The sequence below is a fragment of the Streptomyces sp. NPDC048560 genome, from assembly GCF_040650955.1.
Taxonomy (GTDB): Bacteria; Actinomycetota; Actinomycetes; order Streptomycetales; family Streptomycetaceae; genus Streptomyces.
Window position 1 is genome coordinate 1118005 of record NZ_JBEZIJ010000001.1, and the last position, 111892, is coordinate 1229896.

Sequence of the window (111892 nt, forward strand, 5' to 3'; positions counted from 1 at the left end):
TGGCGCGACGTGCGGCGCGCCCTGACGGCCTGGGTGACGGTCCCGGCGCACCGCGCCGACATCGAGCCCCTGCTGCACCCGGTCGACTCCGTGACGCTCCACCTGCCGTACGAGGTCGCGGACTACGTCGACTTCTACGCCAGCGAGCACCACGCCACCAACGTCGGCAGGATCTTCCGGCCGGACGGCGACGCGCTGACCCCCAACTGGAAGCACCTGCCCATCGGTTACCACGGGCGGGCCGGCACGGTCGTCGTCTCGGGCACGGACGTGGTGCGCCCCTCGGGCCAGCGCAAGGCCCCTTCGGACCCGGCACCCGTCTTCGGCCCGTCCGTGAAGCTGGACATCGAGGCCGAGGTCGGCTTCGTCGTGGGTGTCCCCTCGGAGCAGGGCACCCCGGTGCCGCTCGGCGAGTTCCGCGAGCACGTCTTCGGGCTCTGCCTGCTCAACGACTGGTCGGCGCGGGACATCCAGGCCTGGGAGTACGTGCCGCTCGGCCCGTTCCTCGGCAAGTCCTTCGCCACGTCCGTCTCGGCCTGGGTGACACCGCTGGAGGCACTGGACGCGGCCCGCACCCGGCCGCCCGTCCGCGACTTCCCGCTGCTCCCCTATCTCGACGACGCGGACGAGGAGGAGCACGGCGGCATCGACCTGCGGATCTCCGTCACGATCAACGGGCACCTCGTCTCCGAGCCGCCGTTCTCGTCCATGTACTGGACGGCCGCCCAGCAGCTCGCCCAGATGACGGTGAACGGCGCCTCGCTGCGTACCGGCGACCTGTACGGCTCCGGCACGGTCAGCGGCGCCGAGCCGGCCCAGCGCGGCTCCCTCCTGGAGCTCACCTGGAACGGCCGCGACCCGCTGGACCTTCCCGACGGCAAGCGCGCGTTCCTGGAGGACGGCGACGTCGTCACGCTGACCGCCTGGGCCCCGGGACCGCACGGCACGCGCGTGGGCCTCGGCGAGGTCACGGGACGGATCGTTCCGTCGGCCTGACGCCACGTGCTGACGGCCGCGCCCCTCGACGGAGAGCGGCCGTCAGCCGGGCCGCGGACCCGCAGTAGTCCCGCGGCCACCGCCGCCCGGCTCCACGGCTCACTCGTACTCGGGCGGTTCCTCGTCCCAGCCGAACTCCGGGTCCGGGGCCGCCGCGTGGACGGGGCGTCCGGGGGCTTCCCTGGTGGCCGGTACGGCGGTTCGCCCGGCCGGCTCGGCGAGCGGTGTGTCCACCGTCCCGGTCCCGGCCTCGACCGCGCCGAACGTCGCGAGGACCTCCAGGACCCCTTCGCCGTACGTCGCGAGTTTCTTCTCGCCCAGGCCGCTGATCCCGCCCAGCTCGGCCGCCGAACCGGGACGCAGCGCGGCGATCTCCCGCAGCGTGGCGTCGTGGAAGATCACGTACGCCGGGAGGCCCAGCTCCTTCGCCTGTGCCCCGCGCCAGGCCCGCAGGGCCTCGAAGACCGGCACTGCCGACTCCGGGAGGTCGACGGCGGCGGCCTTCCCCTTGCGCTCCCCCTTCGAGGCGGACGAGGAGCGGGACGTGGGCTTCTTCGGCTCCTTGCGGAGCAGCACCTCGCGCTCGCGTCCCAGGACGGCGGCGCTGTCGTCGGTCAGCACGAGCGTGCCGTACTCGCCCTCGACGGCGAGGAGGCCCTGCGCCAGCAGCTGGCGCACCACGCCCCGCCACTCCGACTCCGCAAGCTCCTCGCCGATGCCGAAGACCGAGAGCTGGTCATGGTCGAACTGGATGATCTTCGCGGTCTTCCGGCCGAGCAGGATGTCGATGATCTGGCCGGCGCCGAACTTCTGGCCGCGCTCCCGCTTCAGCCGCACCACCGTGGACAGCAGCTTCTGTGACACCACCGTGCCGTCCCAGGTCTCCGGCGGGGTGAGGCAGGTGTCGCAGTTTCCGCAGGTCTCCGCCCCGGGCTCCTGGCCGAAGTACGTCAGGAGCTGGGCGCGGCGGCACTGGACCGTCTCGCACAGCGCCAGCATCGAGTCGAGGTGGGAGGCCGCGCGGCGCCTGAACGCCTCGTCGCCCTCGCCGCCCTGGATCAGCTTGCGCTGCTGGACGACGTCCTGGAGGCCGTACGCCATCCAGGCCGTGGAGGGCGCGCCGTCACGCCCGGCCCGGCCGGTCTCCTGGTAGTACCCCTCGACCGACTTGGGCAGGTCGAGGTGGGCGACGAACCGGACGTCGGGCTTGTCGATGCCCATGCCGAAGGCGATGGTCGCGACGACGACCAGGCCCTCCTCGCGAAGGAAGCGCGACTGGTGGAGCGCGCGCGTCCCGGCGTCCAGGCCCGCGTGGTACGGAACGGCCTCGATGCCGTTGCGGCAGAGGTACTCGGCGGTCTTCTCGGTCGAGTTGCGCGAGAGGCAGTAGACGATGCCCGCGTCCCCCCGGTGCTCCTCCTCGAGGAAGGTCAGCAGCTGCTTCTTCGGGTCGGACTTCCCCACGACGCGGTACTGGATGTTCGGCCGGTCGAAGCTCGCGACGAAGTGCCGGGCGTCCGGCATCCCCAGGCGCTGGGTGATCTCCTTGTGCGTGGCGTCCGTCGCGGTCGCGGTCAGCGCGATGCGGGGCACGTCGGGCCAGCGCTCGCCCAGGACGGACAGGGCCAGGTAGTCGGGGCGGAAGTCGTGGCCCCACTGGGCGACGCAGTGCGCCTCGTCGATCGCGAAGACGGAGATCTCGCCCCGGGCCAGCAGTGCGAGGGTGGAGTCGAGGCGGAGCCGCTCGGGCGCGAGGTAGAGCAGGTCGAGCTCACCCGCGAGGAACTGGGACTCCATCGAGCGGCGTTCGTCGAGGTCCTGCGTGGAGTTGACGAAGCCGGCCCGCACACCCAGCGCCCGCAGGGCGTCCACCTGGTCCTGCATGAGGGCGATGAGCGGCGAGATCACGATGCCGGTGCCGGGCCTGACCAGGGACGGGATCTGGTAGCAGAGGGACTTGCCACCCCCGGTCGGCATGAGCACGACCGCGTCGCCGCCGGCCACCACATGGTCGATGACGGCACCCTGCTCGCCGCGGAACGCCTCGTACCCGAACACCCGGTGAAGCGTCTGCTGCGCTTCGCTCTCGGCCACACTCATGGTCACGCCCGTCCCGCTCATCTGCTCTGTCCCCCGTGGTCCGCCCTGTCCGGCATCCCGTCCCCCACCACGATAGGCGGCGCCTACGACAACGCCGGACGGGCTCGTGATCGAGCCCGTCCGGCGCGCGGGACGGTGAGTGCCTCCGCGGCTACCGCACGAACACCCCGGCCTGGCTCGCCAGGTCCAGGAAGTACTGCGGGGCCAGGCCCAGCACCAGCGTGACGGCCACGCCGACCGCGATCGTCGTCATCGTCAGCGGGGACGGGACGGCGACCGTGGGGCCGTCCGCCTTGGGCTCGCTGAAGAACATCAGGACGATGACCCGGATGTAGAAGAACGCGGCGATGGCCGAGGAGATCACACCGACCACGACCAGGCCACTGGCGCCGCCCTCGGCCGCCGCCTTGAACACGGCGAACTTGCCGGAGAAGCCGGAGGTGAGGGGGATACCGGCGAAGGCCAGCAGGAACACCGCGAAGACCGCGGCAACCAGCGGGGAGCGCCGGCCGAGCCCGGCCCACTTCGACAGGTGCGTCGCCTCGCCGCCCGCGTCGCGCACCAGGGTGACGACGGCGAAGGCGCCGACCGTCACGAAGGAGTACGCGACCAGGTAGAAGAGGACCGAGGAGACGCCGTCCGGGGTGGTGGCGATGACACCCGCGAGGATGAAGCCCGCGTGCGCGATGGAGGAGTAGGCGAGCAGCCGCTTGATGTCGGTCTGGGTGATCGCGACGATCGCCCCGCCCAGCATGGTGACGATGGCCACCGCCCACAGGACCGGGCGCCAGTCCCAGGCGAGGCCCGGCAGCACCACGTACAGCAGGCGCAGCAGCGCACCGAACGCGGCGACCTTCGTGGCCGCCGCCATGAACCCGGTGACCGGGGTCGGGGCGCCCTGGTACACGTCCGGGGTCCACATGTGGAACGGGACGGCACCGACCTTGAAGAGCAGACCGGTCACGATCATCGCGCCGCCGATGAGCAGCAGCGCGTCGTTGCCCATGGTGTCGGCGAGCGCCGGGTCGATGGCCTGGACCGAGCCGTCCACCACGTTGGCGATGGTGGCGTACGAGACGGAGCCCGCGTACCCGTAGAGCAGGGCGATCCCGAAGAGCAGGAACGCCGAGGAGAAGGCGCCCAGCAGGAAGTACTTCACCGCGGCCTCCTGCGACATCAGCCGCTTGCGGCGGGCGACGGCGCACAGGAGGTAGAGCGGGAGGGAGAAGACCTCCAGCGCGATGAAGAGCGTCAGCAGATCGTTCGCGGCCGGGAAGACCAGCATCCCCGCGATGGCGAAGAGCGCCAGCGGGAAGACCTCGGTCGTGGAGAATCCGGCCCTGACCGCCGCCTTCTCGCTGTCGCTGCCCGGCACTGAGCCGGCCTGCGCGGCGAAGGAGTCGACCCGGTTGCCGTGCGCCTCCGGGTCCAGGCGCCGTTCCGCGAAGGTGAACACGGAGACCATGGAGACCAGGAGAATGGTGCCCTGCAGGAACAGCGCGGGGCCGTCCACGGCGATGGCGCCCATCGCGGCGATGTGGGCCTTCGTCGTGCCGTACCCGCCGGCCGCCAGGCCGATGACGGCGGCGAAGGCGGCGGCGAGTGCGACGACGGTCAGGAACACCTGCGTGTGGTACCGGCCCCTGCGCGGGACGAAGGCCTCCGCCAGGATGCCGAGGACGGCGGCGCCGACGACGATCAGGACGGGCGCCAGTTGGGCGTACTCGATGGTCGGCGCCGTGAACTTCTCGTCCGGAGCGGCCGATGTCACCCCGCCCACCGTTGTCCACAGGCTGTGGACAGCTGTTGCGCTCACTTGGCGGCCTCCACCTCGGGCTGGGGGTCCTGCTTCTGTACGTCCTGCATGGTGTGCTGGACCGCGGGGTTGACGACCTCGGTCAGCGGCTTCGGGAAGACCCCGAGGAAGATCAGCACCGCGATCAGCGGAAGCGCGACCACCAGCTCCCTGGCCCTGAGGTCGGGCATCCCCCGGACCTCGGCCCTGACCGGGCCCGTCATCGTCCGCTGGTAGAGGACGAGGACGTACAGAGCCGCCAGCACGATGCCGGAGGTGGCGACGATGCCCGCCGCCGGATACACGCTGAACGTGCCGACCAGGACCAGGAACTCACTGACGAACGGCGCGAGCCCGGGCAGCGAGAGCGTGGCCAGACCGCCGATCAGGAAGGTCCCGGCCAGGACCGGCGCCACCTTCTGCACCCCGCCGTAGTCGGCGATGAGCCGGGAGCCGCGCCGCGTGATCAGGAATCCGGCGACCAGCATCAGCGCGGCCGTCGAGATCCCGTGGTTGACCATGTAGAGCGTGGCGCCGGACTGGCCCTGGCTCGTCATCGCGAAGATGCCGAGGATGATGAAGCCGAAGTGCGAGATCGAGGCGTAAGCGATCAGCCTCTTGATGTCCCGCTGGCCGACCGCGAGCAGCGCCCCGTACACGATGGAGATCAGCGCGAGGACGATGATCACCGGGGTCGCCCACTTGCTGGCCTCCGGGAACAGCTGGAGGCAGAAACGGAGCATCGCGAAGGTGCCGACCTTGTCGACGATCGCGGTGATCAGCACCGCCACCGGCGCCGTCGCCTCACCCATCGCGTTGGGCAGCCAGGTGTGCAGCGGCCACAGCGGGGCCTTCACCGCGAAGGCGAAGAAGAACCCGAGGAACAGCCACCGCTCGGTGCTGGTCGCCATCTCCAGCGAACCGTTGGCCCGGGCCTCGGCGATCTCGGAGAGCGAGAAGCTCCCCGCGACCACGTACAGGCCGATGACGGCGGCCAGCATGATGAGGCCGCCGGCCAGGTTGTAGAGGAGGAACTTCACCGCGGCGTAGGAGCGCTGCGCCGCGGCGTTCTCGTCACTGCCGGAGTGCGCCCGGTCCCCGAAGCCGCCGATGAGGAAGTACATCGGGATGAGCATGGCTTCGAACAGGATGTAGAAGAGGAAGACGTCGGTGGCCTCGAAGGAGAGGATCACCATCGCTTCGACCATCAGGATCAGCGCGAAGAAGCCCTGGGTGGGCCGCCAGCGGGAGGACTTCGTCTCCAGCGGGTCGGCGTCGTGCCAGCCGGCCAGGATGACGAACGGGATCAGCAGCGCGGTGAGCGCGAGGAGCGCCACCCCGATGCCGTCCACGCCCAGCTCGTACCGCACACCGAAGTCCGCGATCCAGGCATGCGATTCGGTCAGCTGGTAGCGGTCGCCGCCGGGCTCGAAACGGGCGAACACGATGCCCGCCAGGACGAGGGTGCCCAGCGAGAACAGCAGGGCCAGCCATTTGGCGGCGGTGCGCCGCGCGGCCGGGACGGCGGCGGTGACGATCGCTCCGATCGCCGGAAGCGCCGCCGTCGCTGTCAGGAGGGGAAAGGACATGTGATCAGACCGCCCTCATCAGCAGGGTCGCGGCGATGACGACCGCCGTACCGCCGAACATCGAGACCGCGTAGGTGCGGGCGTAGCCGTTCTGCAGCTTGCGCAGCCGGCCCGAGAGCCCGCCGACCGAAGCGGCCGTGCCGTTGACGACGCCGTCGACCAGACTGTGGTCGACGTAGACCAGCGAGCGGGTGAGGTGCTCCCCGCCCCGGACCAGGACCACGTGGTTGAAGTCGTCCTGGAGGAGATCGCGGCGGGCGGCCCGGGTGAGCAGCGAACCCCGCGGGGCGACGACCGGGACCGGCCTGCGCCCGTACATCGCCCAGGCGATGGCGACACCGATGACGAGCACCACCATGGTGGCGCCGGTGACGGTGGCCGCGCTGACGGGCGGGTGGCCGTGCTCGTACTGCGTGACGGGCTCCAGCCAGAGCAGGAAGCGGTCGCCGATCGAGAAGAACCCGCCCGCGAACACCGACCCGACGGCCAGTACGACCATCGGGACGGTCATCGACTTCGGGGACTCGTGCGGGTGCGGCTCGTGGCCTTCGGCGTCGGGCTGCCAGCGCTTCTCGCCGAAGAAGGTCATCAGCATCACGCGCGTCATGTAGAACGCGGTGATGCCCGCGCCCAGCAGGGCGACCGAGCCGAGGATCCATCCCTCGGTGCCGCCCTTCGCGAAGGCGGCCTCGATGATCTTGTCCTTGGAGAAGAAGCCGGAGAGGCCCGGGAAGCCGATGATCGCGAGGTAGCCGAGACCGAAGGTGACGAAGGTGACCGGCATGTACTTCCGCAGGCCGCCGTACTTCCGCATGTCGACCTCGTCGTTCATGCCGTGCATGACCGAACCGGCGCCGAGGAAGAGCCCTGCCTTGAAGAAGCCGTGCGTCACCAGGTGCATGATCGCGAAGACGTAGCCGATGGGGCCGAGGCCCGCGGCGAGGATCATGTAGCCGATCTGCGACATCGTCGACCCGGCGAGGGCCTTCTTGATGTCGTCCTTGGCGCAACCGACGATCGCACCGAAGAGCAGCGTGACCGCACCGACGACGACCACGGCCAGCTGGGCGTCGGGAGCGGCGTTGAAGATCGCGCCGGACCTGACGATCAGGTAGACGCCCGCGGTGACCATGGTGGCGGCGTGGATGAGGGCCGAGACCGGGGTCGGGCCCTCCATCGCGTCACCGAGCCACGACTGCAGCGGCACCTGGGCCGACTTACCGCAGGCCGCGAGGAGGAGCATCAGGCCGATCGCCGTCAGCGTGCCCTCACCGGTCTCGCCGGTCGCCGAGAGCACCGGACCGAAGGCGAACGTGCCGAAGGTGGTGAACATCAGCATGATCGCGATCGACAGGCCCATGTCGCCGACGCGGTTGACCAGGAACGCCTTCTTGGCGGCGGTCGCCGCACTGGGCTTGTGCTGCCAGAAGCCGATGAGCAGGTACGACGCCAGACCGACGCCCTCCCACCCGACGTACAGCAGCAGGTAGTTGTCGGCGACGACCAGCAGGAGCATCGCCGCGAGGAAGAGGTTCAGATAGCCGAAGAAGCGGCGACGGCGCTCGTCGTGCTCCATGTAGCCGATCGAGTAGATGTGGATCAGGGTGCCCACACCGGTGATCAGCAGGACGAACGTCATCGACAGCTGGTCGAGCTGGAAGGCGATGTCCGCCTGGAAGCCCTCGACCGGAATCCAGCTGTACAGGTACTGCCGCATCGTCCGTGCCTCGGTCTCGTACCCCAGCATGGCGCTGAACAGCACGACTCCGACGGCGAACGAGGACGCGGCGAGCAGGGTGCCGATCCAGTGGCCGGCCCGGTCGAGCCGACGGCCGCCGCAGAGCAGCACCGCCGCTCCGAGCAGGGGCGCCGCGACCAGCAGCGCAATCAGGTTCTCCACGTTTCCGACCCCTTACAGCTTCATCAGGCTGGCGTCGTCGACCGAGGCCGAGTGGCGGGAGCGGAACAGCGACACGATGATCGCGAGCCCGACCACGACCTCCGCGGCGGCCACGACCATCGTGAAGAAGGCGATGATCTGGCCGTCGAGGTTGCCGTGCATCCGGGAGAACGTGACGAGCGCCAGGTTGCAGGCGTTGAGCATCAGCTCCACGCACATGAACACCACGATCGCGTTCCGCCTGATCAGCACCCCGGAGGCGCCGATCGTGAACAAAAGGGCCGCGAGGTAGAGATAGTTGACCGGGTTCACTTGGCGACCTCCTCTTCGTCGTTGTCACGGCCCAGCCGCGCCCCCGAGCGCTGTTCCAGCGCCTTGAGGTCGGCCAGTGCCTCGTTCGACACGTCACGCATCTGGCCGCGCTTGCGCAGCGTCTGCATGACCGTGAGCTCGGACGGGGTGCCGTCCGGGAGCAGACCCGCGATGTCGACCGCGTTGTGCCGGGCGTAGACACCCGGCGCGGGCAGCGGCGGCAGGTGGTTACTGCGCACCCGGTCCTCGGACATCTCCCGCTGGGTCTTGGCCCGTTCGGTGCGCTCGCGGTGCGTGAGCACCATCGCGCCGACGGTTGCCGTGATCAGCAGGGCGCCGGTGATCTCGAAGGCGAAGACGTACTTGGTGAAGATGAGGTTCGCGAGCCCCTCGACGTTCCCGCCGTGCGCGGCGTTGGCGGCGCCGAGCCCGTTGAAGTTGTTCAGCGAGGCGTTGCCGATGCCGGCGCAGAGCAGGATGCCGAAGCCGAGCCCGCAGCCGACGGCCAGCCAGCGCTGGCCCTTGAGCGTCTCCTTCAGCGAGTCCGCCGCCGTGACACCGACGAGCATGACCACGAAGAGGAACAGCATCATGATCGCGCCGGTGTAGACGACGATCTGGACGACGCCGAGGAAGTACGCCCCGTTGGCGAGGTAGAAGACCGCAAGGATGATCATGGTCCCGGCGAGCGACAGCGCGCTGTGCACGGCCTTCTTCATCAGGACGGTGGAGAGTGCGCCGATCACGGCGACCGTGCCGAGGATCCAGAACTGGACGGCCTCGCCGGTCGAGGTGGCGGCCGCAGCGGCGAGGCCGGTCATGCGTCCACCTCCCGGTCATCGGCGGCCTTCTCGTCCTCGCCCTTGGAGACCGCCTGCTGGCGCTCCGTGCCGGGCGCGGCCCCGGTCACCAGGCCCCGGTAGTAGTCCTGTTCGTCCATGCCGGGGAAGATCGCGTGCGGGCTGTCGACCATGCCTTCCTCAAGCCCGGCCAGCAGCTCGTCCTTGGTGTAGATCAGGCTGGCGCGGGTGGTGTTGGCGAGCTCGAACTCGTTCGTCATCGTCAGCGCCCTGGTGGGGCACGCCTCGATGCACAGCCCGCAGAGGATGCAGCGCGCGTAGTTGATCTGGTAGACGCGGCCGTAGCGCTCACCCGGGGAGTAGCGCTCCTCGTCGGTGTTGTCCGCGCCCTCGACGTAGATCGCGTCGGCCGGACAGGCCCAGGCGCACAGCTCGCAGCCGATGCACTTCTCCAGGCCGTCCGGATGACGGTTCAGCTGGTGCCGGCCGTGGAAGCGCGGCGCCGTCACCTTCTGCGTCTCCGGATACTGCTCCGTCAGCCGCTTCTTGAACATGGCCTTGAAGGTCACGCCGAAGCCGGCCACAGGATTCTGGAACTTCTCCCCTGAGGGTTCTGATGACTCAGACACCGTCAGCCTCCTTTCCGTCACTCGGGCTCTCGTCACTGTGAGTATCCGGTCCGCCACTGACAACGAGCTCGCGCTCACGTCGCGGTCTGCGCCGCGGCACCGGCGGCAGCGTCTGTCCGGGCAGGGGCGGTACCGGGAATCCGCCCGCCATCGGGTCGAACTCCGGCTCCGGTCCGGCCGCCGCGTCCGCCTCCTTGCCCTTGCGGTCGCGGAAGATGTCGACGACGAAGGAGATCAGCAGGATCGCGATCACGGCTCCGGCGACGTACAGGACGATCTTCGAGAAGTCGTATCCCTCGTTGCGCAGCGCGCGGACGGTGGCGACCATCATCAGCCAGACCACCGAGACCGGGATCAGGACCTTCCAGCCGAGCTTCATCAGCTGGTCGTAGCGCACACGCGGCAGCGTGCCGCGCAGCCAGATGAAGAAGAACAGCAGCAGCTGGACCTTGATGACGAACCAGAGCATCGGCCACCAGCCGTGGTTCGCGCCCTCCCAGAAGGTGCTGACCGGGTACGGAGCCCGCCAGCCGCCCAGGAACAGGGTCACGGAGACCGCCGAGACGGTGACCATGTTGACGTACTCGGCGAGCATGAACATCGCGAACTTGATAGACGAGTACTCGGTGTTGAAGCCGCCGACGAGGTCGCCCTCGGACTCCGGCATGTCGAACGGGGCCCGGTTCGTCTCACCGACCATCGTGACGATGTAGATGATGAAGGAGACCGGCAGCAGGATGATGAACCAGCGGTCCTCCTGCGCCTCCACGATCTTCGAGGTCGACATCGACCCGGAGTAGAGGAACACTGAGGCGAACGCGGCGCCCATCGCGATCTCGTAGCTGATCATCTGGGCGCAGGAGCGCAGGCCGCCCAGCAGCGGGTACGTCGATCCGGAGGACCAGCCCGCCAGCACGATGCCGTAGATACCGACCGAGGCGACCGCGAGGACGTACAGCATCGCGATCGGCAGGTCGGTCAACTGCATCGCCGTCCGCTGCCCGAAGATCGACACCTCGTTGCCCGCGGGACCGAACGGGATCACCGCGATCGCCATGAACGCCGGGATGGCGGCGATGATCGGCGCCAGGACGTAGACGACCTTGTCCGCCCGCTTGACGATGAGGTCTTCCTTCAGCATCAGCTTGATGCCGTCGGCGAGGGACTGGAGCATCCCCCAGGGGCCGTGCCGGTTGGGTCCGATGCGCAGCTGCATCCAGGCGACGACCTTGCGCTCCCACACGATGGAGAAGAGCACGGTCACCATCAGGAACGCGAAGCAGAAGACCGCCTTGATGACGACGAGCCACCACGGGTCGGTGCCGAACATCGAGAGATCCTCGGCGGCGAGCACCGACGTCCGCGGTGCCGCGGCGAGTTGAGCGAGGCCAGTCACGCTCGCACCTCCGGTGAGTCTGCGGGGGCTCCGGCGGCGGGGCCGATCCGGACGAGCCCGCCGGGCTGGACACCCGTGTCGGCGGGGACGCCCTTCCCGGCGGAGTTCAGCGGCACCCAGACCACCCGGTCCGGCATGACGGTGACGGCGAGCGGGAAGGTCACGGTGCCGGCGGGGCCGGTGACGGCCAGCAGGTCGCCGTCCTTCACCCCGGTCTCCGCGGCGGTGACCGCGGACAGCCGGGCGACGGCCGCGTGCCGCGTACCGGCCAGCGCCTCGTCACCCTCCTGGAGCCGGCCCAGGTCGAGCAGCATCCGGTGGCCCGCGAGGACCGCCTCGCCGTCCCCGGGCCTGGGCAGCGGCCGGCCCACGTCACGCGGATCGTCCGCGTGTCCGCCCTGCCGCCCGCCGAGCCGGTCCAGCTCGCGCCGCGCCGCCCTCAGGTCCGGCAGCGCCAGGTGTACGTCGAGTGCGTCGGCCAGCATGTGCAGCACCCGGGTGTCGCTCGGGGCGAGCGACCGCGTCATCTGGTCGGGCTTCAGCGCCGCCTCGAACATGCGGGCCCTGCCCTCCCAGTTGAGGAAGGTGCCGGGCTTCTCGGCGACCGCCGCGACGGGGAAGACCACATCGGCCCGCCGGGTGACCTCGCTGGGCCGGAGCTCCAGCGAGACCAGGAACCCGACCTGGTCGAGGGCCTCCAGCGCGCGGGCCGGGTCCGGCAGGTCCACGGTCTCCACACCGGCGACGAGCAGCGCCCCCAGTTCGCCGGTGGCCGCGGCCTCGACGATCTGGCCGGTGTCGCGGCCGTAGCGGGAGGGGAGTTCGGTGACGCCCCAGACGGACGCCACCTCCTCCCTGGCCCGCGGGTCCGTCGCCGGGCGTCCGCCGGGCAGCAGCGAAGGCAGTGCGCCCGCCTCCACCGCGCCCCGCTCGCCGGCCCGCCGCGGAATCCACACGAGCGTGGCGCCGGTGGCGGCGGCCGTCCGGACGACGGCGCTCAGCGCTCCGGGCACTCCGGCCAGCCGCTCGCCGACCACGATCACCGAGCCGGAGCCGCGCAGCGCCTGGGCCGCTACGGCTCCGTCGCCGTCGAGGCCGACACCGCCCGCGAGCGCGTCGAGCCACTCGGTCTCGGTTCCGGGGGCGGCGGGAAGCAGCGTGCCGCCCGCCTTCGTGAGACCGCGCGTGGCGTGCGTGGCGAGGGCGAAGGTCCGCTGGCCGTGCTTCCGGGCGGCCTTGCGCAGCCGCAGGAAGACGCCGGGCGCCTCCTCCTCGGACTCGAAGCCGACGAGGAGAACGGCCGGGGCCTTCTCCAGTGAGGTGTACGTGACCCCACTGCCGTCCAGGTCACGGCCGCGCCCGGCCACGCGGGCGGCCAGGAAGTCGGCCTCCTCGCTGCTGTGGACGCGGGCCCGGAAGTCGATGTCGTTGGTGTCCAGGGCGATCCGCGCGAACTTGCTGTACGCGTACACGTCCTCGACGGTCAGCCGGCCGCCGGTCAGGACGCCGGTACGGCCTCGGGCGGCGGCCAGCCCGCGGGCCGCCGTCTCCAGGGCCTCGGGCCAGCTCGCCGGTTCCAGGACGCCGTCCGCGTTGCGCACGAGCGGCGTGGTGAGCCGGTCGCGCTGCTGGGCGTACCTGAACCCGAAGCGGCCCTTGTCGCAGAGCCACTCCTCGTTGACCTCGGGATCGTTGGACGCCTGGCGCCGCATGACCTTGCCGCGCCGGTGGTCGGTGCGGGTGGCGCAGCCTCCCGCGCAGTGCTCGCACACCGAGGGCGACGACACCAGGTCGAAGGGCCTGGCGCGGAATCGGTACGCCGCCGAGGTCAGCGCGCCGACCGGGCAGATCTGGATCGTGTTGCCGGAGAAGTACGACTCGAAGGGGTCGCCCTGTCCCGTACCGACCTGCTGGAGCGCGCCTCGCTCGATCAGCTCGATCATCGGGTCGCCGGCCACCTGGTTGGAGAACCGGGTGCAGCGCGCGCAGAGCACGCACCGCTCGCGGTCCAGCAGCACCTGGGGGGAGATCGGGACGGGCTTCTCGAACGTCCTCTTCCTGCCTTCGAACCGGGAGTCGGTGTCGCCGTGCGACATCGCCTGGTTCTGCAGGGGACACTCGCCGCCCTTGTCGCAGACGGGGCAGTCCAGCGGGTGGTTGATGAGCAGCAGCTCCATCACACCCTTCTGGGCCTTGTCCGCGACGGGCGAGGTGAGCTGCGACTTCACGACCATGCCGTCGGTGCACGTGATGGTGCAGGACGCCATCGGCTTGCGCTGGCCCTCGACCTCGACGATGCACTGGCGGCAGGCGCCGGCGGGGTCCAGGAGCGGGTGGTCGCAGAAGCGCGGGATCTCGATGCCGAGGAGTTCGGCGGCCCGGATGACCAGGGTGCCCTTGGGCACGCTGATGTCGATGCCGTCGATGGTCAGCGTGACAAGGTCCTCGGGCGGAACCGCCGCCTCGCCGCCCCCGGAGGGCGCACTCGTGGTGACTGTCATGCGTTCACCCCCCGGTGAGCGTTCTTGTCGTCGGCCCAGAGGGTCGACTTGGCGGGATCGAAGGGGCAGCCCTTGCCCGTGATGTGCTGCTCGTACTCCTCGCGGAAGTACTTCAGCGAGGAGAAGATCGGCGAGGCGGCGCCGTCGCCGAGGGCGCAGAAGGACTTGCCGTTGATGTTGTCGGCGATGTCGTTGAGCTTGTCGAGGTCCGACATCCGGCCCTTGCCCGCCTCGATGTCACGGAGCAGCTGGACGAGCCAGTAGGTGCCTTCGCGGCAGGGCGTGCACTTGCCGCAGGACTCGTGGGCGTAGAACTCGGTCCAGCGGGTGACGGCCCTGACCACACAGGTGGTCTCGTCGAAGCACTGGAGCGCCTTGGTGCCGAGCATGGAACCGGCGGCGCCGACGCCCTCGTAGTCGAGCGGGACGTCGAGGTGTTCCTCGGTGAACATCGGGGTGGACGAGCCGCCGGGGGTCCAGAACTTCAGACGGTGGCCGGCCCGCATACCGCCGCTCATGTCCAGGAGCTGGCGCAGGGTGATGCCGAGCGGGGCCTCGTACTGGCCGGGGCCCGTGACGTGCCCGCTGAGCGAGTACAGCGTGAAGCCCGGGGACTTCTCGCTGCCCATCGACTTGAACCAGTCCTTGCCCCGGTTCAGGATCGCGGGAACCGAGGCGATCGACTCGACGTTGTTCACCACGGTGGGGCAGGCGTACAGACCGGCGACCGCCGGGAAGGGCGGACGCAGCCGGGGCTGGCCGCGCCGTCCTTCGAGCGAGTCGAGCAGTGCGGTTTCCTCACCGCAGATGTACGCGCCGGCGCCCGCATGCACGGTGAGTTCCAGGTCGAGCCCGGATCCCAGGATGTTCTTGCCGAGGTATCCGGCCTCGTACGCCTCACGGACCGCCTCGTGCAGCCGCCGCAGTACGGGGACGACCTCGCCGCGCAGATAGATGAAGGCATGCGAGGAGCGGATCGCGTAGCAGGCGATCACCATGCCCTCGATGAGGCTGTGCGGGTTGGCGAAGAGGAGCGGGATGTCCTTGCAGGTCCCGGGCTCCGACTCGTCGGCGTTGACGACGAGGTAGTGCGGCTTGCCGTCGCCCTGCGGGATGAACTGCCACTTCATCCCGGTGGGGAAGCCGGCGCCGCCGCGTCCGCGCAGACCGGAGTCCTTGACGTACGCGATGAGGTCGTCGGGCGACATGGCGAGGGCCTTGCGCAGGCCCTCGTACCCGTCGTGACGCCGGTAGGTCTCCAGGGTCCAGGACTCCGGCTCGTCCCAGAACGCGGACAGGACCGGTGCCAGCAGCTTCTCGGGGCTGGTCCCGCTCTTGTCGATTTCGGCGGCCAACGTCATCACTCCCCCTCCTCGGCAACGGGACCGGACGGGTGTTCCGGGTCGGAGGCCGAAGTTTCCTGTGGTGCGTCGTGGGAGCTGAGGTGCTCGGCGCCCTTGTGCGGTTCGTCCCGGGGGATCTCGCCGCGCGGGCCGACGACACGCGCGTGCCCGGCCTCGCCCTTGGCGAGCTTCAGTCCGATCAGGGAGGCGGGGCCCGCACCGCCGGTGGCCTCGACGGCGCCGGGGCGCTCGTCGGGGAAGCCGGCCAGGATGCGGGCCGTCTCCTTGTAGGTGCACAGCGGAGCGCCACGGGTGGGCTCGACGGTCCGGCCCGCGATGATGTCGTCGACGAGCCGCGTGGCACTCTCGGGGGTCTGGTTGTCGAAGAACTCCCAGTTCACCATCACGACGGGAGCGAAGTCGCAGGCCGCGTTGCACTCGATGTGTTCGAGCGTGACCTTGCCGTCCTCGGTCGTCTCGTCGTTGCCGACGCCCAGGTGGTCCTTGAGCCGGTCGAAGATGGCGTCGCCGCCCATGACCGCGCACAGGGTGTTGGTGCAGACGCCGACCTGGTAGTCGCCGCTCGGCCGGCGCCGGTACATGGTGTAGAAGGTCGCGACCGCGTTGACCTCGGCGGTGGTGAGGTCGAGCAGCTCGGCGCAGAAGGCCATGCCCGTACGGGAGACGAACCCCTCCTCGGACTGCACGAGGTGGAGCAGCGGCAGCAGCGCGGAGCGGCTGCCGGGGTAGCGGGCGATCACCTCCTTCGCGTCCGCTTCGAGCCGGGCGCGCACCTCGGCCGGGTAGCCGGGGGCGGGGAGCTGCGGCATCCCCAGACTGACCTCTTGGTTGATTCCGGTCACCGGTCGACGCCTCCCATCACGGGGTCGATGGACGCGACGGCGACGATGACGTCGGCGACCTGGCCGCCCTCGCACATCGCCGCCATGGCCTGGAGGTTGGTGAAGGACGGGTCACGGAAGTGGACCCGGTAGGGCCGGGTGCCGCCGTCCGATACGACGTGCACGCCGAGTTCGCCCTTGGGCGACTCGATCGCGGTGTACGTCTGTCCGGCCGGGACCCGGAAGCCCTCGGTCACCAGCTTGAAGTGGTGGATCAGGGCCTCCATGGAGGTGCCCATGATCTTCTTGATGTGGTCGAGCGAGTTGCCGAGGCCGTCCGGGCCGAGCGCGAGCTGTGCGGGCCAGGCGATCTTCTTGTCGGCGACCATGACCGGTCCCGGGGCCAGCCGGTCCAGGCACTGCTCGATGATCCGCAGCGACTGGCGCATCTCTTCCAGCCGGATGAGGAAGCGGCCGTAGGAGTCGCAGGTGTCCGCGGTGGGCACGTCGAACTCGTAGTTCTCGTAGCCGCAGTACGGGTCGCTCTTGCGCAGGTCGTGCGGGAGCCCGGCGGAGCGCAGGACGGGGCCGGTGGCTCCGAGCGCAACGCAGCCGGTCAGGTCGAGATAGCCGACGTCCTGCATACGGGCCTTGAAGATGGGGTTGCCGGTGGCGAGCTTGTCGTACTCCGGCAGGTTCTTCTTCATGGTCTTGATGAACTCGCGCAGCTGGTCGACCGCGCCCGGGGGCAGGTCCTGGGCGAGTCCGCCGGGCCGGATGAACGCGTGGTTCATCCGGAGGCCGGTGATCAGCTCGAAGAGATCGAGAACGAGTTCACGATCGCGGAAGCCGTAGATCATGATCGTGGTGGCGCCCAGCTCCATACCGCCGGTGGCGATGCACACCAGGTGGGAGGAGATCCGGTTGAGCTCCATCAGCAGGACGCGCAGGACGGTGGCCCGGTCGGGGATCTGGTCCTCGATGCCGAGCAGCTTCTCGACGCCGAGGCAGTACGCGGCCTCGTTGAAGAACGGCGTCAGGTAGTCCATGCGCGTGACGAAGGTGGTGCCCTGCGTCCAGTTCCGGAATTCGAGGTTCTTCTCGATGCCGGTGTGGAGGTAGCCGATGCCGCAGCGGGCCTCGGTGACGGTCTCGCCGTCGATCTCCAGGATCAGCCTCAGCACGCCGTGCGTGGACGGGTGCTGGGGGCCCATGTTGACGATGATGCGCTCGTCGTCGGCCTTGAGCGCCGACTCGACGACCTCGTCCCAGTCGCCGCCGGTGACTGTGTATACGGTCCCCTCGGTCGTGGCGCGGGGGGTTGCGTGAGGAGTGGTCATCAGGAGTACGACCTCCGCTGGTCCGGAGCCGGGATCTGGGCGCCCTTGTACTCGACGGGGATGCCGCCGAGGGGGTAGTCCTTGCGCTGGGGGAAGCCCTGCCAGTCGTCCGGCATCATGATCCGCGTCAGGGCCGGATGCCCGTCGAAGACGAGACCGAAGAAGTCGTACGTCTCGCGCTCGTGCCAGTCGTTGGTCGGGTAGACCTCGACGAGGGACGGGACGTGCGGATCGCTGTCCGGGGCCGACACCTCCAGGCGGATCAGCCGGCCGTGGGTGAGCGAGCGCAGGTGGTAGACGGCGTGCAGTTCGCGGCCCACGTCCCCGAGGAAGTGGACGCCGCTGACTCCCGTACAGAGCTCGAAGCGCAGGGCCGGGTCGTCGCGCAGGGTCCTGGCGACCTGGACGAGGTGTTCCCGCGCGATGTGGAAGGTGAGCTCGCCCCGGTCGACGACGGTCTTCTCGATGGCGACGGCGGGAAGCAGGTCCTGTTCCTCCAGGGCCCCTTCGAGCTCGTCGGCCACCTCGTCGAACCAGCCGCCGTACGGGCGGGCCGTGGGCCCCGGCAGGGTCACGGTGCGGACGAGGCCGCCGTAGCCGGTGGTGTCGCCGCCGTTGTTGGCGCCGAACATCCCCTTGCGTACGCCGATGACCTCGCCGGAGTCGTCGCGCGGGGCGGGCACCTGACCGCTGTTGGTGTTCAGCTCGTCACTCATCGCAGCAGCCCCTTCATCTCGATGAGGGGGAGTGCCTTGAGGGCCGCCTCCTCCGCCTCGCGGGCGGCCTCCTCCGCGTTGACCCCGAGCTTGGTGCCCTGGATCTTCTGGTGGAGCTTGAGGATGGCGTCGATCAGCATCTCGGGACGCGGTGGGCATCCCGGCAAATAGATATCAACCGGCACAATATGATCAACGCCCTGCACAATGGCGTAGTTGTTGAACATTCCGCCCGATGATGCGCAAACCCCCATGGAGATGACCCACTTGGGGTTCGGCATCTGGTCGTAGACCTGCCGCAGGACAGGCGCCATCTTCTGGCTGACCCGTCCCGCGACGATCATCAGATCCGCCTGCCGCGGCGAACCGCGGAAGACCTCCATGCCGAAACGGGCCAGGTCGTATCGCCCGGCCCCGGTCGTCATCATCTCGATGGCGCAGCAGGCAAGGCCGAAAGTGGCGGGGAAGACGGAGGACTTCCGTACCCAGCCGGCGGCCTCTTCCACCGTCGTCAGCACGAAGCCGCTTGGCAGTTTCTCTTCGAGTCCCATGGTGCCCCTCAGCCCCTCAGTCCCATTCCAGGCCGCCGCGGCGCCACACATACGCGTAGGCGACGAAGACGGTGAGCACGAAGAGCAGCATCTCGACGAGCCCGAAGATCCCCAGGGCGTCGAAGGTGACCGCCCAGGGATAGAGGAAGACGATCTCGATGTCGAAGACGATGAACAGCATCGCCGTCAGGTAGTACTTGATAGGGAAGCGGCCGCCTCCGGCCGGAGTGGGGGTGGGTTCGATACCGCACTCGTACGCTTCGAGCTTTGCCCGGTTGTAGCGCTTGGGGCCGATAAGCGTGGCCATGACCACGGAAAAGATCGCAAACCCTGCCCCGAGGGCGCCGAGCACGAGGATGGGCGCGTAGGCATTCACGCTCCTCGCTCCTTCCAGTCGTCCTTGACCGTTGGACCGCATCGGGCGACCGGATCGCCACCTCACCAAGATCGTGCACATGTGAGGCAGTTCACAAGCCCGACTGCACCGCATCCTATGCCTGCCGTCCTGTGATCTGCGACACGGGGTACTACTACGTCTTTGTGATCTCCGCCACCCGGCGAAGGATCATGAAGCGGGATGAGCGGTGATCTTCATACGCGAAGCAGTCGACTGATCACGAGACGTGACATCTGATGCGGTTACCGCTGGTCAAAGGCATCCCGCGCTATCAAGCGAGGGGGTGCTCCAGCAAATTGGAAATGGACGACACGGGGTGATAAAGGATTCGGGCCCGCCCGCCCTCACCCGGAAGAGGGTCCGGCCGGGAGTGATGTGGACATGTGCATCCATTCACGAACTACCGGACGCGTGAGCGACGCACATCCGGATGCCTCGCGCGGCGTCGCGCGACCCGTCCGCCCACCCCCGGCCGCCCCCCGACCCACCCCCGCGACGGCACCCGTCTGACCACTCGTCAGGTCCCGGATCCCGGCCCGGCCCGCCCGCCCCTCGCCGGCCCGCGCGGTTGCCCCTCCCGGCCGACCCATGCTGTGACCTGCGTCACAGCACGTAGGCTCCAATTAAAGCGGGCTTGGCCATTGGTGTGAACGGATGGTAAGCGACGGGCAATTCGGGCGTATTGCAGAAAGCCGGTGATCACAGCCCGGATGAGCCATGCCCGGTTTGCCCGTTACGGCGTCAATAAAGGCCCCCAGGAAGCGGATTCACAGGTTCCGGACGTAACTGTGTCGCAACACACCTTTCTTGAAGGGACACCGGATGCCCTGATAGCGCTAGTTCTCATGTCCCACACCGCTCACATACCCAGCCACCGGAAACCCCGCCAGAGTGCTTCGAAGACGGCACTGCGAGCCGGAGTTGCCGGTGGCGTCCTCAGCACCATCGCGGTCGCCGGTGCCGCCGGTCCGGCTCAGGCCGAGCCTGTGACCCAGACCATCGAGATGCCCACGATCACCGCCGGGCTCTCCCCCGCCGTCGCGGCGTCCGCCGAGGCCACGCAGCAGGTCGCCCTCGACCTGGAGACGCAGGCCAACGAGGACGCGGCAGCGGAGACCGCCGCCAAGAAGGCCAAGAAGGCCAAGGCGGAGGCCGTACGCAAGGCCGAGGCCGAGAAGAAGGCGGAAGCCGCCGCCAAGGCGAGGGCCGAGGCCGCCGAAGAGGCAGCCGAGCGCGCCTCCCGCACGGCCGAGAGGACGACGCTCAGCGCCTCCTCGGGCTCCTCCGCCTCCTCCTCCGCGCCCTCCTCGTACTCCTCGTCGAGCGCCACGGGCTCCGCGGCGTCCATCGTGGCCTTCGCCAAGGCGCAGGTCGGCGACGCGTACGTGCCCGGTGGCACCGGCCCCAACTCGTGGGACTGCTCCGGGCTCGTCCAGGCCGCGTACGCCTCGGTGGGCATCGACCTGCCGCGCGTCTCGCAGAGCCAGTCGACCTTCGGCACCCAGGTCTCGCTCGACAGCCTCCAGCCCGGCGACATCCTGTACTGGGGCAGCGCGGGCAGCGCGTACCACGTCGCGATCTACGTGGGCGGCGGTCAGTTCGTCGGCGCGCAGAACTCCAGCACGGGCACCGTGCAGCGCTCCCTGGACTACGACATGCCGACCGGCGCGGTCCGCGTTCTCTGATTCACAAGCGCTCCCGCACGTCCGGGGCATGACGAAGGGCCGCCACTCCCGCCCGGGAGCGGCGGCCCTTCGTCGTGCCGGACGAACCGGCTGCCGTTTTCGGCCGCGGGAGGATCAGGCCACTGTCGGAAACCGGGCAGCGCGCGGTTGGCATGAGCAGGCAAACTGGGCGCATGGCCGACAGTGCTCTCTGGATCGCCTCGCTCACCGCGGGCACCGCAGTCCTCGCGAGCTGGGTGACCAGCCGCGGCACGGCCCAGGCCGCCAGGACCCAGGCGGACGCCGCCGCGAGCACACAGCGGTCCGTGCGCATACGGGAGACCCGCAGGACCGCGTACGTGAATCTCATCGAGCAGGCCCACCGGATGGCCGACCTGTACTGGCGGGTGTCGGACATCCACGAGTCCGGGACCCCGGGCAGCCGGGCTCAGGAGCTTCGGGAGGTCCGGCTGCGCCTGCGCGAGGAGTACAGCAAGCTGCGCCACGTCGTCTGGGTCGTGGCGCTCGAAGGTCCCGACCACGTCGCGGAGGCGGCGGAGCGGCTGCGGCTCGCGACGCAGCCGCCGTTCAGAGCGCTTGAGGCGTCGATAGCGGGTGACGCGGACGCCGTCCGCGCGTTCGACGCCGGCTACGACCCCTTCTGGAAGTCGGTCCTGACGTTCGTCGCCACCGCGAAGACCGCGGTCCACGACATGTGACAGCCACCGCTCCGCAGGCCCGCTGGTCGTGTCCCCGGGCGGCAGCCCACGGACACGGCCCGCGGGCACGCCGCCGTCAGGAGTTCGGGGCCACCTTCGCCAGGCCGTTGATGATGCGGTCCATCGCGTCGCCGCCCGTGGGGTCGGTCAGGTTGGCGAGCATCTTCAGGGTGAACTTCATCAGGACCGGGTGGGTCAGGCCGCGTTGCGTCGCGATCTTCATGACCCTCGGGTTGCCGATGAGCTTCACGAAGGCGCGGCCCATCGTGTAGTAACCGCCGTAGGTCTCCTTGAGGACCTTCGGGTAGTTGTTCAGGGCCAGTTCGCGCTGCGCCGGGGTCGCGCGGGCGTGGGCCTGGACGATGACGTCCGCCGCGATCTGCCCGGACTCCATGGCGTACGCGATGCCTTCGCCGTTGAACGGGTTGACCATGCCGCCCGCGTCACCGACGAGCAGCAGGCCCTTGGTGTAGTGCGGCTGGCGGTTGAACGCCATCGGGAGCGCGGCGCCCCGGATCGGCATCGTCATGTTCTCCGGGGTGTAGCCCCAGTCCTCCGGCATCGACGCGCACCACGCCTTGAGGACCTCGCGCCAGTCCAGCTCCTTGAAGGCGGAGGAGGAGTTGAGGATGCCGAGGCCGACGTTGGACGTGCCGTCGCCCATGCCGAAGATCCAGCCGTAACCGGGCAGCAGCCGTTCCTCGGCGCCACGGCGGTCCCACAGCTCCAGCCAGGACTCCAGGTAGTCGTCGTCGTGGCGGGGCGAGGTGAAGTACGTACGGACCGCGACGCCCATCGGGCGGTCCTCACGCCGGTGGAGGCCCATCGCGAGGGACAGCCGGGTGGAGTTGCCGTCGGCGGCGACGACGAGCGGGGCGTGGAAGGTGACCTCGGTCTTCTCCTCGCCGAGCTTCGCGTTCACGCCCGTGATGCGGCCGGTGCGCTCGTCGAGGACCGGGGCGCCGACGTTGCAGCGCTCGTACAGCCGCGCGCCCGCCTTCTGCGCCTGCCGGGCCAGCTGCTCGTCGAAGTCGTCACGCTTGCGGACCAGTCCGTAGTCCGGGTACGAGGCGAGCTCCGGCCAGTCCAGCTGGAGACGGACGCCACCGCCGATGATGCGCAGGCCCTTGTTGCGGAGCCAGCCGGCCTCTTCGGAGATGTCGATGCCCATGGAGACGAGCTGCTTGGTGGCGCGGGGGGTGAGGCCGTCACCGCAGACCTTCTCGCGCGGGAAGGCCGTCTTCTCCAGGAGGAGTACGTCCAGCCCGGCCTTGGCCAGGTAGTACGCGGTCGTGGAGCCGGCTGGGCCCGCCCCGACGACGATCACATCCGCGCTGTGTTCGGAGAGGGGCTCGGTCACGGTCGGATCTCCCGAGGACTCGGAATCGCGTGCCGAACGGCACAGGTCCCGTGCAGTCTATGGGGGCATGACCGTCAACTTCCCGAAGGGCTCCCCGATGCCGATCGCGCCTGGTCCGACCCCCGCCGTACGCCTGCGTGTCCCGACCGACGAGGACGCCCTCGCCTGGCACCGGGTGTTCGCCGGCCCCGAGGTGATGGAGTTCCTCGGCGGCCGGCCGGCGGAACTCTCCGTGTACGAGGAGCTGACCGCACGCCAGCGCCGCCACGACGCGGAGCTCGGCCACTGTCTGTGGACCGTGCTGGACGAACGGGACGAGGTGCTCGGCTTCACCGGCGCGCAGCCGTGGCCGCACACCGCCTACGGGCCGGTGGGCGAGACGGAGATCGGCTGGCGGCTGGGGCGGGCGGCCTGGGGGCGCGGTTACGCGACGGCCGCCGCCCGCACGGCGCTGGAGAGGGTGCGGGCGGCCGGGGTGTCGGACGTCGTCGCGATGATCGACTCGCGCAACACGCGCTCGCTCGCGGTCGCCCGGCGACTCGGTATGCGGCAGGCCGAGACCTTCACGACCCCGGTTCCGGGGCAGAAGGCGTACTACTGCTTCCGGCTGGAGCTGTGAGGATCCGGCGCCACACACCTGACGGACCGTGGGTCAGCGGCGTACGCCGCGGTGCAGCGCCACCACTCCACCGGTGAGGTTGCGCCAGGCGACGTCGGACCAGCCGGCCTTCTGGAGGAGGCCGGAGAGGCCCGCCTGGTCGGGCCAGGCGCGGATCGACTCGGCGAGGTAGACGTACGCGTCGGGGTTGGAGGACACCGCGCGGGCGACCGGCGGCAGGGCGCGCATCAGGTACTCGGTGTAGACCGTGCGGAAAGGCGCCCATGTCGGCTGGGAGAACTCGCAGATCACCACGCGTCCGCCGGGCTTCGTCACCCGGTACAGCTCGCGGAGCGCCTGCTCGGTCGCCTGGACGTTGCGCAGCCCGAAGGAGATCGTCACCGCGTCGAAGCTCTCGTCACGGAACGGCAGCTTCGTCGCGTCGCCCGCGGTGAAGGGCAGCCAGGAGTGGCGCTTCTTGCCCTCGCGGAGCATGCCGATCGAGAAGTCGCACGGCACGACGTAGGCGCCGGTCGCGGCGAACGGCAGCGAGGACGTCGCCGTGCCCGCGGCGAGGTCGAGGATCTTCTCGGCAGGCCGGGCGTGCACCGCCTTCGCGACCTCCTTGCGCCACAGCCGGGCCTGGCCGAGCGAGAGCACGTCGTTGGTGAGGTCGTACTTGGCCGCCACGTCGTCGAACATCGAGGCGACTTCGTGCGGCTGCTTGTCCAGGGAGGCTCGGGTCACCCGTCCATTCAAGCAGCCCGGCACCTCCCGTACCGCAGCGGCGTATGAGGGCTTCAACCTTTTGGGTCCGTCCGCACTCGGTACAGGGGTGAGACCACCGGACAGAGGAAAGGGGGAGCGGATGTCCGTCGATGTCGGCTTCGAGGATTTCGCCCGGGCGAACCAGCGCCGTCTGTACCGGACGGCGTATCTGCTCTGCGGTGACGTGGAGGGGGCCCGCGATCTGACCCAGACGACGCTGGCGAAGCTCTTCCAGCACTGGCCGCGGGTGAGCGCCGCCGACCACCCCGAGGCGTACGCGCGGACCGTGCTCACCCGTACGTACCTCGCGGAGCGCAGGCGCCGCCTGCGGGACTTCCTGGCCCACACCCCGGTGAGCACGCCACCCGTCGCCGCCGCTCCCGAACTGACGGTGACGCTGCTGGCCGCGCTCGCCGGGCTCCCGCCCCGGGCGCGGGCGATGGTCGTCCTGCGGTACTGGGAGGACCTGAGCGTCGAGTCGGTGGCCGGGCTGCTGCGGTGCAGCGAGTCCACGGTCAAGAGCCAGTGCTCGCGGTCGCTCGCGCGGCTGCGGGAGCAGTTGGGCACGTCCCACGCCTACACCACCGAGAGCTGAGGAGTACGTGATGAAGGACGACGTCGCGATGGTCAAGGACGCGATGGACCGCACGGCCAGGGAGCTCGGCCCGCTGCCCGACCTGGTGCCTGGCGCCGTCTCGCAGGGACGGCGGCGCCGGGCGCGGCGGCGGCTGGCGGCCGCCGCCGGGGCCTTCGGAGTGGCGACGGTGGCGGCCCTGGGGGCGGTGGCGCTGCCGGGCGGGGACGGCGGGGCGCGGAGCGCGGGTGCCGGATCGGGCGGAACGGTCACGTCGCCGCCGGCGGTCGCGGCCACGCCGGAGCCGTACCGCACGCCCGTGCATGTGGCGCCGACGTCGGGCGAGACGCCGGAGGGAAGCCTCGAAGGGCTGTCGCCCACGGAGCGGACACGGTTCGAGGACTTCCAGCAGCGGGCCGCCGTCGCGCTGGACAGGGCCCTGCCGGAAGCCGTCGGCACGATCCTGCCGCTCGACTCCACGATCCTCGGCTACCGGGGCGAGCAGGGCGGCAAGGTGTTCCACGTCCACTTCTCGGTGCGCCCGGACGACGGGGAGCCCGCCGGGGAGTGCTTCGACGAACCGGGGAAGAAGCTGACGTGCGTGAGGGCGGAGCTGCCCGGTGGCATCGAGGCGAAGGTCCTGGTCAGCGGCTCCGGTTCACCGGAGACGACGGCCACCTCGATCACGTTCACCTACGGGGGCAGCGACGTGCGGCTGGAGGTCGCACCGGACGAAGCGGCCGGGGCGTCCGCCCCGGTGACCGCGGAGCAGTTGGCCGACGGCGTGCGGGAGAGCGGGCTGCTGGACGTGGTGAGGTACGCCGACGAGCACCCGCTGCTGGAGAAGCAGGTCAGCGTCCGGGGTGGCTGAGCGGAGCGGGCCACGGCCGGGGCCACGCGGCCCCGTGACGCCCGGCCGTACGCGGAGAGCAGCCGGCTGCCTGAACGGACCGTCGGTGCCGCAGCGCTGCGCCTCACCGCCGCCGGTGCACCAGCCGCCCTGCCAGCACGGTCGCCACGCACGCGCCGTCGTCGTCGATCACGGCCAGATCGGCCCGGCCGTCCACCGCCAGCACCGGCCGGTGACCGGCGGCCACCCGTACGAGGCCACTGCGGTCGACCGCGGCTCGTACGGCCGGATCCGTCAGGTCGTCCACGACCGCGGTGACGCCCTCCGCCAGCAGTGCGTGAATGCCCCGCCGTACGGACTCCCCCCGGTGGTCGGGCCGTTCGGGCAGATACGCGTCCGGGTGGAAGGTGTCCTCCAGCAGTGCCCGCACCCCGTCCCGCACGCGCCCGGGGACGATTTCGCCGGGCCAGCGCCGCACCCGGGCCCCCGGATGGGCGGCGGACAGGTCCTCGAACGCGCCGACGGCCGCGACCAGCCGCCCCTCGACGAGGACGGCGGGGCCGGTCGCGGCCGTGTGGAGCGTCAGCACCGTGGACCTAGTTGGCGCTGAGGAGCTTGAGCTCCGGGTGGGCCGTGCCGCCCGCGATGGCGGTGGACGAGATGTGGGAGACGACGCGCTCGTCGACCGGGTCGTTCGCCGGGTCGTCGTGCACGACGAGGTGCTCGTACGTCGTGGCGCGCTGCGCGGGGACCCGGTCCGCCTTGCGGATCAGGTCGATGATCTCCATGCGGTTGGAGCGGTGCCTGGCACCGGCGGAGGAGACGACGTTCTCCTCCAGCATGATCGAGCCGAGGTCGTCCGCCCCGTAGTGCAGGGAGAGCTGGCCGACCTCCTTGCCGGTGGTCAGCCAGGAGCCCTGGATGTGGGCGACGTTGTCGAGGAAGAGCCGGGCGATGGCGATCATCCGCAGGTACTCGAAGAGCGTGGCCTGCGTGCGGCCCTTCAGCTTGTTGTTCTCCGGCTGGTACGTGTACGGGATGAAGGCGCGGAAGCCGCCCGTACGGTCCTGCACGTCACGGATCATGCTCAGGTGCTCGATGCGCTCGGCGTTGGTCTCGCCGGTGCCCATCAGCATGGTGGAGGTCGACTCGACCCCGAGGCCGTGTGCGATCTCCATGATCTCCAGCCACCGCTCGCCGGACTCCTTGAGCGGGGCGATGGCGGTGCGCGGCCGTGCGGGCAGCAGTTCGGCGCCCGCGCCCGCGAAGGAGTCGAGGCCGGCGGCGTGGATCCGCTTGATGGCCTCCTCCGCCGAGACGTCGGAGATGCGGGCCATGTGCTCGATCTCGGAGGCACCGAGGGAGTGGATGACCAGCTGCGGGTACGCCTTCTTGATCGCGGAGAAGTGCGTCTCGTAGTACTCCACACCGAAGTCCGGGTGGTGACCGCCCTGGAACATGATCTGGGTGCCGCCCAGCTCGACGGTCTCCGCGCAGCGGCGCAGGATGTCGTCGAGGTCGCGGGTCCAGCCCTTGTCCGTGTCCTTCGGCGCCGCGTAGAACGCGCAGAACTTGCACGCGGTGACACACACGTTGGTGTAGTTGATGTTGCGCTCGATGATGTACGTGGCGATGTGCTCCGTACCCGCGTAACGGCGGCGGCGTACGGCGTCGGCCGCAGCTCCCAGCGCGTGCAGCGGTGCCGACCGGTAGAGGTCGAGCGCCTCCTCCGGGGAGATCCGCCCACCCTCGGCGGCGCGGTCGAGGACGGTCTGAAGGTCGGCCTTCTCGGTCACCGGGCTGTCACCTTTCGGTGGTTTTACAACGAATCCACGGACCGATCCAGCCTACGCCAGCCCTTGTCGGGCTCAGTCGCCGGACCGGGTGAGCGTGCCGTGCGGCTTTCCGGCGCCCTCCTCGTACGACTGGTAGGCGAGGGTGCCCTCCGGCGTCAGGGTGAAGGTGAGGTCGGCGGCGTCGCCCGTGCACAGGCCCGTACTGCTCGCCTTGTCCGGGTCGAGGCGCTCGCGGATCTTCACCACCCGCTCGGTGGCGGAGGAGAGTTCGCCGATGCTGTGGCAGGTGACGGTGGTGCCCAGCACCGTGAGCGACACGTTCATCCGGGCGACGTCCGATCCCTTGCGGCCCGGGGTGAACACGGCGGTCAGTGTGCCGTGCGGGGCGCCGCTCCGTTCGGTCACCGGGCCCTTCCAGGTGCCGGCGAACGCCTTCGGGAGCGAGCCCGCCTGACCGCCCGTCGCCCCCGGCGTCGGCCTCCCCGACGCGGTGGCCGACGGCGGGGTCGCCGCGCCCTCGTTCTTCCGCGCGTCGTCGCTGTCGGGGAAGAGTCCGGACAGCACCCCGCTGCCCACGGTCACGGCGGCGAGCGCGCCCGCCACGGCCAGCGCGACCGTGCAGCTCACACGTCGGCCACGACGGACACCGGGCGGCGAGTCGGCGTTCACGGTGACGGAGAACCGGGAGTCGGGGGTGCGCGGCCCTGGCACAGCGCCGCCCTGATCACCTTGCGCGCCCTGGCCACCGGCGACGGCCGGACCGACGGAACCGCCCGTCGAAGGCGGCCCGGTGGGCCGGGGCGGAGCCGAGGCGATGGGCGGCCCGAACACACCCAGCACCGGATTGCCCAGCGACGCGTTGCTGAACGGCACGGGACCCGACTGCCCCGGCTCGTCCTGCGGCGGCTCCAGATCCAGCAGGGCCACGGCCGCCCGGCTGACCTCGCGCACGAGGGAGTTCGGCAGCCACCCCGAGGCCACCATCGCGGCGGCGCCGCCCGGCGCGAGCCGCCGGGCCAGGTCCGCCGGGTCGGGCCGGGCCGCGGGGTCCTTGGCCAGGCACCCGGCCACCACCTCCCGCAGCTCCCCCTCCAGATCACCCAGTTCCGGTTCCTCGTGCACCACCTTGTAGAGCAGTACGGCGGAGGAGTCACCGGGGAAGGGGGCGCTGCCCGTCGCCGCGTACGCGAGGACCGCGCCGAGCGAGAACACGTCGGCCGCGCCCGAGATGTCCAGCCCGCGGATCTGCTCCGGCGCCATGTAGCCGGGCGAGCCCACCGAGACGCCGGTGGAGGTGAGCGAGACGGTGGCGCCGAGTGCGCGGGCGATACCGAAGTCGATCAGCCGGGGGCCGTCGAGGGCGAGCAGCACGTTGGACGGCTTCACGTCCCGGTGGATGAGGTCCTCGGCATGGACGGCGGCCAGCGCCTCAGCGAGACCGGCGCCCAGGGTCCGTACCGCGTACTCGGGCAGGGGCCCGTACGTGGTCACGGCCTGCGAGAGCGGAGGGCCGGCGACGTATCCCGTGGCCACCCACGGCACGGGGGCGTCCGGGTCGGCGTCCAGGACGGGGGCCGTCCACTGGGCACCGACCCGCCGGGCGGACTCGACCTCACGCCGGAAGCGGGCACGGAACTGCTCGTCGAGTGCGAAGTGCGGATGGACGACCTTGACGGCGACGGTACGTCCGCCCACGCTGCGCCCCAGGTACACCCGGCCCATCCCGCCCGCACCGAGCCTGCCGAGGAGCCGGTAGGCGCCGATGGTGTGCGGTTCGCCGGCTTCCAGCGGCTGCATATGGACTCCCCCTGTGGACCGTCCCGACCTGCGACCCGAAGCCTAGGCGCATGGGTCACCCGGTCACAGGGAAACGTTCTACCGATTTCACCCCTATAGGGAACGAACGGCGGTTTTCGCCACCTCGAAAGGCGTGAATGTGTCGTTGATCCTGTCCTTACCGGGGCGGGAGCGGGACCGCCGCCGGATGCCGTCCCCTATTCGGCCTCCCGGTCCACCTGGCGGACGCGTATCCCTTTCGCTCCATTCACCGGAACGGAATGCTCCGGCCCGCCCCGGGCGGTAAGGCGATAAACATCCGGGGAGGTCCGGGATTCCCGCATTCGGGCCCGGCCCTTTCCCGTACCGCCGCGCCCCGCAGGGGCCGCACCATCAGCCGCCGAGCAGCTCGACCTTCACGTCGGCGGGGAAGCCCGTCGTCGCTCCGGTGCGCCTGGCGAACTCCCGCACACCCTTCAGCTGGTCCGGGCCGAAGCGGAAGTCGAGCGTCGTGAAGTACCGCTCCAGGAGCTCGGCGTCGAAGGACTCCCAGCGGGCCGCCTGCTCCGCGACCTTGGTGACCTCCTCCAGGGAGACGTCCCGCGAGGCGAGGAACGCCTCGTGGACCTTGGTCACGTACTCGGGATGCGCGGCCAGGTAGTCCTTGCGGGCCGCCCAGACGGCGAAGACGAACGGCAGCCCGGTCCACTCCTTCCACATCTCCCCGAGGTCGTGGACCTGGAGGCCGAGGCGGGGGGCGTCGTGCAGGTTGGCGCGGAGCGCCGCGTCACCGATGAGGACGGCGGCGTCCGCCTCCTGCATCATCAGGCCGAGGTCGGGCGGGCAGGTGTAGTAGTCGGGCTCGACCCCGTACCGCTCGGAGAGCAGCAGCTGCGCCAGGCGTACGGAGGTGCGCGAGGTCGAACCGAGCGCCACCCGGGCCCGGTCGAGCTGCTCCAGCGGCACCTGGGAGACGATCACGCACGACATGACGGGGCCGTCACAGCCGACCGCGATGTCGGGGAAGGCGACCAGGTCGTCGGCGTTGCGCAGGAACTCGACCAGCGTGACGGGGCCGATGTCGAGGTCGCCCCTGATCAGCTGCTCGCTGAGTCTCTCCGGGGTGTCCTTCGAGAGCTCCAGGTCGAGCAGGGTCCCTGTCCGTGCGAGTCCCCAGTAGAGCGGGAGGCAGTTGAGGAACTGGATGTGGCCGACGCGCGGCCGGCTGCGACGGTCGTCGCCTTCGACGGGAGAGACGGTTGAATTGTCCACATCGTGAGGCTAGACCTGTGCGCCCGGACCGGCACCGGCGGGGCGTCCGGGGCGCGTCCCGGGCCGGTCACAAGGCCTTCCCGGACTCCCTCTCCGCCGGCCCGTCCGGTCCTCTAATCAAACGTGCGGGTGAAGTGATCATTGCCCCTACCGCTCCCCGCATAGTGCGTGCTAGGCTCGCCGCAAGTTGCAGTTTGGTTTCCCTTGCAGTACAGAGCCTGCGGAGCATGTAACCCGCAGGCTTTTGTAGTTTTCAGACTTGTTTGCAGGTTCTGGAGCAGGGCAACCCTTTGGCCCAAGGAGGGCTTATGGCTACCGGAACCGTCAAGTGGTTCAACGCTGAAAAGGGCTTCGGCTTCATCGCCCAGGACGGCGGCGGCCCGGATGTCTTCGTTCATTACTCCGCGATCAACGCGTCCGGGTTCCGCTCCCTCGAGGAGAACCAGGTCGTGAACTTCGACGTCACTCAGGGACCCAAGGGTCCGCAGGCTGAGAACGTCACCCCGGCCTAGTTGCCCGGGTCGGTCGATCGCGGCCGGCATAGCAGTACCCAAGGAGCCCCGCTCCTCCGCCTCGGCGGGGAACGGGGCTCCTGCCTTTTTCTCGTCACATGACCACCGGGCCTGGCTGTCGCGCTTGACCTTCACACCGTGTGAGGCCGTGCACTGGGAGACATCATGTTCACCATCGGAGACTTCGCCAGGTACGGACGGGTGTCGGCCCGGATGCTGCGCCACTACGACGCCATCGGGCTCCTGCGCCCCGACCGCACCGACCCAGCCACCGGGTACCGCTTCTACGGTGCCGCCCAGCTCGCCCGGCTCAACCGGGTCATCGCCCTGAAGGATCTCGGCTTCACGCTCCAGCAGGTGCGGGCCGTGCTCGACGAGCAGGTCGGCCCGGAGGAACTGCGCGGGATGCTGCGGCTGCGGCACGCGGAGCTGGAGACGGCGGTGGCCGAGGCGACGGCCCGGCTGGCACAGGTCGAGGCGAGGCTCCGGTCGATCGAGAGCGAGGGACACATGTCCGCAGACGATGTCGTAATCAAGCAGGTCCCGGCGGCACGGGTGGCGGAGCTGACCGGAACCGCGGCGAGCTACCGGCCGCAGGCCGTCACCCCGGTGATCGGCCCGCTGTACGACCGGCTGTTCCCGCTGCTGGCGGCGGCCGGGATCAGCCCCACGGGGCCGGGTGTCGCACGGTACGAGGACGACCCGGCGGGTGAGGGCGCGATCACCGTGCACGCGGGGGTGACGGTCTCCGCTCCGGTGGGACCGGTCGGCGACACCGGCGTCACGGTCGTCGAACTGCCCGCCTTCGAGGCGGCGACGATCGTGCACCGCGGCGCGATGGACGGGGTCCTCTCCGCAGAGCAGACACTGGCGCGCTGGCTGGACACCAACGGATACCGCTCGCTGGGCTACACCCGGGAGGTCAACCTGGAGTGCCCGGCGGACCGGGACGCGTGGGTGACGGAGCTCCAGGAACCGGTGACGCGGGCCTGACGGGGTGAGGGCGAGGGCTGACGCGCTGGGCGGGGCCTGACGCGGTGGGCGGGGGGCGGGGTCCCGTACGGACTCACTCCCCCCGCCCGCCTACGCCCCCGCCCACAGCCCTTCGTCGGTCAGCCCCAGCAGATCGATCGCGTTGCGTCGCACGATCCGGTCCACGACGTCCGCGTCCAGGTGCCCCATCTGCGACTCCCCCACTTCGCGCGAGCGGGGCCAGGTCGAGTCGGAGTGCGGGTAGTCCGTCTCGTACAGGACGTTGCCGACTCCGATCGCGTCGAGGTTCTTCAGCCCGAAGGGGTCGTCGAAGAAGCAGCCGAAGACATGGTCGGTGAACAGCTCGGACGGCGGCCTGTGCACCTTGTCGGCTACCCCGCCCCAGGCCCGGTTCTCCTCCCACACCACGTCGGCGCGTTCCAGAATGTACGGGATCCATCCGATCTGGCCCTCCGCGTACATGATCCGGAGGTTGGGGAAGCGCTCGAACTTGCCGCTCATCAGCCAGTCGACCATCGAGAAGCAGCAGTTGGCGAAGGTGATGGTGGACCCCACGGCGGGCGGGGCGTCGGCCGAGGTGGACGGCATCCTCGACGAGGAGCCGATGTGCATGGCGATCACCGTCCCCGTCTCGTCACAGGCCCGCAGGAACGGGTCCCACTCGTCCGTGTGGACGGACGGCAGCCCGAGGTGCGGGGGTATCTCGGAGAACGCCACCGCGCGCACGCCCCGCGCGGCGTTGCGCCGCACCTCCGCCGCCGCGAGCTGGGCGTCCCAGAGCGGCACGAGGGTGAGCGGGATGAGGCGGCCGTGCGCTTCGGGGCCGCACCACTCCTCGACCATCCAGTCGTTGTAGGCGCGCACGCCCAGCAGCCCCAGTTCGCGGTCCTTCGCCTCCGTGAAGGTCTGGCCGCAGAAGCGTGGGAACGTGGGGAAGCAGAGCGCGGACTGCACGTGGTTGACGTCCATGTCGGCCAGCCGCTCCGGCACGGAGAACGAGCCGGGACGCATCTGTTCGTACGTGATGACTTCGAGCTTGATCTCGTCCCGGTCGTAGCCGACGGCGGTGTCCAGCCGGGTGAGCGGGCGGCGCAGGTCCTCGTACACCCACCAGTCGCCGATCGGTCCGTCGTCGCCCTTCTCCCCCATGACGGGCGCGAACTTGCCGCCCAGGAAGGTCATTTCCTTGAGGGGCGCCCGCACGACGCGCGGTCCGGAGTCGGCGTACCTGGACGGGAGCCGGTCCCGCCAGACATGAGCGGGCTCCACCGTGTGGTCGTCCACCGAGATGATCTTCGGGAAGGTCTCCATGTGCTCCACGGTAGCGCTGATCTGACGAACCGTCAGCTATCTGGCGGCCATCCGTACGGCCCTCCGGTTCCGAATCGTTGTCGAGGGGTTGTGCAGAGCGTCACCCACTGCTGACGACTCGGCCCAGAACAAGGCAGACTGTTGACCGCGATACCAGTGGTAAGGAGCAATCCGGATGCACGCCGCACATCAACTCAGGGGCGGGCATACCGAACAGGCGCGATCGGGCAGGACCGGCGGGCAAGCAGGACAGGGGGCATCAATGGACCGTGACCACGGGCCACGCGTGCGCGTTCCGGAGCAGCGCGTGCCGCAGGGCGGGGAATCCGGCTCCTCGCTGCGCTTCGCCGTTCTCGGACCCGTGCGCGCCTGGCGCGGCGGGGAGGCGCTGCCTTCCGGTTCGCCCCAGCAGCGCGCCCTCCTGACGGCCCTGCTCCTGCGCGACGGCCGGACGGCCACCGCGGCGGAACTCATCGACGCGTTCTGGGGCGAGGACCCGCCCTCCCAGGCATTGGCCACCATCCGGACGTACGCCTCCAGGCTCCGCAAGATCCTGGGCCAGGACACCCTGGTCAGCGAGTCCGGCGGGTACGCGATCCGGATCGGCCGGGACGCGCTGGACGTCACGCTCGCCCAGGACCTGGCCGCCGAGGCGGAGAAGGCGCGGGCGGCCGGGGACCGGCAGCAGGCCCGTGCGCTGATCAACAAGCTCCTCGGCCTGTGGGACGGCGAGGCGCTCGCCTCCGTACCCGGCCCGTACGCGGAGAACCAGCGCACCCGGCTGGAGGAGTGGCGCCTCCAGCTCACCGAGACGCGGCTCGACCTGGACCTGGAGGTCGGCTGCCACGCGGAGGCCGTCTCCGAACTGACCGCGCTCACGGCCGCGCATCCGCTGCGCGAGCGCCTGCGTGAACTGCTGATGGTCGCCCTGTACCGCAGCGGCCGGCAGGCCGAGGCGCTCGCGGTGTACGCGGACACGCGCCGCCTCCTCGCGGAGGAGCTGGGCGTCGACCCGCGCCCCGAGCTGGCCCAGCTCCAGCAGCGCATCCTCACGGCGGACGAGGAACTGGCCCGCCCCGCCGACGAATCCGCCCCGGCGCCTGCCGCGGTCCGCCCCGCCCAGCTCCCGGCGACGGTGCCCGACTTCACGGGCCGCGCCTCCTTCGTACGGGAACTGGGCGACCGGCTCGCCACCGCCGAGGCGTCCGTCATGGCCGTGTCCGCGCTGGCCGGGATCGGGGGCGTCGGCAAGACGACCCTCGCCGTGCACGTCGCCCACGAGGCCCGACCGCACTTCCCGGACGGTCAGCTGTACGTGGACCTCCAGGGCGCCGGCGCCCGGGCCGCCGAGCCGGAGACGGTCCTCGGCGCGTTCCTGCGGGCGCTGGGCACCCCGGACTCCTCGATCCCCGACTCCCTCGACGAACGGGCCGCGCTCTACCGGTCCACCCTGGACGGCCGCCGCATCCTGGTCCTCCTGGACAACGCCCACGACGCGGCCCAGATCCGCCCGCTGCTCCCGGGCACGGCGGGCTGCGCCGCCCTGGTCACGAGCCGTGTCCGCATGGTCGACCTGGCGGGCGCGCACCTGGTGGACCTGGACGTCATGTCCCCTGAGGAAGCGCTCCAGCTCTTCACCCGCATAGTCGGCGACGAACGCGTCACCTCGGAGCGCGAGGCGGCCCTCGACGTGGTCGCCGCCTGCGGATTCCTCCCCCTGGCCATCCGCATCGCCGCCTCCCGCCTGGCCGCCCGCCGCACCTGGACGGTCTCGGTCCTCGCCGCCAAGCTCGCCGACGAGCGCCGCCGCCTGGACGAACTCCAGGCGGGCGACCTCGCGGTGAAGGCGACCTTCGAGCTCGGCTACGGACAGCTGGAACCGGCCCAGGCCCGCGCGTTCCGCCTGCTGGGCCTGGCGGACGGCCCGGACATCTCCCTGGCAGCCGCGGCGGCCCTGCTGAACCTGGAGGCCCACGCGGCGGAGGACCTGCTGGAGTCCCTGGTCGACACGAGCCTGCTGGAGTCGGCGGCCCCGGGCCGCTACCGTTACCACGACCTGGTCCGTCTCTACGCGCGTTCATGCGCGGAACGCGACGAACAGCCGCCGGTGGAGCGGGAGCTGGCGCTGTCACGGCTGCTGGACTTCTACCTGGCGACGGCGGCGGGGGTGTACGCGCAGGAGCGGCCGGGGGACCGGCTGGTGGACCACCTGGAGTCGACGGAGCACGAGGGTCTGTCGTTCACGGACCGGCACTCGGCGCTGGACTGGCTGTACACGGAGGCGACGAACCTGCTCGCGTGCGTCTGTCAGGCGTCACGACCCGCCACCCTGCGCCGGGCCGTCGATCTCCTGTACGCCGCCCTCGACCTGGGCGAGTCGGGCGCCAACTCCAAGCAGTACGAAGCGGCGGCGCTCACGGTCCGGGAGGCGTCGAGGAATTGCGGTGATCCTCGCGCGGAGGGCCGAGCCGTCATGTCGCTCGCCAACGTGCACCAGTTGGCCGGCCGGTTCGACCACGCCGATCGCGAGGCCCAGGAGGCCCTGCGGCTGGCCGGCATGGTCGACGACCCCCTGCCCGCCTGCTGGGCCTCCAACGCCCGGGGAATCATCGCCCTCTACCAGAACCGTCACGCGGACGGAGAGGACTTCCTGACTCAGGCCATCGAGGCGTTCCGGAGCGACGGGAACCGGCCGGGCGAGGCGAGCGCGCTGTGCAACCTGTCGCGCATCCACCTCGCTACCGGGCGCACGAAGAGTGCGATCACCCTCGCCCGCTCCGGCATCGAGATCTACGACTCGCTCGGCCACGCGCTGCGCGGCGCGAACGGCCGGTACGCCCTGGGCCTCGCCCTGACGCAGAGCATGAACCTCTCCGCCGCGACGGACCAGCTGAACGAGGCGCTGGATGTCTTCCGCGACAGCCGCCAGCGGCTGTGGGAGGGCATGACCCTGTTCCGCCTGGCCGAGGTCGAGATCGCCTCCGGCCGCTCCGCGCAGGCCGCCCAGTACTCCGAGTCGGCGCTCACGGTCCTCCGTGGCATCGGGGGTGACTGGCGGCGCGGCAACGTTCTGACCGTGCTCGGCCGGGCGTTGGACGGAATAGGGCAGACCGGGCGCGCCCAGGTGTGCTGGCGGGAGGCGCTCAGCATCTACGAGGAACTCGGATCCCCCGAGGCGCACGACGTCAGGGCACTTCTGACCCCGGCATCGGCCGCCTGACGAACGGCGCGTTCATCGTTCGTTTATCCTGGCCCGCCATTCTCATGCCTGTCGATCCGTCGCGTCGGGGGGCAGACGGGGGACATGCGGCCACACCACTGAGGTGAACGGCCCCAGGAGGCCCGTCCGGCAGTCCACGGGGGAACAGCCGGACGGGCTTCTCACCAAGCCATCGCGTACCGCACCAGAGACGGAGTTGACCACCATGGCCGACGCAGCGAAGCAGGACCCGATTCTCAAGCCGGCAGACCAGCACGCCACGGGTGAGCCGGAGACTCCGATCACCACGCAGGACCAGCACGCGACCGGCGACGAACTGACCACGCTGGACCAGCACGCCACGTCGGAGCCGTTCAAGCCGGTCCGGTAGAGACCACACCCGCACGGGGGGGCGGCCGCGGTGGCGCGGAGGGGGAGCCATCGCGGCCGTTGCATGTCCGCGTGCGGATGGGTCAGGAGCTCGCCCGCAGCTCCCCCTTCAGCACCTTGCCGCTCGCGTTCCTCGGGAGCTCGGTCACGAACTCCACCGTTCTCGGAACCTTGTAGTTCGCCATTTCGCGCCTCGACCAGGCGATCAGGTCGTCCGCCGTGAGCGTCGCGTCCGGGCGGCGGACCGCGAAGGCCTTGCCGACCTCACCCAGCCTCGGGTCGGGGACCCCGATCACCGCCACGTCCGCCACGTCCGGGTGCAGGCCCAGGAGTTGCTCGATCTCCGCCGGGTAGGCGTTGAAGCCGCCGACGATGAACATGTCCTTGATGCGGTCCGTGATGCGGAGGTTGCCGGCCTCGTCCAGAACGCCGACGTCGCCCGTGCGGAGCCAGCCGTCCGGGGTGATCGTGGTGGCCGTCGTGTCCGGGTCCTCGAAGTAGCCCGACATGACGTTGAAGCCCCGGACCAGGACCTCGCCTGCGGTGCCCGGGGCGGCCAGGACGCGGACCTCCGTGCCGGGGATCGCGCGGCCGGATGTGGAGGCGATGACGTCCACCGGGTCTCCGGTGCGGCACATCGTGACGATGCCGCCGGCCTCGGAGAGGCCGTACGCGGTGAGGACCGTCGCTATGCCGAGCTCGTCGCGCAGGCGTTCCACCAGTCGGAGGGGGACCACGGCCGCGCCCGTGACGACCAGGCGGAGTGCCGAGAGGTCGTGGGCGGTGCGGGAGGGGTGGTCCAGCAGGGACTGGTGGAGGGTGGGCGGGCCCGGCAGCACCGAGATGCGCTCCGCGGCGATGTTCGCCAGGACCGTGTCCACGCTGAAGACCGGCTGCGGGACCATCGTCGCCCCGCGCATGAGGCAGGCGATGATCCCCGCCTTGTAGCCGAAGGTGTGGAAGAACGGGTTCACGATGAGGTAGCGGTCACCCTCGCGGAGACCCGCCAGCTCGCTCCAGATCGCGTAGCACCGCAAGGTCTGGGCGTGGGTGATGACCGCGCCCTTGGGGCGGCCCGTCGTGCCCGAGGTGTAGATGATGTCGGAGGGGGCGGTGGGCGTGATCGCGGCCGTACGCTCCCGTACCGCGTCCGGCGCCACCCCCTCCCCCGCCGCCAGGAAGTCCTTCCAGGCCAGGTAGTCGTCGGGGGCGCTGTCCGCCAGGACCACCACCCGTTCCAGGTCAGGGAGTCCGATCTCGGCCCGGCGCAGGGACGCCACGTACGACGTACCCAGGAACGTGCCGGTGACGAACAGCAGCTTCGCCCGGCTCCGTCGCAGGATGTGCGCCGCCTCCGTCCCCTTGAAGCGGGTGTTGAGCGGGACGAGGACCGCGCCCGCCGTGACCGCCCCGAGCGCGGAGACGATCCAGTCCAGGGTGTTCGGCGCCCAGGTCGCGACCCGGTCACCCGGCTCGACGCCGGAGGCCATGCACGCGGCGGCGGCCCGTTCGACGCGTTCGCCGAGCTCGGCGTACGAGACGCGGGTGCGGCCCTCGACGACCGCCTCCCGGTCCCCGTACCGCTCGGCTGCCGCCCGCACCAGCCCCGGGACGGTGGACCATTCCTCGTCGCCGCGCATCGTCTGTCCTCCCGGCCGAGCACAATAGCTGACTATCCGTCAGATTAGCTGTAGCCTCTGGCGCTGTCAGCAGTCATGACGGTCCCGGAGGTGGCGGTGGCGACGCTCAAAGACGTGACAGCGATAGTCGGCATAGGGCAGACGGCCTTCGCGAAACAGCTCCCCGAGTCCGAGAAGACGCTGGCCTGCCGGGCCGTCGTCGCCGCTCTCGACGACGCGGGGATCGCGGCCGCGGAGGTCGACGCCTTCGCCTCGTACACGATGGAGGAGACCGACGAGGTCGAGGTCGCCAAGGCCATCGGCGCGGGCGATGTCACCTTCTTCAGCAAGGTGGGCTACGGGGGCGGGGGATCCTGCGCCACGATCGCGCACCTCGCGGCAGCCGTCGCCACCGGTCAGGCGAGCGTGGGGGTGGCCTGGCGGTCACGGAAGCGCGGCTCGGGGCCCCGGCCCTGGAAGAACACCGCCGTCCAGCTGCCGACCCCCGCCCAGTGGACCCGGCCGTACGGGCTGCTGCGGCCGTCCGACGAGATCGGGATGCTGGCCCGGCGCTACATGCACGAGTACGGGGCGACCCGCGACCATCTCTTCAACGTGGCCCTCGCCTGCCGCAACCGCGCCAACCAGAACCCGGACGCGGTCATGTACGAACGCCCGCTGACCCGCGACATGTATATGACCTCCCGCTGGATCAGCGATCCGCTCTGCCTCTTCGACAACTGCCTGGAGACGGACGGGGCACTCGCCTGCGTCATCGTCTCCGCCGAGCGCGCCCGCGACTGCCGGCAGAAGCCCGTCTACATCCACTCCGTCGCCCAGGGGCTCCCCGCCCAGCACCACGGGATGGTCAACTACTGGAACGACGACCCGCTCACGGGCCCCGCCTGGACGGCGGCCCGGCAGCTGTGGAAGCAGGCCGACTTCGGGCCGGGCGATGTCGACGTCGCGCAGATCTACGACGCGTTCACCCCGCTCATCCCGCTCTCCCTGGAGGGCTACGGCTTCTGCGGGCGCGGCGAGGGCGCCGCGTTCACGGAGGGCGGCGCACTGGAGAGCGGCGGGCGGCTGCCCATCAACACGGGCGGCGGCGGTCTCAGCGAGGCGTACGTCCACGGATTCAACCTCATCAACGAGGGCGTGAAGCAGCTGCGCGGCGTCTCCACCGCGCAGGTCCCCGACGCCGCGACCTGCCTGGTCACCGCCGGGGAAGGCGTCCCCACCTCCGCCGTCCTGCTGAGGAGCTGACATGTCGGACCGTCTGCTGTCACCCGTCGTCGACGAGGACGGCGCGCCCTTCTGGGAGTACGCCGCCCGGGGCGAACTCAGGATCCAGGCGTGCGCCGCCCCAGGCTGCGGCGAACTCCGCTTCCCGCCCCGTCCCTGCTGCCCGCGCTGCCAGTCCTTCGACAGCGAGTGGCTCCCGGTGAGCGGGCGCGGCCGGATCTGGTCGTACGTGGTCCCGCATCCGCCCCTGCTGCCCGCGTACGCGGAACAGGCCCCGTACAACGCGGTGGTCGTCGAGCTGGCCGATGCGCCGGGGATCCGGCTGGTCGGGAACGTGGTGAGCGGGCCGCACGCCGCGCTGGACTCGGTCGATCCGGGAAGGCTGCGGATCGGGGCCGGGGTGCGGGCGGTCTTCTGCCCGCCCGGCCCCGATCCCTCCGCCGCGCCGGGCGTGACCATGGTGCGCTGGCAGCTGGAGCGGTGAGCGGTGGCGCTGCGCACGGAGACGGATCACGGAACCGGGGTCGCGCTCGTCACCCTCGACCGGCCGGAGAAGCTCAACGCGATCGACCTGGCGACGGCGGCCGGACTCACCTCGCTCTGGCGGGCGTTCCGGTACGACGAGGACGTGCGGGCCGTCGTGCTCACGGGGGCGGGCGGGCGCGCCTTCTGCACGGGGATCGACCGCGGGGTGGAGGTGCCGCAGCCGCCTTCCCCGTACGCGATCGACGACCCCCTGATCGCGGTCGGGCCCAAGGCGAACGACCTGTGGAAGCCCGTGATCGCGGCGGTGGAGGGGATGGCCTGCGGCGGGGCTTTCTATCTGCTGGGCGAGGCGGAGTTCGTCATCGCCTCCGAGGAGGCGACGTTCTTCGATCCGCACACGACGTACGGCATGGTGAGCGCGTACGAGGCGATCTCGATGGCGCAGCGGATGCCGTTCGGCGAGGTCGCCCGGATGTCACTGATGGGCACCGCCGAACGGGTCACCGCCCGGCGTGCGTACGAGACCGGGCTGGTCAGCGAGGTCACCCCGGCCGGCGGCGCGGTGGAAGCGGCGCTGCGGGCGGCGGCTGTCATCGCCTCGTACCCGACGGCCGCGGTCCAGGGCACGGTGCGGGCGGTGTGGTCCGCGAAGGAGGCGGCGCGGACCCAGGCGCTGGCCCACGCCCCGCAGCTGATCGCGCTCGGCAACCTGGCGCCGGGGCGGCAGACGGAGCTGTTCGAAGGGCGGAACGGGGGCGGGCGCGGGACGTACCGGTTGCGGTGAGGAAGGGGCAGAAGAGGCGAGCGGGCCCGGTCAGTAGCGCGGTTCCGCCGTGACGCGGCACTTCTTCACCTTGGACACCTTGCGGGGGCTGTCCATACGGATGCTGAGGCTCTTGACCTCGCCGTACGCCAGCTCCGCGGTGGTCTCGCCGGTGTCGACGGTGTTGCCGAGCGCGTCCAGGAAGGTCACCTCGACGTCGTACGTCTTCGCCGCGCCGGACGCCGTGGCGCGGAGCTGGATGACGGACGAGGTGACGGCCTTGCGCTTGCCCTTGCGGGCCTGTGCGCAGCGGATGACCCGCACCTCGGGGGCGTCGGTGGCCGTGGAACCGGGGGTCGGCGTGTAGTCGGTTCCGCCGGAGGAGCTGCTCGAGGAGTCGTCGTAGGAGCTTTCGTCGTAGTCGTAGTCGTTGTTGCTCTTCTTGGAGCTGGAGCAGCCACCGCCGCCGGAGCCGCTGCTCTTGCCGCTACGGCTCTTGCCGCCGCTGCCCTTGCCTCCGCTGCTGGAGGTGGAGAACCCGGTGAGCGCGAGCACCACCACGACCAGTACCGCCGCGAACCTCATACGTCGGCGCATCATCGATGCAGCCCCCCTTGTGTTGTCGACACGTCCTGCGGCCGTCGAGCGGACCGCGCGACACCGTAACGCACAGCATCCCGCCGACGACCGCGGCGTTCAGTCATGGCCCTGTCACGGTCTTGTCATCGTCTGCCCGGTCGCGGGCGGGTACGGCCCGGCGTAGCGTCGGCCTTCCGGGGGTGCGTACGCCGGCCGGCGCGCGTATCGCGCAAGTCGTCGGCTCCTCGGGAGGCCGCTGATGATCCGCAACGTCCTCGGTTCCGTCGTCGCCCTCGCAGGCGCGGCGGCTGCCGTCGTGAGCCCGTTCCTCGACTGGTACGAAGGCCGGCTCGGGCGCGACTACCGGATCCAGGACCTCTTCGGGGGCATCACCGACGCGAGCTCCGCGGTGCTGGTCTCGATCCTGTTGCCGTTCCTCTTCGCCGCGGCGGTGGCCCTGGCAGGGGTGCTGCTGCGGTCGCGCGCCGTGGTGGCGTTCGCGGGTGTCGTGGTGCTGGGGTTCACCGTGCTGTGGATGGTCCGCCAGGGACAGGCGGCCGGCAGCCTGTCGGTGGGCGGCGGCTCCGGGCTCCAGGAGGGCGTGGCGCTCGCGGGCATCGGCGGGGTGCTGCTGCTGCTGGGTGCGGTGCTGATGTCCGGGCGGCCCCGGCGGCTGCCGGGTCGCCACGCGGAACCGTTCGTCGCGCCGGGGTCGGACCATCCGGACACCTGGCCGCCCACGCAGGAGCCGGGGCCTTCGGCGCAGACGTCGCCCTGGCCTGAGCGGGAGGTGGACCCGTACGTGGGGCCGGACTCCCGTGAGAACGAGGAGACGCGCACGTACCCCACGCAGGACGGCCGCGATCGCCGCCGTCCCCCGGGCGCGTGACGTGGCCCGGCTTCGTCCTCGAACGCCGGACGGGCCGGTCGCGGGTTGTGGCGTCCGGGCTCCGGGGTTCGGGCGCGGGACCGGGGATGTCCGGTCCCGCCGTCACGTCCGGGGGCGGTTGCCCGTGCCCGTGCCCTTCAGCGCGTCCAGCGCGTACACGCAGCGGTCCTTGCTGCACGCGTACACCACGCCGGCCTGAGCCACCGGCGACCCCGTGATCTCGCCACCCGTCGCGAGCTTCCAGCGCAGCTGGCCGCCCGCCGCGTCCAGGGTGTACAGCACGTGGTCCGCCGAGCCGAAGTGCACGCGGCCGTCCGCGACCACCGGTGCGCCCACCACGTCGCCGCCCGCGGCGAACCGCCACTTCGGCGTACCCGTCACCGCGTCCAGCGTGTACAGCGCGCTGCCGCTGCCGACGTGGACGTTGCCCGCCGCCACCAGCACCGGTTCGATCGACTGGCGGGCCTCCGTGGCGATCCGCCAGCGGTCCTTGCCCGTCGCGGCGTCGAGCGCGTACACCGTGCCGAGGTAGTCCGCGAGGTACACCCCGCCCCCGGTCACCGCGGGCCCGGGGGCGAACGCGGGCGGGGACAGGAAGACGGCGGGCGACTCGAAGTGCCAGCGCACATGGCCGGAGACCGAGTCCACCGCCAGCACCCGGGTGCCCGCGGACACGTACACACAGCCGTCGGTGGCCGGAGCCACCCGTACCGGCACACCGCCGCAGGACGCCGCGTCACCGATCGGGTACGACCACCGCTCACCGCCGGTACGGGCGTCGACGGCCCGCAGCCGGGCGTCCTGCCACAGGTACACCGTGCCGTCATGGACCGCGGGCCCGGCCTCCGGCGTCTCGAAGTCCGTCTGGGCACCCGAGGTCTCCCACAGCTTCTCGCCGCTGGACGCCTCCCAGGCCTGGACGCCGCCACCGCGCGTCGCGGTCACGACCGTGCCGCGGTCGGCCTTGAGGGAGTAGACCCAGGCGTCCGTCTGCAGGCGCCACCGCTCGGCACCCGTCGCCGCGTCGAGCGCGTACAGGGACGGACCGTCGGAGCCGTGTATCCGGCCGCCGTCGACCGCCATCGCCCAGGCCACGTCCCGCGTCTTGAACTGGCGCCTGCCGTTGCCCACGTCCAGCGCGTGCACCTCGAACGACGTCACGTACAGGAGGTCCCCGGCGACGACCGGCGTACCCCACACGTCGTTCGACATGCGAAAGCGCCACGGCCGCCAGCGGTCGGGCGCAGCGGGGGCCGCGTCCGGCGGGAGCGCGGGGGCCGGTACCGGGGCGGTCGGCGCGGTGACGCCGTTCAGCCCGGCGGGCGGGCGCACCCAGCCGGTCGCCGGATCGGCGTGCGCGGCCGCCGCGCCGCGGATCTCGCCGGGCTTCGGCCCGGGGCCGATCGGCACCTTCGCACCGGCCAGCTGCACGGGCCCGCCGTCGGGTGAGGGGGAGCGGAGATCGCCGCCGCTGCGCCAGGCCGAGTCCCAGTCCGCGCCGGGCGGACGCTGCGGCGGATTCGGCGGCTGAGGGGGCTGATGGGGCGCGGCCACCGGCGCCGCGTGCGCCGGAGCACGCGCGGCGACCGGGGCCGGCGCGATCGTGCGGCCACCCCCGCGCCGCTGCTCGATCATGGCGGTGGCGCGGTGCGGCAGCCAGGCCGACGCCGTACCGCTGTCGTCGCTGCCCGAGGCGAAGAGGTGCGGGGCGAGCTGGGCCTGCAGATCGGCCGGACTGGGCCGCCGGGTGGCGTCCATCTGCATACAGGACTCGATCAGCGGCCGCAGATCGTCGGGCAGGCCCTGCGTGTCGGGGCCCTCCCTGAGCAGCATGAACACCGTCTCGACGGGGTTGGCACCGTGGAAGGGCGCATGTCCGGTCGCCGCGAACACCAGTGTCGAGCCGAGCGAGAACACGTCACTGGCCCCGGTCACGCTCCGCGAGTCCCGCGCCTGCTCGGGAGACATGTACGCGGGCGTGCCGACGGCCACGTTCGTCATGGTCAGCCGGGTGTTGGAGACACCGGACGCGATCCCGAAGTCGATCACGCGCGGACCGTCCTCGACGACCAGCACGTTGGAGGGCTTCAGGTCGCGGTGGACGAGGCCCGCCCCGTGGATGGACTGGAGGGCCTCGGCGATCCCGGCCGCCAGCCACCGCACGGCCTGGGTCGGCATCGGCCCGCACTCATTCACTATCTCTTCGAGCGAGGGGGCGGGTACGTAGGCCGTGGCCAGCCACGGCACCGCCGCTCGCGGGTCGGCGTCCACCACGGCCGCCGTGTAGAAGCCGCTGACCGCGCGGGCGGCCTCCACCTCGCGCGTGAACCGGACCCGGAACAGCTGGTCCTCGGCGAGCTCCGTACGCACCGTCTTGATCGCCACCCGCCGGCCCGAAGCCGAGCGCGCGAGATAGACCAGCCCCATGCCGCCGGCACCGAGTCGTCCCAGCACCTCGAACGGGCCGATCCGTCTCGGGTCGTGCTGCGTCAGCTGCTCCATCACTTACCTGCCACCTCCCCGTACGGACCTCAGGAACAGAAGCCCGCGAAATCCCGCCATGTGCAGCGTCTCACCACTGGGCACCACCTGGCGGTGCGCACCCCGATTCTTCCTGTCGGAGGCCCCGGTTGCGAACCCGGGGGCGGATCGGGGTGTCTTATGTCACTTCATCCGGTACCGGACAGGGGGATGTGGGGGGCGCGGGCCTGCCGGAGCCGCTCAGGGAAGGAGTTCGGTGGGCTGCAGCACGGCGAAGGCGGCGCCCTGGTCGTCCTGGACGACGGCCATCCGCCCGTACGGGATGTCGAACGGCGGCGCGGTGACCCGGCCGCCCAGGGTGACGACCGTTTCGGCGGCCCGGTCGCAGTCGGCGACCGCGAAGTAGCTGAGGAAGTAGCTGGGCATCTCGGCGGGGAACGCGTCGGTGATGACACTGCGTCCGCCGATCGCCGTGTCGGGGCCCGGTTCGCTGCCCGCGGGCGACCACATCCGGTAGTCGATGCCCGGCTCGTAGGTGCCGGACGCGTCCTTCGAGGAGTCGTCCAGGTCCGTCCCCGCGAAGCCGAAGACGCGCTCGTAGAAGGCGTCCACGGCTTCCGGCCGCCGGGTGTAGACCTCGGTCCAGCAGAAGGCTCCCGGCTCGTTCTGCTTCTCGAAGCCGGCCCGGTCCCCGGCCTGCCACAGCCCGAAGACCGCGCCGCCCGGGTCGGCCGCCTGGGCCAGCACCCCGGCCCGGCCGGCCCGCACGGGGTCGGTGATCACCTGGCCGCCCGCTTCCCTGACGAGGGCCACCGTGGCGGCGATGTCGTCGGTGGAGAAGTAGACGCCCCAGGTGGTCGGCATCCGGCCGTCCTGCTTGGCCGCGAGCCCGGCGACGAGCCTGCCGTCACTGAAGGCGTCGGCGAAGGGCAGGCCGTCGCCCGCACGGAAGGTCCAGCCGAAGAGCCCGCCGTAGAAGCGCTTGCCCGCTTCCAGGTCGGAGAGCTGCACATCCACCCAGCACGGCACGGAGTGCGCGAATGCGGCCATGGGCCCGGGTCCTTCCGTAGCAGTGACGGCCGAACAGTGAGAGCCGGACAGTGATGCCCGTCACAGTCAACGTAACGGCGGGTGCGTCGCGGCGCGCCCCGGCGCACCCATATAGAACGTTCGCCCGAATCGTGAAGGTCCTGCACCCGGCATGGACGAAGTTGTCCACCGAAGTTGTCCACAGGCTGTTGATAACACTTACGCGGAGCCGCGCGCCGCCATGCGGCGGGGCGCCGATCCCTCGCGCCGCAACTGGCCGAAAACACACCATGCACCCACCACGCACCCGGCCTGTCCTGCGGCGTTCCCCATTTGCAGTCGGCCGAATCGCGCTCCGATCACCCCTCGGTAAGCTGACGGCATGACAGGACAAGTACGCACCGTCGACGGCCGCGTGGCCGGTCGACGCGGTCAGGCGACGCGGCAGAAGCTGCTCGACTGCCTCAGCGAGATGCTCAGCTCCTCGCCGTACCGGGACGTCAAAGTCATCGACGTCGCCCGGAAGGCGGGGACTTCACCCGCGACCTTCTACCAGTACTTCCCCGACGTCGAGGGCGCCGTCCTCGAAATCGCCGAGGAAATGGCCAAGGAGGGTGCCGGGCTGACCCAACTGGTCGCCGGCCGCTCCTGGGTCGGCAAGGCCGGCTGGCAGACATCCGAGGAACTGGTCGAGGGATTCCTCGACTTCTGGCGCCGTAACGACGCCATCCTCCGGGTGGTCGACCTCGGCGCGGCCGAAGGCGACAAGCGGTTCTACAAGATCCGCATGAAGATCCTGAACTCGGTCACCAACTCCCTTACGGAATCGGTGAAGGAGCTCCAGGCCAAGGGCAAGGTCGACAAGGACGTCAGCCCCGCGGCGATGGCCGGCTCCCTCGTCGCGATGCTGGCCGCGGTGGCCTCGCACCAGAAGGGCTTCACCACCTGGGGCGTGAAGCAGGCGGAACTCCGCCCGAACCTGGCCCTGTTGGTGCACCTGGGCATCACCGGCAAGAAGCCGACGAGGTAGGCGGGCGCCGGACCTCCACACACACCGGGAGCTCACCCGCAACCCGGGCACCCACGTCGTCCTGTCTCACCGGCGGCGGACCACAGCAGCAGCAGTGCCTGTGGTCCGCCGCCGGCGCCTGCGGCCACACGGCCGTCCACGCCGAGACCGGGCCCAGGCCACCCGCGGCCGGGTCCCGACAGCAGGACGCTTGCCCCGGCGCCCGGTCCCGGCGCTCCCCGGCGCTCGACGCCTGCCCTCAGTCCCGGCGATCCAGCCGGAACAGCCGGATCTCCCGCTCGATCCTCGCCTGGTACGTCGCGTACGGCGGCCAGAAACGCAGCGCCTCCTCCCACACCTCGGCGCGCTCCCCACCCTGGAGCAGTCGCGCGCGCACCCGCACGTCCTGGCCCTTCCAGCTGACGACGGCATCCGGACAGCCGAGCAGATTGGCGGTCCAGGCAGGGTGCCCCGCCCGGCCGAAGTTGCTGCCTACCAGGATCCAGCTCTCCGGCAGCCCCTTCCGCGGCCCGCCCTGCGGACCGTCCGACCGTCCGTCGTGCGATTCCTCCCGCGGCCCGCCCTGCGGCCGCCACCGCGGCATACAGGCCAGCGGGACCGTCCTGAGCTGCCCGCTCCTCGCCCCCCGCACGGTGAGTACCAGGCCCGGCAGCATCTGCGCGCTGAGCATCACCCTGCCCCGGGTGAGCCGGTGCACGGTGCGGTCCATGACGGGGATGACGTGCGGGGCGATCCTCGCGAAGGCGCGGGTCGAGGAGACCTTCTGGATCAGCCGGACACCGGGCGCCATCAGACGGCCACCGCTGCCCCGGCGCCGCCGGTCAGGAACAGCCCCGCCTGACGCGCCGCGCGGTCGCGGAGCCGGTGGACGGGGCCGAAGAGCAGTTCGTCGGCGGTGGCCCGCTTGAAGTAGAGGTGCGCCTCGTGCTCCCACGTGAACCCGATGCCCCCGTGCAGCTGGATCGCCTCGGCCGAGGTGACGCGCAGGGCCTCCAGCGCCTGCGCGAGCGCCAGGCCGGCGGCCGCCGGGTCCCAGGCCGCGTAGTAGGCGGCCGAGCGGGCCGCCTGCACCCGTACGTACGCGTCAGCCAGGCGGTGCTTCACCGCCTGGAACGAGCCGATCGCCCGTCCGAACTGTTCGCGGGCCTTCACGTACTCGACCGTGCGGTCCAGCGCGCTCGCCGCCGCTCCGGCCGCCTCCGCCGCGAGCACCGCGGCGGCCGTGCGCCCGGCTTGCGCCAGCGCCGCCGCCGTCCCGGCCGCGTCGTCCACGCCCAGGAGTTCGGCCTCGGTGTCGCGCAGTTCGATGCGCCCGAGCGGCCGCGTCTCGTCCATGGACGTCTGCCTGGCGCGGACGAGTCCGGTCGCCGCCTCCGTACGCACGAGGAAGAGGAGCGTACGGCTGCGCGGGAAGCCGCCCGTGTGCGCGGCGACCACGAGCAGGCCCGCGCTGTGGCCGTCGAGGACCTGCGACGCCTCGCCGTACAGCCGCCAGCCCCCCTCACCACCGGCGGGCCGCGCCTGTACGCCACCGGCCCGGCCACCACCCGCCCAGTCGCCGCCCGGACCCGCCCCGCGGCCCTCCCCTTCACTCGCTCCTCCGCCAACTCCTCCGCCATCCCCTCCGCCCGCTTCGCCGCCGGTGAGCCCCAGAGCCGTGGAGAGACCGGCGCCGGGTACGGCGAGCGTGGCGGTGAGTTCGCCCGCCGCGAGGGCCGGCAGCAGGGCGGTGCACTGGGCCTCGGTGCCCAGTGCGGTGATCAGCGGTGCGGCCAGCGCGGCCGTGGCGAGCAGCGGTGAGGGCAGCAGGGCCCTGCCGGTCTCCTCGCAGGCGAGGGCGAGCTCGGTCGTCCCGCAGCCGACCCCGCCGTACGCCTCGGGGATCGCGAGCCCCGGCAGACCCAGGTCACGGGCGAGTCTGCGCCACAGGACCCCGTCGTACCCCTCGGCGGTCCGTACGGCGGCCCTGACCTCGTCGGGGCCGCTGTGCTTGGCCAGCAGTTCGCGCAGTGTGCGGCGGATCTCGTCCTGTTCCGCGGTGAAGGCGGCGTCCATCATCGGGCTCCTTCCCCTGGGCCGGGGACCTGCGCCCCGACCTGACGGGCCGTCATGCTAGGGGTCGGGGTCCGAAAATCCCAGGGCCCGGCCCCGCACGATGCCCGCACAACCCCCTTACCGTCAGGCCAATCTGATGTACCGTCAGATTTATGGCCTCCTCCCTCTCCGCCGCCCCGCGCCGGGTCGCCGCCGTCGGTATCGCGCTCGCGGACTGCGGACGCGTCGACGAGGCCACCCCTTACGCCCTGCACGCCCAGGCCGCTCGCCGGGCACTGGCCGACTCGGGCCTCGACCGGTCCGTCATCGACGGTTTCGCCTCGGCGGGCCTCGGGATGCTCGCGCCGGTCGAGGTGGCCGAGTACCTCGGCCTCACTCCCACGTGGGTGGACTCCACGGCGGTCGGCGGCGCGACCTGGGAGGTCATGGCGGCCCACGCGGCGGACGCCATCGCCGCCGGACACGCCGACGCCGTCCTGCTGGTCTACGGATCGACGGCCCGGGCCGACATCAGGGCGGGGCGCCGGACCTCCAACCTGTCGTTCGGCGCCCGCGGCCCCCTCCAGTTCGAGGTGCCTTACGGGCACTCGCTGATCGCCAAGTACGCGATGGCCGCACGCCGCCACATGCACGAGTACGGGACGACGCCGGAACAGCTGGCCGAGGTGGCGGTCCAGGCACGGGCGAACGCGGCGGCCAACCCGGACGCGATGTTCCGTGACCCGATCACGGTGGACGATGTCCTGTCCGGGCCGATGATCGCGGACCCGTTCACCAGACTGCACTGCTGCATCCGCAGCGACGGCGGATGCGCGGTCCTGCTGGCCGCCGAGGAGTACGTACCGGACACGGCGAAGGAACCGGTGTGGATTCTCGGCACCGGTGAGTACGCCTCCCATTCCACGATGTCCGAGTGGGCGGACTTCACGGTCTCCCCCGCGGCGGTCTCCGGCCGGCTGGCCTTCGAGCGGGCCGGGGTGCGCCCCGCCGACATAGACCTCGCCGAGATCTACGACGCGTTCACCTATATGACGCTGGTGACGCTGGAGGACCTGGGCTTCTGCGCGAAGGGCGAGGGCGGGGCGTTCATGGAGAAGGGCCGGACCGGTTTGACGGGGGAGCTCCCGGTGAACACGGACGGCGGCGGCCTCTCGGCCTGTCATCCGGGGATGCGGGGGCTGTTCCTGCTGGTGGAGGCGGTGCGGCAACTGCGCGGCGAGGCGGGCGAACGCCAGGTGCACCGCCGGGGCGGCGGACTGCCGGAACTGGCGGTGGCCTCGGGAACGGGCGGCTGGTTCTGCTCATCCGGGACGGTGGTCCTGGGGCGGGGGTGAGGGACCCGCGCGCCCTGGGCGGGGGTTGGAGCCCCGCGCGCCCCCGGGGTGGAGGTGCGGCCCCGCGCGCCCCTGGGGTGGAGGTACGGCCCCGTGCGTCCCCCCGGGGTGTGGAATGGCCCCATGCCCGATTCGCACAGCGCCTTCCTCGACCTGCTGCACGCCCAGCGCGTGTGGGACACCGACCTCCCCTCCTTCGACCCGGCCGCCGCACCGGATGATCCCCTCACCCTCTTCCACACGTGGTTCGCCGAGGCCGTCGCGGCCGGGCAGCAGGAACCGCACACCATGTCCCTCGCCACCGTCGACGAGGAGGGCAGGCCCGACGTCCGGACGCTGATGCTGCACGACGCGGACGAGCGCGGCTGGCACTTCGCCTCGCACGCCACCAGCGCGAAGGGCCACCAGCTCGCCGCCCGGCCGTATGCCGCGCTCGGCTTCTACTGGCCCGCGCAGGGCAGGCAGGTACGCGTACGGGGACCGGTCACCGCGGCCGGCCCCGCGGAGAGCCTCGCCGATCTGCACGCCCGCTCGACGGGTGCGCTGGCCTCGGCGCTGGTGGGACGGCAGAGCGAGGTCCTCCGCACGCGGGACGAGCTGGTCCGGGCGTCCGAGTCCGCCTGGGAACGCGCCTCCCTCACACCCGACGCGGAGGTGCGGAGCTGGACGCGGTACGTCGTCGAGCCGCGGGAGGCCGAGTTCTTCCAGGGCGACGCGCGGCGTCAGCACGTACGGCTGCGCTACCGCGCCGACGGGGGCGGGAACGGGCGCGGGGACGGCGGTTCATGGGTACGGGAGCTGCTCTGGCCCTGAGCCCGGGGCTCCCGGTCCGGGTGACGGGCCGGCTGCGGCCGTCCGTCCGGGGCCGGCTGCCGTGAAGACCGGGACCGACTCCCCGCCCTCCTCGTGGCGGAAGGTGACCACGAGCGGCATACCGATCGTCAGGACCGACGCGTCGCAGTCCACGATCTCCGTCATCATCCGCGGGCCCTCGGCGAGGTCGACCACGGCCGCCGTGTACGGGACCCGGGTGCCGAACGGTGGCAGGTCGTTGCGGTGCACGACGGACCAGGTGTAGAGCGTCGCGTGGCCGCTCGCGCGTTCCCAGGTGACGTCCTCGCTCCAACAGCGGGGACAGAACTCGCGCGGGTAGTGGTGCGCCCGGGCGCAGGCCCCGCAGCGGCGCAGCAGCAGGTGGCCCCGCGCCGCCGCGTCCCAGTACGGGCGGGTGAACGCGTCCGGTTCCGGCACGTCGAAGCGCGGTGCGGCCATCAGAGGAACAGTCCGATCGCCTCGTCGAGCGACCAGGTCTGCCAGGACATCGCGAACAGCGCGACGAGCGAGATCAGCGCCATCATCGCGTTCTGCCCCTGCTCGGCCCAGTCGTGGATCATCAGCACCAGATAGAGGAGGTTGAGGAGCAGCCCCGCGACCAGCGCGACCGGGGTGAGGAAGCCGGTGACCAGCCCCAGGCCCAGGGCGAGTTCGGCGTAGACGACGACGTACGCCATGAGCCGGGGGCGGGGTGCGACCACGCGCCGGAAGCCGGTGCGGACCACGGTCCAGCGGTGCTTCCCGGCGACGTCGGCGGCCCAGGCGATGCCCGTACCCCGCTCGAACCAGCCCTTCCTGTCCTTGTGGCGCCAGCTCTCCAGCCACCACAGGCCGAGCCCTATACGCAGGACGGCGAGCCACTCGGCGCCACCGAGCACGATCGTCCGCATCGGCGTTCCTTCCGGTCACGGCGCACGAATCTGACGGTACGTCAGTTCACCTGATCCGGGCCGCCCCGCGCAAGAGGTCGCCCCGTGATCAATTCGCAACCGATTCCGGCCTTGACCGAGACCCACCAAGTGAGCGCGCGGTTACGCTCCATAATCATGTCCGAAAGTGCACTTAACGACCGTCGGCCCGTCTACGTCGTCGGCGGCGGTCCGGGCGGTCTCGCCGTCGCGGCCGCCCTGCGCGAGCAGGGCGTACGGGCCGTCGTACTGGAGAAGTCCGAGAGCGTCGGCGCCTCCTGGCGCCGCCACTACGACCGCCTGCGCCTGCACACCACCCGGCGCTGGTCCGCGCTGCCGGGCCTGGCGATGCCCCGCCGGTTCGGGCGCTGGGTGTCCCGTGCGGACATGGTGCGCTACCTGGAGAAGTACGCCGAGCACCACGGACTCGAAGTGGTCACCGGCGTCGAGGTGTCCCGTATCGACCGGTCCGCCGAAGGCACCGGCTGGCAGCTGACCGCGAGCGGCGGCCGGGTCCTGGACGGGCGCGCCGTCGTCGTCGCCACCGGCTACAACCACACACCGCGCGTCCCGGACTGGTCCGGACGCGACACGTTCACCGGCGAGTTGCTGCACGCGTCGGAGTACCGCAACCCCACGCGCTACGCCGGCCAGGACGTCCTCGTCGTCGGGATCGGCAACACCGGGGCGGAGATCGCCGTGGACCTGGTGGAGGGCGGCGCTTCCCGGGTACGGATCGCGGTACGCACCGTTCCGCACATCGTGAGGCGCTCCACGGCCGGCTGGCCCGCGCAGGCGACCGGCATCCTCGTGCGTCGGCTGCCCGTACGGCTCGTGGACCGGGCGGGCGGGGTCATGGCGAAGCTCGCCGTCCCCGACCTCTCCGCCCAGGGCCTTCCCCGCCCCGCCACGGGCCTGTACTCCCGCGTCAGGGACGGCGCGATCCCGGTCCAGGACGTGGGCCTGATCGACGCGGTGAAGGCCGGCCGGGTGGAGCCGGTGGCGGCCGTGGAGTCCCTCGACGGGGACGCGGTGGTCCTCGCGGACGGCACCCGCCTCACCCCGGACGCCGTGATCGTCGCGACCGGCTACCTGCGGTCCCTGGAGAGCCTGGTCGGCCACCTCGGCGTCCTGGACGAGCGGGGCAGGCCGGTGGCGGCCGGGGGCCGTGCGCCCGAGAAGGCGCCGGGCCTCTACTTCACCGGGTTCACCAACCCGATCAGCGGGATGCTCCGCGAACTGGCTCTCGACGCCCGGAAGATAGCCAGGAGTGTGGCCGGCGGCTGACGGGAGGGGTGTGCGGTGCGGGCTTCGCCTTACGCCCACGTCCCCTCGGCCGCGACCCGTCGCGCCCACACCGCCAGGTCCCCCGGTTCGCGGCCGAGCACCTGCTGGACCCCGTCGCCCAGGGCCGTCGTGTGACCCGCCCGGTGCACGGCGAACATCCCGCCCAGGAGGTCCACCACGGCCTTCGGCCATCCCTGGCCGAGCAGTTCGGCGCGGTACGCCTGCGGGGTCAGCTCCTCGTAGCGGATCGGGCGTCCCGCCGCCCGGGCGATCGTCTCCGTGGACCCCGCGAACGTCAGGGCACGGGGTCCCGTGAGCTCGTACGTCCGGCCCGCGTGCCCGTCGCCGGTGAGCACGGCCGCTGCGACCTCGGCCACGTCCTGGGCGTCGACGAACGGCTCGGGCACCGCACCGATCGGCAGGGCCAGACGGCCCGCCCTCAGCGGCGCCAGCCACAGGTCCTCGTCGAAGTTCTGGAAGAAGTTGCTCGGCCGGATGATCGTCCACTCGGCGCCGGAGCCCCGTACCGCCGTCTCGCCCGCGACCATGCCCTGCCCGAAGGCGTCCCCGGCCACTCCGGTGCCGGCGGCCGCCTCCGTGCCGTGCCCCGACAGCGCCACGAAACGGCGCACCCCCGCGCGCACCGCGTCCGCGACGAACTCCCCGACCGCAACCGGGTCCTCCGGCGCCACCAGGTAGACGGCCGACGCCCCCTTCAGCGCGGGCTCCCAGGTCTCCCGGACCGTCCAGTCGAAGGTCACCTCGCCGGAGCGCGAGGCCGCCCGTACCCGTGCCGTACCGGTGTCGCGCAGCCTCCGGACGACCCGGCGGCCGGTCTTCCCCGTGCCGCCGAGTACGAGTACGTCGGGGGTGGCCGGTCGTGTGCCGCGCGCGGTCCTGCTCGTGGTCGTCGTCATGGACCGAGTCCATCGTGCGGCGGGACCCGGAACCATGGCCGTCCGTCCGCGGTGCATAGGAGATCGTCCGCGGCGTCCGGACGTCTGCCTATCGTTGGGCCATGGATGTGTTCGATGAACTGCTCGGCGGAGTCCGGGGCAGGGGCGCGGTGTTCGGCCGTTCGGTGCTGTGGCCGCCGTGGTCGCTCCGGTTCACGGACGGCGCGTACCTGACCCTGTGCGTGCCGCTGCGGGGCGCCGGGTGGATCGTCCCGGAGGGCGGGACGCCGCTGCGGGTGGGGCTCGGTGAGGCCGCGATCGTACGGGGGCCCGCGCCGTTCGTCTTCACCGACGAACCGGATCGGGGCCCGGGGGGCGGCACGGGGGCGCCGGCGGCGGTACGGGACGTGCGCTGGCTGACCGCTTCGGGCGGTGAGCAGGCTCCCGCCGACGAGATCACCGGACCGACCGTGCTGCTGGCGGCCGCCTACGACGTACAGGCCGAGGCTCCGCAACGGCTGCTGCGCGTCCTGCCGCCTGCGCTCGTCGTACCGGACGGCGACGACTGCGCGCCGATGCGGGACTACCTGGAGGCACAGATCACCGGGGCTCGGCCGGGCCGGCAGATCGTGCTCGACCGGCTGCTCGACTGGCTGCTGGTGTGCACGCTCCGGGACTGGTTCGACCGGCCGGAGGCCGAACCGCCCAAGTGGTACCGGGCGCTCGGCGACGAGGTGGCGGGGCCCGCGCTGCGTGCGATGCACGAGGACCCGGCGCACCCGTGGACGACGGCGGAACTGGCGAGCAGGGCCGGTGTGTCGCGCACGACCCTGGCCAAGCGGTTCACGGAGCTGGTCGGGGAGGGCCCGGTGGCGTATCTGACGGGATGGCGGATGACGCTCGCCGCCGACCTGCTGGCGCGCCCGGAGCTCACGGTGGCTTCCGTGGCGCGGCGCGTGGGGTACGCGGACGCGTTCGGCTTCAGCGCCGCGTTCAAGCGGCTGCGGGGCGAGAGCCCCAGCGTGTACCGGCGGGCCACGCCCGGAGCCCGCCGGGAGCACGAGGCCCCGGCGGGCTGAGCGGCGGGCGAGCCGGTGGCGCGGTGATCGGCGGGGCGCGGTGATCAGAGGGTGCGGTGATCAGCAGGGTGCGGTGATCAGAGAGGCGCGCCCTCAGCCTGCCGGGCCTTCCCGCCTCGCACAGCCTGCCGGGCCTTCCCGCCTCGCACAGCCTGCCGGGCCCCTCCCGCCCCGCACAGCCGTCCCTGCCCGTCCCGTCAGCTCCGCCAGGCGCCCTCCGCCGCCGCGTCCCGTACGAAGTCGGAGAAGTCGCGGGGCTCGCGGCCCAGCGCGCGCCGGACCCCGTCGGCCACCGCGGCCTCCCGGCCCGTGCGGACCGGCTCCAGCGCGGCGGTCCAGAGCGCCGCCTCGTCCTCGGGCATTCCCTGGGCGACCAGGCCCGAGCGGAACGCGTCCTCGCCCGTCGGGACGTAGACGGCCCGGTGCCCGGTCACCTTCGCGATCTCGGCGAGCGCCTCGTCGACGGTGAGCGCCCTGGGACCGGACAGCTCGTACACCTGGCCCGCGTGGCCGTCCCCGGTCAGCGCGGCGACGGCCACGGCCGCGATGTCCCGCGCGTCGACGAACGCGGCGGCGCCGTCCGCCGTGGGCAGCGTGAGCTCACCCGCGTTCACTTCGTCGAGGAAGACGCCCTCGCTGAAGTTCTGGGCGAACCATCCGGGACGCAGGATCGTCCACGCCGCACCCGAGGCCCGGACCGCGGCCTCCGCCTCCGCGTGCGGTCCGCCGCCGTCGTAGGCCGCCCCGAAATAGCCGGGGACGTCCACGCCCCGGGCGGAGAGCAGCACCAGCCGCCGCACCCCGCTCGCCACGGCCTCCGCCACCAGGGCGGGCACCGGGGACGGCGAGGTGTCCAGCGGGACGATGTAGGCGGCGCCCGCCCCGGCGAGGGCCGGCCGCCAGGTGGCCCGGTCCGCCCAGTCGAACGGGGTCTCACCCGAGCGCGAGGCCGCCCTCGTCTCCACTCCCCGTGCGCGGAGCTGTTCCACCACGCGGCGCCCGGTCTTGCCGGTGCCGCCGATCACCACTACGGATTCGTTGGTCATGGTCCGAGCGTGCACCGGGGCACCGGTGCACGCCCATGTCCGACCGTCCGCGATGGATGTCCGGACGTCCGCCGCCTCCGCGCGGGGCCCCGCGGCAGCCTGTACGTGCACACCCATTCCTGACGGGCCGTCAGTTCAGTAACCTGACAAGGCGTCAGCTATGGAAGTCGGGGGCCCGGCAACTCCGCGGCTCCCGGTCGGACCCATCGAGCAGAAGTGGGCGGAACGATGCTTGGATCGACTCACGGCACCCTCACCACACACTTCCGCGCCAGGGTGGACGCCTGCGGCGAGGAACCGCACGCCGCCGTCCACAGCATGGCGACAGCCACGGCGGAGGGCGGTCTCGACGTCAGCGGACGGCCCCTGCACGCGCCCGTACCCGATCTGGACCGGTTCTTCCGGCCCGAGTCCGTCGCCGTCGTCGGCGCGTCCGACACCGAGGGACGCCCGAACACCGGGATCACCCGCCAGCTCCTCGCCTGGGCCGAGCGGGTCGGGGCGCGGCTGCACCCGGTGCATCCCACACGGGAGTCCGTCTTCGGGCGGCCCTGCTCCCCTTCCGTCGCGGCCCTGCCGGAACAGGTCGATCTGGCCGTGCTGCTCGTGGCCGACCCGCTGCCATTGATCGAGGAACTGGCCGCCTCCAAGGTGAAGTTCGCCGTCGCCTTCGCCTCCGGCTTCGCGGAGACCGGCGCGGCGGGCACGGCCGCGCAGGCGCGGCTGTCGGCGGCCGTCGAGCGGTCGGGGCTGCGGCTGCTGGGGCCGAACACCAACCTCAACGCCTTCGAGTCGTTCCGCGAGGACCTGGAAGGCCCCGCCATCGCGCTGATCACCCAGTCCGGGCACCAGGGCCGCCCCGTCCACACCCTCCAGGAGCTGGGCGTCCGGCTCTCCCACTGGGCGCCCACCGGCAACGAGGCCGACCTGGAGACCGCCGACTTCATCTCGTACTTCTCCGGGCTCCCCGAGGTCGGCGCCATCGCCTGTTACGTCGAGGGGCTCAAGGACGGCCGCTCCTTCCTGCTCGCCGCCGACCGGGCGGCGCGGGCCGGCGTACCGGTGGTGGCGGTCAAGGTGGGGCGTACGGAGACGGGCGCCAGGACGGCCGCCTCGCACACCGGCAAGCTCACGGGCACCGACGAGGTGGTGGACGCGGCGATGCGGCAGTTCGGGGTGATCCGGGTGGACGGACTCGACGAACTCCAGGACACCGCCGCCCTGCTGGCCCGGGCGCGACCGCCGCGCGCCGACGGTGTCGTCGTGTACTCGATCTCCGGCGGCACGGGCGCGCACTTCTCGGACCTGGCGACCGGCGCCGGGCTCTCGCTGCCCACCCTGTCCGAGGGGAAGCAGCGCGAACTGCACGAGTGGATACCGGACTACCTGGATGTCGCGAACCCGGTCGACAACGGCGGGCACCCCGTCGGCGACTGGCGCGGCCGGAAGATCATCGACGCGATCCTCGCCGATCCGGCCGTCGGCGTACTGATCTGTCCGATCACCGGACCGTTCCCGCCTATGAGCGACCGGCTCGCCCAGGACCTGGTGGACGCGGCGGAGGCCACGGACAAGCTGATCTGCGTGGTGTGGGGCTCGCCCGTCGGTACGGAGGAGGCCTACCGCACCACCCTCCTCGGCTCGTCCCGCGTCGCCACCTTCCGCACCTTCCGCAACTGCATCGGGGCCGTGAAGGCGTACCTGGACCACCACCGCTTCACCGCGTCCTACCGCTCCCCCTTCGACGACGCGCCGCGCACGCCCTCGCCCTCGTTCCGCAAGGCACGGGCCCTGCTGCGCCCCGGTCACCAGCTGAGCGAGCACGCGGCGAAGCAGCTCCTCCGGGCGTACGGCATCCGCGTACCGCGCGAGCAGCTGGTGACCAGTGCGGCGGCGTCGGTCCGGGCGGCGGCGCTCGTCGGCTACCCGGTCGTCATGAAGGCGTCCGGCACCCGGCTCGCGCACAAGACCGAACTCGGCCTGGTCAAGGTCGGGCTCACCTCCGCGAGCCAGGTCCGCGACGCCTATCGCGAGCTCACCGACATCGCCCGCTTCGAGTCCGTCGACCTCGACGGGATCCTGGTCTGCCAGATGGTCGAGCGGGGCGTCGAGATGATGGTCGGCGTGACCCAGGACGCGCTGTTCGGGCCGACGGTCACCGTGGGGCTCGGCGGGGTGCTCGTGGAGGTCCTGCACGACACGGCCGTCCGGGTGCCGCCCTTCGGCGAGCACCAGGCGCGGACGATGCTCGACGAGCTCCGCGGCCGGGCCCTCCTCGACGGCGTGCGCGGCGGGCCGCCGCTCGATGTCGACGCGCTCGTCGAAGTGGTCCTGCGGGTCCAGCGGATGGCCCTGGAGCTGGGCGACGACCTCGTGGAGCTCGACATCAACCCGCTCGTGGTCCTCGGGCGCGGCCAGGGCGCGGTGGCCCTGGACGCACTCGCCCTCTGCCGCTGAGCCCGTACCCGCCCCGTGAAGGAGCCCGCCCATGCCGTCCTCCCCCGACGGATCCCGTACGTCCCGTCCCCTGGAGGAATCCCTGGACGATCCCCTGGACACGTCGGTACTGCACCGCACCGACGACGGGGTCTCGTGGATCACCCTCAACCGCCCGGACGCGATGAACGCCGTCACCTGGGAGCAGCGCGAACGCGTCATCACCCTGCTCGCCGACGCCTCCGCCGACCCGGCGGTGCGGGCCGTCGTCCTGACCGCGGCCGGCCGCGGCTTCTGCGCGGGCGCCGACCTGCGCTCGGGGCCCGCGACCGGCGGGGAGCGGGTCACAGGCGATGTCGCACGGACGATCCGGCTCGGCGCTCAGCGGCTTATCGCGGCGGTCCTGGACTGCGAGAAACCCGTGATCGCCGCCGTGAACGGCACGGCGGCCGGCCTGGGCGCGCATCTGGCGTTCGCCTGCGATCTGGTGCTCGCCGCCGAGTCGGCGACGTTCATCGAGGTCTTCGTACGCCGGGGCCTCGTCCCGGACGGTGGGGGCGCCTATCTGCTGCCCCGGCTGATCGGCGCCCACCGCGCCAAGGAGCTCCTCTTCTTCGGCGACGCGCTCCCCGCCCGGGACGCGGAGCGGCTCGGCCTGGTCAACCGGGTCCTCCCGGACGCCGAACTGGCCCCGACGGCCCGCGACTGGGCCCAGCGCCTGGCCGAGGGGCCGACCCGTGCGCTGGCTCTCACCAAGCACCTGGTGAACACCTCCCAGGACGCCGGCCGGGCGACGGCGTTCGCCGCGGAGGCGATGGCGCAGGAACTCAACATGACCACGCACGACGCGCAGGAGGGCGTACGGGCCTTCGTGGAACGCCGCCCGCCGAAGTACCTGGGCCGCTGAACCGACCCCGGACCTCGGGACCGCTCGGCCATCCCCGGATCAGGGCCGCTTGACCAGGATCCGGATGTCACCGGCGTCCGGGTCGCCGACGACCTGGTACAGCTCCGGCTGTTCCGTGGTGCCGCCGAGCGTCCAGACGCCCAGCTCGCAGCCGGCCTCGAACGCGACCGTGCCCCGCACGTCCCCGGCGCTCGGCGTGTAGGTCCAGGTGCCCTCCGCGTCACAGCGCTGCTCGGGGGCATCCCATTCCTCGTACGGCACGGCGGTCAGCACCGCGCGCCCGTCCACGCCGAGCCGCATCCCGGCCGAGCGCCCGCGATTGCGCGCGGCGGGCACCTTCACAACTGACGGTCCGTCAGTTTCAATGGGGAGGTGATGGGACACGCAGGCATGGCCGCAACCGCCGTCCGCTACCTCCGCTCCGTCGGCGCCGCCACGGTCGCGGGAGCGGCGCCCGACGGACCGGTGCCCGTCGAAACGCTGCCCCGGCCCGACCTCAGAGCCGTCCGGGCGGACGAGCGCCCGCCCGTCGAGGCCGCCGAGTTCCGGCGGGTGCTCGGGCACTTCGCGAGCGGGGTCACCGTCGTCACCGCGCACGGCGGCGACGACCCGGACGGCCCCGCGGGCTTCGCCTGCCAGTCGTTCGCGTCGCTCTCCCTCGACCCGCCGCTGGTCACGTTCATGGTGGCCCGTACGTCGACGACCTGGCCGCGTATCGCCCGCGCCGGGGCCTTCTGCGTCAACATCCTCGGCGCGGACCAGGGCGCCCTGTGCCGGGGGTTCGCCGTGAGCGGCGCCGACAAGTTCGCCGGGGTCGCGTACCGCCCGGCGCCCGCCACCGGATCACCGCTCCTGGACTCCGTTCCCGCCTGGGTCGACTGCCGCATCCAGGCCGTCCACACCGGCGGTGACCACCTCATCGTCGTGGGACGGGTAGAAGCGCTCGGCACGGCCGAGGGGACCGCCGGTCCGCTGCTGTTCCACCAGGGCAGGTTCGGCGGCTTCACGAGCTGACCGCCACCTCGGGCTTCCCCCGCCGCCGGATCACCAGCGACATCAGGGCCGCCATCGCGCACAGCGCCCCCGCCGCGTACCAGACCACGTCGTACGAGCCGAAGGCGTCACGGGCCGCACCGCCGAGGAAGGCCACCGCCGCCGCTCCGACCTGGTGCGATGCCAGGACCCAGCCGAAGACGATCGGGCTGTCCTCCCCGTAGTGCTCGCGGCACAGAGCCAGCGTCGGCGGGACGGTGGCGACCCAGTCCAGCCCGTAGAAGACGATGAAGAAGACCATCGACGGTTTCACCGACGGCCCCATCAGCAGCGGCAGGAACATCAGCGAGATGCCGCGCAGCGCGTAGTAGACCGCGAGCAGACGGCGGGCGTCGAAGCGGTCGGTGAGCCAGCCGGAGAACACCGTGCCGACGATGTCGAAGACCCCGATGACGGCCAGCAGCGAGGCCGCGGCGGTGATCTCCATGCCGTGATCGTGCGCCGACGGCACGAAGTGCGTACGGATCAGTCCGTTCGTCGACGCCCCACAGATCGCGAACGTGCCGGCGAGCAGCCAGAACGGCCCGGTGCGCGCGGCGTCGAACAGCACCCGCACCGTCCGGGCCGCCGCCCCACGGGCGGGCGCGGGCTTCTCGACGAACGTTCCGCCGTACGGGGCCACGCCCACGTCGGCCGGGTGGTCGCGCATCAGGAGCGCGACGAACGGGACGACGACCAGCGCCGCGAGGGCGACGGTGACCGAGGCGGGCCGCCAGCCGTGTTCGTCGACGATCCAGGCGCACAGCGGCAGGAAGACGAGCTGCCCGGAGGCGCCGGCCGCGGTCAGGATCCCGGTGATCAGGCCGCGTCTGGCCACGAACCAGCGGTTGGTGACCGTCGCGCCGAACGACATCGCCAGGGCGCCCGTGCCGAGGCCGACCAGCAGCCCCCAATAGATCATCAGCTGCCAGGACTCCGTCATCCAGACGGACGCCAGCGCCCCGGCGGCCACGGCGCTCAGCGCCACCACGACCACCCGGCGGATGCCGAACCGGTCCATCAGCGCGGCGGCGAACGGTGCGGTGAGCCCGTACAGCGCCATGTCGACGGAGACCGCCAGACCGATCTCGCCGCGCGACCACCCGAACTCCGTGTGGAGCGGGTCGATCAGGAGGCCGGGGAGGGAGTTGAAGGCCGCACCGCCGATGATCGTCACGAACGCGACGGCGGCGACGATCCAGGCGCGGTGGATACGCGGACGGGATGCGCGGCCGGGCTTCACCGGGCCGGCCACCGGGGCCGAGGGGTCGATTGTCTGCGTCACGTCACTCAGCATCGGGCCGGGCTCGTGGACGCACGAGTGGCCCGGCAGACACGGTTCGCAGGGATCGGGCCACCACCGGAACGGATGCCGGGCTGCTGGTCAGCGGCAGCGCCCGGCGCTCCGCTCCCACCACCTCGCGCTCACGAACTCACCCGCCCACCCACCGCGTCCCGCGAACGGCTTTGCCCACCGCGCCCCCGGCGGCCGGCCGCCCAGGCGTGTACGCACCCGGCGGCAGCGGCGCCCACCCCGTACCAGAACAGGTCGGGGGCGTTGAACGTCGAGCCGAGCACCAAGCGCGCGAGCGCACTCCTCCCCGACAACTCCGCCGGAAAGCTCGTCAGTTGCGCGAACTCCACGCCCCAGCTGAAGGCCAGCGCCGTAGCGGCCGCCACCAGCGGCGCCACCCTGGGTGCGATCAGCACCACGAGCGCGTGGATCAGGACCGTGTACAGCGCGTCCCCCGCGTACTTCGCCACGTCCCCGCCGGCCGCCGCCCGCACCCCGAGCCCGGCGGCGACGGTCAGCGCACCCGCACCGGCCGCCACCATCCTCGAACGCTCCACCCCGCCCGCCGTTCCCCTGCCCGTCACCCGATCCGCTCCAGCCGCCTGATCGGCCGCGCGCCCAGCAGCACCGCGGCCACCAGCAGGTTGATCACCGCGCCCGCCAGCAGCACCTCCGACACCCCCACCCTCTCGGCGACGGGCCCGGCCAGCGCGCGGCCCGCCGCGACCATCAGGAGCGATCCCGCCACGTCGTAGGCGTGCAACCGGTTCAATGCCTCGGGCGGCACATGGGTCTGCACCGTCGTCGACCACATCACCAGCCAGAACGCGGACACCGCGCCCCCCACGAGCTGCCCGGCCCCGAGCAGGAGCACCGGCATGTCGAAGCCGAGTGTCAGCAGGGTCAGCGCGACCCCGGGCAGGGCGAGCGCACCCGCCGCGAGCGGGCGGCGCGGGCGCAGGCGCAGGGCGAGCAGCCCGCCGATCACACTGCCCGCGCCGTTGACCGCCATCATCACGCCGTACGTCGCCGAGCCGTGCCCCTCGGTGACGAGGACGGCGGTCAGCGGGAGCATCGGGCCGAGGACCGCGAATCCGTACACCGTCCAGACCGCGATCACCCCCCACAGCCAGGAGCGCGCCATGAACTCACGCCAGCCGTCCACGAGTTCGGCGACGAACGTGCCACGGGCCGCCCCGTCGGACGGGGCAGGGGCGAGGCGCAGCAGGAAGAGGCACGCGCCCGATACGGCGAAGGTCGCCGCGTTCGCCGCGTAGACCGCGCCGGCGCTGGCCAGCCCGACGAGCACACCGGCGAACGCTGGCCCCGCCATGGTCATCAGGGCTTCCGCGACCCTCAGCACGGCGTTGGCGCGCTGTACGTCGGTGGCGACGCGGGGCACGGTCGAGGCGACGCCCGGCTGGAAGAGCGCGGCACCGACCCCGGCCACGGAACTCAGCGCGTACACCGCCCAGAGCGGCGGGTTGCCCGTCGCGAAGGTCACGGCGAGCACGACCGCCCCGACCAGCCGCAGGGCGTCCGCGATGATCATCATCCGGCGCGGGGTGAAGCGGTCGGCGAGCACGCCGCCGAAGAGGACGAAGAACGCCAGCGGGCCCATCCAGGCGGCCAGCGCGAACCCGACCGAGGACGCGGGGCGGCCCGCACCCAGCAGACCGGCGGTGAGGGCGACGGGGATCATGCCGTCACCGAAGAGAGCGACGACGCGCGCCACGAAGAAGAGGCGGAAGTTACGGTTCCAGAGCTCCCCGGCCCCGCCGGCACCCTTCGTCCCGGTGGGTGGCGTATGCGGCGGTCCGGCCTCACGCATCGCGTCGGGAATGCGGGCGCTGTCTACTTGCTTCTCCATCACACCGGTGACATGTATCAGCTTTTGGTCTATACCAACTAGAGAATAAAGGAGTCACCCGTGCCGCATCGGATCGTCGTCCTTGCCCTCGACGGGCTGCTCCCGTTCGAACTGGGCATCCCTCAGAGGATATTCGGCCGCAGCATGTCCGGGGGACCGGACGGCGGAACCCGGAAACTCTACGAGGTCGTGACCTGTTCCGTACGCCCACCGGGCGTCGTCCGCACGGACGCGGACTTCACGATCACCGTCGAGCACGGACCGGAGGCCCTCGCCACCGCCGACACCGTGATCGTCCCGACGTCGTACGAGCTGGGCCCCGTCTTCACCGAGGGCAGACTCACCGAGGAGCTGGCCGCCGCCCTCGCGTACATCAGGCCCGGCACCCGCATGGTCTCCATCTGCACCGGCGGATACGTCCTCGCCGCCGCGGGATACCTCGACGGGCGGCCCGCCACCACGCACTGGTCGTCCGCCGACCACTTCCAGAAGCTGTTCCCCCGGGTCAAGGTCGATCCGGACGTCCTGTTCATCGATGACGGGGACGTCCTCACCTCCGCCGGGGTCGCCGCCGGGATCGACCTCTGCCTGCACATCGTGCGCCGCGACCACGGCACCGCTGTCGCCACCGAGATCGCACGCCGCACGGTCGTACCTCCGCACCGGGACGGCGGCCAGGCGCAGTACATCCACCGGCCGGTCCCCGAGCCGCAGTTCGCGACCACGACCGCGGCCCGCGCCTGGGCACTCGAACGGCTGGAGCGGCCGATCCTGCTGCGGGACATGGCGCGGCAGGAGTCCATGAGCGTGCGGACGTTCACCCGCCGCTTCCGCGAGGAGGTCGGCGTCAGCCCCGGCCAGTGGCTGGCCCTGCAACGGGTGGAAAGGGCCCGGCACCTCCTGGAGTCGACGGACCTGTCCATCGACCAGGTGGCCCAGGACGCCGGATTCGGCACCGCCACCTCGCTGCGCCAGCACCTGCAGGCGACGCTGGGGGTGCCGCCGACGGCGTACCGGAGGACGTTCCGCTCGACGGCCGGGACCGTGCGGCAGTCCTAGAAGACCCGTGCGGCAGCCCTAGTGACCCGTGCGGCAGTCCTGGAGACCCGTGCTGCCGTCCTGGAAGACCAGGACCCCGCGCGCCACCCGCCCGTGGTGGGCGTCGTCCGCGGCCTTGGCGAAGTCCTCCACCGGGTACGTCTTCGTCACCAGCTCGTCGAGCAGCAGACGGCCGTCGCGGTACAGGTCCGCATAGAGGGCGATGTCCCGCTGCGGGCGCGAGGAACCGTACCGGCAGCCCAGGATCGACTTGTCGAGGTACATGGACGAGACGAGGAAGGAGGCCTCCGCGGTCGCCGCCGGGACCCCGAGGAGGACCGCCTGCCCGTGCCGGTCCAGCAGGTCGATCGCCTGACGGATCAGTTCCGTACGGCCCACGCACTCGAAGGCGTGGTCGGCGCCGGTCGGCAGGATGTCGCGCACGCCGTCCGTAGAGGTCAGGAAGTGCGTCGCGCCGAACTGCCGGGCCACCGCCTCCTTCGCCGGATTGGCGTCGACGGCGACGACGGTCAGCGCGCCCGCGATCCGGGCCCCCTGGATGACGTTGAGGCCGATGCCGCCGGTGCCGATCACGAGGACCGTCTCGCCGCAGTCGACCTTCGCCCGGTTGAGGACGGCTCCGACTCCCGTCAGCACCCCGCAGCCGATCAGCGCGGCGGAGGTCAGCGGCAGGCTGTCCGGGATCTTCACGGCCTGCACGGCGCGGACCAGCGTGCGTTCGGCGAACGCGGAGTTGGAGGCGAACTGGAACAGCTTCCTGCCCCCGCGCGAGAACGGCCGGCCCGGCATCCCGATCGCCTTCCGGCACATCGTGGGCCTTCCCCGGTCGCACTGCGCGCACGCCCCGCAGCTGGCCAGGGTCGACAGCGCCACATGGTCACCGGGCACCACATGGGTGACACCCGCACCGACCGCCTCGACGACGCCCGCACCCTCGTGCCCCAGGACCACCGGCACGGGGAACGGGATCGTGCCGTCGATCACCGACAGGTCGCTGTGGCACAGTCCGGCGGCGGCGACGGCCACCAGCACCTCGCCGGGCGCCGGGTCGCGTATCTCCAGATCGTCGACGACCTCGGTCCGTGTGCCGTCGAAAACGACGCCCTTCATCCGGTCTCCCTCGGTAGGCCGAGCACCCGCTCGGCGATGATGTTCCGCTGGATCTCGTCCGAGCCGCCGTAGATGGTGTCGGACCTGCTGAACAGGAAGAGGCGCTGTGCGTCGTCGAGTTCGTACGGGGACTCCGGCGTCCAGGCTCGCGGCCCGACGGCGCCGGCCGCCCCCCTGACCTCCACGGCGAGTTCACCGAGCCGCTGGTGCCAGCCGCCCCAGAGCAGCTTGGCCACACTGGGTGCGCCGGGGCCGCCCGTACCGCCGAGGGTGCGCAGGGCGTTCCAGCGCATGGTCTTCAGCTCGGCCCACTGCGTGACGAGGCGGGCGCGCAGGACGGGATCGGTGACGGTGCCGCCGTCGACGGCGGCCCGCAGGACCCGGTCGAGTTCGGCGGCGAAACCGATCTGCTGGACGAGGGTGGAGACTCCGCGCTCCAGGGCGAGGAGGCCCATGGCGACCGTCCAGCCGCCGCCCTCGCCGCCCACGGCCTCCACGGCCACCGCCCCGTCGAAGAAGACCTCGTTGAACTCACTGGTCCCCGACATCTGGCGGATCGGCCGCACCTCGACACGGCCGGGCTGGTCCATGTCCACCAGGAGGAACGACAGCCCGTGGTGGCGCGCGGACCCGGGCTCCGTGCGCGCGAGCACGAAGCACCAGTCGGCGTCCACGGCGAGCGAGGTCCAGATCTTCTGGCCGGTGACCGCGTACCCGCCGCGCCGGGTGTCCCGCACCGCGGACGTGCGGACGGCCGCCAGGTCGGAACCCGCGCCCGGTTCGCTGTACCCCTGGCACCAGAGCGCCTCGCCGCGTGCGACCGGAGGCAGGTAGCGGTTCCGCTGCTCCTCGGTGCCGTACGCGATCAGTGTGGGGGCGAGCAGGTTCTCTCCGATGTGGCCGACGCGGGCGGGGGCGGCGGCCAGGGCGTACTCCTCGGCCCATACGACCTGCTGGGTCAGGCTCGCGTGCCGGTTGCCGTAGCCGGGCCCTGCGGTGTCCTCCCACCCGAGCCCGATCCAGCCGTCCTCGCCCAGCTCGCGCTCCCAGTCCCGGCCGGTGGCCGCTGTCCTGGCCCCCAGCCAGGCGCGGGCCTGTGCCCGGAAGGCCTCGTCCTCGGGCCCGAAGCGGAAGTCCACGGTGCGGCTCCTGTCCGTCGTCGTCAGCGTCCGAACTCCGGGGGCTCCGCCCCCGCATCCCAGCACCCCCGCCCCTCAGCCGCCGCGGGGGCCCGGGCGGGTCATCCGTTCGGGCGGGTTCCCGCTGCCGCGGCCGCCGCCATCTCCCCGAGGCGCTCCAGCATCGGCATCGGATCGGTCCCCACCGTCCCCGGCAGGAAGTCCGCGATGCGTTCCGGCGTCCACGCACCCTCCGCGTACCCCGCCCGCAGTTCCCGCGGCTGCGCCCACACCGCGATCTTCGGGCCCGCCACCGTGTACACCTGCCCCGTGATCCCCTCCGCGCGCGCCCGCTCGCTCAGCAGGTAGACCACCAGGGCCGCCACGTCCTCCGGCTCGCCGATCTCCTTGAGTTCCATGGGGACGTTCGCGGACATCCGGGTCCGCGCGACCGGCGCGACCGCGTTCGCCGTGACCCCGTACTTGTGCAGGCCGAGCGCCGCGCTCCGCACCAGCGAGATGATCCCGCCCTTGGCCGCGCTGTAGTTGGCCTGCGCCACGCTCCCTTGGTGGTTGCCGCTCGTGAAGCCGATCAGCGTGCCGCCGCCCTCCTGCTTCCGCATCACGGCCGACGCCGCGCGGAACACCGTGAACGTGCCCTTGAGGTGGGTGGCGACCACCGGGTCCCACTCCTCCTCGGACATGTTGAACAGCATCCGTTCGCGCAGGATCCCGGCCACGCACACGACCCCGTCGATGCGTCCGTACCGTGCGAGGGCGGTGTCCACGATCCGCTGCCCGCCCGCCATCGTGGAGATGTCGTCGGCGACCGCCACCGCTTCCCCGCCGGCCGCCTCGATCTCCTCGACCACGGACGCGGCGATCTCGCTCGTCGGTTCGCCGCCCTCGACGGAGACCCCGTAGTCGTTGACGACGACCCTCGCCCCGTCGGCCGCCGCCGCAAGGGCGACCGCCCGGCCTATGCCACGGCCCGCCCCCGTGACGGCGACCACCTTGCCTGCCAAGAAGTTCCCCATGCCCGGCCCCTTCCCGCGGTTTCTGACGGACCGTTAGATTTTACGGGTAGTCGGACGCCCCGGCACAAGACCCAGGAGGCCGCCATGTCCTTGCCCCCCGAGTTCCACGCCCTCGCGAAGCGGGTCAACAACTGGGGCCGCTGGGGCGCCGACGACGAGATCGGCACCCTCAACCTGATCACCGGCGCGGTCGTACGGGAGGCCGCGGCCACCGTCCGCACGGGCCGCCGGATCCCGCTCGCGCTCCCGCTGCAACAGGACGGGGTGCAGAGCGGACTGATCCCGGGGCGGGTCAACCCGCTTCATACGATGGTCCAGATCAACCAGGAGATCTTCGGGCCCGGGACCGTCGCCACCAGCGACGACGCCGTGACCATGGGCCTCCAGGCGGCCACCCACTGGGACGCGCTCACCCACGCCTCGCACGGCGGGAAGATCTACAACGGGCGTCCCGCCGCCACCGTGACCGCGCACGGCGGAGCGCGGTTCAGCTCGATCGCCTCGGCGCCGCCGGTCGTCTCCCGCGGGGTCCTGCTGGACGTGGCCCGCGCCCATGGCCTCGACCGGCTGCCCGGCGACCACGCCGTGACACCCGAGGACCTCGACGCGGCGGAGGAGTTCGCGGGCGTCCGGGTCAGGGCCGGTGACGTCGTGCTCGTACGGACGGGGCAGATCCAGGTGTATCTGGCAGGCGACAAGCACGCGTACGCCTATCCGTCACCCGGCCTCTCGGTGCGCACGCCCGGGTGGTTCCACGCACGGGACGTCGCCGCGGTGGCCAACGACACGCTGACCTTCGAGATCTTCCCGCCGGAGATCGAGGACCTGTGGCTGCCCGTGCACGCCCTGGACCTCGTCGAGATGGGGATGCTCCAGGGTCAGAACTGGAACCTCGAAGCGTTGTCCACAGCGTGTGCGCAGGACGAGCGCTACGCGTTCCTGCTCTGCGCGATGCCCGAGCCGTTCACCGGCGCCACCGGCACTCCCGTCGCCCCGGTCGCCGTCCTCTGAGCGCCGAACGGCGCCGCCTGGATCACGACGGGACCTGCCGTGACCACCGTCGCCGGGGCCGGCAGCGGAACGCCGCTGTCGACCTCGCACCAGATCTGCTTCCCGGCGCCCTCCGGCTGCCAGCCCCAGCGGTCCGCGAGGCCGTCCACCAGTTCAAGGCCGCGCCCGTTGGTGTCGTCGCCCTCCGCGTGCCGGGGCCGGGGCGGACAGCCGCTGGCGTCGGCTACCTCGACACGGACGGTCCCGACCTCTCCGGCCGAGCCGAACAGCATCCGCAGCACGGCAGGACAGCCGGTGTGGACGACCGCGTTGGTGACGAGCTCCGAGATCAGCAGAATGAGCGTCTCCGCGAGCGGCTCGTCATCTCCTATTCCGGACCCGACCAGCCTCGACCGCGCCCATCTGCGGGCCCGCCCCACCTCCGCGGGATCCGGCCCGACCTCCAGCTGAACCTGAAGCACCTGCACCGCTCACACCATCCGAACCGGCGGACACATCGCCTCGCGCCTCCTCAGGGTCACGGAACGTGATTCCCTTGCGAGACAGCATGGTTGACGTACAGTCACCGCAACAAGCGCTTCGGGCATATTCCAGCGCGAAGGAGTACGCGTGCTGCATACTGTGCGACGCGCATTGCGGGGAGTCGAACAGGAGCACACCGGCACCGCGGGAATCGCTTCCCGGCCAGGCCCGGCGCAGCTCCTCGTACCGCGAGCAGGGCACCGCACCCGATCCGGAGTCGCCGCACAGGCAACACCCGGATCGTCCGGTTCCAGAAGCACTCGCATCCAACGGAGCGTACCCGAGCGCGGCCCCGACTCCGGCCGGTGACGAATCACGCATAGGACACAACCCGGTATCGACGCAGACCGGCTGCACTGTGTGACAGCACACCCCAGAGCCCTGCCGCGATCCGACCGGAGGGCGTCAGTCGGGCCCCGCCCTCTCCCCGGCCCCCAGGTCGCGCGCCAGCAGCTCCTCCGCTTCCGCCGCGGTGAGCCACCTTCCGGAACGCAGCCACGCCCGCTTCAGATGCAGATGGACGTCTGCCTCCCAGGTGAAGCCCATACCGCCGTGCACCTGGAGACAGTCCCGGGCGTTACGCACGGCGGCCTCGTCGGCCAGCAGTTTGGCGCCCGCCGTCTCGACCGGGTCACCCGTCACGGCCGCCGCGTACACGGCGGCGCGGGCCAGTTCCGTACGTACCAGCATCTGGGCGCAAAGATGTTTGACCGCCTGGAAGGAACCGATCGCCACTCCGAACTGTTGACGTCCACGGGCGTGTTGCACCGCCGTTTCCGTGCTCATGGCGGCACTGCCGAGCTGCTCGGCGGCGGTGAGCAGGGCGCCCTCGTACCGCAGGGTGCGCGGGGACAGCTGAGGCAGTGCCTCCGTGCAGGTGACGGGCCGGGCCGGCCGGTGCAGCGCCGTGAGCGGGTCGACGGACCGCACGGCGACGGCCGCCGCCCTCGTGGAATCCCCCGCCGCCAGGGACACCGCGTCCCCCAGCACCAGCACCGCGTCGGCGCCGGCGAGGTCCGCGACCGGACCGCTCCGGTCCACGACGGTGACCACGGCCCGCCCCTCCGCGGCCCCCTTCACCACTCCCGCGGCCAGATGCGTGGCGACGAGGGGCCCCGGCAGCAGCACCCGGCCCGCCTCTTCGAACAGCAGGACGGATTCCGGCAGCCCGAGCCCCACCCCGCCCTCGGTCTCGGGCAGGCGCAGCGCGAAGAAGCCGGCCGCACCGAGCTCCGCCCACAACCCCCGGTCGACACCTCCGCCGCCCTCCGCCGCCGCCCGCATCCGCTCCCTGCCGAACCGCCCGGCCAGCAGCTCCCGCATCCCCGACCGCAGGGCCCGCTGGTCCTCCGAAAGCGAGAAGTCCACAGTCGCTCAGCGCCCCTTCGGCAGGCCGAGTATCCGCTCGGCGACGATGTTCCGCTGGATCTGCGAGGTGCCCGCGGCGATCGTGTACGAGAGCGAGGACAGCCGGTCCAGCACCCACTCCCGGTCGAGGTCCCACGCCTGCGCACCCAGCACCTCGGCCGCCGCCTCGTACAGCTCCTGACGCGCCTGCGAGTAGCGCAGCTTGAACACGGAGCCCCCGGCGCCCGGCACACCGCCGCTGCGCTCCGCCTCACTGACGTTCCACTGGGTGAGCCGCCACAGGGCCCGGAACTCGGCGTTCAGCCTGCCGAGCCTCCGGCGCAGCACGGCGTCGTCCCACCGCCCCGTCGCACGCGCCTCGTCCGCCAGTTCCGCCAGCGTGCGCCGGCAGGCGACGACCTCGCCGACGAAGGCGGTCCCGCGCTCGAAGGACAGCGTCACCATCGTCACGCGCCAGCCGTCGTTCTCCGCACCCACCCGGTTGCCGACCGGGATCCGCACCTCGTCGAGGAACACCTCGGCGAACTCCGTCGATCCGGCGAGCGTCCGCAGCGGCCGTACCGTCACGCCCGGGGCGTCCATGGGCATCGCGAGCCAGCTGATCCCCCGGTGCTTCGGCGCCCCGGGGTCCGTACGCACGAGCAGCTCGCACCAGTCGGCGACCTCCGCGTGCGAGGTCCAGATCTTCTGGCCGCTGACCACGTAGTGATCGCCGTCGCGCACCGCCCTGGTCCGCAGCGCCGCCAGGTCCGAACCGGCATCCGGCTCGGAGAAGCCCTGGCACCAGATCTCCTCGCCCCGCAGCACCGGCGGCAGCCAGCGGGCCCGCTGCTCCGCCGTCCCCTCCGCCGCCACGGTCGGCCCGGCGTGCAGCAGCCCGACGAAGTTCGCCCCGACGTACGGGGCCCCTGCCCTCTCCGTCTCCTCCAGGAAGATCAGCTGCCGGGTCGGGGTCGCGCCCTGCCCGCCCGCGTCGACGGGCCAGTGCAGCCCCGCGTACCCGGCGTCGTACAGCATCCGCTGCCAGGCCGCGTCGTACGCCCGCCGCCCGGGCCAGTCGTCGGGCGAGGGCTTGGCGGGCAGCCCGGGGAGCACCCCGTCGAGCCACTCGCGGAGCCGCGCCCGGAACGCGTCCTCCTCCTCGCTGTACGACAGATCGGTCACCGGTCGAGGTCCAGACCCAGCATCCGGATGGCGTTTCCGCGCATCAGTTTGTAGACGGTCTCGTCGTCCAGTCCCTTGACGTGGTCGAGCGCGACCTCCTTGGTGTGCGGGAACGTCGAGTCGACGTGGGGGTAGTCCGTCTCGAAGGTGGCGTTGTCCCGCCCCACGACGTCCAGGGAGGCCACCCCGTGCTTGTCGCGGAAGAAGCAGCAGAACATCTGCCGGTAGTAGTACGTGGAGGGCGGCTCGGGGATCAGGTCGCGCACCCCGCCCCACGCCCGGTGCTCCTCCCACACGTCGTCGGCGCGTTCGAGCGCGTACGGGATCCATCCCATCTGGCCCTCGCTGTACGCAAGCTTCAGCGTCGGGAACTTCACCAGCACCCCGCTGAACAGGAAGTCCATCATCGAGGCCATGGCGTTGTTGAAGGAGAGAGCGGCCTGCACGGCGGGAGGGGCGTCCGGGGAGGCGGCGGGCATCTGCGAGCTGGACCCGATGTGCATGTTCACGACCGTCCCGGTCTCCTGGCAGACCGCGAAGAACGGGTCCCAGTAGCCGGTGTGGATCGACGGCAGTCCCAGATGGGTGGGGATCTCCGAGAAGGTCACCGCCCGCACCCCGCGCGCCGCGTTCCGTCTGATCTCCGCCACCGCGAGACCGATGTCCCAGAGCGGGATGATGCAGAGCGGGATCAGCCGCCCGCCGCTGTCACCGCACCACTCCTCCACCATCCAGTCGTTGTAGGCGCGGACGCAGGCGAGCGCGACCTCCTTGTCGTGCGCCTCGGCGAAGGTCTGGCCGCAAAAGCGCGGGAACGTCGGGAAGCAGAGACTCGCCTCGACGTGGTTGAGGTCCATGTCCCTGAGCCGCTCGACCGGGTCCCAGCACCCCCGCCGCATCTCGGCCCTGGTGATGCCCTCCAGCGTCATGTCGTCGCGGTCGAAGCCGACCGCCGCGATGTTGCGCTTGTACGGGAACTTCAGGTCCTCGTAGATCCACCAGTCGGTGGGGGGCCCGTCCGGGTCCATCGTGATGACGTACCTGCCCGCCGTGTACGCCAGCTCGCCGATACCCGCGGTGAGCGGCTGCGGCCCGCGTTCGCGGTATCTCGCGGGCAGCCAGGTCGAGAAGAGGTGCGGCGGCTCGATCACGTGGTCGTCGACGCTGACGATCCGAGGCAGTTCCGTCATGGTGTCCCCTCCGGCGCACTCTGCACGTATCTGATGGTCCGTCAGATTCGGTTACGGCTCTCAGGCTAGCTCCGCACCCCTGGACCGACAAGGCGCGGAGTCCTACGCTCTCCGCACTATCTGACTACTCGTCAGCTACGAGGGGACCGACGTGACCGACACCGCACACGCCCTGGGCGCCTCCCGCACCTTCTGGGAACTGATCGAACGCCGGGCAGCCCTGACCCCGGAGCGCCCCGTGCTCCTCCAGGACGACCGCACCCTGACCTTCGGCGAGCTCAGGGAGCGCTGCGAGCGCGTCGCGGCCGGCCTGTACGGACTCGGCGTACGCCCCGGCAGCGTGGTCGCCTGGCAGCTGCCCACCCGCGTGGAGACCGTGCTGCTCTCCTTCGCGCTCACCCGCATCGGAGCCGTTCAGACGCCGGTGATCCCCTTCTACCGGGACCGCGAGGTGAGCTTCGCGCTCCGCGAGTCGAAGGCCGGGTTCTTCGCCGTACCCGGCACCTGGCGCGGGTTCGACCACACGGCGATGGCGCACCGGCTGTCGGCCGGGCTCCCCCGCCCGCCCCGCGTCCTCGAGGCGTACGACACACTCCCCGACGGCGATCCGGCCGTGCTGCCCCCACCACCGGCCGACGGCACGGCACCCCGCTGGATCTACTGGACCTCGGGCACGACCTCCGACCCCAAGGGCGTCCTGCACACCGACCGCAGCCTCATCGCGGGCGGCTCCTGCCTGGCCCACGCACTGCACCTCACGCCGCGGGACGTCGGCTCGATCGCGTTCCCGTTCGCCCACATCGGCGGCCCCGACTACGCCGTGATGCTGCTGCTCTACGGCTTCCCCGCCGTGCTCTTCGAGCAGTTCGCCCTGCCGGGTGCGCTCACGGAGTACCGGCGTCACGGGGTGACGGTGGCAGGCGGCTCGACCGCGTTCTACTCGATGTTCCTGACCGAGCAGCGCAAGGACCCCACGCGCCCTCTGATCCCCAGCCTGCGCCTGCTCGCGGGCGGCGGGGCGCCCAAACCGCCCGAGCTCCATCACGCGGTCGTACGGGAGATGGGCGTCCGGCTGACCCACGGCTACGGCATGACCGAGGTCCCCATGATCACCATGGGCTCACCGGACGACACGGCGGAGAACCTCGCCACCACGGAGGGCCGGCCGCCGGCCGGGATGGAGATACGGATCACGGACGGGGAGGGGAAAGCACTCCCCCACGGCACGGACGGCGAGGTGCGCCTGCGCGGCGAGGCCGTCTGCCAGGGCTATCTGGACCGGGGGACGCCGGCCTTCGACTCCGAGGGCTTCCTGGTCACGGGCGACATCGGACACCTGCGGGAGACCGGACACCTCGCGCTCACCGGCCGGATCAAGGACATCATCATCCGCAAGGGCGAGAACGTCTCCGCCAAGGAGATAGAAGACCTCCTGCACAGACACCCGGCCGTCGCCGACGCGGCGGTGATCGGCCTTCCGGACCCGGAGCGCGGCGAACGGGTCTGCGCGGTGATCGAGCAGCCCGCCGGAACCGCGCCGCCGACCCTGGCGGAGATCACCGGCTTCCTGCGCGCCGAGGGCCTCTCCCCGCACAAGCTGCCGGAACAGCTGGAGGTGCTGGAGGCACTGCCCCGTAACGAGGCCCTGCGCAAAGTGCTCAAGTACAAACTGCGCGAGAGGTTCGCCTGAGCCGGGGGTCCCCGCGGGGCCCCCGGCCGGGGCGGCCGGAGCCGCCTACGCGTCCGGCAGGATCACCGTGAAGTACGCCGCGAACGCGCCGACCGCCTCGGTCTCGGCCACCCGCCCGTCCCGGTCGGTGTCCAGCTGCCGCGCGGCGGCGGCCGCTGCCCCGGCGTCGGCACCCAGCACCCTCAGGGCCCGCTCGACGGCCTCCAGCGAGGCGGCCCCGTCGTTCTCGTTGTCGGCGACGGCGATCGCCGCGCGCAGGAAGGGCCTGGCGATCTCCGCGAAGCGCTCGGGGTTGTCACGGAGCCGCTTCACCGCCCCGCCGATGAACTCCTCGCGGGTGACCCGCTGGTCCCCGTCCACATCGGCGATGCCCGCCATGCCCTGCCAGAAGGCCTCGGCGCCCGTGTAGAGCGCCTGGCCCTTGTCACATCGGGCGGTCGTACCGAACTCCTTGAGCAGCCGTGCTGCCGCGGCGTTGAAATCGGCGCGATCGATATAGCCGTTGCCGTCCTGGTCGAAGGCGGCGAACCGGTGCGCGATCTTGCGCTCGTACTCTGCGCTGTCCATGCGGGGAGCGTACGACGCCCACGTCCGCGACGTGTCACTATCGCGGGCTACCGGTGTTACAACATGGCGTTTCATCGAGGTGTCACGCGGAGAGCGGATGGGCTTCCTCCATCGTCGCCGACTCCGCGTCCGGGTAGGTCTCGAAGAGCCGGCGCACTCCCAGGGCCCCGAGCACCTTGTTGACGTGGGAGCCGTCCTCCGCGCCGCGGGCCGGGAGGACCAGGCGCAGCCGGCCTCCGCAGGACTTCATCAGGCGGCGGGAGGCGATCAGCACGCCGACGCCGCTGGAGTCGCAGAAGAACACCCCTGTGAGATCGAGCACCACTTCATGCCGGCCCTCGGCCACCGCCTCGTGGACGGACTGGCGTACGACGGGTGAGCTCACGAGATCGAGTTCGCCGCGTATGCGCAGTACGGTCCATGGACCCTGTTCGGATTCGTCCACCTTCAGCGTCACGCGACTGGACCTCTCGTTCAGGGGAGTCCGGCGATTCGGAAGTTTGCGTTCCTTATCGCGGCTGCCCATCTCTATCACCGCGAAACGCCGAGCGGGGACAGTTTCCCCAAGGGCATGCCCTTAGCATCCGGCGCCCTCGCGGGTGCGTACTTGGGCTTACTTGGTGCAAAGCCCCTTCGCGGACGGTGCGCGCGACTACATTCGACGTGACGAGGGGTACAGGGCTGGGGGATTCATGGCAAAGGACGCACCACCCCGCTGGGACCGCAGGATGCAGCAGCGGCTGGCACGTGGCGAGGCGGCGGCGCTCGGAGAGCTGTACGACCGTTTCGCGTCACTCGTCCACAGTCAGGCCCACCGGATGCTGGACGACGAGGACGCCGCCGACCTGGTGACCCGCGAGGTCTTCGGCTACGTCTGGGAGAACCCGGACGCGTACGACCCGAAGCAGGGCTCGATGAGGTCCTGGGTGGCGAGGCTCACCCACCGCCAGTCCGTGCAGCGCCTGCGGAACGCGGAGCCCTCCCCGTACGGGGCCGCCGAGGACGACGAGGACGCCCCGGGTCCGCAGGACCTGGAGGAGCGCGTCCGCAGGGCCACGGCGGCGGCCCGCGCCGACTACATCGTGGCCTCGATGCCCGCTCCCCTGCGCGCCGCCCTGGAGCTCGCGTACATCCAGCGCCGGGACTACCGCCAGACCGCCGCCGACCTCGGAGTGACCGAGGACGAGGCCAGGCGGCGGCTGCGGCTCGGTCTCCAGCTGCTCTCCACCGCGAACGCCCGCCCGCTGGAGGGGTCGTCCCCGCCCGGATACGGGCGGTCCCTGTGAGCGGCGGTCACGGCGGCGGCAGCCGCGGGGGCGAGGAGCGCGACGAGGAGGTGCGGGGCGCCCGGCGCGTACCGGGCCCCCGGGCCGCCGTCGACGACTTCGACCTCCCGTCAGCCGTGCCCCCGCTCCCCCGGGCGCCCGCCGAACCCTCCCTCCCCGGCCCCCACGCCGAGGAGCCCGAGGGTCCCACCGAACGCCAGAGCCCCGCCGAGACCGAAGATCCCACCGAGCCCGAAGAGTCCGCACCAGCTCCGACCCCACCTGAACCGGAACCGGAATTCCCCGTGGCACCACCGTCCGCGCCCGCCCTCACCCACCGGGTCCTCAAGGCCCTGCTGGGCGCATGGGCCCTGGCCGCCTGCTCCGCCGAGGAGACCGCGGCCGTGGAGGAGCACCTCACCGGGTGCGCGCCCTGCGCGGACGAGGCCCTGCGCCTGCGCGACGCGGTGGGCCTCCTGCACACCGACCGCAGTCTGGACCTCGACCCGCTGCTCCGCTCCCGGGTCATCGAGGGCTGTCTGGGCCGCCGCCCTGCCAAGATCCCGGTACCGCCGTGGGCCACCCCGTACGACGCGGAGACCGCCCGGCTCGACGCCCTGCTCAGCGACATCGGCGATGCGGAGTGGCACGCCCCGGTCCGGCTGAGATGGTTCGAGGGCGAGCGCGCCGTCAACCGGAAGACGACGGTGGCCGGAGTGATAGGGCATCTGATGACCGTCGACGGCCTGGTCTCCACGGCGCTCGGCCTCGAAGATCCGCTGGGCGACGGCGAGCGGCCCCAGTCACCCGTCGAGCGGACCGAAACATACTGGGCAGCCGCTTATCGACCGCTGACCAGGACCGTCCGTGAGCCCTGGCGCGAGCAGAGCCACTCCCTCATCAGGTCGGCGTCCTTCGCCGGCCGCGGCGTCGCCGAACTCTCCGTCTCGTACGGGGACTTCGCCCTCCCGCTCCAGGACTCCCTGCTCGACCGGGCCTTCGAGTGCTGGGTGCACGGCGGGGACATCGCGGCGGCGGTGGACTATCCGTACGAGGCGCCCTCCCCGACGCATCTGCACCGGATGATCGACCTGGCCGCGCGGATGCTCCCGGCCGCGCTCGCCGGGCGCCGCCGTGCCGGCCTCGCGGGTCCGGCGCGCGAACTCGTCACGGCCGGCACCCCGGGCCGCTCGCTCCACCTGGAGGTCGAGGGCCTCGGCGGCGGCGACTGGTACATCGCACTGGACTCACCGGCCGCGGTCGGTTCCCCCGACCGCACGGTGGCGCAGGTCGCGCTCGACGGCGTGGAGTTCTGCCAGCTCGTCGCCGGCCACATCTCGCCGGTGGAAGCGGCGGCGGGCCAGGAGGGCGACCGCGAGGCCATCCGCGACGTGCTCTTCGCGGCGGCGGCCATGAGCCGTCTGTAGCGCCCGGGTACCGCTCGCGGGACCGGGACCTACGGGAAGACGACGGTGCGGCGGCCGTTCAGCAGGATGCGGCGCTCCGCATGCCACTTCACCGCGCGCGCCAGCGCCTGGCACTCCACGTCACGGCCGACGGCGACCAGCTGGTCCGGCGTGACGCCGTGACCGACGCGCTCGACCTCCTGCTCGATGATCGGCCCCTCGTCGAGGTCCGCCGTCACGTAGTGCGCGGTCGCGCCGATCAGCTTCACGCCCCGGGCATGGGCCTGGTGGTACGGCTTCGCGCCCTTGAAGCTCGGCAGGAACGAGTGGTGGATGTTGATGATCCGGCCGCTCAGCTGCTTGCAGAGGTCGTCCGAGAGGACCTGCATGTAGCGGGCGAGCACCACCAGTTCGACGCCCTCCTCCCGGACCAGCTCCAGCAGCTGCGCCTCCGCGTCCGCCTTGGTCTCCCTGGTCACCGGGATGTGCCGGAAGGGGACGCCGTAGGAGGCGACGAGCTCCGCGAAGTCCGTGTGGTTGGAGACGACGGCCGCGATCTCGACGGGCAGCGCGCCACTGCTCGACCGGAACAGCAGGTCGTTGAGGCAGTGCCCGAACTTGCTGACCATCAGGACGATCCGCATGCGCTCGAAGGAGCGGTGGATCTGCCAGTCCATCCGGAAAGAGTCGCCGATCGCCGCGAAGCTGGCCCGCAGTTTCTCCGCCGTCACTCCGGCGTCCGCCGTGAAGTGGACGCGCATGAAGAACAGACCGGTGTCGTGGTCCCCGAACTGCTGGCTGTCCTCGATGTTGCAGCCGGTCATGAAGAGATAACTCGACACGGCGTGCACGATGCCCTTTTTGTCCGGGCAGGAGAGCGTGAGGATGTACTGCTCGGACTCGGCGTCCGAGGCAGCGGCGGGGACGTTATCGGCAGGCTGCGGCGCGGTCATGCCCGTAGGGTGCCACACCCGCTCCGTCTCAGGCCGATCTGGTCATGATGCGGAGCACGTCCAGCGAGTGGGGCGGAGTGTCCGGGTCCTCGCCGTCGTTCGTGGCGAGCATCACATGGGCGTCGCGGGCGGCCCGTACGGCCTCCGGCCAGCCGTGGTGCTCCAGGTAGGCGGACACCGGGGCGTCGGCGCCGACCTGGTGCATGATCCGCAGCACCCGGAGCGCGGCGACGTCCACGAGGGCGGCCTCGCCGGAGTCACGGAAGATCGTGCCGACGTATTTCTCGGCCGACCAGTTGTCCAGCCAGGTGTCCTCGACCAGGCGGTACACGGCGTCGGTGACGTCGCCGTACCCCTCCCGGCCGGCCAGCCAGCAGTCATGGTGGAAGACGGGGTCGGAAAGCATGTGCAGCGCCGAGCGCACATTGCTGCGCCAGCGCCACCAGGGCATGTCGTTGAGCGGCATGCCGCCCATGGTGGAGGAGCGACGGCCGCGACGGGAAGTGTTCTCCGAACCTTGCTGCACGGTGGTCGATCGTACGTTCCCTTCAGTCGTGTGCGTACGGCCCCCCGTAATTCACCTGGACGTCACCGAGCGTTGCGCGGAGCACACTGCGGCGTTACCCCGGGCCCGGAAATGTTCATGCCCATGACCGGACGGCGACGCCTCACCCCACTCCGCCCCTTCCGACTCCTCACCGCCACGGCCGTCGCCGGGGCGGTGCTCACCTCCGGCTGCGGCGTACTCCCAGGCTCCTCGGGGGGCTCCCGGGAGCCCGTGACGGTGATGACCTGGACCCCCGACCGCGCACCCGACGGCTCGCCGCACGCGATGGCCGGCGTCTCGGCCATGGCGACGGCGTACGCCCGCTGGGTCAACGAGAAGGGCGGCATCGACGGTCACGAACTGCGCGTGATCACCTGCGACGAGGGCGACACCCTGCTCGGCGCGGGCCGGTGTGCCCGCGAGGCCGTGAAGCAGGACGCCGTGGCGGTGGTCGGTTCCTACAGCCGGCACGGACAGGCGTTCATGGCTCCGCTGGAAGCCGCCGGCATCCCGTACGTCGGCGGTTACGGCGCCTCCACCGAGGAGTTCACGAGCTACAACTCCTACCCCGTCAACGGCGGCCAGTCGGCGCTCCTGGCGGGCAACGGCAAGCAGCTGGCGGCCGGTTGCGAGCAGGTCTCCCTGGTACGCCCGGACTCGATCAGCGGCGACGGTATGCCGACGCTCCTCAACACCAGTCTCGTGGAGTCCCGTCGGCCCAAGTCCGTCGACATCCTGGCGCCGGAGGAGGCCACCTCGTACGACGCCCAGGCCGCCCGGGCACTGGAGGCCGGTGACGGCTGTGTGACCGCGGTGCTCGGCGACCGTACGGAGACGTTCTTCGACTCCTTCCGCCGGCTCGAACCGGAGGGCAGCCGCGTACGCGTCTCGTCGGTCCTCGGCAGTGTCGGCCAGCCGCTCATCGACCGGACGGGCGGGCGGAACAGCCCCTTCGAGGGTGCGTACGTCACCGGCTGGTACCCGGACTCGAACGACTCCCGCTGGGCGGAGATGCGCCGGGTGATCCGCCAGTTCGCGTTCGCCGACAACCGGGTGGACCCGGAGGACACCGGGGTGCAGACCACCTGGATCGCGTACACCGTGCTGCGGGCGGTCATCGAGGAGATCGACGCGTCGCGGATCACGCCCGGGAAGGTGTCCGCCAGCCTCAACCGGGGCACCGAGGTGGACACCGGCGGGCTCACGCCGGTGCTGCGCTGGCGCTTCAAGGACATGCTCGGCACCTCGGCGTACCCGCGCATCATCAACGGGCGGGTGACGTTCCAGGTGGTCCGCGAGGGCCGTCTCGTCGCCGAGCGGAAGGGCTTCGTGGACGTCTCGGAGACCCTGTCGGACGCCTGGGGCGTCAGCTGACGCCGGCGTGACGCGGACGGCCCGGCCCGGAGATCCGGGCCGGGCCGTCCGACGTCACGCCATGACGGGTCAGAGGTCCTGCGGGGTGCGCTTGGGCAGCGCGTACTTCGCGGCGATGGAGTTCCACAGGGTGGACGCCTGCCGCTTGGCCGTGGTGGCCTCGCCGCTGCGCACGGTGGCCTGCGCCGTCTCGTTGGTCGACCTGGCGTGGCCGCCCTTGCAGATCTTCTTGTTGTTCTTGGCCTGCACGGCCCACGCGGCGTAATGGTCGTCGGCCGACGCGGACGCCTGCCACGCCTTCGTCAGGGAGGACGACAGCGCGGCGTGCTGCGGCAGCTTGTCGATGGTGAGCTCGCCGAGCCGCGTCACCAGGTCGCGGCGCTGCTGGGCCGCCCCCTTCAGATCGTTCGCGGCCTGGTCCAGGGCCTGGCACGACTTGATCTTCTCGACCGCGCTGATCACGGCCGACCGGCTGTTGTTGCTGTCGGCGAGCAGCTTGTCGAGAGCCTTGGCCTGCGGCTCGGCGGGGTCCGCCGCAGGCTCCGTGCTGGGCTGGGCGGCGGCCGAACTCTGCGAGGCCACCGGCTTCTTGTCGTCCGGCTCCTCGTCGCCGCCGCTCATCAGGGCGCCCGCACCGAGTCCGATGACGGCACACCCGATGACGACGGCGGCGATCAGCGGGACGTGCGCGGACCGCTTGCGCCGCGGTTCCTGGTCGTACTCCGGCTCCGGCATCCCCTGGGCGCCCTGGAGGCCCCCGAGCCCGGACTGGTAGCCCTGAGGGCCGTGCGGCTGCTGGGGCGGCTGCTGGTACTGGCCCGGCTGCTGCGGCCGGCCCTGCTGCTGCGAGGAGTCGAAGTGCGGCATCTGCTGCGTCGCGCCCGAAGGCGCCTCGCTGCGGAAGAGGTTGTCGAACTCGGCCGGCGGCGGGCGCTCACCGGGCGTCCCGGGCCTGATCCCGTACGGGGCTCCGCCGGGCACCGGGGGTATGAGCTGCGTCGCGTCGGCCTCGCCCGGAGCGGCCTGCCCCAGGTACGTCGTCGACTCGGCGGGACGCTCGGGCGGCAGCCCGCCGGGACCGGAACCGCCGGGCACGGGCGCGATGAACTGCGTGGCGTCGGCGTCCCCGCCCGCCCCCGGAGCGAGCCCCGGCACGGCCTCCGGCGGCAGCGGCTGCGCGTACGGCAGGGGCTGCGACGGGTTCTGTCCGTGGGGCTGGGGCTGGTACCCGCCGCCCTGCGGCTGCTGCCCGCCCTGGTACGGCTCCTGGTGCTGGTGCCGGCCCTGGTCCTGCTGCGGCGCGTACGGGCCCTGCTGGTACTGGCCCGGCTGCTGGTACTGGCCCGGCTGCGCCGGATACTCCCCCGGCTGCGGCTGCGCCGGGGCGTTCCCGTACGGACCTGGCAGGCCGCCCGCGTACGGCTGTGCGGGCGGCAGCTGCCCGGGCGCCGGGGCCTCCGGAAGCTGCGGCTGACCGCCCTGGGGCCCCCAGGGCGATCCCCACGGCTGTCCTCCCGCGGGGACGGCCTGATCGGCCGGCCCTGCCGCGGGCGGGGCCGCGTTCCACGGGGCACCGCCCTCCGCGGGCAGCACGACACCTTCGTGCGCGGGCCGTACAGCAGGGTTCTGCTGTTCGTCACCCTGTCCGCTCTGCGTCACCGGGACTCCTACGTGTCAACCTACGGAATCGTCGGCTCACGCTATCGGGTGGCTGCCGCACTCCGCCAAGCGCGTGATGCCGCTCACCACCCCTTCACACGGGAGCGTGCACCCCGCCGCCCCTGATCACCCCGGCGGACGGCCCTTCCGCACCGCCTCTCAGGCCGCCTGGAGCTCCAGCCGGGCGCCGAACTCACGGACCGCGGGCTCGCTCCCGTAGGGCACGAGCCGCTGCTGGAAGTCATCGAGGTACTCCGCGCCCCGGCTGGAACGCACCGTCGCCAGCAGCTCCATCGCACGGGTCCCCGTGTGGCACGCCTGCTCCACCTCCCTCATCTGCACCTGCGCGGTCGCCAGCAGCACCAGTCCGATGCCCCTGCGCCTGGCCTTGGTCTCCGGCAGCGCGGCCAGCGCCTCCGTCGCCCGGCGGGCCGCCGCCTCGCCCTGCACGAGATCGCGGTGGCAGTGCGCCAGTTCGTCCGCGAGGTAGCCCGCGTCGAAGTGGGCGATCCACGGCGGGTCGTCACCGCTGTCGCCGTCCGCGTGCTCCAGCGCCGTCAGCGCGCGGCCCGCCACCACCTGGCACGTACGGGCGTCGCCCAGCAGGGCGTGCCCACGCGCCTCGGCGGCGAAGAACATCGCCTCGGTCCGCGGGGTCACCCGGCCCCGCGCACCCTCCTGAGCGGCCCGCGCCAGCTGGGCGATCTCCCTCGGGTTGCCGAGCTGGGCGGCGAGATGGCTCATCGAGGCGGCCAGCACGTAACCGCCGTAGGCCCGGTCGCCCGCCGCCTGGGCCAGCCGCAGCGCCTGGATGTAGTACCGCTGGGCGAGCCCGGGCTGCCCGGTGTCCACCGCCATGTACCCGGCAAGCTCCGTGAGCCGTGCCACGGCACCGAACAGCTCCCGGCCGACCGCCTCGCGGTACGCCCCCGAAAGCAGCCCGGACACCACGCTGTTGAGGTAGTGCACCAGGACCGGCCGCACGTGTCCGCTGCCGAACCGGTGGTCGAGGTCGACGAGAGCGGCCGTCATCGCCCGCACCGCCGCCACATCGGGCATACCGACGCGGGCGCCCGCGGTCCGGGCGACCTGTGGGTCCGCTCCCGTGATCAGCCAGTCGCGGCTGGGTTCGACGAGTGCCGACGCCGCCACCGCCGTTCCGGAGAGCAGATCGCGCCGCCCCACGTCGCTGCGCCACAGCTCGCTGACCTGCTCGATGGCGCCGAGCACGGTCGGGGCGAACTGGAGGCCGACGCCGGAGGCGAGGTTCTTGCCGTTGGCCATGCCGATCTCGTCGACCGTGACCGTACGGCCCAGCTTGCGGCCGAGCGCCTCGGCGATGATTCCCGGTGCCCTGCCGCGTGGTTGCTGTCCGCGCAGCCACCGGGCGACGGACGTCTTGTCGTAGCGGAGGTCGAGTCCGCGCTCCGCCCCGACCATGTTCACGCGGCGGGCGAGGCCCGCGTTCGAGCAGGCGGCTTCCTGAATGAGTGTCTGGAGCCTTTCGTTCGGCTGGCGGGCGACGAGAGGTCTGGCTGCCATGTTTCCCCCTGGGACCGCAGTGATAGGTGGAGGTGATCACTGCCCGGCACATATACAAGAAATGCGCATATTCATCGGCATTCGGTAGGAGCTGTCGCTGTTTGTCGGCACGGGTCATCGCACAGTCCTGTATGTGGCTACCCGCACATCGATGCGCCGCCGCACGCGCGCCCCCGTCCATGCCTCGATGCGCCCCATATGCAGGATCGATGCACCGTGACCGGGTTCGCCGCGCCCGTAACCCCAGGTGGCGGCGGGAGTTGTGCTGTTCGTGGAAGAGCCCATCGGAGTCACGGAAACCGCACAGGTCCCCAAACAGCGAGGTGAACAGCTGCTCGACGCCGCGGTGCGTTATGCGGAGGAGCGGCACTGGGACGTGTTCCCGGGCACCTGGCTGGAAGCAGTCGAGGGGGTGGAGCGCTGCTCGTGCGGGGACACCGACTGCGTCGCCGCCGGAGCCCATCCCACCCGGCCGGACTGGGCGGGCCAGGCGACAGGCAGCGCGGCGGCGGCCCGCCGGATGTGGTCCAAACAGCCGACGTCCTCGATCCTCATGCCGACCGGGCGCACCTTCGACGCGATCGACGTCCCGGAGTCCGCCGGTTTCCTGGCCCTCGCCAGGATGGAGCGGATGGCGCTGACGCTCGGCCCCGTCACCTGCACCCCCGACCGCCGGATGCTGTTCTTCGTGCTCCCCGGAGCCGCCGCCAAGGCCCCCGAACTCGTACGGAACCTCGGGTGGAACGTCGACACCATCGACCTGGTGGGCCGCGGCGACGGTCATTACGTGGCCGGTCCGCCGACCCGGCTCGGCGGGCGCGGAGCGGTGCAGTGGGCCCGGCGCCCCACCCCCGCCAACCGGTGGCTGCCGGACGCGGAGGAGCTGATCAGCCCGCTCGCCTACGCCTGTGCGCGGGAGGCTGCGGACGCCAAGGCGCGCCTTTCGTAGGGTGGTCCCCACAATCGGGGATATCGAAAGGCCGTGCCATGCCTGACCGGGCAGAAGCAGTTGAGACATCGGGAACGTTCGAGGCGGACGGGACTGTTGCGGCGGGCGGTGCGCGGACGGCGCCGCCCGCCGTCCGTGTCCAGGGCCTGTGGAAGCGGTTCGGGGATCAGATCGCTGTCGCGGGAATCGATCTGGAGCTGCCCGCGGGCAAGTTCATCGGACTCGTGGGACCCAACGGCGCGGGGAAGACCACCACGCTCTCGATGGTGACGGGACTGCTGCGGCCCGACATGGGGAAGATCGAGGTCGGCGGCCACGACGTGTGGCTGGACCCGGTCGAGGTGAAGTCCCGCATCGGGGTGCTCCCGGAGGGGCTGCGCCTCTTCGAGCGGCTCTCCGGACGCGAACTCCTCGCCTACATGGGCCGGTTGCGCGGGCTCCCGGGCGCCGAGGTGGACAAGCGGGCCACCCAGCTGCTCGACGTACTGGATCTGGCGGGCGCGCAGCACAAGCTGGTCGTGGACTACTCGACCGGTATGCGGAAGAAGATCGGGCTCGCCGCCGCGCTGCTGCACAACCCTGAAGTGCTCTTCCTCGACGAGCCGTTCGAGGGTGTCGACCCGGTGTCCGCACAGACGATCCGCGGGGTGCTGGAGCGGTACACCCGGTCCGGCGCGACCGTCGTCTTCTCCAGCCATGTGATGGAACTGGTCGAGTCGCTGTGCGACTGGGTGGCCGTCATGGCCGCCGGCCGAATCCGCGCCCAGGGCACGCTCGCGGAGGTACGGGGCGACGCCCCCTCCCTCCAGAGCGCCTTCCTGGAGCTGGTCGGCGCCGCGGGCGGCCGTGACGCCGGTGACTCCCTGGACTGGCTGGGTGGCACCCGATGACCGTGCTCGACGCCCCCGTGGGGACCGCCGCCCCGGCCGGCCGGGCGGAGGGGCTCGTCCCCGTCTTCGTCCGGCTCAAACTGACGCTGCTGCGCAACGGGCTGCGCCAGTCGTCCGGCCGGAAGGCCGCGTACGTCGCGTCCATGGTCTTCTCGCTGCTGCTGGCCCTCGGCCAGGTGATCGGCCTGATCGCCTTGCGCGGCAACGCCCACGCGACGGCCCTCGTGGTGCTGCTGACCGGGGTGATGGCGCTCGGCTGGGCCGTGATGCCGCTGTTCTTCCCGAGCGGCGACGAGACACTCGACCCGAGCCGTCTGGTCATGCTTCCGCTGCGCCCCCGCCCGCTCATCGGCGCCCTGCTGGTGGCCTCGATGGTCGGCATCGGCCCGCTGTTCACCCTCTGCCTGGCCCTCGGCTCGGTCGCTGCGGTGGCGCACGGGGCGGCGGCCGCGGTGACCGGGGTGGTGGCGGTCCCCCTGACGCTGCTGGTCTGTGTCGCGCTCGCGCGGTCCGTCGCCACGGCCAACGTCCGGCTGCTGACCTCCCGCAAGGGGCGTGACCTGGCGGTCCTCAGCGGGCTGGTGATCGCGGTGGGCTTCCAGTTCGTCAACTTCGGTATGCAGCGGCTCGGTCAGGCCGGCGGGCTCGCCTCCCTGGAACCGGCCGCGGACGTGGTGGGCTGGCTGCCGCCCGCCTCGGCGATCGGCGCGGTGAGCTCCGCGTCGGAAGGGGCGTACGGACGGGCCGCGCTGCAACTGCTGCTCTCCGCGGTGGCGCTGGCCGTCCTCGTGTGGCTGTGGCAGCGGAGCCTGACGAAGCTGATGACGGCACCCGACGGATCCACGCTCGCGGCGGCCGCACCGGCCCGCACCAAGTCCGGCACGGGCCGCTCCGGACTCTTCGGACTGCTCCCCGAAGGCCGCACGGGCACGGTGATGGAGCGCAGTCTGCGCTACATCGTGCGGGACCCGAAGACGAAGGCGACCTGGGTGGCGGCGCTGGCCGTCGGCCTGCTCGTCCCGCTGCTCAACGCACTGCAGGGCACCGGCTCGGTCTACCTGGCGTGCTTCGCGGCCGGAATGCTCGGCATCCAGATGTACAACCAGTTCGGCCAGGACACCTCGGCCTTCTGGATGGTCTCCCTGACGATCTCGTCGACCCGTGACGCCTACGTCGAACTCCGGGCACGCGCGCTGGCGTTGCTGCTGATCACGCTGCCGTACACGGTGCTGGTGACCGTGGTGACGGCTGCGGTGCTCAAGGACTGGCGAAAACTGCCGGAGGTGATGGGCCTGTCCTTCGCCATCCTGGGAGCGATGCTGGCGACCGGCGCGCTGGCGTCCGCGCTGTACCCGTACTCGATCCCGCAGGACGGCGCGTTCAAGAACGTGGCGCCGGGGCAGGCAGGGCTCGCCTGGATCTCGATCCTCGGCGGCATGGTGTCGGCCCTGCTGCTCTGCGCGCCGGTGATCACCCTCACCATCGTGCTGCGTACGAGCGACATGCCGGGCCGGCTGTGGCCGGTGCTGCCGGTGGGGGCCGTGTACGGGGTGCTCATCGCCTGGGCGGGGCTCCGGCTGGCCGCGCCCCGTACGGCACGCCGGCTTCCGGAGATCCTGGCCGCGGTCAGCAAGGGCTGACCACGGCCGGGGGACGGTCGGGGCCTCGTCGGTGGGGAGGACCGGGGGTACGGATGCGGTGGGGTCAGGCTTGATGCATGGGGGTCGGGCGGGAGTCGCGGCAGGGCGTACGCCGGAACCGGCGCGGTCACACCGCCCGGCCCGGCGCGTGTGCCGCCCGGTCCGGTGTCGTCATGGCGAGACCGGTTCGCGGTTGTCCCGGGTGTCCTCGGCGAGCTGCTCCAGGAAGGGCTCCACGGCGGCCCGCCAGCCCTCCGGCCGGTCGTAGTGGACGAGATGGCCGGCGTCCGCGACCTCCGCGTACTGCCCGCGCGGCAGGACGCGGACCATCTCCTGGGCCTCGGCCCTCCCCAGCTCGCCGTCGATGCCGCGCAGGACCAGGGCAGGGCAGCGGACCTGGGCCAGCTCGTCCCAGTGCGCCTCGTAGACCCAGGTCGCGCGGGACTCCAGCATCTGCCGGCGGGAGAAGACGGGGCGCCAGCCGTCGGCCCGCTCCGCCATCACCTCGGCGAAGAACTCGCCACGGGCGGGATTGGGCCGCTCCACCCAGGGGTCGTCCTCGCCGAACCACTTGCGCACGTCGGCGAGGGTCGCGAAGGGGACGGGCCAGGCGTTGAACCAGTCCTCCCATTCCCGCTGGGAGGCGGCGCCGAGGGCGGAGGCCCGCATGTCGCAGATGACCAGGGCCCGGACGAGATCGGGGCGCTTCGCGGCGAGTTGCCAGGCAGTGAGGGCGCCCATCGAATGTCCGATGAGGGTGACGGGGGCGAGACCGAGCTGTTCGATGGCGGCCTCGGCATCCGCGACGTAGGCATCGCGTGAGAACGGGCCTTCGGCCGGCTTGTCGCTGCGGCCGTGTCCGCGCTGATCGAGCCCGAAGGCCCGGTGGCGCTCGGCGAGCCAGCGGGCCGTGGAGGCCCAGTGGGCGGCCCGCCCCATCAGCCCGTGCAGCATTAAGATCCCCGGCGCACGCGCCGCCTCCGCGTGTTCCTTGGGCGGATCGGCGAACTCCCACGCCGCGAGACGCACCCCGTCGTAGCCCGTCACATCGATGCGCCGCACCATAGCCCTGGCACCCCCTTCTCGTTCTCGGTCACCCGTGGTCGCGTCACGCCAGGCTATCGAACTCTTATTCGAAAACCGCGTTCTGGCTCACAACACCCCTCGTTCGAGTGACCACGCCCAAGGATTGGCACCGTCCGCCCTGGGGAGATCTTCTGCGGGGGGCGGGCCGCTCGGGGACAACGGTCCGTCGAGGCCGATCTTGAGAGCTCGGGGCTCCGGATCGGCGAAGGGGAGGACGGGCTCCGGTGCTCATGGGCGCCGGGGCCCGCCCCCGTTGTGGAGCGGGGTGTTCCGACGCCGCGGACGGCGGCCCGGTCGGGCAGGAGGGCGGCCGGGGCCGTCACGACCGGGGGCCGGGCGCTCTCCAGCGGCGTTCGTGCCCGTCCTGCTCGTGTCCCTGCGAGAACGCGGGCGTCCATGAGTGCGGCGGACACCTCGCGGCGCACGTGCCAGTACGACGGGCGCATTCCCTGCTCCCTCCCCGACCGCGCGGCCCGGACCGAATCGATCCCGCCGACACCCTCAGGTCATATGCCTGGCCACAGCCTGGCACGCGATCCGTCCGGGCGCTGCAATTCCGGACGGAAAACAGAAAGCGGGCGTTACGGTCCGGTCACCGAACCTCCGGCAAACCGTCGCCGTACCGCCACGCCACCGCTCCGGGACACGCTCCGCGCCCCTTTCCCACCTGGCCCGCGCCCCGGTGAGACATGTACTCAGCGCTTGGACAACACCTGCTCAGCGCCTGTCCGGCGCCAGGTCAGCGCTTCGCTACGAAGACGTGCGAAGCGACCTCGTCGTCCAGCTCGGCCGCCTCGCCACTGGAGCCGACCAGCACGCCGCCGGGCGACGCCGTCACGCTGACCACCGAGCCGGGCTGCACACCCGCGCGCCTCAGCGTGTACATCAGCTGGGCGTCGGTCTGGATCGGCTCACCGATCCGGCGCACCACGACGGTCTTGCCGTCGGTGCCCGGGTCCAGCTCGGCCAGGCTCACCATGCTGGCGTCCAGGAACGGATCGGCCTCGGCCTTCTCGCCCAGCTCCTCAAGACCCGGGATCGGATTCCCGTACGGAGACTCCGTGGGGTGCCGCAGCAACTCCAGCACCCGGCGCTCCACCGCCTCGCTCATGACGTGCTCCCAGCGGCAGGCCTCCGCGTGGACCTGCTCCCACTCCAGGCCGATGACGTCGACGAGCAGGCACTCGGCGAGCCGGTGCTTGCGCATGACGCGGGTCGCGAGGCGGCGGCCCTCCTCGGTCAGTTCCAGATGGCGGTCACCCGCGACCTGGACCAGCCCGTCGCGTTCCATCCGCGCCACCGTCTGGCTGACCGTCGGACCGCTCTGGTCCAGCCGTTCAGCGATCCGGGCGCGCATAGGGACGACGCCTTCCTCTTCGAGCTCGAGGATGGTGCGGAGATACATCTCCGTGGTATCGATCAGTCCGGACATACGTGCCCCTCGATGCTGTGACATGAAGTCGTCGTGCGATGGCCCTGCACCAATTCTGACGCATACAGCCGACAACCGTGCCGCGCCGGCCGAAGAGCGTGCGCCACAGGGCCCTTCGCGGTATTGACAGGTAACTGGTCCAGACCGCAACGTGATCGGCGGCACGGACATTCCCTCCCGCTGAAAGGCCCTCCTCGATGAGCGACAGCACGTTGGCCGGTCAGTTCTTCGACGCAGCGATCGGCCTGCTGGAGCGCGTACGCGACGAGGAGTCCGGGAGCATCGCCGCCGCCGGCGCCGCGATCGCCGATACGGTCGCCTCGGGCGGCCGGCTCTTCGCGTTCGGCGCCGGGCACTCGTCGCTCGCCGCGCAGGACGTCGTCTACCGGGCGGGTGGCCTGGCCCTGATGAACCTGCTCGCCGTGCCCGGCACGCTGGGCGTCGACGTCATGCCGGCGACGCTGGGTTCGGCCCTGGAGCGGGTGGACGGGCTGGCGGGAGCGGTACTGGACTCAAGCCCCGCACGCTCGGGCGACCTCCTCGTGGTCATCTCGCTCTCCGGGCGCAATTCGCTGCCGGTGGAGATGGCGCAGAACGCGCGCGCTCTCGGCCTGACGGTGATCGGGGTCACGTCCGTGGCCTACGCGGAGGGGACGAAGTCCCGGCACACGTCGGGCGGCTTCCTGCGCGACCACTGCGACATCGTGCTCGACAGCAAGATCCCGATCGGCGACGCGGAACTGACGGCGCCGGGCGTCGAGGCGCCGTTCGCGCCCGCGTCGACCGTGGTCACCAGTGCGGTGATGCAGGCCATGATGGCGGCTGCGGCGGAGGCGCTGGTGGCGCGGGGCATCGAGCCGCCGATGCTGCGGTCGGGAAACGTCGACGGCGGGCACGAGTGGAACGGGCGCGTGATGACGGAGTACGCGGACCGGATCTTCTACCGCCACTGACAGGCCGGCCCGAGGGCGCGCGGGCCCGGAGCGTACGGGCCGGGTCCAGAGGCGCACGGGCTCAGATCAGACGGGCCAGGTCCACGGCCGCGGCCACTCTCGCGGCCACCGTCTCCGCGTACGCCGCGTCCGGGCGTTCGAAGGCGGTGCGGTGGGCCGTACGCAGGAAAGTGACCACCCCGAGCGTCCGGCCCCGGCTGCGCAGCACCACGCACAGGGCGTGCACGGAGTCCCTGGGCCACTGACGTTCCAGCGCCCAGGTCTCGGCGCCGCCACCGGCGCTGGCCCGGACCGAGCCCTCGCGGTCCAGTGACTGGAGGGCCGGGTGCCCCGTCGCGTAGCGCACCGGGACCCCACCGCCGGAGACCGGCAGGCAGGGTCCGGGGCCCTCCGCGGGTGTCGAGAGCGTGCGTACGGGAAGCGGGGCGTCGTCGGACGGCAGCAGGTCCACCACCACGTGGTCGGCGAACCCGGCCAGGGCGTAGTCCAGCGTGGACGTCGCCGCCTCCATCGGGTCCTCGCACTCGGCCGCCGAACCCGCGGCCCTGTGCAGCTGGTTCGTCCTGAACCGCAGCCGGTCCGCCTCCTGTTCGGCCAGTTTCGCCGCCGTCACGTCCTGGAACAGCCAGCCGACCCCGAGCGGGACCGGTTCCTCCGCGAGCGGTGAGGCCAGCCGCAGGAATCCGTTGCGCCAGCAGCGCCGCCGGTCCCCCTCCGGGGTCCGCAGCGTCACCCAGAGCTCGGCGGGCGCGGGCGGCGGACCCTCGGCCAGGACGTGGTGCAGCGACCCCTCCAGGTCCTCCACACCCTGCACGATCAGCTCGCCGAGCGGGCGGCCCAGCAGCGCCGCGCGGTCCCCGCCGAGCGCCCGGGCCGCGAGGGAGTTGACGACGGTGGGGCGCAGATCGACGTCGACGAGGACGACACCCCACGCCGCGTCGTCGAGCAGCGCCTCGCTGAGCGCGATCGCCCGCTCAAGGTCGATCTGCGCGTGCACCTCGCTGAACGCGCAGTACACCCCGGCGGGCCTTTCCTCGGCGCCGCGCACCCCGGCCGACTGGGTCCGTACGAGCACGCGCCCGCCGTCCTTGCGCAGCAGCGCGAACTCGTTGACCTGACGGCCGGGGGCGTCCATGGCGGCCATGAGCCGGGCCTGTACGTCGGCCGCGTCCGCGCTGCGCACCGCCCAGCCGGCGAATCCGTGGCGTCCGACGGCCTCCTGGGCGCTCCAGCCGAGGATGCGTTCGGCCTCGCGGTTCCAGTGGGTGATCGTGCCGTCCGCGTCGAAGGCGCAGAGCGCGGCGTCCATCCCGTCGAGCAGAGCCGCGAGCAGCTCCGAGCCGGGCATCGCCTCGGCTGCCGAAGTCCCCGGGGACTCGTTCACCGGGTCCTCGTCGGGCCCGAGGGCGTCGGTGGTCCCACTGGTCCTGGAAGCACTCACTCCGTACCCCCTGCAGTACGTGTTCGCGTCGGCTGCACGTCACACCATTCAACTCGAACGTGACTCAGGACACATCCCCTTCCCTGATATTCGCCCCGGACACCGGCGTCCCGAAACGGGCCGGGGGAGGACCGCCCGCCGGTCGCTCGGTCGAATAAATGGGTTGAGGCGCTGCCCGGATGTTCCTAGGCTGCAAGCACACAGAAGGGAGGTGCGCCGAAAGTGATTTCTTTTCGGACTCGTGAGGTGACTGCGGGCTGACGCCCGTTCGTCGCGCTCTTTTGCAGTGCAGGCCGGTCACCGGCCCAATCCCAAGCAGTCACCGACCCGCAGGCTCGCCGGTAAGTCCGGCCGGCTCCTCCGCAAGGAGGGACCAGAGCCTGCGGGTTTCTGCGTGTCCGGGGCGGGAAAGCCGGTGCCTACGGGCAGAGACGTTCGACGTTCCAGGCCGCCGGGTCCTCCGTGGAGCGCACGTAGCGCAGGCGGTCGTGGAGACGGTTCGCGTGGCCCTGCCAGAACTCGATCGAGTCCGGCACGACGCGGAAGCCGCCCCAGTGCGGGGGCGCCGGGACCTTCTCGCCCTCCGGGTAGCGGGCGGCCAGTTCCTCGTAGCGCTCGACGAGCTCCGCGCGTGAACCGATCACCGTGGACTGGTCACTCGCCCAGGCGCCGAGCTGGGAGCCGTGCGGGCGGGTGCGGAAGTAGGCGACCGTCTCTTCCCGGCTCACGCGTGCCGCGCTGCCGGTGACGATGACCTGGCGGGCCATCGGGTGCCAGGGGAAGAGCAGCGAGACGTACGGGTTGGCGGCCAGTTCGCCGCCCTTGCGGGAGCCGTAGTTCGTGTAGAAGACGAAACCCCGGTCGTCGTACTGCTTGAGCAGCACCGTGCGCGAGGACGGGCGGCCCTCGGGTGTGGCCGTGGAGACCACCATCGCGTTCGGCTCGTGGAGCACACCGCCCGCTGCGACCTGGCTGAACCAGTGGGCGAACTGGTCCATCGGATCGGCGGCGAGGTCCTTCTCGGTGAAGTCCTCGGAACGGTAGTGCTCGCGCATCACGGCCGGATCGGTGGTGCAATCGAAACGAGGGGTGCGAGCGGAGGAGGGTGAGGAGTCTGGGGTGGGCACGGGGCCATCCTGCCGCAGGGACCGAGTGTGCCCGGCGGGGAGGGGCCGTAACCGTCCGTCGGCGAAATGGGGTCCTGTGCCGGATGTCACGCTTCCCCGCATCGTGGGAACCCGCCAATATCTTGGGGCAAGGCCCTGTGGCCTTCGTACAGCGACGTACCGCCGACGCACAGCCGGCGTTCCGGAACCAGTCGCCGCAGCAGCCGCCGAACCAGCCGCCGAACTGAGGGAGCCGCCCCATGTCCGCCTTCGTACCCGGACTCGAGGGAGTCGTCGCGTTCGAAACGGAGATCGCCGAACCCGACAAGGAGGGCGGCTCGCTCCGCTACCGCGGTGTCGACATCGAGGACCTCGTCGGTCAGGTCTCCTTCGGCAACGTGTGGGGCCTGCTGGTGGACGGGGCGTTCAACCCCGGTCTGCCGCCCGCCGAGCCGTTCCCGATCCCCGTGCACTCCGGCGACATCCGGGTGGACGTGCAGTCCGCCCTGGCGATGCTCGCCCCCGTGTGGGGTCTCAAACCGCTGCTGGACATCGATGAGCGGACCGCGCGCGACGATCTCGCGCGGGCCGCCGTGATGGCCCTGTCGTACGTCGCCCAGTCGGCGCGCGGGCAGGGGCACGCGATGGTGCCGCAGAGCGAGATCGACAAGGCGGAGTCCGTCGTCGAGCGCTTCATGATCCGCTGGCGCGGTGAGCCGGACCCCAAGCACGTCAAGGCCGTCGACGCCTACTGGACCTCCGCCGCCGAGCACGGCATGAACGCCTCCACCTTCACCGCCCGCGTCATCGCCTCCACCGGCGCGGACGTGGCGGCCGCGCTGTCCGGCGCGGTGGGCGCGATGTCGGGCCCGCTGCACGGCGGCGCCCCGTCCCGGGTCCTCGGCATGATCGAGGAGATCGAGCGGACCGGTGACGCGTCGGCGTACGTGAAGCAGGCCCTGGACAAGGGCGAGCGGCTGATGGGCTTCGGGCACCGCGTGTACCGCGCGGAGGACCCGCGTGCCCGCGTCCTGCGGCGTACGGCGAGGGAGCTGGCCGCCCCGCGCTTCGAGGTCGCCGAGGCCCTGGAGAAGGCCGCGCTGGAGGAGCTGCACGCACGGCGCCCCGACCGGGTGCTGGCGACCAACGTGGAGTTCTGGGCGGCGATCGTCCTGGACTTCGCGGAGGTTCCGGCGCACATGTTCACGTCGATGTTCACCTGTGCCCGTACGGCGGGCTGGTCGGCGCACATCCTGGAGCAGAAGCGCACGGGCCGGCTGGTCCGGCCGTCCGCCACGTACATCGGTCCTGGCTCGCGCGATCCGCGTGAGATCGGCGGGTACGACCAGATCGCGAACATGGGGAACTGACACTCCTGGCAGAAGAGGGCCGGAAACGGCGGTGCGGCGGCGGTCCGCCGCCCACCGCGCACCACGGCTGCCTCGTTCGAGGAGGGTGACGCGTACAGCGACAGCCCGGTCCTCTGGACCAGCTGACCACCTTTTCCCGTGTCCGGGCGCCGGGCATCCCGTCCTTGACGGAAATGCCCGGCCAGCGGCCGGCCCGCGCTCTACAGCTTTCCGGCCAGGAGCACGGTGCGGTGGCCGCCCAGCCTGCGGCCGACCTCACGGACGAAGTCGGATGTGAGCTCCGCCCAGCCCCAGAACGTGAACCCGAGCTGCCCGCACGCGTAGTAGTCGTCCTCCCAGCTCCACCGGTCGATCCCGGACGGCCGGGCGCAGGACGGGCAGTGCACGATCCCGTCGCCACCTTCCTCGGCCCACTCCTGGAACCGCCCCTCGAAGGGGTCCCAGGCGGACTCGATGGGCTCCCACACCTCGTCGACCAGCCGGATCTCCGTCCGGCAGAGCGGGCAGGTGGCCGCGCCCGCGTCTCCCTGGCCGCTGTCGAAGACCGTACGGCCGGTCTGGACGTGGAGCCCGTTGGACCACAGGTCGACCGGGTCCGGGTCATCGACGGCCTTGGTGAAGTGCGGGCCGGGCGCGTGGCCGTATCCGTCACCGCCCAGGACGCAGTCGGTGCGCTCGGCGGCCACGATGCCTTCCGCGATCAGCCAGTCCAGGACCCGGGCCCCGAGCTCCTGTGCGTCCTGCTCGGTGGCGTCGAGGTCGACGATCGTCTGGAAGTAGTCCCCCACGTCTCCCCCGGTTCCTCAGCGGCCCACGTGTGCGGTGAAGGCGGCCCAGGCGGCGGGCGGGAGCGCGAGGGCCGGACCCTCGGGGTTCTTGGAGTCGCGGACGTGTACGGCGGCGGGGTGGGCGGCGACCTCGACGCACTGGCCGCCTTCGCTGCCGCTGTAGCTGGACTTCCGCCACTCGTAGGCGACTTCGAGGCACTGCCCGTCCTCGTCGCTGCTGTAGCTGGACTTGAACCACGCGCGTGCAGTGCTCATTGCTCTCCCAGCAGACGGCCCAACAGGCCCAGGGTGTCTTCGGGGCTGAGGGCCTGAGCTCGCAGCATCGCATATTTCTGGGACAGGACGCTGATCTCATCGGGGTCGGCGACGAGCAGACTGCCGCGCTGCGTCTCGGAGTAGGCGACGTGCTGATAGTCGGGCGTTTCCAGCAGCGTGAAGGGGCCGTCCAGCCCCGCGTGCGTGCGGTGGCTGAGCGGCAGAATCTGGAGGCTGACGCCCGGAAGCGACGCACACGCGCACAGGTGGCGCAGCTGCTCCGCGTGCCCCTCGTCGTCGAGGAGTTGGAGCATCACCACCGGCTCCCAGATGACGAAACTGATCGTCGGCGGCGCGGGGCGGTGCAGGATCTCCTGGCGTTCCAGCCGGGACGCGGTCTGCACCGCGATCTTCTCCTCGCTGAACACGGGGACCCGGTTACGGAACACCGCCCGTGCGTAGGCCGCGGTCTGGAGCAGGCCGGGCAGGACCTGATTGTCGTACCAGGACAGGGCCAGGGCCGTCCGCTCCAGATCCATGTACTGCTCGGCCCAGGCCGGGACGAGGTCGACCTCCGGCATGTTCTCCACCGCTGTGGACAACGCGCCCTTCGTGTCGAGGAGTTCGTCCAGCCTGCGCGCCAGATCGGGGAGGAGCGCACGGCGACCCTGCTCGATCGATGCGACCGTCTCCACCTGGATCCCCACCGCATCGGCCAGTTGGGCCTGGGTGAGGCCGGCCGCGACGCGGGACACGCCGACGAGCTTGCCTACGAGCTTCATGGCCGACGCGTTCCTGCGCTGCCGATTCCTGGGGTGCATACGATGCCCGCTCCCCACCCGGACCCGTACTTCATACCTCGGCGACCCGTACAAGAAATTTGTACGGGCGGATGGACGGTGAGCGCGCACGCACGCCACCAGGCCTCACCGCAACGAGCGTGTCAGCCAGACCACTTCGCCCTTGTCCTCCATGGAAACGCGGTCCCGCTCGAACCCGAGCCTCTCAAGGACACGGAACGACGGTGCGTTCCCCGCGTCGACGGTCGCGCCGAGCCGCTCCCGCCCGGTCGCCGCAGCGGCGTCGAGCACCGCACGGGCCGCCTCGGTGGCGTAACCGTGGCCGTGCACCCGCTGGAACAGCTCGTACGCGATCTCGGGCTCCTCCAGGGTGGAGCGGCCGATGATCAGCCCGCAGTACCCGATGAAGTCGCCCTCGTCGCGGCGCTGGATGGGCAGCAGGGCGATCCCTGTCGTCTCCGTCGCGGTGAGCAGCTTCGCGATGAGTGCCCGGGTGTACTCGAGCGTGGACGTCCCCTCGCCGCGTTCGGAGCGAAGACTACGGAGCTCAGCGGCGTCCGAATCGGCCCACGGCCGCAGGATCAGCCGCTCGGTCTCCAGGTGGAACGACATCGTCTCGTACGTGGTCATGTCCCGCCCCCGCTCTCCACCGGACTTCGCGGAACTTCACGGAACCTCACGACCCATGCGCCCCGTACGCGTCAGGGGCGGTCCAGGCCCCACGTCTGCAGGACGATCGGCCGTCCCTTCTCCTCGCCGTCGATCAGTGGCACGTCGAGCAGGCGGAAGCCCGTCTTCTCCGCCACCGCGACGCTGGACGCGTTCTCGGCCTCCAGCTCCAGGATCACCTGCTCCACGCCCAGTTCCTCGAAGGCGTACGCGGCCATCACCCGCACCGCCCGCGCGGCCAGGCCCTGGCCTCGGTGTGCCGGGCCGACCGCGTAACCGATCTCGTTGCCCTCGGGGGCGCGCCGCAGCATCACCTCGCCGAGTGCGGCGCCGCCGTCGGTGGAGATGGCCAGCAGAATCGTCGTGCCCTCCCGCCGCAGCTGCCGGGCCTTGTCCAGCCGAGCGCGGGCAGCCTCTTCGCCGAAGGGCGAGACGATCGGTGTCCAGTACGCGACGTCGAGGTGGTCGAAGAGGTCCGGCATCGCGGCCAGGTCCGCCTCCGTCCAGTCGCGCAGGACGAGACCTTCCCCCGTGAGCTCGATCCGGGCGGGAAACGGCGGCGGCGTGCTGCTCATGGTGCGGGACCTCCCTGGCCTGTTCGGGTCGGGAAAGGGTATCGGTGAGACTCTGGTCGCCGACGCGCACCGTCGACCGCATCCCGGGGGACCAGGTGACCTTTGACGAGAACGAGCCTCAGGCAGTCCGCGACCAGCGCTTCGCGGCGGAGCGGGCCCAGCGCAGGGCTCGTCGCAGCTCGGCGCCCGTGGACTTGGGTCCTGCTCACCTCCGTGCCGGCATCGTCGCCGTCGCCCTGGTCCTCCTCTGCTGGTTCGGCATGTTCACGGCGCTACAGAGCGGCGTTCGGCTGGGCCGACGGGTTCTGACCCCGGCCCGGCCCCCTCACCCCAGCGCCCCGTCCAGCAGCGCCGCCCACTGGGTGACGACCCTGCGGCGGCGTGCCGCGTCGTCGGTCAGCACGTTGGCGAGGCCGAGGCCGCGGGCCATGTCCAGGAGGCCCTGGACCGTCTCGCGTACCCCCGGCCTCTCCTCGTCCGCGCCGAGGAGTTCCACCGCGATGCGGTGGGTCTCGCGGCCGACGCGGGCTTCGAGCTCGGTGACGCGGGGACGGAGCTGTTCCTCGTTGGACGCGGCGACCCAGAGCTGGAGCGCGGCCCGGAAGAGCGGGCCCGTATAGAGGTCGACGAGCGCGGCGACGACCTCCTTGCGGCCCTGGACCGGCAGTGCGCGCAGGGCGGCGGAGCGTTCCTCTGCGACGTACTCGACGGCCGCGGTGAACAGGTCCTCGCGGGTCGGGAAGTGGTGCTGGGCAGCGCCGCGCGAGACGCCGGCACGTTCGGCGACGACGGAGACCGTGGAGCCCGCCCAGCCGTGGTCGGCGAGGCAGGCGACCGCGGCTTCGAGGAGGCGCAGGCGCGTGGCACGGCTGCGGTCCTGCTTCGGTGCCTTCGGGGGTGTCACCTGATGCCTTCGAGGATGCCCCGGCCTGGAGACTGGAGAGGAATCGGGCTCCTGCCGAGCAGGACAGGGAAAGAACAATCGCCCTCAAGGCGATTCGTCGTCTTCCGGGACGTCGCCGCGCCCGACCTCAAAGACGTGCGGGATCTCGGGGTTGAGGAGTCTGCTGGTGTTCCTACCTTGAGCGACCAGCCATGTGCGAAGGTCGGCAGGCAATTTGAGCGTGATGTGCAATTCATGATCCATGCCCCGAATTGCAGTATTAGCATAGCGTCATGACGACACTTCAGGTCTCGGAGGTCGCCGGGCACGCCCGGTTTACCTACCGGCTGCGCGTGTCGTCGACCGCCCGCGCCGCTCTGGACGCTGAGTGGGACCGCTGCCGGTGGATCTGGAACGAGTGCGTGGCGAAGTCGAAGGCCGTGCACGCGCTCAACCGGGCGACGGGCGAGAAAGTGACGTGTGGTCCGGCGCATCTCGACAAGATGCTGACCGAGGCCCGCGCCCGCATCCCGTGGCTGGCCGAGGGCTCCTCGGTACCGCAGCAGCAGCTCGTCCGGGACTTCGCCAAGTCCCGGACGAAAGCGCTGAAGGACATCAATGACCGGCTGCCCATGCATCGCCGGGCCGGAATGCCGAAGTACAAGAAGAAGCGTGTGGCGCTGCCCACACCGAACTACACCCGGCGCGGGTTCCGTCTCAAGGACGGCGGTCTGCACCTCGCGGGCGGCATCTTCTTGACCGTGGTGTGGTCGCGAGAGCTGCCCGCCGCGGCGTCCAGCGTGCGCGTGTACCAGGACACTCTGGGCCACTGGCACGCCTCGTTCGTCGTCCCCGCCGAAGCGGAACCCCTGCCGGAGACCGGTGCGGTGCTCGGGATCGACTGGGGCGTGAAGGAGACCGCCACCACGACCAGCGGCACCCACGACCTTCCCCACGCCCAGCACGGGCGAAACGCTCAGGCGAAGCTGACCCGTTACCAACGGATGATGGCCCGCCGCCGTCCTGCCACAGGACAGGCAGCCTCCAAGGGCTACCGTCAGGCGAGGAAGCAGACGGCGAAGCTCCACAAGAAGGTGGCCCGGCAGCGACAGGACACCGCCCGTAAATGGGCCAAGTCCGTGGTCCGCGACCACGACGCCATCGCCGTCGAGGACTTCCGCCCGAAGTTCCTCGCAAAGTCGACCATGGCGCGCAAGGCGGCCGACGCTGCGATCGGCGCAACGAAGCAGGCCCTGCTGGAGATGGGCCGCAAGCACGGGCGGGACGTCCGCCTCGTGAACCCCGCGCACACCACCATGGACTGCGCATCGTGCGGAGCGAGAACCAAGCACGCACTTCCTCTTTCGGAACGTACGTACACCTGCACCACCTGCGGAGCCGTATCCCCCAGGGACAAGAACTCTGCACGCGTGATGCTCGTCCGGGCTGGTCTCAACCCGGCTGGTGTCGAGGGCGCAAGACCTCCTGGACCGCCGGTCCGAGAGGCAGCCTGAGCCAGAAATCCCCTTCCTTGAGGGAGGGGAGGATGTCAAAACACCCATGCGGGGTCCCGTCGTTCGAGGAAGGCCGTCATCCCCTCCCGTGCCTCGTCCGAGGTGAAGAGGGCTGCCGAGCGGGCGATGAGGTCTTCGGCGTGCTGGTCGAAACTCCTCAGCACAGTAGCCGTGACCAGCTCCTTGGACGCCCGCAGCCCTTGGGGCGAGGCGCGGCGCAGTCCGTCCAGTACCGGTTCGAGTGCCTTGTCCACGTCCTCGGCGGCCAGGGTGACGAGGCCGGTGCGGGCGGCCTCCGTGGCGTCGAAGCGTTCGCCGGTGAGGAAGTAGCGGGCGGCTGACGCCGGGTCCATGCGAGCCAGCAGCGGCACCGAGATCACGGCGGGGGCGAGGCCGAGCCGCGACTCGGTGAGGGCGAACGAGGCGCCCGGCCCGGCCACCGAGATGTCGCAGGCGCTCAGCAGGCCGAGACCGCCCGCCCTGACGTGTCCGGTGACCCGGGCGACGACCGGCTTGGGCAGGGCGGCGATCCGCCGCATCAGCGCGACGAAGGCCGCCGGGTCGGGCGGGCCCGTCAGGTCCGCCCCCGCGCAGAACGTGGTGCCGGTGTGGGTGAGGACGACCGCCCGTACGGTGTCGTCGGCGGCGCACGCGTCCAGGGCTTCGACGAGCTCGCCGACGAGCCGCGCGGAGAGCGCGTTGCGGTTCGCCGGCGAGTCGAGGGTGAGCGTGGTGACGCCCCGGTCGTGCGTCGGATCGGCGAGGGTCATGCGGAGCTCTCCTTCTGGGGTTCCGGGGCCTGGCCGGGTGCGGCGGTCCGCTCGCGGTCGCGCAGTTCGCGCCGCAGGATCTTCCCGGAGGCCGCGCGCGGTACGGCGTCGATGAACTCGGCCTGCCGCACCTTCTTGTACGGGGCGACGCGCTCGGCGACGTACGCCATGATGTCCTGCGCGGTCAGCTCCTCGCCGCCCGGCCTGCGCACCAGGAAGGCCTTCGGGACCTCGTTGCCGTCGGCGTCGTACACCCCGATGACGGCGGCGTCGGCGATCCGTTCGTGGCTCAGGAGGAGCGCCTCCAGTTCGGCGGGGGCGACCTGGTACCCCTTGTACTTGATCAGTTCCTTCACCCGGTCGACGACGAACAGCCAGCCGTCCTCGTCGACCCGTCCCACGTCCCCGGTGTGCACCCAGCCGTCGCTGTCGATCATGTCGGCGGTGGCCTCGGGGCGGCCGAGGTAGCCCTTCATGACCTGCGGGCCCCGGATGAGGACCTCGCCGTCGGTGCCGGTCGCGGCGTCCTTGCCGGGGTCGTCCAGGGCGACGATGCGCATCTCGGTGTTGGGGAGCAGTTTCCCGACCGCTCCGGGCGGCGGGTTCTCGGCGGACAGCGGGACGACGTGGGTGCCGGGCGAGAGCTCGGTCATGCCGTACGCCTGGCGGACGGGCGGCACCCCCAGACGGGCGGAGCAGGCGGTGGCGAGGCCGGCGTCCAGGGGTGCGGCGGCGCTGACGATGTACTCCAGCGAGGAGAGGTCGTACTCCCCGACGGAGGGGTGCTTGGCCAGGGCAAGAACGATCGGCGGGGCGACGTAGAGACCGCTGATGCGGTGCTTCTCGATGGCCCCGAGGAACTGTGCGAGGTCGAAGCGGGGCAGCACCACGACGGTGGCGCCGCAGCGGAGCGGGGCGTTCATGAGGGCGGTGAGCCCGTAGATGTGGAAGAAGGGCAGAACCGCCAGGATGGAGTCGCCCGGGCCCATGGGGATGAACGGGCGCAGCTGTTCCAGGTTGGTGGCGATGGAGCGGTGCGTGAGCATGACGCCCTTGGGGGCGCCGGTCGTGCCGGAGGAGTACGGGAGGGCGGCGACGTCCTCGGCGGGGTCGATGTCCACCTGGGGTTCGGGGGCGGTGGAGCCCAGCATGTCGAGGACGGAGGTGTGTCCCTCGGCCTGGTCGCAGACGAAGATCTCCCGGACGGATCCGGCGAGCGCCGCCGCCTTCCGCGCGGTGTCCAGGAGCGGGGACACCGTGACGATCCACCGCGCCCCGCAGTCGGCGAGCTGCTTGGCGAACTCCTCGGCGGTGGCGAGCGGGTGGACGGTGGTGACGGCGGCCCCGGCCCGGGTCGCCCCGTAGAACACGGCAGGGTAGGCGATGGTGTTGGGGCTGTGCAGGGCGAGGACGTCACCCTTGCGCAGCCCCGCTCCGGCGAGGGCCGCCGCGATGCGCCGGTGGAACGTGTCGAGCTGGGCGTACGTGACCGTGAGGCCGTTCGTCCCGTCGACCAGGGCGACGGTGTCGCCGAATGCGGCGGCCTGTCCGAGTACGGCTTCGTGGATGGGCACTTCGAGCGCCGGAACGTCCTCGTACTCGCTGCTGAACACCATGGCAGTCCCCTTCGACCGATGTTTCGACGGGTGTTTCTACGGGTGCTTCTACGGGTGCTTCGATGAATGCCGGGTGCCAGAATCGCGTCTTCGGTGCCGCTTGGGGAGCCCCCGGACGCCACTGTCGCCGTCAGTACGACTTGGGCAGCCCCAGCGACTGGTGCGAGACGAAGTTGAGGATCATCTCCCGGCTGACGGGTGCGATCCGGGCGACGCGGGCCGCCGTGACGAGCGAGGCGAGGCCGTACTCACGGGTCAGACCGTTGCCGCCGAGGGTGTGCACGGCCTGGTCGACGGCCTTCACACAGGCTTCGGCGGCGGCGTACTTCGCCATGTTCGCGGCCTCGCCCGCACCCATGTCGTCGCCCTCGTCGTAGAGCCGCGCGGCCTTCTGCATCATCAGCCGGGCCAGCTCCAGCTCGATGTGCGACTGGGCCAGCGGATGGGCGATGGCCTGGTGGGCGCCGATGGGGTCCTTCCACACCTGACGGGTGCGGGCGTAGTCCACGGCGCGGGCGATCGCGTACGAGCCCATGCCCAGCGCGAAGGCCGCCGTCATGATGCGTTCGGGGTTGAGTCCGGCGAAGAGCTGGAGCAGCCCCGCGTCCTCGTCTCCGACGAGCGCGTCGGCCGGCAGCCGCACGTCGTCGAGGACCAGCTCGAACTGCTTCTCGGGCGCCTGGAGTTCCATGTCGATCTCCGAGCGCCGGAAGCCGGGGGCGTCTCGCGGCACGATGAAGAGGCAGGGCTTGAGCTTCCCCGAGCGGGCGTCCTCGGTGCGGCCGACGATGAGCGTCGCCTCGGCTATGTCGACGCCGGAGACGAAGACCTTGCGCCCGGTGAGCACCCAGTCGGCGTCGGGTCCCGAGCCGTCCCTGCGTGCGGTCGTGGTGATGCGGTGGGAGTTGGACCCGGCATCGGGTTCGGTGATGCCGAAGGCCATGGTGATGCTGCCGTCGGCGAGGCCGGGCAGCCAGCGCCGCTTCTGGGCGTCCGTGCCGAAGCGGGCGATGACGGTGCCGCAGATCGCCGGGGAGACGATCATCATGAGCAGCGGGGAGCCGGCCGCGCCCAGCTCTTCGAGCACGATGGAGAGTTCGGCCATACCGCCGCCCCCGCCGCCGTACTCCTCGGGGAGGTTGACCCCGAGGTAGCCGAGCTTGGCGGCCTCGCTCCACAGTTCGCGGGGGTGCTCCCCGGCTCGGACGAGGCTGGTCATGTAGTCGCGGCCGTAGCGCTTGCCGAGGGCGGCCACTGCGGCGCGCAGGGCCTGGTGCTCTTCGGTTTCGAGGGCGGTGCTCATGCGTTCTCCTCCGGTGCTGCGGGTTCGGTGACGACGGCGAGCAGGGCGCCGACCTCGACCTGGCGGCCGGGGGCGGCGTGAAGTGCGGTGAGGACGCCGGAGGCGGGAGCGAGGATGCGGTGCTCCATCTTCATGGCCTCCAGCCAGATCAGCGGCTGTCCGGCCTCGACGGCCGAGCCGGGGGCGAGACCGTCCGCGAGGCGGACGACGGTGCCGGGCATGGGGGCGAGCAGTGAGCCGGGTTCCGTGCGTTCGGTGGGATCGGTGAAGCGGGGCAGGGCGGTGAGGGTGTGCGAGCCGGTGTCGGTGTCGACGTACACCCGGTCCTGGTGGGTGGTGACGGTGAAGTGCCGGGTGACGCCGCCGGTTTCGAGGGTGACGCGGCCGGGGCGCGCGGAGACGACCCTGACGCCGGTGGCCTCTCCGGCGGGGACGGGCCCGGTGCGGGTGGTGCGGTAGGCGGCTTCCGTCTCGGTGCCGTCGGGCTCGCTGCGGTAGCGCTTGGTCTGCGGCTGCGAGGGGAGGTTGCGCCAGGCCCCGAAGCGGGCGGGCCCGGGGCTCGCGGGCCGGCCGGGGCCCGCTTCGGTGGAGCTGTTGGCCGAGGCGTCCGCGAGGGCGGCGGCGAGGGCGGCGAGCTCCAGGCTCGCGGAGCGCTGGGTGAGCGCGTCCAGGTGGCGGTCGTAGAAGCCGGTGTCCAGGCGGGCGGCGGCGAAGTCCGGGTGGCGCAGGGAGCGTACGAGGAGGTCGCGGTTGGTGGCGGGCCCGTGGACGCGGGCGCGTTCCAGGGCGCGGGCGAGGTGGCGTACGGCTTCGGTGCGGGTGGGCGCGTGGGCGATGACCTTGGCGAGCATCGGGTCGTAGTGCACGCCGATCGTGTCGCCGCCGGTGTATCCGGTGTCGAGGCGCAGCCCGGCTTCCTCGGGCACGTCGAGCGTGAGCAGTGCTCCGGTCTGCGGCTGCCAGTCACGGGCCGGGTCCTCGGCGTAGAGCCGCGCCTCGACCGCGTGGCCGCGCGGCTGCGGGGGCCCGTCGGCCGGCAGCGGTCCGCCCTCGGCGATCCGCAGCTGCAGGGCGACGAGGTCGAGACCGAACACGGCTTCCGTCACCGGGTGTTCGACCTGGAGCCGGGTGTTCATCTCTAGGAAGTACGGGCGGCCTTCGGCCGACACGAGGAACTCGACGGTGCCCGCCCCGATGTACCCGACGGCCCGCGCGGCGACGACGGCGGCCTCGTGCAACCGTTCCCTGAGCGCGTCGTCGAGGCCGGGCGCGGGTGCCTCCTCGATCACCTTCTGGTGCCGGCGCTGGAGCGAGCAGTCCCTGGTGCCGAGCGCCCACACGGCCCCGTGCCCGTCCGCCATGACCTGGACCTCGACGTGCCGGCCGCGTTCGACGTACGGCTCGGCGAAGACCTCGCCGTCCCCGAACGCGGCGGTCGCCTCGGCCGACGCGGCCGTCAGCCCGGCTGCCAGCGAGTCGAGTTCCCGCACGATCCGCATCCCGCGCCCGCCGCCGCCGGATGCGGCCTTGAGCAGCAGCGGCAGATCGGCGGCGGTGACGCTCGCCGTGTCCACGGGCGCCAGCAGCGGCACGTCGGCCGCCGCCATGAGCTCCTTGGCGCGGGTCTTGGACGCCATCAGCTCGATGGCCTTGACCGGCGGCCCCACCCAGACGAGCCCGGCGTCCTGCACGGCGGCGGCGAAACCGGCGTTCTCGGAGAGGAAGCCGTACCCGGGGTGCACGGCGTCCGCGCCCGCCGCGAGCGCGGCGGCGACGACGAGATCACCGCGCAGGTACGTGTCGGAAGGGGCCGCCCCCGGAAGGCGTACGGCGGTGTCCGCCTCGCGGACGTGGAGGGCGTCGGCATCCGCGTCCGAGTACACGGCGACGGTGGAGATACCCAGCTCACGACAGGTGCGGAAGATCCGGCAGGCGATCTCGCCCCGGTTCGCGACAAGGAGGGTGGTGATCACGTTCGTCCTCACATCCGGAAGATGCCGAAGCCGCCGCGGGCGCCCTCGACCGGTGCGGTGTGGATCGCGGACAGGCACATCCCGAGGACGGTCCTGGTGTCGCGCGGGTCGATGACCCCGTCGTCGTACAGCCGCCCGGACAGGAACACCGGCAGGGACTCGGACTCGATCTGCTGCTCCACCATGGCGCGCAGCCCGGCGTCGGCCTCGTCGTCGTACGGCAGTCCCCTGGCTGCGGAGGAGGCGCGGGCGACGATCGACAGGACGCCGGCGAGCTGCTGGGGTCCCATGACGGCCGACTTGCTGCTCGGCCAGGCGAACAGGAAGCGCGGGTCGTAGGCCCGCCCGCACATGCCGTAGTGTCCGGCGCCGTACGAGGAACCCATGAGCACCGACAGGTGCGGGACCCTGGAGTTCGACACCGCGTTGATCATCATCGCGCCGTGCTTGATGATGCCGCCCTGCTCGTACTCCTTGCCGACCATGTAGCCGGTGGTGTTGTGGAGGAAGAGCAGCGGGATGTCTCGCTGGTTGGCGAGCTGGATGAACTGGGCGGCCTTCTGCGACTCCTCGCTGAACAGCACGCCCTGCGCGTTGGCGAGGATGCCGACGGGGTAGCCGTGCAGGCGCGCCCAGCCGGTGACCAGGCTGCTTCCGTACAGCGGCTTGAACGCGTCGAAGTCGGAGCCGTCGACCAGCCGCGCGATCACCTCGCGCGGGTCGAAGGGGACCTTCAGGTCTCCCGGCACGATGCCGATCAGCTCGTCCTCGTCGTACGCGGGCGGCTCGGCGGGTCCCGGGTCGGCATGCGCCTTGCGCCAGTTGAGCCGGGCGACGATACGCCGGGCCTGGCGGATCGCGTCCTGCTCGTCGACGGCGTAGTGGTCGGCGAGGCCGGACGTGCGGGCGTGCATCTCCGCGCCGCCGAGCGATTCGTCGTCGCTCTCCTCGCCGGTCGCCATCTTCACCAGCGGCGGACCGCCGAGGAAGACCTTCGACCTCTCCTTGATCATCACGGCGTGGTCGGACATGCCGGGGACGTAGGCTCCACCGGCGGTCGAGTTGCCGAAGACGACGGCGACGGTCGGGATGCCCGCGGCGGAGAGCCGGGTGATGTCCCGGAAGAGCGCCCCGCCGGGTATGAAGATCTCCTTCTGCGAGGGGAGGTCCGCGCCGCCGGACTCGACGAGGCTGACGCAGGGCAGCCGGTTGGCGAAGGCGATCTCGTTGGCCCGCAGGGCCTTCTTCAGCGTCCAGGGGTTGGAGGCCCCGCCGCGTACGGTCGGATCGTTGGCGGTGATCAGGCACTCGACGCCCTCCACCACGCCGATCCCCGTGACGAGGGAGGCACCCACTGCGTAGTCGCTGCCCCACGCGGCGAGCGGCGACAGCTCCAGGAACGGGGTGTCCGGGTCGACCAGCAGCTCGATCCGTTCCCGGGCGAGGAGCTTGCCGCGTTTCCTGTGCCGGGCCACGTACTTCTCACCGCCGCCCGCGAGGGCCTTGGCGTGCTCCGTATCGAGCTCGGCGAGCTTTTCGAGCATGGCCTCGCGGTTGGCGGCGTATTCGGGGCCTGTGGTGTCGAGTGCGGTGGGCAGGACGGTCATGCGTTCACCTCCGTGGTGTCCGGCGGGGACTACGCGTCCAGGCGCGTTGCGGGTTCGGAAGGGGTGACGGGTCCGGGCGGATCACGAGGCCGGCCGCGTCACGGGGCCCAGCGGCGTCACGGGTCCAGCAGCGACACGGGCACGGGCAGGCACCGGGAGCGCAGCCACTCCCCCAGCGCCTTGGCCTGCGGGTCGAAGCGGGCCTGTGCGGCGACGCCTTCGCCGAGCAGTCCGTGGACGACGAAGTTCAGTGCGCGCAGCCGTGGCAGCACATGGCGTACGACGGTGAGCGGACCGGTCTCCGGCAGCAGCTCCTTGAAGCGTTCGACGGTCAGCTCATGGGCCAGCCAGCGCCAGGCCTCGTCGTCGCGCACCCACACCCCCACGTTGGCGTCGCCGCCCTTGTCGCCGCTGCGTGCCCCGGCGATCCGCCCGAGCGGGACGCGGCGTGCCGGCTGGTCGGGGAGCGCGGGAGGCAACGGGGGCTCCGCGAGCGCGGCGAGCACGCGCGTCTCCACGGGTCCGGCCACCCGCACCCGCTCCCCGTCGGGCAGGACGGCGACGTGGTCCACCTCCGCGGCGGGTACGGAGGCGGCCTCGAAGACCCCGTAGGGCGCGCCCTTTCCGGGCGGGGCGGTGACGTGGAAACCGGGGTAACTGCCGAGGGCCAGTTCGACGGCGGCGCCCGACACGGCCCGGCCGACGGCCTCGGCGTCCTGGTCGCGGACGACGAGCCGGAGCAGGGCACTGGCCGTCTCCTCGCTTCCGGCGTCGGCGTGGTCGGTGCGGGCCAGTTCCCACCGCACCTCGGCGGGCCGGCGGCCGGACCTGGCGAAGGCGTCGTCGAACTGGTCCCGTACGAGCTTCGCCTTGTCCTCGATGTCGAGTCCGGTGAGGACGAAGACGACCTCGTTGCGCCACCCGCCGAGGCGGACGAGTCCGGCCTTGAGGGTCGGCGGCGGGGCCTCGCCCCGCACCCCGGAGATCCTCACCCGGTCCGGTCCGTCCTGCGTCAGCCGTACGGTGTCGAGCCTGGCGGTGGTGTCCGGCCCCGCGTACCGGGCACCGCCGGTCTCGTACAGCAGCTGCGCGGTCACCGTGCCGACGTCGACGACACCGCCCGTACCGTCGTGCTTGGTGATGACACAGGAGCCGTCGGCGTGGATCTCGGCGAGCGGGAAGCCGGGCCTGCGGACGTCGTGGTCGCCGAAGAAGGCGTAGTTCCCGCCGGTGGCCTGGGTCCCGCACTCCAGTACGTGCCCGGCGACGACGGCCCCGGCGAGCGCGTCGTGGTCCTCCGGGCCCCAGCCGAAGTGGGCGGCGGCGGGCCCGGTGACGAGGGCGGCGTCGGTGACCCGCCCGGTGACGACGATGTCGGCCCCGGCCCGCAGGCAGGCGGCGATCCCGGCGCCGCCGAGGTAGGCGTTGGCGGCGAGGAACCCCTCCGGTACGGGGAGGCTGTCGCCCTCGACGTGGGCGACCCGCACGGGCACGCCCACCTTGTCGGCCAACTCCCGCACCGCGTCGGCCAGTCCCGCCGGGTTGAGCCCCCCGGCATTGGCGACGATCCTGACGCCCCGCTCGTGCGCGAGACCGAGCCCTTCCTCCAGTTGCCGCAGGAAGGTGGTGGCGTACCCGCGTCCCGGGTCCTTGAAGCAGCTGCGGGCCAGGATCAGCATGGTGAGCTCGGCGAGATAGTCGCCGGTCAGGACGTCGAGGTGCCCGCCGGTGAGCATGTCGCGTACGGCGTCGAAGCGGTCACCGTAGAAGCCGGAGGCGTTCCCGATCCTGAGCGGCCGGGTCCGCGGCTCCCCGCCCGCCCCCGCCCGCGGCCCCATCAGCGGTCCTTCCGTGCCGGGCGCCCGGGACCCGCCGGCCCTGCGAAGGCCTGCGCGATGTCCAGCCACCGTTCCGCGTCCGCCCCGACGGCCCGGACGGCGAGGTCGTCGCGGTGCGCTCGCTGGGTGACCAGGAGGCAGAAGTCGTACAGCGGCCCGGTGACGCGCTGCGGCGCACCCTCCGGGCCGTACGCGATCAATTCACCGTCCGGGCCTGTGAGTTCCACCCGGAACTCCTCCTCGGGCGCCTTCATCCCGCGTACGAGGTAGGCGTAGTCGCGGGCCCGCACCCCGATCCGCGCCACATGCCGCAGCCGGCCGCTCGGCGCCCTGGTGACGCCGAGGGCGTCGGCGACGTCCTGGCCGTGCGCCCAGGTCTCCATGAGCCGGGCGCTCGCCATGGAGGCCACCTTCATCGGCGGTCCGTACCAGGGGAACCTGCTCCCGGGCGTCGCCGCCCGCATCGCCTCCTGGAGCCGCCGGCGCCCGTCCCGCCACCGCGCGTGCAGCGCGTCCGGCTCCAGCGCTCCCACCAGCTCCTCGGCGGCCCTGTCGACGAACGAGTGCGGATCGGTCATCGCCGTCTCCACCTCGCCGGCGAAGGCGTCCGGGTCGGTGACGGAGAGCAGCGCGACCTCGTCGGTCCAGGCGAGGTGCGCGATCTGATGAGCAACCGTCCACCGTTCGGCGGGTGTGGGAAGCGCCCACCCCTCGGCGCTCAACCCGGTGACCAGCGCGTCGAGTTCCTCGCCCTCCTCGCCCAGATCGTCGAGTACGGACACGGCTGCGGCATCGGACACGGTGCACTCCCTCGGGCGTGGCGGTGTGCCCAGGAGCATGTCAGCGAGCTCATAAACAAGCAAGCGTGCTTGCATTATTCTTTCGCGGTGCCCCCCGGGAGCACCCGCCGTGCGGAACAATCCTGGAATGACAGACCAACCGCACACCGTGGACGTGCACTTCGACGGCGACAAGCTGATTCTCGAAGAGCACCGGGACGAGGCCGGCCCCTTCTACACGTTTCCCCGCACGGGCGCGACGCCCGCCCCCGGATCGCGCGCCGCCCTCTCCTGGGCCGAGGCCCTGCACGCCCGTATCCACCCGCTCGGCACGGCGGAACGGGTCCTGCGCACCTGGTCCCGGGGCCGGCCGCCCCGGGGTACGGCGCCCCACCACGACCCGACGGCCGTCCCGCCCCGCCGTGTCCGCGCGGGCTGCGTCGTCATCCGGGACGACCACATGCTGCTGATCCGGTTCGAGGAGCGCGGCACGCACTTCGAGATCCCGGGCGGCGGGGTCGAGGAGGGCGAGACCGTGGAGGCGGCGGCGGTGCGCGAGCTCATGGAGGAGACCGCCCTGCGCGGCACCCCGGTGCGCGAAGTGGCGCGGACCTGGCGGGAGCGCGGCAGGGGTCACTACTTCCTGATGGCCACCGAAGGTGAGGTCGGCCCGGCCGAAACCCTGGACAACCACGGCGGCCGCCCCGAATGGGTCCCCGTGAGGGACCTCCCCAGGACTCCGCTGTGGCCCCGGCGGCTCTCCTGGCGGATCACCCACTGGCACAACGAGGGCTGGCCGGAACCGGCCGCGGAACTGGCTGACTCGATCCACGAGCTGGATCGCCCGTGCCGGTGGTGACTCAGCTTCCGGGCCGAGGGGTGCATCGCCCCGGGGTGCCTACGTTCCGGGGTGCCTACGTTCCGGGGGCGCGGTAGCCGACCTGCCCGGCTCTCCGCAGGGCATCCAGCGTTTCGTCGACGCTCA

General features: G+C 71.5%; 103 protein-coding genes (2 of these 103 running past the window's edge). 35 read left to right on the forward strand and 68 right to left on the reverse strand.

All coding sequences use genetic code 11. From position 1 onward, the window contains the following. Nucleotides 1-996 carry the 3' portion of a fumarylacetoacetase gene (fahA, locus tag AB0C82_RS05025; protein WP_362836319.1) on the forward strand. It extends 234 nt beyond the left edge of the window, so only the last 996 of its 1230 coding nucleotides appear in the window; the start codon falls outside the window, past its left edge; its stop codon occupies nt 994-996. A 99-nt stretch (nt 997-1095) separates the two neighbouring features. On the opposite strand, the gene recQ is transcribed toward fahA, so the two are convergent. The 15 genes from recQ to AB0C82_RS05100 form a co-directional block, all read right to left on the reverse strand. After that, complete coding sequence (gene recQ / locus AB0C82_RS05030) at nt 1096-3096, reverse strand: DNA helicase RecQ (RefSeq protein ID WP_362837059.1); 2001 nt, start codon at nt 3094-3096, stop codon at nt 1096-1098. 151 nt (nt 3097-3247) lie between these two features. Beyond that, the gene (gene nuoN, locus AB0C82_RS05035) at nt 3248-4912 is read right to left on the reverse strand and encodes an NADH-quinone oxidoreductase subunit NuoN (RefSeq protein ID WP_362836321.1); all 1665 of its coding nucleotides are present in this window, start codon (nt 4910-4912) and stop codon (nt 3248-3250) included. Beyond that, nucleotides 4909-6480: an NADH-quinone oxidoreductase subunit M gene (locus tag AB0C82_RS05040; RefSeq protein WP_362836323.1), complete on the reverse strand. Its 1572-nt coding sequence runs from the start codon at nt 6478-6480 to the stop codon at nt 4909-4911. The genes nuoN and AB0C82_RS05040 overlap by 4 nt, the downstream gene beginning before the upstream one ends. Nucleotides 6481-6484: 4 nt before the next feature. After that, nucleotides 6485-8380, reverse strand: a complete 1896-nt coding sequence (gene nuoL, locus AB0C82_RS05045) for an NADH-quinone oxidoreductase subunit L (protein ID WP_362836325.1) — start codon at nt 8378-8380, stop codon at nt 6485-6487. Between the two features lie 12 nt (nt 8381-8392). Beyond that, nucleotides 8393-8692, reverse strand: a complete 300-nt coding sequence (nuoK, locus tag AB0C82_RS05050) for an NADH-quinone oxidoreductase subunit NuoK (RefSeq protein ID WP_185299156.1) — start codon at nt 8690-8692, stop codon at nt 8393-8395. Then, the gene (locus AB0C82_RS05055; protein WP_362836327.1) at nt 8689-9513 is read right to left on the reverse strand and encodes an NADH-quinone oxidoreductase subunit J; all 825 of its coding nucleotides are present in this window, start codon (nt 9511-9513) and stop codon (nt 8689-8691) included. Before AB0C82_RS05055 ends, nuoK begins: the two co-directional genes overlap by 4 nt. Beyond that, a complete protein-coding gene (gene nuoI / locus AB0C82_RS05060) occupies nt 9510-10121 on the reverse strand; it encodes an NADH-quinone oxidoreductase subunit NuoI (RefSeq protein WP_362836329.1) in 612 nt (203 codons plus the stop codon). The genes AB0C82_RS05055 and nuoI overlap by 4 nt, the downstream gene beginning before the upstream one ends. Then, nucleotides 10114-11517, reverse strand: coding sequence for an NADH-quinone oxidoreductase subunit NuoH (gene nuoH, locus AB0C82_RS05065; RefSeq protein WP_362836331.1), 1404 nt, complete (start codon nt 11515-11517; stop codon nt 10114-10116). Before nuoH ends, nuoI begins: the two co-directional genes overlap by 8 nt. Continuing rightward, nucleotides 11514-14018, reverse strand: a complete 2505-nt coding sequence (locus tag AB0C82_RS05070; RefSeq protein ID WP_362836333.1) for an NADH-quinone oxidoreductase subunit G — start codon at nt 14016-14018, stop codon at nt 11514-11516. The genes nuoH and AB0C82_RS05070 overlap by 4 nt, the downstream gene beginning before the upstream one ends. Next, entirely contained in the window at nt 14015-15379 is a 1365-nt protein-coding gene (nuoF, locus tag AB0C82_RS05075) for an NADH-quinone oxidoreductase subunit NuoF (protein WP_362836335.1), read from the reverse strand. Before nuoF ends, AB0C82_RS05070 begins: the two co-directional genes overlap by 4 nt. Then, nucleotides 15379-16191, reverse strand: coding sequence for an NADH-quinone oxidoreductase subunit NuoE (nuoE, locus tag AB0C82_RS05080; protein ID WP_362837061.1), 813 nt, complete (start codon nt 16189-16191; stop codon nt 15379-15381). The genes nuoF and nuoE overlap by 1 nt, the downstream gene beginning before the upstream one ends. Before the next feature lie 29 nt (nt 16192-16220). Then, nucleotides 16221-17543: an NADH-quinone oxidoreductase subunit D gene (locus AB0C82_RS05085; protein ID WP_362836337.1), complete on the reverse strand. Its 1323-nt coding sequence runs from the start codon at nt 17541-17543 to the stop codon at nt 16221-16223. Further along, nucleotides 17543-18259, reverse strand: a complete 717-nt coding sequence (locus AB0C82_RS05090) for an NADH-quinone oxidoreductase subunit C (RefSeq protein ID WP_362836339.1) — start codon at nt 18257-18259, stop codon at nt 17543-17545. The genes AB0C82_RS05085 and AB0C82_RS05090 overlap by 1 nt, the downstream gene beginning before the upstream one ends. After that, nucleotides 18256-18810, reverse strand: coding sequence for an NADH-quinone oxidoreductase subunit B (locus AB0C82_RS05095; protein WP_185299164.1), 555 nt, complete (start codon nt 18808-18810; stop codon nt 18256-18258). The genes AB0C82_RS05090 and AB0C82_RS05095 overlap by 4 nt, the downstream gene beginning before the upstream one ends. Before the next feature lie 16 nt (nt 18811-18826). Continuing rightward, the gene (locus AB0C82_RS05100) at nt 18827-19186 is read right to left on the reverse strand and encodes an NADH-quinone oxidoreductase subunit A (RefSeq protein WP_003992243.1); all 360 of its coding nucleotides are present in this window, start codon (nt 19184-19186) and stop codon (nt 18827-18829) included. Nucleotides 19187-20052: 866 nt separating this feature from the next. Between AB0C82_RS05100 and AB0C82_RS05105 the strand changes: the two genes are divergently transcribed. Continuing rightward, nucleotides 20053-20892, forward strand: coding sequence for a C40 family peptidase (locus tag AB0C82_RS05105; protein ID WP_362836341.1), 840 nt, complete (start codon nt 20053-20055; stop codon nt 20890-20892). Nucleotides 20893-21065: 173 nt separating this feature from the next. Then, nucleotides 21066-21590 carry a hypothetical protein gene (locus AB0C82_RS05110; RefSeq protein WP_362836343.1) on the forward strand — a complete coding sequence of 175 codons (525 nt, stop codon included), beginning with the start codon at nt 21066-21068 and terminating at the stop codon, nt 21588-21590. Nucleotides 21591-21666: 76 nt separating this feature from the next. Here the strand turns inward: AB0C82_RS05110 and AB0C82_RS05115 are convergent, their stop codons facing one another. Further along, nucleotides 21667-22950 carry a geranylgeranyl reductase family protein gene (locus tag AB0C82_RS05115; protein WP_362836345.1) on the reverse strand — a complete coding sequence of 428 codons (1284 nt, stop codon included), beginning with the start codon at nt 22948-22950 and terminating at the stop codon, nt 21667-21669. A gap of 97 nt (nt 22951-23047) precedes the next feature. Between AB0C82_RS05115 and AB0C82_RS05120 the strand changes: the two genes are divergently transcribed. Then, nucleotides 23048-23569 (forward strand): GNAT family N-acetyltransferase, encoded by a 522-nt coding sequence (locus AB0C82_RS05120; RefSeq protein ID WP_362837063.1) that lies wholly within the window; start codon nt 23048-23050, stop codon nt 23567-23569. Nucleotides 23570-23602: 33 nt separating this feature from the next. Here AB0C82_RS05120 and AB0C82_RS05125 read toward each other — a convergent pair whose 3' ends face one another. Then, complete coding sequence (locus tag AB0C82_RS05125) at nt 23603-24295, reverse strand: demethylmenaquinone methyltransferase (RefSeq protein WP_362836347.1); 693 nt, start codon at nt 24293-24295, stop codon at nt 23603-23605. 121 nt (nt 24296-24416) lie between these two features. Here AB0C82_RS05125 and AB0C82_RS05130 point away from each other — a divergent pair, with 121 nt between their 5' ends. Next, on the forward strand, nt 24417-24911 hold the full coding sequence (locus AB0C82_RS05130) for a SigE family RNA polymerase sigma factor (RefSeq protein ID WP_362836349.1): 495 nt from the start codon (nt 24417-24419) through the stop codon (nt 24909-24911). A gap of 10 nt (nt 24912-24921) precedes the next feature. Continuing rightward, nucleotides 24922-25761 (forward strand): hypothetical protein, encoded by an 840-nt coding sequence (locus AB0C82_RS05135; protein ID WP_362836351.1) that lies wholly within the window; start codon nt 24922-24924, stop codon nt 25759-25761. A 103-nt stretch (nt 25762-25864) separates the two neighbouring features. Here the strand turns inward: AB0C82_RS05135 and AB0C82_RS05140 are convergent, their stop codons facing one another. From AB0C82_RS05140 to AB0C82_RS05155, 4 genes are all read right to left on the reverse strand, one after another. Continuing rightward, complete coding sequence (locus AB0C82_RS05140; RefSeq protein WP_362836353.1) at nt 25865-26329, reverse strand: hypothetical protein; 465 nt, start codon at nt 26327-26329, stop codon at nt 25865-25867. Between the two features lie 7 nt (nt 26330-26336). Further along, on the reverse strand, nt 26337-27536 hold the full coding sequence (gene mqnC, locus AB0C82_RS05145; RefSeq protein WP_362836355.1) for a cyclic dehypoxanthinyl futalosine synthase: 1200 nt from the start codon (nt 27534-27536) through the stop codon (nt 26337-26339). A gap of 72 nt (nt 27537-27608) precedes the next feature. Beyond that, a complete protein-coding gene (locus tag AB0C82_RS05150; RefSeq protein WP_362836357.1) occupies nt 27609-29333 on the reverse strand; it encodes a serine/threonine-protein kinase in 1725 nt (574 codons plus the stop codon). Between the two features lie 372 nt (nt 29334-29705). Continuing rightward, a complete protein-coding gene (locus tag AB0C82_RS05155; RefSeq protein ID WP_362836358.1) occupies nt 29706-30584 on the reverse strand; it encodes a menaquinone biosynthesis protein in 879 nt (292 codons plus the stop codon). Nucleotides 30585-30892: 308 nt separating this feature from the next. Here AB0C82_RS05155 and AB0C82_RS05160 point away from each other — a divergent pair, with 308 nt between their 5' ends. Both AB0C82_RS05160 and AB0C82_RS05165 read left to right on the forward strand, forming a co-directional pair. Beyond that, nucleotides 30893-31096 (forward strand): cold-shock protein, encoded by a 204-nt coding sequence (locus tag AB0C82_RS05160; protein ID WP_003967102.1) that lies wholly within the window; start codon nt 30893-30895, stop codon nt 31094-31096. Nucleotides 31097-31261: 165 nt separating this feature from the next. Next, nucleotides 31262-32089, forward strand: coding sequence for a MerR family transcriptional regulator (locus tag AB0C82_RS05165; RefSeq protein WP_362836359.1), 828 nt, complete (start codon nt 31262-31264; stop codon nt 32087-32089). A 90-nt stretch (nt 32090-32179) separates the two neighbouring features. On the opposite strand, the gene AB0C82_RS05170 is transcribed toward AB0C82_RS05165, so the two are convergent. After that, on the reverse strand, nt 32180-33400 hold the full coding sequence (locus tag AB0C82_RS05170; RefSeq protein ID WP_362836360.1) for an amidohydrolase family protein: 1221 nt from the start codon (nt 33398-33400) through the stop codon (nt 32180-32182). Between the two features lie 262 nt (nt 33401-33662). Here AB0C82_RS05170 and AB0C82_RS05175 point away from each other — a divergent pair, with 262 nt between their 5' ends. Both AB0C82_RS05175 and AB0C82_RS05180 read left to right on the forward strand, forming a co-directional pair. Next, nucleotides 33663-36620 carry a BTAD domain-containing putative transcriptional regulator gene (locus AB0C82_RS05175; RefSeq protein ID WP_362836361.1) on the forward strand — a complete coding sequence of 986 codons (2958 nt, stop codon included), beginning with the start codon at nt 33663-33665 and terminating at the stop codon, nt 36618-36620. A 205-nt stretch (nt 36621-36825) separates the two neighbouring features. Further along, the gene (locus tag AB0C82_RS05180; protein WP_362836363.1) at nt 36826-36990 is read left to right on the forward strand and encodes a hypothetical protein; all 165 of its coding nucleotides are present in this window, start codon (nt 36826-36828) and stop codon (nt 36988-36990) included. An 82-nt stretch (nt 36991-37072) separates the two neighbouring features. Here the strand turns inward: AB0C82_RS05180 and AB0C82_RS05185 are convergent, their stop codons facing one another. Further along, nucleotides 37073-38629 (reverse strand): FadD3 family acyl-CoA ligase, encoded by a 1557-nt coding sequence (locus AB0C82_RS05185; RefSeq protein ID WP_362836365.1) that lies wholly within the window; start codon nt 38627-38629, stop codon nt 37073-37075. Between the two features lie 96 nt (nt 38630-38725). On the opposite strand from AB0C82_RS05185, the gene AB0C82_RS05190 reads away from it, so the two are divergent. Genes AB0C82_RS05190 through AB0C82_RS05200 form a run of 3 tightly spaced genes read left to right on the forward strand, consistent with a single transcriptional unit; the run spans nt 38726 to nt 41123 of the window. Next, nucleotides 38726-39874 (forward strand): lipid-transfer protein, encoded by a 1149-nt coding sequence (locus AB0C82_RS05190; protein WP_362837065.1) that lies wholly within the window; start codon nt 38726-38728, stop codon nt 39872-39874. A gap of 1 nt (nt 39875) precedes the next feature. After that, complete coding sequence (locus tag AB0C82_RS05195; protein ID WP_362836367.1) at nt 39876-40337, forward strand: OB-fold domain-containing protein; 462 nt, start codon at nt 39876-39878, stop codon at nt 40335-40337. 3 nt (nt 40338-40340) lie between these two features. After that, the gene (locus AB0C82_RS05200) at nt 40341-41123 is read left to right on the forward strand and encodes an enoyl-CoA hydratase/isomerase family protein (protein ID WP_362836369.1); all 783 of its coding nucleotides are present in this window, start codon (nt 40341-40343) and stop codon (nt 41121-41123) included. Nucleotides 41124-41153: 30 nt separating this feature from the next. Here AB0C82_RS05200 and AB0C82_RS05205 read toward each other — a convergent pair whose 3' ends face one another. After that, entirely contained in the window at nt 41154-41702 is a 549-nt protein-coding gene (locus AB0C82_RS05205) for a hypothetical protein (protein WP_362836371.1), read from the reverse strand. A 238-nt stretch (nt 41703-41940) separates the two neighbouring features. Between AB0C82_RS05205 and AB0C82_RS05210 the strand changes: the two genes are divergently transcribed. Then, entirely contained in the window at nt 41941-42570 is a 630-nt protein-coding gene (locus AB0C82_RS05210; RefSeq protein WP_362836373.1) for a hypothetical protein, read from the forward strand. A gap of 102 nt (nt 42571-42672) precedes the next feature. Here AB0C82_RS05210 and AB0C82_RS05215 read toward each other — a convergent pair whose 3' ends face one another. After that, a complete protein-coding gene (locus AB0C82_RS05215) occupies nt 42673-45072 on the reverse strand; it encodes a PQQ-binding-like beta-propeller repeat protein (RefSeq protein WP_362836375.1) in 2400 nt (799 codons plus the stop codon). Nucleotides 45073-45291: 219 nt separating this feature from the next. Next, nucleotides 45292-46101: a VOC family protein gene (locus tag AB0C82_RS05220; protein WP_362836377.1), complete on the reverse strand. Its 810-nt coding sequence runs from the start codon at nt 46099-46101 to the stop codon at nt 45292-45294. Nucleotides 46102-46462: 361 nt separating this feature from the next. Between AB0C82_RS05220 and AB0C82_RS05225 the strand changes: the two genes are divergently transcribed. Continuing rightward, a complete protein-coding gene (locus AB0C82_RS05225; protein WP_362836379.1) occupies nt 46463-47110 on the forward strand; it encodes a TetR family transcriptional regulator in 648 nt (215 codons plus the stop codon). 238 nt (nt 47111-47348) lie between these two features. On the opposite strand, the gene AB0C82_RS05230 is transcribed toward AB0C82_RS05225, so the two are convergent. Next, the gene (locus tag AB0C82_RS05230; RefSeq protein ID WP_362836381.1) at nt 47349-47900 is read right to left on the reverse strand and encodes a nitroreductase family deazaflavin-dependent oxidoreductase; all 552 of its coding nucleotides are present in this window, start codon (nt 47898-47900) and stop codon (nt 47349-47351) included. Next, complete coding sequence (locus AB0C82_RS05235) at nt 47900-49165, reverse strand: acyl-CoA dehydrogenase family protein (RefSeq protein ID WP_362837067.1); 1266 nt, start codon at nt 49163-49165, stop codon at nt 47900-47902. Before AB0C82_RS05235 ends, AB0C82_RS05230 begins: the two co-directional genes overlap by 1 nt. Before the next feature lie 152 nt (nt 49166-49317). On the opposite strand from AB0C82_RS05235, the gene AB0C82_RS05240 reads away from it, so the two are divergent. Beyond that, nucleotides 49318-50499 carry an acetyl-CoA acetyltransferase gene (locus tag AB0C82_RS05240; protein ID WP_362836383.1) on the forward strand — a complete coding sequence of 394 codons (1182 nt, stop codon included), beginning with the start codon at nt 49318-49320 and terminating at the stop codon, nt 50497-50499. Nucleotides 50500-50622: 123 nt separating this feature from the next. After that, nucleotides 50623-51312, forward strand: coding sequence for a pyridoxal 5'-phosphate synthase (locus tag AB0C82_RS05245; RefSeq protein WP_362836385.1), 690 nt, complete (start codon nt 50623-50625; stop codon nt 51310-51312). Here the strand turns inward: AB0C82_RS05245 and AB0C82_RS05250 are convergent. After that, nucleotides 51283-51771, reverse strand: coding sequence for a Zn-ribbon domain-containing OB-fold protein (locus AB0C82_RS05250; RefSeq protein WP_362836387.1), 489 nt, complete (start codon nt 51769-51771; stop codon nt 51283-51285). The genes AB0C82_RS05245 and AB0C82_RS05250 overlap by 30 nt on opposite strands. After that, a complete protein-coding gene (locus AB0C82_RS05255; protein WP_362836389.1) occupies nt 51771-52223 on the reverse strand; it encodes a DoxX family protein in 453 nt (150 codons plus the stop codon). Before AB0C82_RS05255 ends, AB0C82_RS05250 begins: the two co-directional genes overlap by 1 nt. Nucleotides 52224-52379: 156 nt before the next feature. Here AB0C82_RS05255 and AB0C82_RS05260 point away from each other — a divergent pair, with 156 nt between their 5' ends. Beyond that, nucleotides 52380-53528, forward strand: a complete 1149-nt coding sequence (locus AB0C82_RS05260; protein ID WP_362836391.1) for an NAD(P)/FAD-dependent oxidoreductase — start codon at nt 52380-52382, stop codon at nt 53526-53528. A gap of 29 nt (nt 53529-53557) precedes the next feature. Here the strand turns inward: AB0C82_RS05260 and AB0C82_RS05265 are convergent, their stop codons facing one another. After that, the gene (locus AB0C82_RS05265) at nt 53558-54445 is read right to left on the reverse strand and encodes an NAD(P)H-binding protein (RefSeq protein WP_362836392.1); all 888 of its coding nucleotides are present in this window, start codon (nt 54443-54445) and stop codon (nt 53558-53560) included. Nucleotides 54446-54546: 101 nt separating this feature from the next. Here AB0C82_RS05265 and AB0C82_RS05270 point away from each other — a divergent pair, with 101 nt between their 5' ends. Beyond that, nucleotides 54547-55503, forward strand: coding sequence for an AraC family transcriptional regulator (locus tag AB0C82_RS05270; protein ID WP_362836394.1), 957 nt, complete (start codon nt 54547-54549; stop codon nt 55501-55503). A 197-nt stretch (nt 55504-55700) separates the two neighbouring features. Here the strand turns inward: AB0C82_RS05270 and AB0C82_RS05275 are convergent, their stop codons facing one another. Continuing rightward, on the reverse strand, nt 55701-56549 hold the full coding sequence (locus tag AB0C82_RS05275; protein ID WP_362836396.1) for an NAD(P)H-binding protein: 849 nt from the start codon (nt 56547-56549) through the stop codon (nt 55701-55703). A 228-nt stretch (nt 56550-56777) separates the two neighbouring features. On the opposite strand from AB0C82_RS05275, the gene AB0C82_RS05280 reads away from it, so the two are divergent. Together AB0C82_RS05280 and AB0C82_RS05285 are read left to right on the forward strand one after the other, a co-directional pair. Beyond that, complete coding sequence (locus AB0C82_RS05280; protein ID WP_362836398.1) at nt 56778-59006, forward strand: acetate--CoA ligase family protein; 2229 nt, start codon at nt 56778-56780, stop codon at nt 59004-59006. Between the two features lie 31 nt (nt 59007-59037). After that, nucleotides 59038-59892: an enoyl-CoA hydratase-related protein gene (locus AB0C82_RS05285; protein WP_362836400.1), complete on the forward strand. Its 855-nt coding sequence runs from the start codon at nt 59038-59040 to the stop codon at nt 59890-59892. A gap of 39 nt (nt 59893-59931) precedes the next feature. On the opposite strand, the gene AB0C82_RS05290 is transcribed toward AB0C82_RS05285, so the two are convergent. After that, nucleotides 59932-60234: a hypothetical protein gene (locus tag AB0C82_RS05290; protein ID WP_362836402.1), complete on the reverse strand. Its 303-nt coding sequence runs from the start codon at nt 60232-60234 to the stop codon at nt 59932-59934. A gap of 48 nt (nt 60235-60282) precedes the next feature. Here AB0C82_RS05290 and AB0C82_RS05295 point away from each other — a divergent pair, with 48 nt between their 5' ends. After that, nucleotides 60283-60906: a flavin reductase family protein gene (locus AB0C82_RS05295; protein ID WP_362836404.1), complete on the forward strand. Its 624-nt coding sequence runs from the start codon at nt 60283-60285 to the stop codon at nt 60904-60906. On the opposite strand, the gene AB0C82_RS05300 is transcribed toward AB0C82_RS05295, so the two are convergent. The 3 genes from AB0C82_RS05300 to AB0C82_RS05310 all read right to left on the reverse strand — a co-directional run bounded on the left by AB0C82_RS05300 (nt 60896) and on the right by AB0C82_RS05310 (nt 64088). Next, a complete protein-coding gene (locus tag AB0C82_RS05300; RefSeq protein ID WP_362836406.1) occupies nt 60896-62221 on the reverse strand; it encodes an MFS transporter in 1326 nt (441 codons plus the stop codon). The two genes, AB0C82_RS05295 and AB0C82_RS05300, sit on opposite strands and share 11 nt — an antisense overlap. Nucleotides 62222-62349: 128 nt before the next feature. After that, nucleotides 62350-62760 carry a DUF2809 domain-containing protein gene (locus AB0C82_RS05305; protein WP_362837069.1) on the reverse strand — a complete coding sequence of 137 codons (411 nt, stop codon included), beginning with the start codon at nt 62758-62760 and terminating at the stop codon, nt 62350-62352. A 38-nt stretch (nt 62761-62798) separates the two neighbouring features. Beyond that, complete coding sequence (locus tag AB0C82_RS05310; RefSeq protein WP_362836408.1) at nt 62799-64088, reverse strand: MFS transporter; 1290 nt, start codon at nt 64086-64088, stop codon at nt 62799-62801. 60 nt (nt 64089-64148) lie between these two features. On the opposite strand from AB0C82_RS05310, the gene AB0C82_RS05315 reads away from it, so the two are divergent. Then, nucleotides 64149-65147: a helix-turn-helix domain-containing protein gene (locus AB0C82_RS05315; protein WP_362836410.1), complete on the forward strand. Its 999-nt coding sequence runs from the start codon at nt 64149-64151 to the stop codon at nt 65145-65147. Between the two features lie 18 nt (nt 65148-65165). Here AB0C82_RS05315 and AB0C82_RS05320 read toward each other — a convergent pair whose 3' ends face one another. The 3 genes from AB0C82_RS05320 to AB0C82_RS05330 all read right to left on the reverse strand — a co-directional run bounded on the left by AB0C82_RS05320 (nt 65166) and on the right by AB0C82_RS05330 (nt 68412). Then, nucleotides 65166-66257, reverse strand: coding sequence for a Zn-dependent alcohol dehydrogenase (locus tag AB0C82_RS05320; RefSeq protein WP_362836412.1), 1092 nt, complete (start codon nt 66255-66257; stop codon nt 65166-65168). Continuing rightward, nucleotides 66254-67396, reverse strand: a complete 1143-nt coding sequence (locus tag AB0C82_RS05325; RefSeq protein ID WP_362836414.1) for an acyl-CoA dehydrogenase family protein — start codon at nt 67394-67396, stop codon at nt 66254-66256. Before AB0C82_RS05325 ends, AB0C82_RS05320 begins: the two co-directional genes overlap by 4 nt. Before the next feature lie 101 nt (nt 67397-67497). After that, on the reverse strand, nt 67498-68412 hold the full coding sequence (locus AB0C82_RS05330; protein ID WP_362836416.1) for an SDR family oxidoreductase: 915 nt from the start codon (nt 68410-68412) through the stop codon (nt 67498-67500). A gap of 84 nt (nt 68413-68496) precedes the next feature. Between AB0C82_RS05330 and AB0C82_RS05335 the strand changes: the two genes are divergently transcribed. Continuing rightward, complete coding sequence (locus AB0C82_RS05335) at nt 68497-69423, forward strand: cyclase family protein (protein WP_362836418.1); 927 nt, start codon at nt 68497-68499, stop codon at nt 69421-69423. On the opposite strand, the gene AB0C82_RS05340 is transcribed toward AB0C82_RS05335, so the two are convergent. From AB0C82_RS05340 to AB0C82_RS05355, 4 genes are all read right to left on the reverse strand, one after another. Next, on the reverse strand, nt 69342-69890 hold the full coding sequence (locus AB0C82_RS05340; protein WP_362836420.1) for an ATP-binding protein: 549 nt from the start codon (nt 69888-69890) through the stop codon (nt 69342-69344). The genes AB0C82_RS05335 and AB0C82_RS05340 overlap by 82 nt on opposite strands. Before the next feature lie 460 nt (nt 69891-70350). Beyond that, the gene (locus AB0C82_RS05345) at nt 70351-71313 is read right to left on the reverse strand and encodes an acyl-CoA dehydrogenase family protein (protein WP_362836422.1); all 963 of its coding nucleotides are present in this window, start codon (nt 71311-71313) and stop codon (nt 70351-70353) included. 6 nt (nt 71314-71319) lie between these two features. Next, complete coding sequence (locus AB0C82_RS05350; RefSeq protein WP_362836424.1) at nt 71320-72477, reverse strand: acyl-CoA dehydrogenase; 1158 nt, start codon at nt 72475-72477, stop codon at nt 71320-71322. Beyond that, entirely contained in the window at nt 72474-73667 is a 1194-nt protein-coding gene (locus tag AB0C82_RS05355) for an amidohydrolase family protein (protein WP_362836426.1), read from the reverse strand. Before AB0C82_RS05355 ends, AB0C82_RS05350 begins: the two co-directional genes overlap by 4 nt. 151 nt (nt 73668-73818) lie before the next feature. Between AB0C82_RS05355 and AB0C82_RS05360 the strand changes: the two genes are divergently transcribed. Further along, nucleotides 73819-75357: an AMP-binding protein gene (locus AB0C82_RS05360; protein ID WP_362836428.1), complete on the forward strand. Its 1539-nt coding sequence runs from the start codon at nt 73819-73821 to the stop codon at nt 75355-75357. A gap of 45 nt (nt 75358-75402) precedes the next feature. Here AB0C82_RS05360 and AB0C82_RS05365 read toward each other — a convergent pair whose 3' ends face one another. Continuing rightward, a complete protein-coding gene (locus AB0C82_RS05365; RefSeq protein ID WP_362836430.1) occupies nt 75403-75924 on the reverse strand; it encodes an EF-hand domain-containing protein in 522 nt (173 codons plus the stop codon). Between the two features lie 82 nt (nt 75925-76006). Next, nucleotides 76007-76381, reverse strand: a complete 375-nt coding sequence (locus tag AB0C82_RS05370) for an STAS domain-containing protein (protein WP_362836432.1) — start codon at nt 76379-76381, stop codon at nt 76007-76009. 235 nt (nt 76382-76616) lie between these two features. On the opposite strand from AB0C82_RS05370, the gene AB0C82_RS05375 reads away from it, so the two are divergent. Both AB0C82_RS05375 and AB0C82_RS05380 read left to right on the forward strand, forming a co-directional pair. Next, nucleotides 76617-77210: a sigma-70 family RNA polymerase sigma factor gene (locus AB0C82_RS05375; RefSeq protein ID WP_362836434.1), complete on the forward strand. Its 594-nt coding sequence runs from the start codon at nt 76617-76619 to the stop codon at nt 77208-77210. Further along, nucleotides 77207-78616: a zf-HC2 domain-containing protein gene (locus AB0C82_RS05380; RefSeq protein WP_362836436.1), complete on the forward strand. Its 1410-nt coding sequence runs from the start codon at nt 77207-77209 to the stop codon at nt 78614-78616. Before AB0C82_RS05375 ends, AB0C82_RS05380 begins: the two co-directional genes overlap by 4 nt. Nucleotides 78617-78645: 29 nt before the next feature. On the opposite strand, the gene purU is transcribed toward AB0C82_RS05380, so the two are convergent. Continuing rightward, entirely contained in the window at nt 78646-79548 is a 903-nt protein-coding gene (gene purU / locus AB0C82_RS05385) for a formyltetrahydrofolate deformylase (RefSeq protein ID WP_362836438.1), read from the reverse strand. Nucleotides 79549-79576: 28 nt separating this feature from the next. Further along, nucleotides 79577-80023, reverse strand: a complete 447-nt coding sequence (locus tag AB0C82_RS05390) for a hypothetical protein (RefSeq protein ID WP_362837071.1) — start codon at nt 80021-80023, stop codon at nt 79577-79579. Between the two features lie 174 nt (nt 80024-80197). On the opposite strand from AB0C82_RS05390, the gene AB0C82_RS05395 reads away from it, so the two are divergent. Continuing rightward, nucleotides 80198-81469 carry an ABC transporter substrate-binding protein gene (locus tag AB0C82_RS05395; protein ID WP_362836440.1) on the forward strand — a complete coding sequence of 424 codons (1272 nt, stop codon included), beginning with the start codon at nt 80198-80200 and terminating at the stop codon, nt 81467-81469. Between the two features lie 69 nt (nt 81470-81538). Here the strand turns inward: AB0C82_RS05395 and AB0C82_RS05400 are convergent, their stop codons facing one another. Further along, complete coding sequence (locus AB0C82_RS05400) at nt 81539-83128, reverse strand: hypothetical protein (RefSeq protein ID WP_362836442.1); 1590 nt, start codon at nt 83126-83128, stop codon at nt 81539-81541. A gap of 159 nt (nt 83129-83287) precedes the next feature. Next, entirely contained in the window at nt 83288-84670 is a 1383-nt protein-coding gene (locus AB0C82_RS05405) for a transcriptional regulator (protein ID WP_362836444.1), read from the reverse strand. A 262-nt stretch (nt 84671-84932) separates the two neighbouring features. Between AB0C82_RS05405 and AB0C82_RS05410 the strand changes: the two genes are divergently transcribed. From AB0C82_RS05410 to AB0C82_RS05420, 3 genes are read left to right on the forward strand one after another with little or no spacing between them, the layout of a single operon-like run. Next, the gene (locus tag AB0C82_RS05410; RefSeq protein ID WP_362836446.1) at nt 84933-85619 is read left to right on the forward strand and encodes a bifunctional DNA primase/polymerase; all 687 of its coding nucleotides are present in this window, start codon (nt 84933-84935) and stop codon (nt 85617-85619) included. A 38-nt stretch (nt 85620-85657) separates the two neighbouring features. Further along, nucleotides 85658-86509, forward strand: a complete 852-nt coding sequence (locus tag AB0C82_RS05415; RefSeq protein ID WP_362836448.1) for an ABC transporter ATP-binding protein — start codon at nt 85658-85660, stop codon at nt 86507-86509. Next, nucleotides 86506-88149, forward strand: coding sequence for a transporter (locus AB0C82_RS05420; protein ID WP_362836450.1), 1644 nt, complete (start codon nt 86506-86508; stop codon nt 88147-88149). The genes AB0C82_RS05415 and AB0C82_RS05420 overlap by 4 nt, the downstream gene beginning before the upstream one ends. A 171-nt stretch (nt 88150-88320) precedes the next feature. On the opposite strand, the gene AB0C82_RS05425 is transcribed toward AB0C82_RS05420, so the two are convergent. Beyond that, nucleotides 88321-89214, reverse strand: a complete 894-nt coding sequence (locus AB0C82_RS05425) for an alpha/beta hydrolase (protein WP_362836452.1) — start codon at nt 89212-89214, stop codon at nt 88321-88323. 760 nt (nt 89215-89974) lie between these two features. Continuing rightward, on the reverse strand, nt 89975-90667 hold the full coding sequence (locus AB0C82_RS05430) for a metal-dependent transcriptional regulator (protein WP_362836454.1): 693 nt from the start codon (nt 90665-90667) through the stop codon (nt 89975-89977). Between the two features lie 197 nt (nt 90668-90864). Between AB0C82_RS05430 and AB0C82_RS05435 the strand changes: the two genes are divergently transcribed. Next, nucleotides 90865-91620 (forward strand): SIS domain-containing protein, encoded by a 756-nt coding sequence (locus tag AB0C82_RS05435; RefSeq protein WP_362836456.1) that lies wholly within the window; start codon nt 90865-90867, stop codon nt 91618-91620. Between the two features lie 61 nt (nt 91621-91681). On the opposite strand, the gene AB0C82_RS05440 is transcribed toward AB0C82_RS05435, so the two are convergent. Both AB0C82_RS05440 and pdxH read right to left on the reverse strand, forming a co-directional pair. After that, nucleotides 91682-93061 (reverse strand): PAS domain-containing protein, encoded by a 1380-nt coding sequence (locus AB0C82_RS05440; RefSeq protein WP_362836458.1) that lies wholly within the window; start codon nt 93059-93061, stop codon nt 91682-91684. A 419-nt stretch (nt 93062-93480) separates the two neighbouring features. After that, complete coding sequence (gene pdxH, locus AB0C82_RS05445) at nt 93481-94116, reverse strand: pyridoxamine 5'-phosphate oxidase (RefSeq protein WP_362837073.1); 636 nt, start codon at nt 94114-94116, stop codon at nt 93481-93483. Between the two features lie 311 nt (nt 94117-94427). On the opposite strand from pdxH, the gene AB0C82_RS05450 reads away from it, so the two are divergent. Beyond that, the gene (locus tag AB0C82_RS05450; protein ID WP_362836460.1) at nt 94428-95537 is read left to right on the forward strand and encodes a citrate synthase 2; all 1110 of its coding nucleotides are present in this window, start codon (nt 94428-94430) and stop codon (nt 95535-95537) included. Nucleotides 95538-95737: 200 nt separating this feature from the next. Here AB0C82_RS05450 and AB0C82_RS05455 read toward each other — a convergent pair whose 3' ends face one another. From AB0C82_RS05455 to AB0C82_RS05485, 7 genes are all read right to left on the reverse strand, one after another. Continuing rightward, nucleotides 95738-96325 carry a hypothetical protein gene (locus AB0C82_RS05455; RefSeq protein WP_362836462.1) on the reverse strand — a complete coding sequence of 196 codons (588 nt, stop codon included), beginning with the start codon at nt 96323-96325 and terminating at the stop codon, nt 95738-95740. A 15-nt stretch (nt 96326-96340) separates the two neighbouring features. Further along, nucleotides 96341-96580 carry a DUF397 domain-containing protein gene (locus AB0C82_RS05460; RefSeq protein ID WP_362836464.1) on the reverse strand — a complete coding sequence of 80 codons (240 nt, stop codon included), beginning with the start codon at nt 96578-96580 and terminating at the stop codon, nt 96341-96343. Continuing rightward, the gene (locus AB0C82_RS05465; protein ID WP_362836466.1) at nt 96577-97362 is read right to left on the reverse strand and encodes a helix-turn-helix transcriptional regulator; all 786 of its coding nucleotides are present in this window, start codon (nt 97360-97362) and stop codon (nt 96577-96579) included. Before AB0C82_RS05465 ends, AB0C82_RS05460 begins: the two co-directional genes overlap by 4 nt. A gap of 144 nt (nt 97363-97506) precedes the next feature. Beyond that, nucleotides 97507-98010: a GNAT family N-acetyltransferase gene (locus AB0C82_RS05470; RefSeq protein WP_362836468.1), complete on the reverse strand. Its 504-nt coding sequence runs from the start codon at nt 98008-98010 to the stop codon at nt 97507-97509. A 71-nt stretch (nt 98011-98081) separates the two neighbouring features. Beyond that, nucleotides 98082-98624 (reverse strand): GNAT family N-acetyltransferase, encoded by a 543-nt coding sequence (locus AB0C82_RS05475; protein ID WP_362836470.1) that lies wholly within the window; start codon nt 98622-98624, stop codon nt 98082-98084. Nucleotides 98625-98949: 325 nt separating this feature from the next. Further along, nucleotides 98950-99528, reverse strand: coding sequence for a TetR/AcrR family transcriptional regulator (locus AB0C82_RS05480; protein WP_362836472.1), 579 nt, complete (start codon nt 99526-99528; stop codon nt 98950-98952). Between the two features lie 84 nt (nt 99529-99612). Next, nucleotides 99613-99771, reverse strand: a complete 159-nt coding sequence (locus tag AB0C82_RS05485; RefSeq protein WP_362836474.1) for a hypothetical protein — start codon at nt 99769-99771, stop codon at nt 99613-99615. 29 nt (nt 99772-99800) lie between these two features. On the opposite strand from AB0C82_RS05485, the gene AB0C82_RS05490 reads away from it, so the two are divergent. After that, entirely contained in the window at nt 99801-101021 is a 1221-nt protein-coding gene (locus AB0C82_RS05490) for a transposase (protein ID WP_362836476.1), read from the forward strand. 35 nt (nt 101022-101056) lie between these two features. Here the strand turns inward: AB0C82_RS05490 and AB0C82_RS05495 are convergent, their stop codons facing one another. From AB0C82_RS05495 to AB0C82_RS05525, 7 genes are all read right to left on the reverse strand, one after another. Beyond that, on the reverse strand, nt 101057-101791 hold the full coding sequence (locus AB0C82_RS05495) for an enoyl-CoA hydratase family protein (protein ID WP_362836478.1): 735 nt from the start codon (nt 101789-101791) through the stop codon (nt 101057-101059). Then, nucleotides 101788-103407: a 4-coumarate--CoA ligase family protein gene (locus AB0C82_RS05500; protein ID WP_362836480.1), complete on the reverse strand. Its 1620-nt coding sequence runs from the start codon at nt 103405-103407 to the stop codon at nt 101788-101790. Before AB0C82_RS05500 ends, AB0C82_RS05495 begins: the two co-directional genes overlap by 4 nt. A 130-nt stretch (nt 103408-103537) precedes the next feature. Then, nucleotides 103538-104710 (reverse strand): acyl-CoA dehydrogenase family protein, encoded by a 1173-nt coding sequence (locus AB0C82_RS05505; RefSeq protein ID WP_362836482.1) that lies wholly within the window; start codon nt 104708-104710, stop codon nt 103538-103540. Then, entirely contained in the window at nt 104707-106683 is a 1977-nt protein-coding gene (locus AB0C82_RS05510; protein WP_362837075.1) for a biotin carboxylase N-terminal domain-containing protein, read from the reverse strand. Before AB0C82_RS05510 ends, AB0C82_RS05505 begins: the two co-directional genes overlap by 4 nt. 8 nt (nt 106684-106691) lie before the next feature. After that, nucleotides 106692-108290, reverse strand: a complete 1599-nt coding sequence (locus tag AB0C82_RS05515; protein WP_362836484.1) for a carboxyl transferase domain-containing protein — start codon at nt 108288-108290, stop codon at nt 106692-106694. A gap of 116 nt (nt 108291-108406) precedes the next feature. After that, on the reverse strand, nt 108407-110128 hold the full coding sequence (locus AB0C82_RS05520) for an acyclic terpene utilization AtuA family protein (RefSeq protein ID WP_362836486.1): 1722 nt from the start codon (nt 110126-110128) through the stop codon (nt 108407-108409). Then, nucleotides 110128-110928 (reverse strand): TIGR03084 family metal-binding protein, encoded by an 801-nt coding sequence (locus tag AB0C82_RS05525; RefSeq protein ID WP_362836488.1) that lies wholly within the window; start codon nt 110926-110928, stop codon nt 110128-110130. Before AB0C82_RS05525 ends, AB0C82_RS05520 begins: the two co-directional genes overlap by 1 nt. Before the next feature lie 127 nt (nt 110929-111055). Here AB0C82_RS05525 and AB0C82_RS05530 point away from each other — a divergent pair, with 127 nt between their 5' ends. Beyond that, nucleotides 111056-111766, forward strand: coding sequence for an NUDIX domain-containing protein (locus AB0C82_RS05530; RefSeq protein ID WP_362836490.1), 711 nt, complete (start codon nt 111056-111058; stop codon nt 111764-111766). A gap of 55 nt (nt 111767-111821) precedes the next feature. Here the strand turns inward: AB0C82_RS05530 and AB0C82_RS05535 are convergent, their stop codons facing one another. Further along, nucleotides 111822-111892, reverse strand: the 3' end of a protein-coding gene (locus AB0C82_RS05535; protein ID WP_362836492.1) for a GYD domain-containing protein. It continues 256 nt past the right edge of the window; only the last 71 of its 327 coding nucleotides appear in the window; the start codon falls outside the window, past its right edge — the gene reads right to left on this strand; the stop codon is at nt 111822-111824.

What these genes read in the sequence shown, in the direction of transcription:
- recQ (WP_362837059.1), bottom strand. Translation starts at nt 3,096, where the DNA reads ATGAGTGTGGCCGAGAGCGAAGCGCAGCAGACGCTTCACCGGGTGTTC.
- AB0C82_RS05040 (WP_362836323.1), bottom strand. Translation starts at nt 6,480, where the DNA reads ATGTCCTTTCCCCTCCTGACAGCGACGGCGGCGCTTCCGGCGATCGGA.
- AB0C82_RS05055 (WP_362836327.1), bottom strand. Translation starts at nt 9,513, where the DNA reads ATGACCGGCCTCGCCGCTGCGGCCGCCACCTCGACCGGCGAGGCCGTC.
- AB0C82_RS05070 (WP_362836333.1), bottom strand. Translation starts at nt 14,018, where the DNA reads ATGACAGTCACCACGAGTGCGCCCTCCGGGGGCGGCGAGGCGGCGGTT.
- nuoF (WP_362836335.1), bottom strand. Translation starts at nt 15,379, where the DNA reads ATGACGTTGGCCGCCGAAATCGACAAGAGCGGGACCAGCCCCGAGAAG.
- nuoE (WP_362837061.1), bottom strand. Translation starts at nt 16,191, where the DNA reads ATGCCGCAGCTCCCCGCCCCCGGCTACCCGGCCGAGGTGCGCGCCCGG.
- AB0C82_RS05085 (WP_362836337.1), bottom strand. Translation starts at nt 17,543, where the DNA reads ATGACCACTCCTCACGCAACCCCCCGCGCCACGACCGAGGGGACCGTA.
- AB0C82_RS05090 (WP_362836339.1), bottom strand. Translation starts at nt 18,259, where the DNA reads ATGAGTGACGAGCTGAACACCAACAGCGGTCAGGTGCCCGCCCCGCGC.
- AB0C82_RS05095 (WP_185299164.1), bottom strand. Translation starts at nt 18,810, where the DNA reads ATGGGACTCGAAGAGAAACTGCCAAGCGGCTTCGTGCTGACGACGGTG.
- AB0C82_RS05105 (WP_362836341.1), top strand. Translation starts at nt 20,053, where the DNA reads ATGTCCCACACCGCTCACATACCCAGCCACCGGAAACCCCGCCAGAGT.
- AB0C82_RS05110 (WP_362836343.1), top strand. Translation starts at nt 21,066, where the DNA reads ATGGCCGACAGTGCTCTCTGGATCGCCTCGCTCACCGCGGGCACCGCA.
- AB0C82_RS05120 (WP_362837063.1), top strand. Translation starts at nt 23,048, where the DNA reads ATGCCGATCGCGCCTGGTCCGACCCCCGCCGTACGCCTGCGTGTCCCG.
- AB0C82_RS05130 (WP_362836349.1), top strand. Translation starts at nt 24,417, where the DNA reads ATGTCCGTCGATGTCGGCTTCGAGGATTTCGCCCGGGCGAACCAGCGC.
- AB0C82_RS05135 (WP_362836351.1), top strand. Translation starts at nt 24,922, where the DNA reads ATGAAGGACGACGTCGCGATGGTCAAGGACGCGATGGACCGCACGGCC.
- AB0C82_RS05150 (WP_362836357.1), bottom strand. Translation starts at nt 29,333, where the DNA reads ATGCAGCCGCTGGAAGCCGGCGAACCGCACACCATCGGCGCCTACCGG.
- AB0C82_RS05160 (WP_003967102.1), top strand. Translation starts at nt 30,893, where the DNA reads ATGGCTACCGGAACCGTCAAGTGGTTCAACGCTGAAAAGGGCTTCGGC.
- AB0C82_RS05165 (WP_362836359.1), top strand. Translation starts at nt 31,262, where the DNA reads ATGTTCACCATCGGAGACTTCGCCAGGTACGGACGGGTGTCGGCCCGG.
- AB0C82_RS05170 (WP_362836360.1), bottom strand. Translation starts at nt 33,400, where the DNA reads ATGGAGACCTTCCCGAAGATCATCTCGGTGGACGACCACACGGTGGAG.
- AB0C82_RS05175 (WP_362836361.1), top strand. Translation starts at nt 33,663, where the DNA reads ATGGACCGTGACCACGGGCCACGCGTGCGCGTTCCGGAGCAGCGCGTG.
- AB0C82_RS05180 (WP_362836363.1), top strand. Translation starts at nt 36,826, where the DNA reads ATGGCCGACGCAGCGAAGCAGGACCCGATTCTCAAGCCGGCAGACCAG.
- AB0C82_RS05185 (WP_362836365.1), bottom strand. Translation starts at nt 38,629, where the DNA reads ATGCGCGGCGACGAGGAATGGTCCACCGTCCCGGGGCTGGTGCGGGCG.
- AB0C82_RS05195 (WP_362836367.1), top strand. Translation starts at nt 39,876, where the DNA reads ATGTCGGACCGTCTGCTGTCACCCGTCGTCGACGAGGACGGCGCGCCC.
- AB0C82_RS05205 (WP_362836371.1), bottom strand. Translation starts at nt 41,702, where the DNA reads ATGATGCGCCGACGTATGAGGTTCGCGGCGGTACTGGTCGTGGTGGTG.
- AB0C82_RS05210 (WP_362836373.1), top strand. Translation starts at nt 41,941, where the DNA reads ATGATCCGCAACGTCCTCGGTTCCGTCGTCGCCCTCGCAGGCGCGGCG.
- AB0C82_RS05215 (WP_362836375.1), bottom strand. Translation starts at nt 45,072, where the DNA reads ATGGAGCAGCTGACGCAGCACGACCCGAGACGGATCGGCCCGTTCGAG.
- AB0C82_RS05220 (WP_362836377.1), bottom strand. Translation starts at nt 46,101, where the DNA reads ATGGCCGCATTCGCGCACTCCGTGCCGTGCTGGGTGGATGTGCAGCTC.
- AB0C82_RS05225 (WP_362836379.1), top strand. Translation starts at nt 46,463, where the DNA reads ATGACAGGACAAGTACGCACCGTCGACGGCCGCGTGGCCGGTCGACGC.
- AB0C82_RS05230 (WP_362836381.1), bottom strand. Translation starts at nt 47,900, where the DNA reads ATGGCGCCCGGTGTCCGGCTGATCCAGAAGGTCTCCTCGACCCGCGCC.
- AB0C82_RS05235 (WP_362837067.1), bottom strand. Translation starts at nt 49,165, where the DNA reads ATGGACGCCGCCTTCACCGCGGAACAGGACGAGATCCGCCGCACACTG.
- AB0C82_RS05240 (WP_362836383.1), top strand. Translation starts at nt 49,318, where the DNA reads ATGGCCTCCTCCCTCTCCGCCGCCCCGCGCCGGGTCGCCGCCGTCGGT.
- AB0C82_RS05245 (WP_362836385.1), top strand. Translation starts at nt 50,623, where the DNA reads ATGCCCGATTCGCACAGCGCCTTCCTCGACCTGCTGCACGCCCAGCGC.
- AB0C82_RS05250 (WP_362836387.1), bottom strand. Translation starts at nt 51,771, where the DNA reads ATGGCCGCACCGCGCTTCGACGTGCCGGAACCGGACGCGTTCACCCGC.
- AB0C82_RS05255 (WP_362836389.1), bottom strand. Translation starts at nt 52,223, where the DNA reads ATGCGGACGATCGTGCTCGGTGGCGCCGAGTGGCTCGCCGTCCTGCGT.
- AB0C82_RS05260 (WP_362836391.1), top strand. Translation starts at nt 52,380, where the DNA reads ATGTCCGAAAGTGCACTTAACGACCGTCGGCCCGTCTACGTCGTCGGC.
- AB0C82_RS05265 (WP_362836392.1), bottom strand. Translation starts at nt 54,445, where the DNA reads ATGACGACGACCACGAGCAGGACCGCGCGCGGCACACGACCGGCCACC.
- AB0C82_RS05270 (WP_362836394.1), top strand. Translation starts at nt 54,547, where the DNA reads ATGGATGTGTTCGATGAACTGCTCGGCGGAGTCCGGGGCAGGGGCGCG.
- AB0C82_RS05275 (WP_362836396.1), bottom strand. Translation starts at nt 56,549, where the DNA reads ATGACCAACGAATCCGTAGTGGTGATCGGCGGCACCGGCAAGACCGGG.
- AB0C82_RS05280 (WP_362836398.1), top strand. Translation starts at nt 56,778, where the DNA reads ATGCTTGGATCGACTCACGGCACCCTCACCACACACTTCCGCGCCAGG.
- AB0C82_RS05285 (WP_362836400.1), top strand. Translation starts at nt 59,038, where the DNA reads ATGCCGTCCTCCCCCGACGGATCCCGTACGTCCCGTCCCCTGGAGGAA.
- AB0C82_RS05295 (WP_362836404.1), top strand. Translation starts at nt 60,283, where the DNA reads ATGGCCGCAACCGCCGTCCGCTACCTCCGCTCCGTCGGCGCCGCCACG.
- AB0C82_RS05300 (WP_362836406.1), bottom strand. Translation starts at nt 62,221, where the DNA reads ATGCTGAGTGACGTGACGCAGACAATCGACCCCTCGGCCCCGGTGGCC.
- AB0C82_RS05305 (WP_362837069.1), bottom strand. Translation starts at nt 62,760, where the DNA reads ATGGTGGCGGCCGGTGCGGGTGCGCTGACCGTCGCCGCCGGGCTCGGG.
- AB0C82_RS05310 (WP_362836408.1), bottom strand. Translation starts at nt 64,088, where the DNA reads ATGGAGAAGCAAGTAGACAGCGCCCGCATTCCCGACGCGATGCGTGAG.
- AB0C82_RS05320 (WP_362836412.1), bottom strand. Translation starts at nt 66,257, where the DNA reads ATGAAGGGCGTCGTTTTCGACGGCACACGGACCGAGGTCGTCGACGAT.
- AB0C82_RS05330 (WP_362836416.1), bottom strand. Translation starts at nt 68,412, where the DNA reads ATGGGGAACTTCTTGGCAGGCAAGGTGGTCGCCGTCACGGGGGCGGGC.
- AB0C82_RS05335 (WP_362836418.1), top strand. Translation starts at nt 68,497, where the DNA reads ATGTCCTTGCCCCCCGAGTTCCACGCCCTCGCGAAGCGGGTCAACAAC.
- AB0C82_RS05355 (WP_362836426.1), bottom strand. Translation starts at nt 73,667, where the DNA reads ATGACGGAACTGCCTCGGATCGTCAGCGTCGACGACCACGTGATCGAG.
- AB0C82_RS05365 (WP_362836430.1), bottom strand. Translation starts at nt 75,924, where the DNA reads ATGGACAGCGCAGAGTACGAGCGCAAGATCGCGCACCGGTTCGCCGCC.
- AB0C82_RS05375 (WP_362836434.1), top strand. Translation starts at nt 76,617, where the DNA reads ATGGCAAAGGACGCACCACCCCGCTGGGACCGCAGGATGCAGCAGCGG.
- purU (WP_362836438.1), bottom strand. Translation starts at nt 79,548, where the DNA reads ATGACCGCGCCGCAGCCTGCCGATAACGTCCCCGCCGCTGCCTCGGAC.
- AB0C82_RS05390 (WP_362837071.1), bottom strand. Translation starts at nt 80,023, where the DNA reads ATGGGCGGCATGCCGCTCAACGACATGCCCTGGTGGCGCTGGCGCAGC.
- AB0C82_RS05395 (WP_362836440.1), top strand. Translation starts at nt 80,198, where the DNA reads ATGACCGGACGGCGACGCCTCACCCCACTCCGCCCCTTCCGACTCCTC.
- AB0C82_RS05405 (WP_362836444.1), bottom strand. Translation starts at nt 84,670, where the DNA reads ATGGCAGCCAGACCTCTCGTCGCCCGCCAGCCGAACGAAAGGCTCCAG.
- AB0C82_RS05415 (WP_362836448.1), top strand. Translation starts at nt 85,658, where the DNA reads ATGCCTGACCGGGCAGAAGCAGTTGAGACATCGGGAACGTTCGAGGCG.
- AB0C82_RS05420 (WP_362836450.1), top strand. Translation starts at nt 86,506, where the DNA reads ATGACCGTGCTCGACGCCCCCGTGGGGACCGCCGCCCCGGCCGGCCGG.
- AB0C82_RS05425 (WP_362836452.1), bottom strand. Translation starts at nt 89,214, where the DNA reads ATGGTGCGGCGCATCGATGTGACGGGCTACGACGGGGTGCGTCTCGCG.
- AB0C82_RS05430 (WP_362836454.1), bottom strand. Translation starts at nt 90,667, where the DNA reads ATGTCCGGACTGATCGATACCACGGAGATGTATCTCCGCACCATCCTC.
- AB0C82_RS05435 (WP_362836456.1), top strand. Translation starts at nt 90,865, where the DNA reads ATGAGCGACAGCACGTTGGCCGGTCAGTTCTTCGACGCAGCGATCGGC.
- pdxH (WP_362837073.1), bottom strand. Translation starts at nt 94,116, where the DNA reads ATGCGCGAGCACTACCGTTCCGAGGACTTCACCGAGAAGGACCTCGCC.
- AB0C82_RS05450 (WP_362836460.1), top strand. Translation starts at nt 94,428, where the DNA reads ATGTCCGCCTTCGTACCCGGACTCGAGGGAGTCGTCGCGTTCGAAACG.
- AB0C82_RS05460 (WP_362836464.1), bottom strand. Translation starts at nt 96,580, where the DNA reads ATGAGCACTGCACGCGCGTGGTTCAAGTCCAGCTACAGCAGCGACGAG.
- AB0C82_RS05465 (WP_362836466.1), bottom strand. Translation starts at nt 97,362, where the DNA reads ATGAAGCTCGTAGGCAAGCTCGTCGGCGTGTCCCGCGTCGCGGCCGGC.
- AB0C82_RS05470 (WP_362836468.1), bottom strand. Translation starts at nt 98,010, where the DNA reads ATGACCACGTACGAGACGATGTCGTTCCACCTGGAGACCGAGCGGCTG.
- AB0C82_RS05475 (WP_362836470.1), bottom strand. Translation starts at nt 98,624, where the DNA reads ATGAGCAGCACGCCGCCGCCGTTTCCCGCCCGGATCGAGCTCACGGGG.
- AB0C82_RS05485 (WP_362836474.1), bottom strand. Translation starts at nt 99,771, where the DNA reads ATGGATCATGAATTGCACATCACGCTCAAATTGCCTGCCGACCTTCGC.
- AB0C82_RS05490 (WP_362836476.1), top strand. Translation starts at nt 99,801, where the DNA reads ATGACGACACTTCAGGTCTCGGAGGTCGCCGGGCACGCCCGGTTTACC.
- AB0C82_RS05495 (WP_362836478.1), bottom strand. Translation starts at nt 101,791, where the DNA reads ATGACCCTCGCCGATCCGACGCACGACCGGGGCGTCACCACGCTCACC.
- AB0C82_RS05500 (WP_362836480.1), bottom strand. Translation starts at nt 103,407, where the DNA reads ATGGTGTTCAGCAGCGAGTACGAGGACGTTCCGGCGCTCGAAGTGCCC.
- AB0C82_RS05505 (WP_362836482.1), bottom strand. Translation starts at nt 104,710, where the DNA reads ATGAGCACCGCCCTCGAAACCGAAGAGCACCAGGCCCTGCGCGCCGCA.
- AB0C82_RS05515 (WP_362836484.1), bottom strand. Translation starts at nt 108,290, where the DNA reads ATGACCGTCCTGCCCACCGCACTCGACACCACAGGCCCCGAATACGCC.
- AB0C82_RS05520 (WP_362836486.1), bottom strand. Translation starts at nt 110,128, where the DNA reads ATGGGGCCGCGGGCGGGGGCGGGCGGGGAGCCGCGGACCCGGCCGCTC.
- AB0C82_RS05530 (WP_362836490.1), top strand. Translation starts at nt 111,056, where the DNA reads ATGACAGACCAACCGCACACCGTGGACGTGCACTTCGACGGCGACAAG.